This is a genomic window from Stenotrophomonas sp. YJH_SMC_133, from assembly GCF_059370655.1.
Genome location: NZ_JCAFTW010000006.1, coordinates 111,052 through 222,433 on the forward strand (window position 1 = coordinate 111,052; position 111,382 = coordinate 222,433).

Genomic DNA, 111,382 nt, shown 5'->3' on the forward strand with positions numbered 1-111,382 from the left:
TGGTTTGGCGAGCCGTTGGCGAACGAGCGCAGTGCGCTGGCGGCAGCGGGCTGGTATGTGCGCAGCATCCATCCCGATCCCGCCATGGCGATTGGCCTGCGTGGGCGCGATCGTTTGCTCGCCGTGCTCGATCTGCGCCATCTCGATGCGGTCGCGCTGCAGCTGCTGGCGCCGTGGATCGAGCAGCACCAGCATCTGCCCTGGTTGGCGGTACTGCCACCGGGTGCCGGACCCACATCGCCTGCTTGGCTGCCGTTGCTGCAGCGATGCTGCGCGCGCTTCACGCTGCCGTTCGGCCTGCAGGACCTGGTCTGCGCAATGCGCCAGCAGTTCGACGCGGATGATCCGCCTGTCGACGCAACCTGCGGTGGGCACGGACCGCACGCGCTGATTGGCGAAAGCGCCGCGTTGCATGCGGTGCGCACGGTGCTGCACAAGTTTGCGCCGGTGGAGCTGCCGGTGCTGGTCACAGGTGAAACCGGTACAGGCAAGGAACTGGCCGCACACGCGCTGCATGCGCTGTCGGGGCGTGCCGGCAAGCCTTTCATTGCAGTGAACTGCGGTGCGATTCCGGCCAACCTGGTGCAGTCGGAGCTGTTCGGCCACGAACGTGGCTCGTTCACCGGTGCCGACAAGCGGCAGATCGGCGTGTTCGAATCGGCCCACGGCGGAACGGTGTTTCTTGATGAGGTGGGCGATCTGCCGGCAGAGGCACAGACCAGTCTTCTGCGTGTGTTGCAGGAAGGAACCTTCGAGCGCGTGGGCAGCAGCCAGCCGCTGCGCGCAGACGTGCGTGTGCTTGCCGCGACCCACGTCGAACTGGAACACGCGGTGGCGCAGGGGCGGTTCCGCAGCGATCTCTACTACCGCCTGAATGTGCTGCGCCTGCTGATGCCGCCGCTGCGCGAGCGCGGTGCCGACGTGCAGCTGCTGGCCGAGCACTTCCTGCGCTGCTTCCGGTTGCGCCACGGCGTGCGTGCACGCGGCTTTGCACCGGCCGCAGTACAGGCCATGCGGCGCTTCGACTGGCCCGGCAACGTACGCGAACTGCTGAACCGTGTGCAGCGTGCAGCGATCATGGCCGAAGGCGAGCTGATCAGTGAGCGTGACCTGGAGCTGGGCGCATCGGCGGCGGTCCTGCCGGCGGCGATGCTGCACGATGCACGGGGGCAGGCCGAGCGCGATGTGCTGCTGCAGACCCTGCGCCAGACCGGCTACAACGTCTCCGAGTGTGCGCGGCAGATGCAGATATCGCGGGTGACGGTGTATCGCCTGTGCCGCAAGCACCGGCTGGAGCTGCCTGCGCAGCGCTGATCAGCCGGCCGCGAGGTGCTTGAACAGGCGCAACGGCTTGCCCGCGACGCGCTCGATCACGCCCTTGGCTTCCAGGTCCAGCTGCACGGCCTTCAACCACCAGCCGGCGGTGGCACCTGCCGGGAACAGGGTGGCGGGCAGATGTGGCAGCAGTGCCTGTTTTGCCTGCGCAACGGTCAGGCCGGGCGGTTGCGCAGGCAGGGCCCGCAGCAAGGCATGGCGCATGGCGAGATACTTGGCGCGATCCACGCGCTGGATGTGCCCGGGCGTGGTGATGCTCTCGATCTCGATCCGCTCGGGCTCAGACATGGGTATCTCCCGCGACTTCGATGCGCGGGCTGCGGAAGCCCATGGCGATCCACGCCTTCATCAGGCGGGCGTAGAACCGCAGCGAGTGGGTCTTCAGGTTCGGCACATCGTCTGGAAGGACAGACGGGTCAGGAAGATCACTGACCATCGTCCGCATCTCCACGGCGGGTCTTGCCGACGCCGGCCACAACAGGCCATACAGGCTCAGCCAATGGCCGCCGCTGAACTCCAGGAAGAGTGGTGTGTTGCAGCATCCCGCCACGACGCGGCGGCTGCCGCCCGTGCTGGACAACCGCAACGCGCGCAGCATGGCATGTCCGGCATCGATGCTGACGCGATCCTTGCGGTGCATTACGAAGAGCGTCTGGCCGTGCGGGCCCAGGACGTCCGGTGCTCGGGGCATCGACTGCAGCATGGCGCCGGCCTTGCGGCAGCTGTCGCAGCAGCATTCGACGGTGGCAATGGGTTGGCCCGTGGCGGTCAGGCGCACCTGGCCGCAGGCGCAGGCAAGGGACTGGTGTGAGGCCATCTGCGTTTTCTCCTGGGGTTTCATCCTCTCGACGAACCGGGGCGCCGAAAATCGACAACATCTGCCTTCAAGGGCGCATCATCCGAAAGCGGATTCGATACAGGTCCAACCCTGCACCGTCCGCGCGCCGCGCCGAATAGGTCAAGGTGTCGGGTTGCGAGCCATCCAGCATCGCGCCGTAGCTGTCGCCGGAGGCCTCGTTCAAGGGGGAGGGCAATGCAAGGCCCGCGTCATAACGGTCTCCACGCGCGTAGGCGATGAACTGGCGTACCGGTGCACTGCCGAAGTCCAGGGCGCGGGCAAACACCAGCGTCCGGCCGTCGCCCAGGAAGGTGGCATCGAACTCCTGCGCTGCGGTATTGAGGTCTCCCGGCAGCGGCCGTGCCGGCTGCGCCATGCCACGGACCATCGCTGCGACGTAGAGGTCATGGCCACCCGCACCGCCTGCGCGATCGCTGGAGAACAGCAGCGTGGCTGCGTCGGGCGAGAGCATCGGCGCGAATTCATCGGCCGCGCTGTTCACTGCCGGGCCAAGATTGACCGGCTCCCCGAATCGACCGTCGCTCCCCATGCTGACCCGGTACAGATCGTCGCCGCCCTGGCCGCCTGCGCGATCCGAACAGAAATACACCACGCGGCCATCGGCGGAAAAGGCGGGATCGAAGTCGCGCCCCGGCGAGTTGAACGGCACCGGCATCGCCGGCCGCCAGCGCTGACCATCGTTGCGGGAGACCCAGATGTCATACCCGCCTGGACCGCCGGGCCGGTTGCGGCTGAACCACAGTGCGGTTTTTCCGTCCGGGCTCAAGGTCAGTCGAATCTCGTCGTACCGCGTGGAAGCAACACCCGGGGCAAAGCGTTCCGCGGGGCCGACGATCTGCAGCACACCTGATGGAGGCACGGGAGGCGACGCAGCAACCAGCAGCATCACGGCCAGCAGCGCCTTCATGCCTGTCGCTCGAAGTCGCTGACCCAGTTGGTTTCCCAGCTGCGCCCGCCATCGGCCGAGGCCGCCTGTTCCCAGCGCGCCGAACGCGGGGTAATGCGTGACCAGATCACCCGCGTCTGGATTGATCGACCGTCGTGCTGGTCTTCGCCGAAGAAGCGGCCGACACCGGCCTGGAAACCACCACGCAGTGGCGCGCCGATCCGGGTCGGCTCGCGGCCATCCAGCCACCAGCTCAGCCAGTGCTGCTCCGCCGCATTCCAGGCGCGGATGCCCATGCCGCGCAGCGGTGCTCCAGGCACGTCCATCAGGTTGTCACCCACGTTGCCGAATCCTCCCAGGACCGGCCAGTTGTGCAGGGTGCCGTTGAACGCGTCCCACGCGTCGCTGCCTGCCAGCCGAGCGCGCAGGCGACGATGGCGCACGTTCCAATGGCCCACCAGGAAATCAAAGTCGCCCGGTGCATCCGGCAGCTTCGGAAGCGGAGAGGGGGCCGCAGCAGTGCGGCGGAACCAGTTGCGCCAGTTCACTTCCCAGTGCGCACCGGCATCGTCGGAGAACGCCTGTTCCCACCACGGCTCCTCGCCGTGGATGTCATGCCAGCGGAACCACACATCGATGGGGCGCCCGTCGATCCGGTCGGTGCCACGGAAGCTGCCGGCATCGCCCTCGAAGCCCCCGCGCACGGGGGCTTCGATATGGGCAGGATTGCGGCCATCGATCCACCAGATCGACCACGTGGAAGACACTGGATCAAATGCACGCACGCCCAGCCCCCTGTAGGGGCCCGAAGGCAGCGCCATGACGTTGTCATCAATGGTGCCGAGCCCGCCCAGGGTGAGCCAGACCGCGCTGGAGCCGGTGAAAGACTCCCAGCGGGTATCGCCCACCAGGCGCTCCTTCAGGCGCTGGTGCCGGACGCGCCAGTTGCCCTGCAACCATGTCCAGTCTTCGCTGTGGCTGGCCAGGGCCCACCCGGAGGGCAGGGCGGTGGACGCTGCCGCGGCGGCCAAAGTGGCCAGGAACTGCCGTCGATCCATGTGCGTGATCCGCTACCGAAGGTGCCTCCATCGTTGCGGGCACGAGGGGGGATTGACCACGCAGATATCGGGGCTCAGGCTAAGCCACACTTATGATGACCCAACGCCAGCTTCCGTCGCTTGCCGCCATCCGTGCCTTCGAGGCGGCGGCGCGGCTGGGCAGCTTCGCGCGTGCCGCCGAAGAGCTCGACACCAGCGCGGCATCGGTGAGCTACCACGTGCGGCGGCTGGAGGCCCAGACCGGTACCTGCCTGTTCCTGCGCCATGCACAGCACGTAGAACTGACGGCGACGGGGGCCAGCGTCGCGCAGGAGGCCACCCGGGCATTCGATGCACTGCGCGCCAGCTTCATGCGCGCCGCAGACATGGATGCGGCGCGACTGCGCCTGTCTGTACTGCCCACGCTGGGCACCAGTTGGCTGACGCCGCGGCTGGGCACGTTCCGCGCCCGCCACCGGCAGTTCGTGCTGGAGCTGGACCTGTCGGCAGCGCCGCAGGATCTGGCCGCCGGTCACTTCGATGCGGCCATCCGCAATGGCCAGGGCGAATGGCCAGGTCTTCAGGCAACTCCTTTGTTTCCCAGCGTGTTCACACCGTTGTGTGCGCCGGCGCTGCTGCCGGCGGCGCGTGGGCTGGGCAGCACCGCGCTGGAGATTCCCCTGCTCGGGCGGCCGGACTGGTGGGCCCTGTGGTTTGCCGCGCACGGGCACATTCCACCGCCGGCACCGGAGAGTTTCGTCGCGCCCTTTGCCGTCGAGCATCTGGATGTCGGCGCCGCGATCGCCGGGCAAGGCATCGCCATTGGCTCGCCGATCCTGTTCCAGGCCGAGCTGGACAGCGGGCGGCTGGTGCAGGCGCATCCGGGCGTCGCCAGCGACGGTCGCAGCTTCTGGTTCGTGGCACCCACGGCGCGAAATGGCAGTGCCAAGGTCATTGCATTGCGTGACTGGCTGGTCGAGCAGGCCGCTGAGGCGCGGCACGCGGCACGCCACTACCTGGCCCAGGCGGTGGTGCCATGAACCAGAGCCCCGAACTGCTGCGGCGCCTGCTGCGTGCCAAGGACCGGATGGACCGCGCCAGCCATGAGGAATGGCCGGTCGCGCGCCTGGCCGAGGTCAGTGCGGTGTCGCCGGCGCACTTCGCCCGCTCGTTCAAGCAGGCCTTCGGGCTGCCACCGCACCGCTATCTCCTCAGCCGGCGCATCGAACGGGCCGTGGCGATGTTGCGTGACACCGATCTGGCGGTCACCGAAATCGCCGCGCAGACGGGCTGGAGCAGCCTGGGTACCTTTGGCCGCATCTTCCGTGACATCACCGGTGACAGCCCGGGCAATGTGCGTGAGCGTGAGCGTGCTGGCCAGGCGGCGTCGGCCAGCGTGCCCGAATGCCACGCACGCGCCGCGCAGCGCCCGGACCTGAAGATCGCAGTTTTGGAGAAGCGCCGCCGCGAGGCGGTTGCTAACGTGGACCCTACCTGAGGGAGGTCCCATGACGAACACTGTGAACACGGTCGGCCTATATGTGCGCGACCAGGATGAGGCGCTGGCGTTCTACGTCGGCAAGCTCGGCTTCGAAGTGCATACCGACGTACGCAATGGCAGCTACCGATGGCTGACGGTACGCAGCCCGGGCCAGGACGGTTTCCAGCTGGGCCTGTTCGTGCCAGGCCCGCCCACCCACGACGCCGCTACCGCGCTTTCGCTGCAGCAGCTGGTGGCCAAGGGCGCAATGCCGCCGCTGGTGCTGGCCGTGGATGACTGCCAGGCGCGCTACACGCAATGGCTGGCACAGGGCGTGGAATTCACCCAGGAGCCGATCGAGCGCTATGGCGCCGTCGACGCCGGTTTCCGTGACCCGTCAGGCAATGGCTGGAAGATGATCGAAGCCCGTTCCGAAGCGAGGCGCCGGCAATGAGCCGCGGTGGCTGGGCACGGCCCGTGCATCGTTGGACCTCGATCGTATTCACCCTGGCGGTGATCGCCAACTTCGCCGTTCGCGGGCTGGGGCAGGGCGAACCTGCAGCGTGGATCACCTATTCGCCGCTGCCGCCGCTGTTCCTGCAACTGTTCACTGGCCTGTACCTGTTCGCGCTGCACTACGCCGGAAAGCGCCGCAGCGCCGCACTGGGCACTGCGGGCTGAGCAGGGTCAGGCGACGGCGTCCACCGCGTAGGCGGCAAGCAGGTCCGGCAGCTGGTCCATGCGCTGGAAAATCACCTTTGCACCGACTGCGCGCAGGGCTTCGGGTGTACTGTGGTGCGGGCCACCCTCACTGAAGCCGAACACGGTGGCGCCTGCGGCAACGCCCGCAGTGGCGCCGGTGACGGTGTCCTCGATCACTGCACAGCGCGTCGGGTCGACGCCCAGCGCTGCGGCTGCAGCCAGGTACACGTCCGGGTGCGGCTTGGTGCGCGGCATGTCCTGGCCACTGAACACATGGGCACCGAAGGCATCAAGGATGCCGACCTTGCCCAGCTGCAGCTTCACCTTGTGCAGGTCGGCACCGGAAGCGCAGGCGATCCGCCCGCCGGTGGCCGCAGCGATCGCACGCACGGCCTCGGGTGCCCCCTGGATCGCTTCAAGGTCACGTTCCAGTGCCTGGTTGCGCTGCTGGCGGAACTCCTCCAGCCATTCCTCGGTGAATGGCTTGCCGGTGCGCTCTGCGATCAGCCCTGCCAGATGGGCCACGGACTGGCCGAGGAAGACTTCACCCGCCTGCGCCGGGGTCAGCGGCCAGCCGCGTGCGCTCAGCATTTCCGAGAGAACGCGGGCGACCAGCGGCTCGGAATCGACGAGTACGCCGTCGCAGTCGAACAGCACGGCATCAAACGGGAAACGGGACATCTACAGCTCCAGGGGGCAATGCAGTGGCGCAATTGCCCGCCATTTTCCCACAGCCGTTCTTGCGTGGCACCCGGACCGGGTGCCACCCATTCCCGGCCAGCCGGTCAGCCCAGGTCACAACCCGCCGGCTGCGGCCAGGTGCTGGCCGGCAGCATGTTCTTCAACGAGGCCGGTGCGTTGATCGCCACGTAGCTCGCACCCAGCAGCTCCTCCAGATCGGCGATGGTCACCAGATAGCTGTCGAGGCTGCCCAGATTGGCTTCGTTGGGAATGATCCAGCTGATCGCCTTGGCGGTGCCGGTGTTCGGGTCACGGGTGATGATGGTTTTCCAGAAGAACTCCGGCGTCGGGATGCCGTGACTGGAAAGGAAGTAGTCGTTGGAGGCGTCGCCGTAGACCACGCCACCATAGACATCCACCGGCGCGATGTCGCGGTAGCACTCGGCCACGTTCTCGGCCTTCACCCAGATGCCCTGGTTGAAGCTGGACACCTGCGGAACGATGTTGGTCATGTAGTTGGCGCGGCGGATGTAGGTCGCGTTGTAGTCCATGTGGTTGGACGTCACCAGATGGCCGCGGTCATAGCCGGACTTGATGCTGGCGTAGGATGTGGTGCTGGTCTGGCCGAGGCAGCCTGCCGGCAGGTCCGGATCCTTGTAGAAGCTGGACGGGCGCGCGGCCGAACCGGTGTCTGCGGTCAGGGTGTATTCGTAGCGGATGGCGCTGTGGATGCTGCAGTCGTAGGTGAGCACGAAGCCGCCCTTGTTGAGGGTGACGACCTGGGCCTGGGCAGCGCCGGCGAAGGCACTGAGGACGAACGCGAAGAAGAAGCTTGCAAGGCGCATTGCGGTTCTCCAGCAGAAGTTCAGGGCGCAGCCGTCCGCCACGACCAGGCCGGGGCGAAGTCATGGGAGGGCGTTGCGGGGACGGGTGCTACGGATTGCGGTGGGACCCGACCGCACGGTGGGGCCATGCAGGCCCTGCGGTGTCGCAAGCGTCACAAGCTGTCGCCTTTCGGTCAACGACGAAAAGGTGAAGCTGTGACAGCGCGCAAGCACTGGAGAGGTGTCAGATCATGCGCCGCGTGGGTGACATGCGCGCGTGCTAGGGCGTCGTAGCGCAGGGGGTGTACGACTCGATATCCTGCGCAGCAGGACCGGAAACCGCAGGATCGAGCAAGGCGAATGATCCACAGTGAACTGCTTGCAGGGGGCGCTGCAGCTGCCCTGATCGGGGTTGCAATCGTGGCTGCGCTGCGTCGACAGAGACGCCCGCCACATCGCAGCTTCAAGTGTGGGCGCTGCGGCAACGCCGCCCTCCATGACGAACGTACCAGTGGCGCCTGGCGCGCCGGGAAGCAGCGCTTCTACTGCAGGGCGTGTCATGCCACCTGGCTGCGATCGCATCCGCAGGCGTCCGCGCCGCACCGCGGGGCGTCTGGATGCCTGGGCGTCGTTGCGGCACTTGCATTGATGCCACTTGCGGGCATGGTGGCGTGGGTGATTCACCGCGCCTGAATGTGATCCTGCATCGATCCAGCCGGCCGCCGGCTTCGAAAGCGCCATGCTGCGTCGCAAGGTGCCACCCACCATTCGCACTGGTACGGTCCGATCCGTTGCACCACCACCGACGGGGAGAGACCACGATGCGCAAGGTAGTGCTGCTGTTGATCCTGCTGACCGGGCTGGCGCCCACCGCCTGGGCGGCCACGGTCAAGACCACCCATCGCACCATTCCCAGCTGGGATGGAACGCCTCTCGGGGCCTTCGTCATCGAACCGCAGGACGCGGGCAGCGGACGGTATCCGCTGCTGGTGATGCCCAGCAGCTGGGCCGTGCCCAGCGTGGAGTACGTGGGCGTGGCGCAGTCGTTGGCCCGGCGCGGCTATGTGGTCATCAGCTACAGCTCGCGTGGCTTCTGGGAGTCCGGCGGCAGCATCGACATCGCCGGGCCGGCCACGGTCGAGGACGTCAGTGCACTGATTGACTGGGCGCTGGACAACACCCGCGCCGACCCGTCACGAATCGGCGTATCGGGCATCTCCTATGGGGCCGGCACCAGCCTGCTGGCGGCCGCACGCGATCCGCGCATCAAGGCAGTGGCTGCACTGAGTGGATGGGCCGACCTGCAGGCCTCGCTGTACAGCAACGACACCCCCAGCGCACAGGGCATCGCGCTGTTGGTTGCCGCAGGCCTGGCCACCGGTCGCCCGGGACCGGAGCTGTCCACCATCAATCGCAATGTGCTGGTCGGCAATTACCAGGGCGCGGTGGACTCGCTGTTGCCGGTGGCGGCGCAGCGCAGCCCCGGGGCCAGCATCGATGAGATCAACGCCAACCAGCCAGCGGTGTTCCTGGCCAACGCCTTCAACGACAGCCTGTTCCCGCCGGGCCAGCTGGTCGATTTCTTCAACCGCCTGAAGGGCCCCAAGCAGCTGCAGTTGCGCCACGGCGATCACGCGCTCAACGAAGCCTTTGGCGCACTGGGTGTTCCCAACGAGGTCTACGATTCGGTGGGCGACTGGTTCGACCATTACCTGAAGGGGGTGGCCAATGGCATCGACCGGCAGCCTGCGGTGCAGCTGAAGTCGCAGAAGGGCAGCTGGAGCCACTATCCGAATTGGCAGGCTACCCGGACCGGCGCGGTGAGCTACGGGCTGACCGCGCCGAGCGGGCTGTTGCAGCCCACCGGTGGACTGGTGGCGAACGGTGGCGGCACCGGCTGGAGCTACCGCATCGGCAGCGGCCTGCTGACGGCCGCCAACTCGGGCGTGGTGATGGCGTCCGGCGCGCTGCAGATGATCAACCTGCCACCGGGCGCCTATGTGCCGTTCGTCGGGCGCAACGCCGCGGGCGTCTGGCAAGGGCCGATCTACTGGAGTGCACGCCGTCTGGATGGCGCGCCGGAAGTGCGGATGACGGTTACGCCAAGCCGCGCCGACACCACGTTGTATGCGTATCTCTATGCCGAGGACGTGCTGGGCAATGGCCAGCTGATCAGCCACAAGCCCTATACGCTGCGGGGTGCCACGCCGGGGCAGGCGAAGACCATCGACCTGCGGCTGGAGGCCAGCAGCTGGGACGTGCCGGCCGGCAGTCGCCTGACCCTGGTGATGGACACCGTGGACCTGCGCTACGCAGGCATCAGCCAGTTGGGTGGCACGGTGACCTTCAGTTCACCGGCGAACGCGCCGTCGATGCTGAAGCTGCCGCTGCATTGATGGAAGGCCGCGCCCGTTGCGGCGGGCGCGGTACGCCAGGCTGGAAAGCTGCGAGACTGGCGTTTGTTCCGGCAAAGGGGTGAATCCATGGTCATTGCAGGGCTGCTGCTCGGTGTGGTGCTTGCGGCGCCCACCGCGGAAGGCGCGCCGAGCGATTGGTCGGACACGCTGTTGAAGGATCTGGACGCTGCCGACGCCGCCATGCGCGGCAGCCATCCGGGCGCCGTGGATCTGCGGAATCCGGGTTTCGTTCCGCAGCTGGAGGCCGCCTCGGCGCTTGCCCGCTCGCGCGCGGCCAATGTCGACAGCTTCGCAGGCTACTGGTGGGCGATGAAGGGTACGCAGCCTCCTTCAATGACGGCCACGTCAGCCTCAACGCGCTTGCCGACGCTCCCGATCTTCCAACGCAGTGGCCGGGGTTCCTGACGGGTTTCGACGGTGATGCGCAGGTGGTCATGACCATGGACGGTGGCCCAGGCCATCTGCCACTTGGAGCACGATTGCTGTCCTGTGACGGCATCGATGCGCAGACACTGGCTGCGCGCCGGGTGGGTGACTTCAGCGGGCGCTGGAACCTGCAGGCCAGCCGCATCCAGGGTGGTGGTGAAGTGCTGCTGGAGCAGGGCAATCCGTTCGTGCCCACGCTGCGCAGCTGCGTTTTTCAGGTGGATGGACGCGAGAAGCCCTACGCGCTGCAGTGGCAGCCACTGCAGGCGGCACAGCGCAAGGCGCGCCTGGCCGATACCCGTCGCAGCTTCCGCCCGGCCAATGGCTGGCACATCATGCCCGATGGCGGCTACTGGATCACCACCAGCAGCTTCAATGCCGACCCTACGGAGCAGAACTTCAAGGAACTGACCGCGCTGCTCGAGCAGCTTGCTCCAAAAGCCGAAGCACTGCAGCAGGCACGGTTGGTCGTGCTGGATGTGCGTGGCAACAGTGGCGGTGCTTCGCAATGGAGCATCGAACTGGCGCGATTGATCTGGGGCCGTGCCGCCGTGGACGCGCTGTCCGATCCCAGCTGGGTGGAGTGGCGGACCTCCGAGGCCAACATCGCCCAGTTGCGCGGCTTCCTGCAGAAGCTGGTGCAGGCGCCCGACGCGTCGCCAGAGCTGCGTCGCATGCTGGAATCGGTGACGACGGGCATGGCACAGGCACGCGGCCGGGGTGAGGCAGTGTGGCGCGAGCCATCCGAGGCCAGGGCAGATACAGCTGCAACCGCAGGCCCGGCCGCTCCGCTGCGCAGGGGCAGGGTGGTGATCGTGGCCGATGCCTCCTGCGGCTCGGCCTGCCTCGATGCACTGGATCTGTGGAAACGGCTGGGCGCGATGCAGGTCGGCGTCGAGACTTCGGCCGACAGCCTCTACATGGATGTCAGGCCGGAGCGGCTGCCGAGCGGCCTGGCCAGGATTTCCGTACCGATGAAGGTTTTCCGAGGCCGGGTGCGCGGTTCCAATGAACCGCATGTTCCGGATCGTCGCTATGACGGCGACATGCGGGACACACGCGCACTGGAAGCGTGGCTGCTGGCGCTATGAGGACGCGCTTGCCCGTGACGCGGGATTCCCACGTGCTGTTGCCGGACGCAACGCTGGGTCAGCGCAGGTCCGGTGGATTCATCGAAGCGTCGCGGACACAGGGATCACCAGCGTCCGGTGTCAAGCGCGCCTCGATGTCCGGTGGAAACCGCGGAATCCTGCTGGTCTGCATCACCACCCAGCGCATGATCGTGTGCAGGTAGTTGAGTGGCAGCATCGTGAGCCACATGAAACCCGGGAGCTGCGCGTCTTCGGCGAAGATGCGCTCCTTGCCGGACGCGAAGCTCTCGTGCTTGCCGTCCAGCGGCATGCAGTAGTGCACCGCGTCCACGACGGCTGCCGGTCCTTCTTCCATGTAGCGCCGCAGGAACTCCCAGTGGGCATGTGCGTTCTCGATGCGAGAGGTCGCGATGGAGAACGCGAACGTCTCCCGTACTGTGACGCCATCCGCGTCCAGGATCAGTCCGCGGACATCCCAGTTGTACCATCCGAAGGTTCCGGTTCCGCGGCCAAGCGTAAAATAGACCTGGTCCCAGGGCACGCTGAGGGTGGTGCCATCCAGCCGGAACACGTGTATCTGCCGGTGCTTGCGATCGAGCGCGATCGGATAGTAGGTCCAGCGGAACAGCTCGAGGCAAGCCACCCAGATGCTCGCTGCAGTGAAGGCGGCCAGCATCGCCATGCCGATGAATATCGCCTCCCACAGGCCGTTTTCGTTGGGCAGCCTGTTCACGATCAGCAACCAGAGCAGCATCAGCATGCCGCCCAGCCCGAAGGCAATGCCGATCGCGCCCAGCAGGGCTGCAAAGCCACGCGCGGCGAACCAGCGATCCACCGAAACCAGGCCGTTCGAATTCATCTTCACCACGCACAGCTGCGCCAACGGCACGACATCCAGCCGCTTCTTCTGCAGCAGGCGGTGCTCGCGATCAAACGCATTCAGTGGGCGGTTGTTGGGAAACTTGCGCGTGTATCCGGTGTAATCCATGGGCGATTCCTGCGCGATTCCAGCGCCCGTTGGATTCTAGCGGGATTCTCCCGGGGGGAGATCAGCGACGAACGTCGAACGGGTGGCTCTCCATCAGTGCCCGGACTTCAGCTTCGCGGGCAGGGCTGAAGTCGCCGGGAATGGCGTGCTTCAACGCGCCCGCGGCCAGTCCGAAGCGGACGGTGCTTTCTGCGTCCAGACCGGACAGCAATCCGTGCAGGATGCCGGCGGCAAAGGCATCGCCACCGCCGATGCGATCAACGATGCCGGGCAGCGGCCTCGGAGCAGCCTGCGCGCGGGTTCCATCGCGTCCCAGCAGCAGCGCACCGAGCACGTGATGGTCGGCGCTGATCACCTCGCGCTGCGTGCAGGACAGCCACCGCAGGTGCGGGAACGCGGCAAAGGCAGCGGCCGCAGCGGCCTCGGTTCGGGCGATCGCATCGTCCTGCGCGAAGTGCAGCCCCAGCACCAGTTCGATGTCCCGATGATCGGCAAAGACAATGTCGGCCTCGGCGAAGACCTCGCGCAGGATCGCCGCTGCGTCGCCATCCCAGCGTCGCCACAGTGAGGGACGATAATTGCCGTCGAAGGACACCTGGACACCGGCCGCGCGAGCCGTACGCACGGCACCCAGCACCGACTCGGCCACGTTGGCGCCCAGCGCCGGACTGACGCCCGAGACATGCAGCAGGTGCGCGCCGGACAGCAGGGCGGGCCACGCATGGTCACTGGCATTGCTGTTTGCGAATGCAGAGCCGGCCCGGTCATACACCACTTCACTGGCGCGCTGCACCGCCCCGGTCGCCAGGAAGTACAGGCCCATGCGGTCACCCTCCACTTCACGCACGGCGCCCACGCCCACGCCATGCCGCCGCAGCTCGGCCACAGCATGCCGGCCCAGCGCGTTACCGGGTACCGTGCTGACCATCTGCACATCGTGGCCCAGGCTGGCCAGCGAGACCGCCACATTGGCCTCGGCACCTCCCACATGAACCTGCAGCTGCGGCGTCTGCAGCAGCAGTTCACGACCGGGTGCACCCAGGCGCAGCAGCAACTCACCGAAACAAACGACGCGGCTCATCGGTTCTCTCTCACTCGGGGGTGGTGCAGCCCAGCATGCGCAGATCGATGGCATCGGCCATGCGCCGGTAGCCTTCGTCGTTGGGATGCAGATGGTCGCGGGTGATCTCGTTGGGCAACGATTCGGCTGCCTTCGGGTCACGCAGCGCGGCATCGAAATCGATGATGCCATCGAAGCCGCTGTTGCCGCCGCGTGCCCACTGGTTGATCGTGGTGCGGGTGGCGGCGGACACGGGCTCGTAGCGCTCGGAACCGCCGAACGGGGTCAACGTACCCAGCCAGGCGCGGATGCCGTGCGCATGCAGCCGCGCCGCAACCTGTTGATAGCCCAGCAGCATGTCCGCCGCATTGCGTCCAGGCAGCGGCTGCGCGCCACCGCCGTGGCGGATGTCATTGATGCCTTCGAACAGGATCACCTGATCGGCGTCGGCCACCGCGATCACATCGCGATCCAATCGTGACAGCGCACTGTGGCTGCGGCCATGGTCAAGCAGCTTGTTGCCGCTGATGCCCTGGTTGAGTACCACGAACCGGTTCGGGCAGGCCTGCTGCAGGCGCTGCGCCAATCGCTCCGGCCACTGGTTGAAGGTGCCGCGGCGTGCGGTGGCGCCTTCCGTGATGGAATCGCCCAGCGCCACGATTACCTGGGGACGATCATCACGCTGCACCATCACTGCCGAGAACACGTTCTGCTGGTAGCTCAGCCGCACGCTGTCGGCGACGGCTGTCTGCTTGCCATCTGCGACCCGCAGCTCGGTGCGGCGCACCGCGGGGCGGGTGGGCTGCGGGAAATAGGCACTCACGCTGATCTCCTGCAGCGCCGCCACCGGCATCCGCACCGGGTCGCTCAGCAGCGCGGCTCCGACCGGCACCTCGATGACCGCGCGGCCATCCACCGTTACCGGCAGCGGTGCGGCCTTGCCGTCCTTCACTCCCACACGCAAGTCCTCGACCCGCAAGGGCGTCGTGCCGAGCTCGTTGCTGATGCGCAGCCGCAGCGCATCGCCACGGCTGCCGATACGCATGTCCTGGCGCACGGTCTGTGCGGCGAACTGTACGGGTGCCTCGGACGTTCCGTCCTTGCGGTCGGGCGCGGGCGCGGCCGTCCAGGCAGTGACCCACACGGGTGCAGCCCACACGGCGGGCGCCGTCATGGCGGAGCAGAGCGTCAATGAAAACAGAAGTGTCCAGCGCTGCATGGGCAGGAGTCCGGTCAGGTGTCAGGAGAAGTAGGTGCCGCCGTTGACGTCCAGATTCGCGCCGGTGATGAACGCCGCCGCATCCGAGGCCAGGAACACCGCAGCGTCGGCGGCTTCGTCCGGCGCGCCCTGGCGGCGCAACGGGGTGGCGCCGGCAACGGCCGTGCGTACTTCCGGCTTGGTGAATTCATCGTGGAAGCGGGTGGCGATCATGCCGCAGCACAGCGCGTTCACCCGGATACCCTTCGGCCCCAGCTCCTTGGCCATGGCGCGGGTGAAGGTCATCACCGCCGCCTTGGCGGTGGCGTAGATCGATGCGCCGGGGCCGCCGCCATCACGACCTGCCTGCGAGGCGAAGTTGACGATGGCCGCGCCTTCGCGCATGTGCGGCACCACCGCGTGGGTGGTGAGGTAGGTCGAGGTCAGGTTCAGGTCCATCACGGTGTGGAAGAACACCGGGTCGATGTCGGCCAGCGGCCGGCGCTGCACCATGCCACCGGCCACGTTCACCAGCAGGTCGATGCGCTCGCCGAACGCGGCCTGTGCCGCAGCGACCAGGCCGGCGACGGCCGTGGCATCGGTGACGTCGGCGCGATGCACCATGGCCTGGCCACCGGCCGCCTGGATCCGTGCCAGCGTTTCCTGGGCACTGGCCTCGTCATTGGCGTAGTTGATGCAGACGCGTGCACCGGCGGCAGCCAGCTTGATCGAAACGGCGCGACCGATATCGCGGCCACCGCCGGTGACAATGGCCACCTTGTCCTGGAACGACATGCGGAAAACTCCTTGGTTTGCGGGGGGATGAAAAACGTGGGCTCAACCGCCGCGGCGGTCGAGCTTCCGGATAGGGCCGGTCCACCACCACAGCGCGGCCAGCGACAGCGGCACCAGGGCGGCAACGAGGATGAAGATCGGGGCATAGGAGTGGCGGGTCAGCACCGGCACCAGCCAGGTGGTGATCAAGGTGCCGGCCACGGCGGCCAGGCCACCCAGGCCTGCCAGCGTGCCCACCGAGCGGCCGTCGAACAGGTCGCCCGGCAGGGTCTGGATGTTGCCGATGGCCACCTGGAAGCCGAACAGCACCGCAGCGATTGCCAGCACCGCCAGCAGCGGCTGGTTGGCCAGCACGGCACCCAGCAGGGCAGGAGCCATGACCACGCAGCCCAGCGTGATGGACAGCTTGCGGGCGCGGTCCACGCTGTGCCCGGCGCGGATCAGGCGCCCGGACAACCAGCCACCACTCAGGCTGCCCAGCATCGCGCCGACAAACGGAACCCAGGCGAACAGGCCGATCTGCTTGATGTCGAAGCCGAAGGTTTCAGCCAGGTAGATCGGCAGCCAGGACACGAACAGCCACCAGATCGGGTCCAGCAGGAAGCGGCAGGCGAGCATGCCCCAGCTCTGCCGGTGGGCCAGCAGCTCACGAACGCTGGCCTTCGGCGCCACCACCGCCTGTTGCCCGGCCTGGTCTTCCTGGATCAGCCGGCGCTCGGCATCGCTCACCCACGGGTGCTTGTCCGGGCCGGCGCGGTAGACAAACAGCCATGGCAGCAGCCACAGGAAACCGATTGCACCGACCAGCACGAAGGTGCCGCGCCAGCCCAGCCACAGGTACAAGCCGGCGATGGCCGGTGCGGACACGATCGCGCCGATCGACGCGCCGGCGTTGAACACGCCTTGCGCCAATGCGCGCTCGCGCGCCGGGAACCACTCGGCATTGGCCTTCACCGCGCCCGGCCACGCGCCTGCTTCGCTGATGCCGAGCATCGCCCGCACCAGGCTGAAGGACAGCATCGAATGGGTGATCGAGTGCAGGGCGATGGAGATCGACCACACGCTGATCGACAGGGCGAAACCCAGGCGCGTGCCGATCATGTCGAACAGGCGGCCGAACAGGAACTGGCCGGCGGCGTAGAACAGCATGAACACCGTCACCAGCAGGGCGTAGTCATCCTTGGTCGCGCCCACTTCCCTGGCGATTTCCGGCCACATCACCGCCAGTGCGTTGCGGTCGATGTAGTTGATGACCGTGGCCACGGCAATCAGGCCCACGATCAGCCAGCGCACGGCTGAACGCACCGGCACCTTGCGCAGCTTGGCCACCACCGCAGGGCCGTTCATTTGCCGTCACCCTTGCTGCGGTCCAGGCGCGCATGGCTGCCGTTCCAGCGGTAGACGTGGCCGTCGACGGTCACGCTGTGCTCGCTCGTGGTGGCGCTGTTATCGGCGACACCCAAGGCGATGCGTGCACCGCTGGCCAGGCGCAGCTCGATCACCTCGGCATCGCTGCCGCGGGTACGCACGATCTCCCTGATGCGGCTGTCGGCGCCATGCACGTACTCGGCGGTGCCGTTGTACTCGCCATGCGGCTCCAGCACGCTGAAGAAGGTGACGTCCTTCTGGCCGTCCACGCGCTGCAGCAGGGCAGGCTCGCGGCGCAGGTTGAATTCCGGATCGTTCGCGCCGCTTTCCACCAGCAGCGCCTGTGCCGGCGCACTGCTGCCGAAGCGGTAGGTGTAGAAGCGCCCGTCCAGCAGCCACGCCAGCGACCGCGGCTCGCTGCCGGGTTTGCTGCGTGCATCAAGCCACAGGTGCTGGTAGCCGTTGTCCTTGCCCAGCACCGGGCGCTGGCTGGGGAAGTGTTCGGCCTCGAAGCCGGTGGTGACGATGTGGCCGTTGAAGTGCAGCGGCAGGTCGTAGCGTGCGGCCTTGTCGCCGTGCACCTGCAGCAGGTCCACCACCACCGGCAGGCCCAGGTCGGGGTGGCGCAGCAGCGCCTGGGTGCGGGTGAACGCCACGCCGGGATAGGCATCGCGCATCGTTGCCGAGGCAATCTGGGTATCGGCATCGGCCTGGAAGAAGCGCACTTGCGGGGCATGCGCCTCGCCACGCTTCCAGTCGCCGTTGAAGTGGCTCTGCTCGTCCACCACCAGGGTGTTGTGGGCCACGGTCTGCTTGGCCCAACTGCGGTTCTCGGCCAGGTAGATGCCACCGCGCTTGGCTTCCACGTTGAGGAAGCGGGCGGCGCCGTAATCGGTCACCACCGGGTTGCCGTTGTCGTAGAACAGCCAGTTGAGCTTGTCGAAGTGGCCGTGTCCCATGCCCTGCATCGTGTCCTTCTGCACCAGTGCCTGGCCGCGTTCGCCGTTCATGCGCAGGATCGCCAGGCCGCCGCGGTCGCCGTCGGGGCCATCGCGCAGCAGCATCGGGTGGTAGTCGAAGGGCTTGGCCTTGTTGGCGGCCAGTGCCTGCGCCACCTGCAGGCCTTCGGGTGACAACAGCAGGCGCTTCTGCTGCTCGGCCACCGACAGCAGGCGGTCATCACCGGTGCGCGCATAGGCGATGCCGATGCCGGCCACCAGCTCTTCGGTGTCGATGCCCTTGTCCAGGATCGCATCGTTGATCGGGAAGAACAGGCCGCCATAGCTGGACTGCACCAGCACATCCACCGCCTTCAGCAGCACGCCATCGCGACGCGCGAAGATCTTCCGCTGCGGCTCATTGCGTTCGATGGCGTTGGCGAACAGCAGGAACGGCGCCAGTGCATAGCGCTGGTAGTAGGGGCCTTCCTCGTAGTAGCCATCGGGCGAGAACAGCAGGTCGATCTGCCGCAGGAAGCCGAACTTGTCGTCCTTCTGGCTGCCGCGCAGGGACTTCTCCACCAGTTCCTGGTCGCGCAGCACGTAGCCGGTCATGCCGGTGGCGGCCACCGCCCACGTGGCGTGGTTATGGATCTGGTCGTAGTTCTTCGGTTCGCTGACGAGGAACTCGGCCATCGGCCGGAACACCTTCGATTCGATGGTGTTGCGGTCCTCGGCGGACAGCGTGTCACGGATCGCGTCGTAGCCCTGGATGGCGTTGACCAGCCACACCGAATCGTTGAGCACCTGCCAGAACACGCGGCCGGGAATCTGGCCCCTGCCTTCCGGGTGCGGGCCGAGCGTCGGGTAAAGCTGGGCATACTGAAGCAGCATGTCACGCGCGTAATCCACGTAGGTCCTGTCGCCGGTCAACCGGAACAGCGTGCCCGCCGCCAACAGTGCCTGGTAGTTGCGCTTGTGCTGTTCATGGGTGCGCCCGCCGCCCTTGTCCCTGGGCACCGGCACGTCGATGCCGGCCTTCATCATCTTCTTCAGTGTTGCCTCGGTGCGCGCCTGCTCCTTGGCGAACCACGGGTAGCGGCGGCCTTCGCTGGCCATCTGCTGCCACTGCGCAGCGGTGACCAGCACCGGCGCGGTGTCGGCCTGCCGCGCAGCGGCAGCGGGCGCTGCGGACAGCGATGCGCTCGGCAGCAGGGCGAAGGGGGCGGCCAGGGCCAGGGAAACGAACAGCGGCTGCAACCTCATCGATCAACTCCATTGCGGGTGCGTGACAGGGCAACTTCGCCCACCTTGGGATACCAGTCGACGCCGGTCGCCTCGCGCGCGGTCATCGCCAGGGCAGGATCGGCGCCCACGGCGGGCAGGGCAGGCGTGGCCACCCACAATCCGCTGGCAGCCTGCTGCAGGCTGACGCCACGGCCCTCTACGCCACCCGGGAACACGGTGCTGGCTGCCGGCGACTGCACGTTGCCGCTGAAGTCGATGCCGGCCAGCGAACTGGCGGCATTCGGCGGGTTCCTGCTGCTGCGGTTGACGATCAGGTTGCCGGTGAAGCGGCTGCTGCTGGCGGCGACCAGGATGCCTTTGGCTTCATCGTGGCCGACGCCGAAACTGATCTTCGCCACGTCCACGAAGGTGTTGCGATTGATCGTGGCATTCACCACCGGCGCATAGCCGGACAGCGGAGGACTGGCCTGCGCATCCATCACCGCCAGTGCCGAGCGGTTGCTGGACCCGGCCAGCCGCTCGAAGTAGTTGTTGCTGACGGTCTGGTCGGCGTTGATGATGCGTACGCCGCCGGTGCCGGCCTTGTCATCGCCGAGGAAGACGTTGTCGATCACCCGGTTGCCGTTGCCATGGCGCAGGGTCAACGCGCCGGCCGAACGGTAGAACACGTTGCCGCGGTAGGTGTTGCCGCCGGACTTGTTGCTGATGATCTCAGTCTCGCCGTCGCAGCCTTCGAACCAGTTGTTCTCCACCGTGCTGTTGGAATCGCTCAGTGAGCTGTCGCTGGTGCCGACGCGGATCGTTTCGCCCCCGTTGACGCCCAGCGCCGGGCGCGGCCCGAACCAGTTGTGGTCGATACGGTGCTGGTTGTCCAGGCCCTGGGTGGCATCGCGCACCACCACCACGGTCGGCCCGGCGTTGGTCTTGCCGCGCAACTGGCTGTGATCCAACCGGTTGTTGCTGCCATACAGCGATACCCAGTAGTCCTGGTCGCTGGCATCCGGGTTGGTGTAGTCATCGATCACCAGGCCGGTGACGCGGCTGTTGCTGGCGACGGCCTTGCTCGACTCGCGGAACGCCACCACCGCATCACCCGGCGCATAGCCGTTGCGGAACACCAGGTTGGACACCTGCAGGTAGTTCCCGGCCAGGCGCAGGTCCGAGCGTCCGCTGAGGACGACCTTGCCGGCGGTCTGCGCGCGCAGCACGATCGGTGCGGCTGCCGTGCCCTGGCCCTTCAGCAGCAGCCGGGCATCGGTCCAGGTGCCGTCAGCCAGCACGATCTCATCGCCAGGCTGCAGCGCCGAGGCGGCGGTAGTGAACTCCGCGACATCGTGGACGAGCCAGCTGGCTGCACTTGCTGCTGAAGTGGTCAGGCACATTGCCAGACCAGTGGTCAGGCAAAACAGCCATGAATCATTGGATCGGTGACGCGCCAGCGAGTGAATGCGCATGAAATCCTTCCAGGGACGGCCGGGCCGTCGTTTCAGGGTGGGCCTGCATACCACTTTCGGGTCTGTTGTAAGCCAGCCTTCGCGCAAAGTCATGCTGCATGAGCACATTAAATTGCGATCAACTGGTATGGATAAAAGGCATTTGAACAATCGCATACCAATTGGTTGACATTTTCATGTCGTCGTGCCGAAGCTGCGTCCCACGCCTGGCATGCAGGCGATCCTTTGGGAGGAGGAAACCATGCGGCGACCCGCCGGAGCAGTGCACAGCATCTCGTTGTCCCCCACACCCCTGATCGTGGCGCTGCTCGCCGTGCTGGCGGGCCTGTCCACGGCCCAGGCGCAATCCAGCAAGGACGCGACAGGGCAGGATCCCGCCACGCTGGACCAGGTGCAGGTCACCGGCATCCGCGAATCGATGCAGAGTTCGATCAACAGGAAGCGCGATGACACGGTCATTGCCGACGTGCTCTCGGCCGATGACATCGGCGACCTGCCGGCGCCCTCGCTGGCCGATGCGATCGAGACCCTGACCGGCGCCGCTTCGACCCGCGACAAGACCGGCGCTTCGGAAATCTCCATCCGTGGCCTGGGCGCCTTCCTCAGCAGCACCAACTTCAATGGCCGCGAGATCACCAACGGCAGCGGCGACCGCTCGGTGAACTTCAACATGTTCCCCGCCGAGCTGATCAATACGGTGGCCATCTACAAGACCCAGCGCGCCGACATCATCGAAGGCGGCGTGGCTGGCACCATCGGCCTGGAAACAGTGCGCCCACTGGAGTACGGCAAGCGTGCGGCGCAGCTGGACCTGCGCGGCAGCTGGGCCGAGTATGACAAGAAGTACCGCGACGACGACGGCATCGGCTATCGCGGCACCGCCAGCTACATCGACCAGTTCGAGTTCGGCAACGGGCAGAAGCTGGGCATCTCGCTGGGCTTCCAGCGCCTGGACGGCACCGACCCGGAAGAGAGCATCACCAGCGGTTCCACCTGGTATGCCTGCGATGGCACGCAGAACGTGGGCAATGCCAACTGCAATGAAGTGTCCGCGCAGGCCATCGCCAACGGCGCGCCGTACTACCTGGTGCCAAGCAGCCGCATCTACCGGCTCAAGCAGGAGCGCAACGACCGGCAGAGCGAGTTCGCCGCATTGCAGTGGCGGCCCAATGACGTAGTTGAAGTGAACCTCGACTTCGAACACACCGAGCGCAACTGGTACGAGAACCGCAGCGACCTGAGCCTGTCCAACGCCCGCCGTGGCATCACCCGGCGCGAGGTGGACGAGGACGGCATCGTGCGCCACCTGCATGGGAGCACCTCGATTGATTCCACTTCAAACCGCTACTGGCGTGGCGAGGAGTACACCGGGGGTGGCCTGAACCTGATCCTGCGACCGACCCCGGCCTGGGAACTGTCCACCGATCTTTCGTACTCGCACACCAATCGCCTCGACAGCGAGCGCATGACCCGCCTGCGTGCCAACCAGCGCGACGTCAACAATGCCATCGTGCCGGGCATCAGCAGTGGTGCCACCGGCTACGTGGACTATGACTGGGACTGGCACGGCGAAGTGCCCAGTGTTGCGCTGGCGCCGAACTTCGACCCCAACAACTGGGACGCCTACACCGGCGCGGCGCGCGTCACCTCCAGCGCAACGGAGAACGACCACAGGATCAAGGCCGGCCGCTTCGATGCCAGCTTCATGCCCGAGTCCGGTTTCTTTACCCGCATCAAGGGTGGCGTGCGTGCCAGCCAGGCTGACTACCGTCTGCGCGACAACACCCTGGTAACCGACTACGACCAGCGCGTGGCGGCCGACAAGGCGAAGATCATCGCCGCCAACCGGGCCTGCCGCGCGCCGTTCCCGCAGGATGACTTCATGGATGCCGCCAGCGGCAACACGATCTCCTCGTGGGCGTACTTCGATCCGAACTGCCTGTACCAGTCGTTCCGTGGCAGCCTCGACAGTGGGTTGGATCCGGGTTTCCAGGATCCGAACAATGTCGATATCACCGAGAAGACACGCGCGCTCTATCTGATGGGGGAGTTCAGCAGCAGCCTGTTCGGCTTGCCGGTGACCGGCAACCTCGGCCTGCGCTGGGTCAAGACCGACGTTCGCTCCGAAGGCGTGCGTACCGGGCTGCGTATCGAGGACAATGGTGACGGCACGATACGCCTGCAACCCACCGGCGAGTACAGCACGCAGGTGTTCAAGGCGGGCAACGACAAGCTGCTGCCCAGCCTCAACGCGGCCTTCGAACTGCGCCCGGACGTGCTGCTGCGGGTCGGTGCATACCGCGCGATGTCGCGGCCGGACATCGCCGCGCTGGGTGCCGGGCGCACCATCAACGTGAGCAGTGATGCCACCTACGGCAATCTGGCCGACGCGCTGGATGACATCAGCGCCAGCGGCAACCCCGCCGCGCAGCCGCTGATGTCCTGGAACGGCGACCTGTCACTGGAGTGGTACCCGAACCCGGACACGATGCTGGCCGGCGCGGTGTACTGGAAGCAGTTCAACGGCGGCACCGCCACTGCGCTGGTGCCGGAGACCTACACCATCGACGGCCACAGCGTGACCGTGCCGGTACGCCAGCAGGTAACCACCGACGAGGACAGCACGCTGACCGGCTTCGAGCTGACCGCCACCCATCGACTGTCGTACCTGCCCAAGCCGTTCGACGGACTGGGCTTCAAGGTCAGTTACAACTACGCCGATGCCGACTACCGGACCCAGGACTCGCGACTGGGCGAGCAGCTGGCCAGTGACGGCACGATCATTCCGGCGATCGTGCCGCCGGCGGGCCTCAGCGGCTTCTCGCGGCACGTCCTGTCCGGCTCGATCTACTGGGACGTCGGGCGCTTCAACATCCAGGCCATCGGCAAGTTCCGCTCGCACTACTACCAGGACTTCACCGGCAACACCGCGCAGCAGAACCGCTACTACGATGACAACACCAGCGTGGACCTGCGCCTGCGCTACCGGGTGAACAAGCAGTTGTCGCTGTCGCTGGAGTTGATGAACCTGACCAACGAGCCGCGCGTGGCCTACCAGCCGCTTTATGGGAACTTCCGCGAAGTGGTGACCTACGGGCGGCGTGCGTATTTCGGTGTACGATACAAGTTCTGAACAGGGCGGCGCGGCCAGTGGTCGCGCCGTCGCTCCAACCGGACCCTTGCCGGCCGCGGTGGCAGGGCAGGGACCGGGAAGGAATCGCCAAGGGTCAGCCGCATGTCCGCCAACCGCCTTTACCAGACCATCGCTGCCAAGCTCCGCAAGCTGATCGAGGACGGCGAATTTCCGCCGGGCTCGCGGCTGCCGGGCGAGCGTGAGCTGGCCGAACGGTTCGGTGTCAGCCGGGTCACCATCCGCGAAGCCGAGATCGCACTGGAAGCACAGGGCTGGATCGCCATCCGCATCGGATCGGGCGTGCATGTGAAGCCGCGCCCGACGCAGGCGCCCGGCGGGCTGCCGGATGTCAGCGCCTTCGACCTCACCGCTGCCCGCGCGGTATTCGAGGCCGAGGCCGCCGCTCTGGCGGCAAGCAATCTGGATGATGCCGGCATTGCCGAGCTGCAGGCGCTGGCCGAAGCGCTGTGCCGTCGCGACCTGAGCGACGCGGAAGCCGGCGAGTACGACCGCCGTTTCCACCTGGCCATCGCACGGCTTTCCGGCAACCCGGTGGTGGAGTTCTTCGTGCAGCAGATCTGGCGCATGCGCAGCGAACTGCCGCGGGTAACCGAGGTCTACGCACGGGTCTGCCATGATGATGGCGCCAGCCGTGCCGACGAGCACATGGCGATCTTCGAGGCCCTGCGCGCGCGCGATCCGGTGGCCGCGCGCAATGCGATGCGCCATCACTTCCAGCGCCTGTTCGAGGCCATGCTGCAGGCGACCGAAAGCCAGGCGCTGGAGGAGATCCGCCGCCGCACGCAGCAGGACCGCGAACGGTTCATGGCCACGACGCGTATCTGAGTAACGGCGTTTCCAGGGCCGCCGGGGCGGGTCAGGACGCTGTGACGTGCGGGGAATCATCCTTGCCGGTGCCGACGAGCGCGAAGTAAGCTCTGCTTCGTCGACGAGGGGGACACCATGTACGCAAGGATCGCGGCAGCTGCGCTGCTGTGTATGACGGCCCTGCCTGCGTCGAGCGCCAACCGCGGCTCGACGGTGATGGAGGATTACGCGGCGGCGCTGAATGCCCGCGGGCAGATTCTGCAGTTGGATACCGGTGACATGTTCGGGGAAAGGATCGGGCTGTTTACCGGCTCGGTGGAATTTCTGCAGACCGACGTCGACCTGCCGGGCAACAGTGCGCTGGAGGTGGGCATCAAGCGGCGCTTGGTTGCAGGTGCGCAGGGCCGGCAGGGATTGGGCATGTTCGGGGTGTGGGACCTGGCCCTGCCCAGGGTGCATGGAACGTTCAGCACCCAGGGGGGATGGAAGAATTACGTGGTGGCCGAGCCGCTCAACCGCTGTTCGAAGTTCACCCCGCCTCCAACCGAGATCGTCACGGTGAAGGCACAGACGCCGACAGGGCCGGGGACATTCACCGAGTACTTCAACTCCGACGAGTTCTGGCATGGAACGCAGCTCTACCTGCCAGAGACCGGTGACGAGGATCTACTCGCGCAAAGCAACGAATGGCCGGTGCCGAGTACAGGCCATGCCTACCCGATGCGAACCAAGAGCGGCAATGTCATCCGCTGCGTCGCCATGGACGATGGGGCGGGTGAGGGCTTCGAAGTCACGACGCCTGCCGGTATCACCTATACGCTCAATCATATGGCCAGCCTTGGTAGCGGACCACCATTGATCAAGAAGGGATACTCGCGGGGAAACTTCGGCTCGGTTACGGAGTTCGAGTTCGTTCTTTTCCGGCAGGAGTTCCATATTCTTCCGACCAGTGCCCGAGACCGGTTTGGCAATTCGGTGACCTACACGTGGGATCCGGCAAATCCACGGCAGTTGCTGCGCATCGCAGCCAACGATGGCCGCACCGTCGATCTCGAATGGACGGCTGGATCGCCCAGCACGCTGCCAAGCGAAGTGAGCGCGGTCCGTGCGGGCGGGAGGACGTGGACCTACGGTACCGTGGTGGGTGGCTACAAGGTCACCTTCCCGGACCAGTCCTACTGGCAGACTACGGGGTTCAACGTAGGCACCATGGGTGCCGGTGCCGTTCCCGCAGAGCGGGGTTTCTGCCGGAATCCGGGTGTGGTGACCTACGGCCATTCCGGTTCGATCCGCCATCCCAGTGGTGCAGTGGCGAAGTATCGCTTCGAGCCGACGCTGCATGGCCGCTCGTGGGCGCGTTATGGCTGCAATATGCCCGACAGCACCGGTAGCGGGTTCCTCGACTCGATCGAATACACGCCCGCCAGGTACTACACGTGGTCGCTGGTTTCCAGGACAGTCACCGGGCCGGGCATCGACCAGCCTTATACGTGGGCCTACAGTTACGGCCCGGCCAACGGGTGCTATGCCGACGGCAGCAAGGAACTGTGCCAGGCCAATTCGCCGGCCACGAAGTGGGTGGACGTCAAGGATGCAGAGGGCGTCACCACCCGGCACACCTTTGGCAATCGATTCAATGTGGACGAAGGCTATCTGCTTTCCTCGGTCCAGCCGGGCCGCGCCACCACCCTCAGCTATCAGCTTGACGCTTCCGGCAGCTATCCGGCATTGGCCGGGCGACCGGCATATCAGCGTGCCAGCGGAATCATCGCAGCCAAGCAGATACCGTTGTTGCAGAAGGTCATCGAACAGGATGGCGTACGCTACATCTGGAAGGTCAATATGTTCGACAGCATGGCACGACCTGTGTCCATCACTGAAGCCAGCCAGCCCGTGCAGTAGGCGTACGGTGTGGCAGGACAGGGGCCGCAACGCGGGCAGTGGCACGTGCTGGATCGCCCCGCCCCGCCGCGCCCTGTTCGCCCTGGAAAAGGGAGCAGCAAGAACGAAGGCACTACACCGCCGGAACCGTGATCCTCTGCAGATCCAGTCTGGCCCTGGCCCACCCGCGTTGTCGATGCCTGGCCCGTGACCCCGCACCGACTCATTCCAGGAATCCCGCATGTCCGACAACCCTCCACCGCTGAACATCCTGGCGTTTGCCGGCAGCCTGCGCAGCAACAGTTACAACCGGCGCCTGGTCAGGGCTGCAGCAGGCGCCGCGCCTGCGGGCCTGCTGCTGGCCGTGCATGACACCATCGCCGATATTCCGCTGTTCGACGAAGACCTGGAAGCCGCCGACCCGGCCGGCCCTGCCGGGGTCAAGCGCCTGCGCGCGGCCATTGCATCCGCTGACGGCGTGCTGATCGCCACGCCGGAGTACAGCCAGTCACTGCCCGGCGTACTCAAGAACACGCTTGATTGGCTGTCCCGCGACGATGCCGAGTACCGCACGGTCCTTTCGGCCAAGCCGGTGGCGATCATCGGCGCTACGCCGGGTCACTGGGGCACCAAACTGGCACAGTCGCAGCTGCGCCATACACTGACCGCCATGGGCGCATTGACCATGGCCTCGCCACAGCTCTATGTGGCCGAAGCAGCGGCCGCCTACGACGATGACGCGGAAGATTTCGACGCGGCGACGCGCAAGCGCCTGCAGCGCTTCCTGGAGGGATTCCAGAGCTGGGTCCAGCTGCTGCAGGGTGGGGCGTCGCGCGCTTGAGCGGTGCCGGCAGAGGCCGTCATCGCCCGCCGGTGCCAAGGACTGGATCATGCAGCCCGCGCAGCTTCTTCTTGTTGATCTTGCCCACGCTGGTCCGCTCGATTGCATCCACGAAGCTCACGCGCTCCGGGATCGCATAGCGTGAGATGTCTCCGGAACGGCTGCGCGCCGCGACCAGTTCGATGATCTCCGCTTCGGCCACATGGCTTCCCGGCTTCGTGACCACCAGTGGCAATGGCCGCTCGCCCCATTTCGTGTCGGCGATACCGATCACCGCGACCTCGCTGACCGCCGGGTGCAGCGCGATGATGTCTTCCAGCGCGAGCGAGGAGATCCATTCGCCCCCGGTCTTGATCACGTCCTTGATGCGGTCGGTGACACGCAGGTAGCCAGCTTCGTCGATGTTGCCGATGTCGCCGGTGTGCAGGTAGCCGCCCGCCCACAGCGTTGCCGAAGCCTCGGGATCGTGCAGGTAGCCCTGGGTCAGCCAGGGGGCGCGCGCCACCACTTCACCGGTGGCGACGCCATCGTGGACGACATCGCCCATGTCCGGGTCGACGATGCGCAGGTCCACCAGCGGCACCGGAATGCCGGCCTTGGTGCGCAGTGACAGCACCTCGTCGGCATCGGTCACGCTGTCCACGTCGATCTGGGCGATGGTGAGCAGAGGGCAGGTCTCGGACATGCCATAGCCGCCGAAGATGTCGATGCCCCGCGCCAGTGCGCGCTGCGCCAGGGCACGGGGCAGCGCGGCACCGCCGATGATCACCTTCCAGCCCTCCAGGTCGGTCTGCGCGGCGTCCGGGTGCTCCAGCAGCATGTGCAGGATGGTTGGCACGCAGTGCGAGAAGGTCACCTTTTCGCGGGCGATCAACGCCAGCAGTTTCGCAGGCAGGTAGCGCCCCGGATAGACCTGCCTGATGCCCATCGCGGTAGCCACGTAGGGCAGGCCCCACGCGTGCACATGGAACATCGGGGTGATGGGCATGTAGACATCGTCACGATGCAGGCGGCCCTGGCGGGGCGCGCCGCCGAGCGCGGCCATCGCCGCCAGCGAATGCAGCACCAGCTGCCGGTGGCTGAAATAGACCCCCTTGGGCAATCCGGTGGTTCCGGTGGTGTAGAACACCGTGGCACGGGCATTCTCGTCGAAGTCCGGAAAGCGGACGACCGGCGTGGCACCGCGCAACCCCGCTTCGTACTCGGTGGCGAAGCCTGGCGGCGGCGGGCCACCGGCGTCGTCCAGCAGGATGCGCGTGCGCAGGTCCGGCAGCTGCTCGTCGATGGCGTCCAGCAGTGGCAGGAACTCGCGATTGGCCAGGATCACCCGCGCGCCGCTGTGGTTCAGCGTGTACGCGATCTGCTCGGGGGCCAGGCGCACGTTCACCATCATCAGCACCGCACCGATCATCGGAACCGCGAAGTAGGCCTCCAGGTAGCGGTTGCTGTCCCAGTCCATCACCGCCACCGTGTCGCCGTGGCCGACGCCCAGCGAGGTCAACAGGCCGGCCAGCTGGCCGATGCGCGCCTGCAGGGTGCGGTAATCGAATCGGAGCTGGTCGCCATAGACGATTTCCTGTTCAGGACTCACCGCCAGCGGCATCAGCAGCAGCTGCTTGATCAGCAGTGGATAGGCATGGGCATCGGGAGTGGGGGCGGATGACATGGCATTTCCTCGTGGGCGGCGTTGCGGTCGCCGGCCTTCTCCGCACCACACTATCAAGCCCTTCCTGCTGTACCAGCGTACCTAGGTACCTGTTCCCGCGCGCAGCCGATTTGATAATCTCGCCAGGACATGCCAACCCTGCTCATCGCCGATGATCACCCCTTGTTCCGTGCGGCACTGCATCGCGCGGCGGAAGAGGCGGTCGCCGATCTGCAGATCAGCGAGGCGGATTCACTGGACAGCGTGCTGGAGGCGATCGAGAACCAGTCGATCGACCTGATGCTGCTGGACCTGCACATGCCGGGCAACCATGGGCTGGCCGGGCTGGCGACCATCCGTGCGCTGCAGCCGGGCCTGGCGATCATCATCGTCTCCGCCAACGAGGAGCCGCAGGTGATCCGGCGCGCCATCGACCTCGGCGCCGCGGGCTACCTGCCCAAGAGCTCGGGTTTGAACGAGCTGCAGTCCGCGCTGCAGTCCGTGCTGGAGGGCGAACGCTGGATCCCGGCGCTGCTGCGCGAGCCGGTGGCGCGGGTAGCGCCGTTCAGCAGGGATGCCGACCTCGCCGCGCGCCTGGCCAGCCTGTCCGCACATCAATACAAAGTGCTGGGGCTGGTGGCCGAGGGCCTGCTCAACAAGCAGATTGCCGACCGGCTGGGCGTACAGCTGCGCACGGTCAAGGCGCACATGACACGCATCATGGAGCGGCTGGGCGTACGCAACCGCGCGCAGGCCATCCGCGTGCTGCACGAAATGGGGTTGGCCGATCCGTCCCGGCTGATCGAAGCGCTGCCCGAGCCCTGAACGGTCAGCGCGTGGCAGTGGCCGCCAGCAGGTGGTTGATCGCCCAGCGCAACGCCAACGGCTTGAACGGCTTGTTGAGCAGGGATAGCCCAGCGCCGCGCACCGCCTCGCGTGTATCGCTGCCGGTATCCGCACTGAGGATCACCGTCGGCCGCGGTCCATGCATGTCCGCAAGCCGCTGCCACAGCGCAACACCGGTATCGCCGTCATCCAGGTGATAGTCGAACAGCCACAGCGCCGCCTCGTGCGCTGAGGGCCCGATGGCATCGGCGCTGCCTGCCGCGATGACGTCGCAGCCCCAGGAAAGCAGCAGTTGCCGCATCGCCTCCAGCGCGTCCGGGTCGTTGTCCACTGCCAGTATGCGGATACCCTTGAGGGCGTTGCTGCCACCCGTCGGTGCCGAACTGCGCGGGGTCACTGGCGGTGCTGCGCGTTGCACGCTGATCGAGAAGGCCGAGCCGTGCCCGGGCACGCTGCGCAGGTGCAAGGGTGCATGCAGCAGATCGGCGATGCGGTGGGCGATGGTCAAGCCCAGTCCCAGTCCTTGGCCGTTGCTGCGGTCGACCCGGTGGAACTCCTCGAACACCACCGCCTGCTGCTCCTGAGCAATGCCGGGGCCGGTGTCATGCACGCCGATCATCAGTGCCTGCCCCTGGCGGCGCACACCCAGCAACACACCGCCATGGCGGGTGTAGCGAATGGCATTGGCCAGGAAGTTCTGCAGCACCCGGCGCAGCAGCAGGGGATCGCTATGGACCCAGGCCTGGCTCCGCACATGGCGGAACTGCAGGCCGCGCGCCGTCGCCAGCACCGCGAACTCCTGCGCGAGCGGATCCAGCACCGTCGACAGCGCGAACGGGCGCGGATCGGCCACCAACCCACCGGCTTCCAGTCGCGAAATATCAAGCAGGCCGGACAGCAGGTCATCGGTGGAATCCAGTGCGCCGCGGATCTGCCGCAGGAAACTGTCGAGGAACTCGGATTCGATGTGCTGCGACATCGCCTCGGTCAGCAGCTGGGCCGCATGCAGGGGCTGGATGAGGTCATGGCCGACCGCCGTCAGGAAGCGGGTTTTCGCCGCGTTCGCGCGCTCGGCCTCCTGCACCGCCTGCTGCAGCCTCGCGGTGCGGTCCTGTACGCGGCGTTCCAGCGTTTCATTGCTGCGCTTGAGCGCATCCTCCGCGCGACGGAACGCCGTGACATCGGTGAAGGTGGCTACATAGCCGCCACCCGGCATCGGGTTGCCGCGGATCTCGACGATGGTGTCATCGGGAAATATCCGTTCCGACAGGTGTGGCGTGCCACGGCGCATATGCGCGACGCGGCGCTGCAACGCCCTGGTGGGCGTGTCGCCGGGGCCATCGCCGATCTTCAGCTGCCCCAGTGCCCACGCCGTGAGGTTGACCACCGGCTGCCCGACCTGCAGCAGCTCCGGCGGGAACTTGAACAGCGCGGCGTAGCGGCTGTTCCAGGCCACCAGCTGCAGCTGCGCATCGACCACGCTGATGCCCTGGCTCATGTTCTCCAGCGCAGCTTCCAGCAGGCGCTGGTTGAAGCGCAGCACCTGGGTAGCTTCGCCGACGGCGCGGGTCACCGCATCCAGCGGCGCGGCGCCGCCCTCGCGTGCGGCTTCGACCAGCAGCCGTGCCATGCCTGCGCCCACCACGGCGGTCAGCTCACGCTCGACGGCGGTGACCCGGTCTTCATCCAGCATCTGCCCGGCGTGGCCCTCCAGCAGCTGGCGCGCACGCTCCTGGCCAAGGAAGCGTCCGGCGGTCCTGCGCAGGGACGCCGCAGCCACCGCATCCCGCCGCCGCGGCAATGACGGACGCACGGCCCGCGACACCAGGGCCACGGTCAGCAGGTTGATCGCCAGGCTGGCCCCCATGCTGATGGCGATATGGCCCGGCTGCACGCGCAGCGAGACCACCGACAACCAGTGCAGCCCGTCGGCGCCGACCGACGGCGTCGCGGCCGGGATCACCATCGGCAGCAGTACCAGCCACAGCCAGGCCAATGAGCCCAGCACGATGCCGGCGATGATGGCCGCGGAGGGCGTACGTGGGCGATACACCGCCAGCAGCACAGCCGGTGCCAGCTGCGAGAGGGCGGTGAAGGACATCAGGCCGAAATCGCTGAGTGCCTCGGTGTCGCTCATCGCGCGGCTGTACAGCCACGACATCAGGAACACGGCGAGGATGCCGGCACGGCGGAACGCCAGCACGCGCGGGCGCAGATCGGCATTGGCCACGCCGCCCCCGATGCCACCGAGCAGGCGCGAACCGAATCCATGGTTGCCAAGCATGATCGACAGCGTCAGCCCGGACAGGATCATCATGCCGGTGGCCGCGCTCAGGCTGCCCAGATAGGCCAGCAGCGCCAGCAGATGATGGCCGCCGGCCTGCGGCAGCGCCAGCACGTACAGGTCAGGCGATACCGAGGCCGGCAGCTGCGCGGCGCCGGCCAATGCCATCGGCACCGACGGCAGGCCGATCAGCAGCAGGTAGACCGGGAACATCCAGCGTGCCGTCTTCAGGTCCGATGTCTGGCGAAGCTCGACCACGCCAACATGGAACTGGTGCGGCAGGGTGAACGCGGAGATCGCCCCCAGCGCGACCATGGTGAGATAGTCCGGCACGATGGCCGGTGGTGGCAGCTGCGCCATCTTCTCCAGCAGCGGTGTGCCGGCCTTGTGTACGGACAACGCCGCATACAGGCCAATGGCCAGCAGCGCCACCAGCTTCAATACGGACTCCAGGCCCAGCGCGACCACGATGCCGCGGTTGGGCTCGGTGGCCGAGGCCTTGCGTGCACCGAACAGCAGGGTGAACGCGGCCATCGTCAGCGCGAACCAGAACGACATGTCCAGCTGCGCACCGGCAGGCGCGAACCCATCACCCAGCAGGGTGCCCAGCCCCTGGCTGACGGCTTTCAGCTGCAGTGCGATGTACGGAATGATGCCGAACAGCGCCACCAGGGTGATGGTGAAGCCGAGGCCGCGATCGGCACGCAGTCGTGCAACGACCAGATCGGCGATGGTGGCACTGTTGTGCTGCTTGGCCAGCCGCCCGAGACGGAGCAGGAACGGCAGGCCGAACGCGAAGATCAGCGCCATGCCGGCCAGGGTTGGTGGAATGGGGAAACCCCATTGCCGCCCCTGCGAGGCCGCACCGTAGTAGGTCCACGCGGTGCAGTGCACGGCCAGCGACAGTGCATAGATGAGCGGCCATGCCTTCGAAAGCCGGTGCCCCCGGCGCTCGCCCCACAGCGCCACGCCAAACAGCAGTGCGGTCCACGCAATGCAGGCGAAGAGGACGATGGAGGGCGTCAACATCGCTCCAGTGTAGGGAGAGAATCGGGCGGGGTGGTGCTAGGGCGTGATCACGATCAGTGACAGCTGCTCAGCGACCAGTGCCAGCTCGCCATCGGCGACCCGCTCGACGGCCTTGCGCTGGATCAGCAGCCACTGGCCGGGCTGGCGCGCATCCAGTGACACCAGCTGCGAGCGTACCCGCACCTCGGACCCGCTCGGCACTGGCGCCAGGAAGCGGACCTTGTTCAAGCCGTAGTTGAGCACATGGGCGATGCCGGGGAAGCCGGCCAGGGCGGCCACATCGTCCTCCACCGTCAGCGAGAGCAGCAGGAAGCCGTGTGCGATGGTACGCCCGCCCGGCATCTGCGCCTGTGCCCGCGCTGGATCGACATGGATCCAGTTGTGGTCGCCGGTCGCGTCGGCAAAGGCATCGATGCGCGCCTGGTCCAGGCAGGTCACGCCACTCAGCCGCTCACTGGCGGCCCACTGCTGCACCGCCTGCAGGGCGGGAGGCAGGTCGCTGTCCGCACTCACGCCACACGCTCCAGCAAGGCAAGGATCGCGTCACGCGCCTCTGGTTCGGACAGCATCGGAGCGTGGCCGACATCGGGCACTTCCACCAGACGGGCACTTTCCGAGGTGGCCGCCATCTGCCGCGCCACATCGGCCGGCAGGATGTCGGACAGCGCGCCGCGCACCACCAGCACCGGCACCCGGGCGGTCAGCCCGCGAACCGCACGCCACAGCAGCGGACGCAACAGCCACAGCAGCCATGGCCGGGTGGTGCGGATCACTGCCGGGTCGTAGTCCAGTTCCAGCAGGCCATCGCTGCGCGGGCGGAAGGTGCGCACCGCCATCTGCCGCCAGTCGTCGGTGCTGAAGCGCGGGAACGCGGCCTTGCCGATGGATTCCACGTAGGCCGTGGCCTGCACCAGGTCCATCGGCGGTACCGGCTTGCCGGCATACTTGCCGATCCGTGCCAGCGCCTCACGCGGCACCCTGGGGCCGGCATCATTGAGCACCGCGCCCGCGACCCGCTCGGGCGCGCGCGAAGCGAGGGTGATGGTCACCAGCACGCCCAGTGAGGTGCCGACGAACACCGCCTTGTCGATGTTCTGCGCGCGCAGCAGCGCGACCATGTCATCTGCGTAGGTGCGCGGGTTGTAGCTGGACGGATCATGCGCACGTTCTGAACCGGCGCGGCCACGCAGGTCGACGGCGATCACGCGCCATCCCTCGGCGGTGAGTGTTTCGGCCAGTGCATCGAAATCGGCACCATTGCGGGTCAGGCCGGGAATGCAGACCACGGTGCCGCGGGGCGCCTGCCGGGCATCCGCTGCATGGTCGCGCGCGTGCAGGCGCAGGCCATCGTCGCTGTTCCAGTACAGGTCGTCGTAAGACTGCGTCATGCAGAAGCTTCCTGAAGATCGTAACGGATGCGCTAGAAATCGTAACGGACGCTGAGGCCATATTGGCGCGGCGGACCATAGAAGCCAATCAGCGTGCCGACTGCAGGAATGTTGTAGCCAGTAGTGCGGTATTCCTTGTCGGCCAGGTTGGTGCCCTGCAGCGAGAAGGTCCACGCATCATCCAGGCGCCAGATGACGCCGGCATTGACCAGCCCGTAACCCTGCTGGCGGATCACCGGGCTGAGGTCGGTGGTCGGCCACACTTCGCTCTGGTAGCTGTAGCTCACCCTTGCCGACAGGTTGCTGCCGTTGGCCAGGTCGGTGCGGTATTCCACGTTGAACGCACCGGAGAACCTCGGCGCATTGGTGAACTTCATCTGCCTGGCCACGTTGATGCCGCGGTCCATGTACTCGTCGTATCTGGTATCCAGCCACGCCAGGTTGCCGGAAATCAGCCAGTGCTGGCTGGGCAGGTACTGATACTCGACTTCCAAGCCTTTGACGGTACCGGCCCCGGCATTGGTGAAATCGCCGAAGAAGGAATCATCGATGCCATCGCCATTGGTATCCAGGCCGGTGAACACCGACAGCTGGATGTCCTTGTACTTGTTGTAGAACGCTGACAGGTTCAGGAACAGGCGCTGGTCGAGGAAGGCCATCTTGCTGCCGACCTCATAGCTGTCCACGGTCTCGTCATCGAACGGCTCCGCCGAGCGCGGTACCGCCACCGCGTTGGCGCGGATGTTGTAGCCGCCGGACTTGAAGCCACGCGTCGCCAGGCCATAGACCATGATGTCCGGAGTGATCTGGTAGTCCAGCGAGACCTTGGGCGAGACGTTCCTGAAATTGGTCTTCTTGTCGAAATCGGCGGTCACCGCCACCGGCCGGCTGAAGCCCGGGTCGGCGTAGAGGCGGTTGAGCACGATCGCGCGCTTGTCCTCGTCGGTGTAGCGGGCGCCGACATCGAGCTTCAGTCTGCTGGTCAGGTCGAAGGTCCAGTCCGCATACAGCGCGATGCTGTCGGTCAGCACCTTGCCCTGGTTGTCGGCGAACTGGGCACTGAAATAGTTGTTCTGGATCTGCCCGCCAGCCTCGCCACTGAACTGGTACAGGCCGACCACACCGCGCACCCGGCCGCCGGCATCGTAGTTCAACTGCACTTCGTTGCTGACCTGGTCGTCGTGGTAGGTGCCACCCACGTCGGCCAGCTTGATCGGCGTGGTGTCGAAGTCGATGTTGGCCTCGCTGTCCGACTCACGCTTGGCCACCACATACTTCACAGCGATGTCTTCGTTCGGTCGCCAGTTCACCGTGGCCGAGGCGCCCTTGCTCTCCACGTTGTTGAGGTTGCGCATGCCCGAGCGGATGTCATAGCGGCTGTCCATCGGCGGGTAGGCGCGCAGGAACGGATTGGGTGCCAGCATCTTCGAGCCGCGCATGCCGGACTGATCGTCGATCCAGTCCAGTGCGAACTGCACGTCGAAGTCGTCGCCCGCATACGCGCCCAGGTTCAGGCGTGCCGCGTTGATCTGCTTGTCGCTGACCGGCTGGCCGTTGAAGGTGTTCTCGCCAAACCCGTCGTGGTTCATGCTGGCCACCGCCACACGGGCGCGCAGGCCACTGTCGGCACCGCCGATCGGGCCGCCGATGGCCGCCTTCGCATCCAGCTGGCTGTCGTTGCCCACGGTGATCTGGGCGAAGCCCTCGGTCTGGGTCGGCAGGCCGCGCGAAATGTACTTGATCGCGCCGCCGATGGTGTTCTTGCCGTAGAGCGTGCCCTGCGGGCCGCGCAGCACCTCGATGCGCGAGACGTCGAAAACGTCCAGCAGCGCGCCCTGCGGACGTGCGATGTAGACGTCATCCAGATAGATGCCAACACCCGGATCGGCGCCCCAGGTGGGATCGGACTGGCCGATGCCACGGATGTAGGCGGTGACCGTGCTGCTGGCGCCGCGGGCGGCGTAGATGGTCAGGTTGGGTACCTGCGCATCCAGGTCGCTGATGTCCTGGACATTCATCTTGTCCAGCGCTTCGGAGGTAAATGCGGTAACCGCTACCGGGACCTCCTGCAGGGTTTCCTCGCGCTTGCGCGCGGTGACCTTGATGCTGTCCAGGTTGGTGGGTGAAGCGGTCCTGGCCGCCGTCGGCGTGGCCTGGGGCGTTTCCTGTGCCAGTACCGGCCCGGAGGCCAGCAATGCGCCGATCATGAGACTCAGGCAATTCCGTTTCATTCGATCATCCCCCAGGCAGCTGCTTGCAGATGGCCCATTGCCATCCTGCAGCCAAGGCTAGCGGTGTCATCACGCAGCGGCGAGTGGACCTAGGTCCAGTCGGCAGCGGCCGCTGGATGCGGATACTGGGCGCGCCCCCAGCCGGAAGCGCGTCCCGGTACCACTTCATCCACGACTCACGCATGAGGATCTGGCCATGAAATCCGGAATCGATTCGATCAAGGTTGTACTGCTGGTGCTGTGCAGTTGGCTGGCGATGGCGGGCAGTGCCCTTGCCGCAGGCCCGGCCGGGCATTGGGACATTGGCCTGTACGGCAATCTGTTCGGCGCCCGCGAGTACCAGGTGTGGGTGCCGGCGGGCTACGATGACCAGCAGCCGCTACCGTTGCTGCTGGTGCTGCACGGCTGCGTCAACGGGCCCAACCTGATGGGGGAGGCGTCAGGCTTCAATGATGTGGCCGACACCGAAGGGTTCATCGTGGTCTACCCCCGGCAGAACGTCACCTCCAATCCGGCCCGCTGCTGGAACTGGCAGCTGCCGATCAACCAGGCCCGCGACAGCGGCGAAGCGTCGATCCTGGCCGGCATCGTGGACAAGGTGAAAGCGGACTACAGCGTGGATCCGCGCCGGGTCTATGTCACCGGCATTTCGGCAGGTGGTGCGATGACCTCGATCATGCTGGCCTGCTATTCGGATGTGTTCGCTGCCGGCGCCATCCACTCCGGTGGCATGTTCAAGGGCGCGACCACGATTTCCGGCAGCGCCTACGCACTGCTGGCCGGCAGCATCTATTCGCCGGACAGCAATGGCCGCCTGGCGTGGCAGTGCTCGGGTTCGCCGTCGCCGCGACCGCTGCCGGTGCTGGTGTTCCATGGCAGCGCCGATCTCACCGTCAATCCGGTGAACGGCCAGCAGGCCGTGCGCCAGTTCCTGCAGACCAATGACCTGGCCGACGACGGCCTGGACAACGACTCGGTGAAATACGTGCCGACCAGCACCTATCACGGACAGGTGCCGGGCGGCCGCGGGTATACCGTCGACACCTACGCCTACGGTGGCAGGACGCTGGTCCAGCACTACGTGGTGCAGGGCATGGGGCATGCCTGGAGCGGCAGCCAGTCGGGCCTGCCATTCACCGACCCGAAGGGGCCGGACGCCACGCTGATCACCTGGTTGTTCCTGAAGGACTACCAGCGCTGACGGGGGGCAGGGGGCCTTCCAGGGAGGGGCGCGACCGGATGTGCCGGATGGCACCTTCAGCCGCTCATGGCAATCGATTATCGTGAGCGCCCGTTCCCACGACCTTCAAGCGCCGGCGCATGGAATCCATGTCAACGACTGCCCGAAACCGGCAATGGCTCAATGCCGTCGTGCTATCCGCAGTGCTCCTTGCCGTCGGCTGCGAGGGCAGGAAGGCACCGCCGAACGATGTGGGGGCGGCGGTCGACGAGGCGGCCCATGCCCTGATTGAACAGCCTTTGCTGCACTCGGCCTCCATCGGCGTGGTGTACCGGGGCAAGACCTTCATCCGTCACCGCGGCGAGATGGTAGCCGGCAAGCCCGATGTTCCGACCGACGCAACGCTGTATGAGATCGGCTCGCTGAGCAAGACCCTGGCGGGCACGTTGATGGCCCGTGCGGTGCTTGAGGGCAGGGTGGGCCTGGAGGATGACGTTCGCAGCTACCTGCAGGGCGACTATCCGAACCTGCAGTACCAGGGCCAGCCCATACGGGTCCGTCACCTGCTGTCACACACCAGTGGCCTGCCGAACATGCTGCCGGAGCGGGCGAACACCGTGTTGGAGGACTTCACCGATCACCGCGTGCCCGGTGAACTCAGTGCCCTCTATGCGCATTACGGCAAGCCGGATTTCCTGCGGGATCTGCACGCCGTGCGGATCCCACGGATGCCCGGGAAAGAGTACGCCTACTCCAGTGCTGGGACGGAGCTGACGGCCCACATTCTGGAAGGCGTCTACAAGACCGACTACACGTCATTGCTGCGTGGCTTCTTCAGCGATGCCGCAGCAATGACCAGCATCGGGATCAAGCTGGGGAATGCGGAAAAAGACCGTCTTGCCATCGGCTACCACAGCGACAATCCGGTGCCGACCTCGCCGATGCCACAGTTGCCATGGGGCGCTTCCGGCAACGTCAAGGCAACAGTGCCCGACATGGTGAAATACCTTCAGTTCCAGCTGGCCAACGGCCCGGTGGTGCAGGAATCGCATCGCACTCTGGCCAGATTCGACGACGAGTTCAGCATTGGCTATTTCTGGAACATCGTCGCTGGCGATCGCCAGAAGGGTGTCTATTACGCCCACCACGGTGGCGTTCCACGCTCGCAGTGCTACATCTACATCATGCCGGAGCACGATCTGGGCATCTTCGTGATCACCAACCAGAGCGGCGACCGGACCGCGCGTGCCATGGAGGCGGCGATCGATACCCTGGTCGGGAGAATCGCGGCGCGTTGAACCTCCCGCTGAGGCTCGGGCCCACGCGGCCCGGTCCGTGGACCAATGTGGCTTCGCAGGACGACGTGTCGGACAAGCCTGGAACCGATCTGGACAGACTGCTCGGCCCCGGCGGCTGTCGGCCGCAGGGCTTTGCGCTCGCATTCCTGGCGTTCGTCGCTGGATATCATCGTTGGTCGCATGGTCTGCGCCGCGGCAATGCCCTCGGCTAGGCTATAGCGATCGACCGCAGGGATGACGACCCCATGAACCGCTGGCTTTTCCTGGCGCTTGCTGCGCTCCCGTTCACTGCCGGTGCCGTGGTCATCCGTGATGACGTTGACGACGCCCGGTATCAGATCGATGCCTCTGTCTTCCCGGCGCTGGCTGACATGCCGGGTGAAGGACATGGCGTTCTCATCGCCCCGCGCTGGGTACTGACCGCAGCGCATGCGGCACCCATGGAAGGGATGGAAGAATCCATCTCCATCAATGGACGCGCCTATGCGGTCGAGCGCGTCTTTGTGCATCCCGGTTTCAGAAGAATGCCGGAGGCCCTGGGCAAGGAGGCGCTGGCGACAGGAAATCCCTCCAGGATCCACGCGTTCCTGGCAGCATCGGATGACATCGCACTGATCAGGCTTGCGACTGCTGTAAAGGATGTACAGCCCGTAGCGCTCTATCGCGGTGCTGCCGAAGTCGCGCAGATCGCGGCCCTGATAGGAAAGGGGGCTACCGGCAATGGCGTCGTAGGGCTGGTGCCGGGCGGCCCGCATCGCACGACCCTGCGGCGGGCATTCAACGCGATTACCGGCGGCAACGAACGGTATCTCTGGTACCGGTTCGATCCGCCACCGCAGGCCCTGCCGCTGGAGGGGGTTCTCGGCAACGGTGACAGCGGCGGTCCGCTGGTGATTGATGATCACGGAACGCCGCAGCTGGTGGGGCTTGGTTCGTGGATCACTGCGGTTCCAGAGCATGCGCTCGAGGCGGGGTTCTATGGCCAGGTGGTCTACAACGTTCGCGTATCGCGCTACATCGACTGGATCGAAAGCATCAGCCGTGACGCGTCACATTGATTGCTTTTCGTGGAGGCGTAGCAGTGCAGGGGGGCGTTACCCTGATCTCAGCCGGTGCGACGAGCGTTCGTATGCTTCCCATCATGGGCTCATCATTTCACCGTCCAGATTTCATGATCGTCACCCGGCCGTCCGGCTGGGTGCAGAGCGGCGAGCGCTGGGATCTGTGGTGGAACGGCCGTTCGGTGGCCAGTATCGTGCCGCATGCCGTGCTCGGGTTCCGCCTGAAACTGGACGCACGCAGGATGTCACAGAGCAAGGTCGTGTCCGTCGCCAGCGCCCGCCAGGCGAAGCGCTACGCCGAGCGCTGGTGCGCGGCGCGGCTCTGCCCACAACTGCCACTGCGTGACGCCGTCGCCCGACTGGTGCAGAGTGCACCCGAACCGGGCGCCGTGTTCGCGCCGCCACTGACCCGGACGCAGCGGCAGCAGGCCCGGCGCCTGGCCGAGGCCGGCGCAAGCGAGATGGGGCGGATCAAGGAAGCGCTGGCGCCACGGCCGCGCGTGATGGCCGCCAGGCCCGAGGTGCAGGGACGAGGTGGAACCTGGTCTGTGCCCGGCCAGAATCCATCCTCGCCGCACCGAAACGGGAACACCTCCCCAGCCAGGGTTACGCCGAAAGCTCCTCACGCACGATCCTGGCCCCTTCGCTGAGCGCGCGCAGCTTGCCGCGTGCCACTTCCCGTGCAAGCGGCGCCATGCCGCAGTTGGTGCTTGGGTAGAGTTTGTCGGCATCCACGAACTGCAGCGCCCTGCGCAGCGTGTTGGCCACGTCTTCCGGCGTTTCCACCGTATTGGAGGCCACGTCGATGGCGCCCACCATCACCGTCTTGCCGCGCACCAGTTCGATCAGGTCGATCGGCACGTGCGAGTTCTGGCATTCCAGCGAGATGATATCGATGCTGGAGGTCTGCAGCTTGGGGAACGATTCTTCATACTGCCGCCATTCCGAGCCCAGTGTCTGCTTCCAGTCGGTGTTGGCCTTGATGCCATAGCCGTAGCAGATGTGCACCGCCGTCTGGCACTTCAGGCCCTCAACCGCACGCTCCAGCGCGGCCACGCCCCAGTCGTTCACTTCGTCGAAGAACACGTTGAAGGCCGGCTCATCGAACTGGATGATGTCGACGCCAGCGGCTTCCAGCTCCTTCGCTTCCTCGTTGAGGATCTTCGCGAACTCCCAGGCCAGCTTTTCGCGGCTCTTGTAGTGCGCGTCGTACAGCGTATCGATCATGGTCATCGGGCCGGGCAGGGCCCACTTGATCGGCTGCGTGGTCTGGCGGCGCAGGAACTTCGCATCCTCGACGAACACCGGCTTCGGACGGCTCACGGCGCCGACCACGGTCGGCACGCTGGCATCGTAGCGGTTGCGGATGCGGACCGTTTCGCGCTTCTCGAAATCGACGCCGCTGAGGTGCTCGATGAAAGTGGTGACGAAGTGCTGCCGGGTCTGTTCGCCGTCGCTGACGATGTCGATGCCGGCGTGCTGCTGCTCCTGCAGGGACAGGCGCAGTGCATCCTGCTTGCCTTCAGTCAGGCCGTCGTCCTGCAGCTTCCAGGGTGACCAGAGCTTCTCGGGCTCGGCCAGCCAGGAGGGCTTGGGCAGGCTGCCTGCGGTGGAGGTGGGAAGCAGTTTCTTCGTCGACATTGCGTCTGGTTTCCTGGGGGCGAATGGGGAATCAATGAATCAGCGGGCAGCCCACTGCTCAAGCACGGCGCGGTACGGATTGATGAAGTGTTCTTCGGTAAACCGGCCCTGCTTGACCGCCAGCTGGCTGCGCTCTTCGCGGTCGTAGACGATGCGGGTGGAGGAGTAATCCTGGTGCTTCAGGCTGGGCTGGTAGACCTTGCCGGCCACGGAATTGGCGTTGTAGATCTCCGGGCGGTAGATCTTCTGGAAGGCCTCCATCGTGCTGATGGTGCCGATCAGCTCCAGGTTCGAGTAGTCGCCCAGCAGGTCGCCCTGGAAGTAGAACGCCAGCGGTGCGACGCTGCCCGGCGGCATGAAGTAGCGCACCTGCAGGCCCATCTTGTCGAAGTACTGGTCAGTGGGAGAGAACTCGCCCTGGCGGTATTCCACGCCCAGGATCGGGTGGTGGTTCTCGGTGCGGTGATAGGTCTTGCTGCTGGATACGCTGATGCAGATTACCGGCCCCTTGCTGAAGTTGGTGCGGTAGGCCTCGGACTCCAGGAAATGCTTGAACAACTTGCCATGCAGGTCGCCAAAGCCCTCCGGGATGCCAAAGGTGGCCTTCCCTTCGTTGCTGGCCGGCAGCACCACGCTGAAATCGTAGTCGCGCACGTAGGACGAGAAATTGTTGCCGACGATGCCTTCGATGCGCGCGCCGGTGCGGGTGTCGACGATGGTCGGGCGCAGCACCTCGATCAGCGGGAACGGATCACCGCCACCGCTGCTGCCGATGTGCATCTCCACCGAGATGATGTCCAGCTCGACCGCGTAGCGATCCGCGCTGGGGTTGTCCCAGTGCGCCAGATCGTTGAAGCGGTTGTTGATCATGCTGATCGTGTTGCGCAGGTTTTCCTGGCGGGACGCGCCGCGGGCAAGGTTGGCGAAATTGGTGGTGATGCGCGTCCCGTCGGCAGGCTGGTAATCCTCGTTGAAGGGGATCTGCGTGATGCTGAAGGTGAAGGTGTCGGTCGTCATGGGTGGCGTTCCGTAGTGCGGGGTGACATCCGGATGCGGGCGAGGGCATCCGGCATTCAAAGTGCTGCGGCCGCTTCCAGGTCGGCAAGGCGCTGGCGAGGCAGGTCCAGCAGCGGCATGGCCCGCCGCACCGCCAGCCGTGCGCGCTCGACCAGGGCGTCGTTGTGCACGCGACCGTCGGCGAAATCCCGGTCGGTGGCGTAGACGCCCAGCGGCAGGGTGCGCGCCTGGAAGAAGCTGAAGAGCGGGCGCAGCTGATGGTCGATCACCAGCGAGTGGCGCTCGCTGCCGCCGGTCGCGGCCAGCAGGATGGGGGTGTCGACCAGTGCGTCCTGGTGGACGAAGTCGAAGAAATGCTTGAACAGCCCTGTGTACGAGCCGCGATAGACCGGCGTGCTCACCACCAGCACATCGGCCTGCTCGACGGTGGTCAACTGGCGTTCCACGGTGTCGGGCAACTGCGAACGCCAGAGCGCACCGGCCAGCTGCGGGGCCAGTTCGCCCAGTTCGACCAGGTGCTGCTCGCTGTGGATGTCCTCGCCGATCAGGCCCATCAGATGCTCGGCCAGGGTGGCGGCCTTGGAGGGGCGCTGCAATCCGCCGGACACGGCGACGATTCGAAGGGGGCGGGCAGGTGAAAGCATGACCCGATGCTAGCCATGCCCTTCCATGACGTAAAATGGTATTACTTCACCTATCCATGAGCAGGATTCATCGTCATGCTGGAGCGGATCCACCTCAGCATCGTGCAGCAGGTCGAGCAGCAGGGCTCGCTTACCGCGGCCGCCGGCGTACTGAACCTGACCCAGTCGGCCCTGAGCCACAGCATGAAGAAGCTGGAACAGCAGCTGGGCACTGATGTATGGCTGCGCGAAGGCCGCAGCCTGCGCCTGACCCAGGCCGGGCAATACCTGCTGGCCGTCGCCAACCGCGTGCTGCCGCAGCTGGATCTGGCCGAGGAGCGGTTGGGCCAGTTCGCACAGGGCGAGCGCGGCGCGCTGCGCATCGGCATGGAATGCCATCCCTGCTACCAGTGGCTGCTGAAGATCGTCTCGCCGTACCTGGCCGCGTGGCCGGATGTGGATGTGGACGTCAAGCAGAAGTTCCAGTTCGGCGGCATCGGCGCGCTGTTCGGCTACGAGATCGACCTGCTGGTTACCCCCGATCCACTGCTCAAGCCAGGCCTCAAGTTCATTCCCGTGTTCGACTACGAGCAGGTGCTGGTGGTGGCCAGGAACCACGCCCTGGCCAAGGTGGATTACGTGAAGCCGCGCCAGCTCGGCCAGGAAGTGCTGATCAGCTATCCGGTGCCGTTCGAGCGGCTGGACATCTACAACCAGTTCCTGCTGCCGGCCGGCATTACGCCGCGCCGGCACAAGGCCATTGAGACCACCGACATCATGATGCAGATGGTGGCCAGTGGTCGTGGCGTGGCCGCCATGCCGCGCTGGCTGGTGGAAGAGTACGCCACCCGAATGGACGTGGTGCCGGTGCGCCTCGGTGCGAAGGGCATTCCCAAGCAGATCTATCTGGGTGCGCGCGAGGCCGATACCAGCATCGACTACCTGCAGGCCTTCATCGAACTGGCGCGGAACAGCTCGCCACTGGCCGGCAATGCAGGCGGAGCCCGTTGATGGCTGCACCTGGATCACTGCGGGCGGAAGCCTTCATCAACACCTTTTCACTGGAGGTCAGCGCGAAGTCCATGCCCGCGCTGCGCGCCGAGGCCGACCGCATACCGCGCGGCACAACGATCTCCATTCCCTGGCTGGCCAGTGAGGATGACGACGCACGCCTCGCCGCCGCGCGCACGGTGCGCGCGCTTGGCTTCGAGCCGATGCCGCATCTTTCGGCCCGCCGCATCCGGTCGCGCACGGTGCTTGAACGGTTCCTGCAGCGCGCCGCCAACGAGGCCGGAGCAGCGCAGTGCCTGGTGATCGCCGGCGACCTGGCCACGCCCGCCGGACCGTTTGCTGACAGCGCTTCGATCATCGAGAGCGGCCTTCTGGAGAGGGCCGGTATCAAGGTCGTCGCCATCGGCGGTCACCCCGATGGCCATCCGGTCCTGGGCAGTGACGCGTGCTGGCAGGTACTGGAACACAAGTGCCAGTCCATCGAAGCGCGCGGCATGGCGCCAATGATCATCACGCAGTTCGCCTTCGATGCCGACATCGTCCTGGCCTGGTTGCACGCGCTGCGCGCCCGTGGCATCCACGTTCCGGTGCTCGTTGGCGTGCCGGGCCCGGCAAGCATCGCGCGGTTGGTACGCTACGCCGCAATGTGCGGGGTGGGGGCCAGTGCATTGATGCTGTCCCGGTATGGCATCTCGATCGGCCGGTTGCTGGGCAGCGCGGGCCCGGAGGTGTTCGTGGACCGTCTGGCGGGCGGTTTGACTGATGCCCACGGGTTGGTCAGCCCGCACTTCTTTCCGTTCGGTGGAATTGCCCAGTCGTTGGACTGGATCAACCAGCATCGGGCGCTGCCATCGGTTGCCCGCCGCTGACAGGCCATCAATCGTGCCTGCCGGGCAGCGCATGACCCGGTGCCGCCCCGCTCAGCCCCGGCGGTGGCGTATCCCTGACGGGGTACTGATCAGGCCCGCATTGCTGATGGCCTGGCGCGTACCGCACGCCCGGCACGCAAGCACGGTTCCTCCTCGCACATGCTCCATTTCCTGCTCGCCCCAGACGCTGGTTGCGCCGCAGGCCGTGCAGGTGGCTTCGATCTGCAGGGCACGGGCCAGGTCGCCCTCCGCGCCTGGCGTGTAGGTGAGGTCCCTGATCTTGAATAGGCCGGTATGACTCATTGGAACGCCGTTGTGGGTGCACTACGGGAAGATGCGAGGCGAAGGTGTCGACAGGGTTGGCACAGTGTCGAGAAGCGGCGCGCTTCAGCTCATGCATCACTACGCAGCACGAACTCCTCCAGCCGCGCCCGGCTGACGGACTGGTGGTTGCCACAGCCTGGGCAACTGAGCGAAGCAGCGCCGTTGAGATCGACGAGGCCATGATCAGGAATGGCGCGGAACTGCCTTGAACACTTCAGGCAGGAACAATCGATCCGGGTGACCTGCAGCAGGGTGCCATCCTCACGCGCCACTCCTTCGACGCTGTTTACATAGAACTGTCCGATGTCGCGCATGAAGATGAATAAAGCCCTGAACGTATGGGGGCGTTCATCATGCCGCCTGTCGCGCTGCTAGGCGCGAACCGTATTCTGAAGAATTAAGAATACGCATCACGGCCCGGACTTGCGCCGGGTGCTAGAGTGTGAATAGGTGCCGACGTGGCCCTGCATTCAAGGCGAAGTCCATGCCCATCCGGGCCGTTGTATACGCAAGCCAGGCCGTTGAAGGCCTTTCGATTGACCGCCTGGAAGCACTCGTCACCGATGCCGCGAGGTTCAACAAGCTTGCAGGGGTGACAGGCGTGCTGCTGCATGACGGCACGCGATTCGTGCAGTACTTCGAAGGGCCGGAAGATGGGGTGGCCAGCGTTTACGAGCGGGTGCTGCAATCGACCAGCCACACGGATGTGGTGGAGCTGGCCCGGGGACGTGTCTCTACCCGGCAGTTCCCCTATTGGTCGATGCACCAGCTTCCTGCCGACCAGCTTCTGGTCGGCAGGCTTGCCAGGGCCGACTGGTCACGCTTCAAGAGAAGCCAGCCCGAGGAGATTGCGGGTTCTGCGTGGGGTATCGATGTGCTGGCCGCCGCGGTTGAGCCCTACGTGCACGCCGCTTAGTTTGCGGTTCGGCGGCCGCTCCCTTGGGATGTGCAGCGACATGAAGGCTTTCATCACGCTCATCGCCGCATTTGCTGCGGGCCCGGCGCTTGCCGATGCCCCGCTGCTGCCGCCGGAGAGGTTCACGGCATGCTCCCCCCGCGCGGAATCTCTGTACCGATTCGGATCCAGCCGTCAATTCAACGCGGGTAATGCCACAGGAATCGGGCCAGGATGCCTCGCTGATACCCGGATGGCATCGCGGGTTGTTCCCGTCGGACGATGGGGCTCGGTCGTGGTCGGCTGCGAAGGCATGAACCTGGTTCCGGCTGACGTGACGTTGAGCGAGCCGGTGCTGCATTTCTACAATCGCGGCCGCCTGGTTCGCACGGCTACGCTCGATCAGTTGTATCGGCGCACCATGGCGTGACCACGCCATCACCCGCATTCACTCCACAACAGCGAAAATGCACTATCGGGCGCGCCCCTACGCGCGCCGCTCACTGCCTGCAGGATCGCGAAGATGTCCAAGCCCCCCTTTGGTGAATCGTCATGTGCCGCCGCTGCCAGCGGTTGCGTCGAGGTGCGCGGCGCGCGCGAGCACAACCTCAGGAATGTCGACGTCTCCATCCCGCGCAACGCATTGGTGGTGTTTTCCGGTGTTTCGGGCTCCGGCAAGTCATCGCTGGCGTTCGGCACGATCTTCGCGGAGGCGCAGCGGCGCTACTTTGAGTCGGTTGCGCCGTATGCACGGCGCCTGATCGACCAGGCCGGCGTGCCCGATGTGGACGCCATCGACGGGTTGCCGCCGGCAGTGGCCCTGCAACAGCAGCGCGGCGCCAGCAACGCGCGCTCATCGGTGGGCAGCGTCACTACGCTGTCCAGCCTGGTGCGCATGATGTATTCGCGTGCAGGTGCGTACCCGGCCAACCAGCCGATGCTTTACGCCGAGGACTTTTCGCCCAATACCCCGCAGGGCGCCTGCAGCACCTGTCACGGGCTGGGGCACGTCTACGAGGTGACGGAAGCCTTGATGGTGCCGGATCCGTCGCTGAGCATCCGCGAGCGCGCCATCGCCTCCTGCCCGCCGGCCTGGCATGGCCAGAACCTGCGCGACATCCTGGTCACGCTCGGCTACGACATCGACGTACCGTGGAAGAAGCTGCCGAAGAAGGATCGGGAGTGGATCCTGTTCACGGAAGAAACGCCCACCGTGCCGGTCTATGCAGGCTTCACGCCTGCCGAGACCCGGGCTGCGCTCAAGCGAAAGCTCGAGCCGAGCTACATGGGTACATACACCGGCGCGCGTCGCTATGTGCTGCATACCTTCGCCAACACCCAGAGCGCGCTGATGCGCAAACGGGTTTCCCGCTACATGGAAGGCAAGCTGTGCCCGGCCTGCCACGGAAAGCGCCTGAAGCCGGAAGCGCTCTCGGTCACCTTCGCGGGCGTGGATATCGGTGAGTTCATGCGGTTGCCCCTGGATCAACTGGCGGATCTGCTGGAGCCCATCGCGGAAGGTGATTTCGGCGCACACAGCAAGGGTGCACCTATCAGCAGGCATGCGACACCCCGCGATCGTGCCCGGCGCGCCGCGAGTGGCCGCGCGACGCACGAGGGCGCCCCCGACGTGCGCCTGACCTCGGCCCTGTCCGAAGAGAAGCGGCTGGCCGCACAGCGGCTGGCGGGCGGGGTCATGGGGCGGGTACGGCAACTGCGCGAGCTTGGCCTGGGCTATCTCTCGCTGGACCGCGCCACGCCCACGCTGTCCGCCGGCGAACTGCAGCGCCTGCGGCTGGCCACGCAGCTCAGCTCGTTGCTGTTTGGTGTGCTGTACGTGCTCGACGAGCCTTCGGCCGGACTGCATCCCGCCGACAGCCAGGCGCTGTACGACGCGCTGGACCGGCTGCGTGATGGTGGCAACTCGGTGTTCGTGGTCGAGCACGATCTGGAGCTGATGCGCCGCGCGCAGTGGCTGGTGGACGTGGGCCCGGAGGCCGGCGAGCGGGGAGGGCGCGTGCTCTACAGCGGTGAGCCGGGCGGCCTGCGCCAGGTGCAGGAGTCGCGCACGGCACTGTATCTGTTCGACCAGGTACCCGCGCCCACCCGTCGGCAGCGCACCGCCACCTACTGGCTGGAACTGCAGGGCATCCATCGCCACAACCTGCAGGGAGTGGACGCGCAGGTGCCGCTGGGTTTGCTGACGGCCGTGACCGGCATTTCGGGGTCGGGCAAGTCCAGCCTGATGGCACAGGCCTTGCCCGAGCTGATGCTGCTGCACCTGGGGCATGAACCCGCGGACGATGGAGCCGAGGCGTCGCCGAACGACGGGCCGACGGTGATGGAAACCACGCGAGGCCAGTTGGCCGGTGATGTGGACGCCATCCAGCGGGTCGTGCAGGTCGACCAGAAGCCGATCGGCCGCACGCCACGCTCCAACCTGGCCACCTATACCGGGCTGTTCGATCACGTGCGCAAACTGTTCGCGGCGACGCCCGCCGCACGTCGTCGTCGCTTCGATGCGGGTCGTTTCTCGTTCAACGTAGCCAAGGGCCGATGCGAAACCTGCGAAGGCGAGGGTTTCGTGAGTGTCGAACTGCTGTTCATGCCCAGCGTCTATGCCCCATGCCCCACCTGCCACGGCGCCCGCTACAACGAGGCCACGCTGAAGGTGCTGTGGAACGACCGCAACATCGCCGAGGTCCTGCAGATGACCGTGGACCAGGCGCATGCATTCTTCATGGCGGAAGAGGTCATTGCCCGGCCGTTGCAGCTGCTGCAGGACATCGGCCTGGGTTACCTGAGGCTGGGCCAGCCGGCCACGGAGCTTTCAGGCGGCGAGGCCCAGCGCATCAAGCTGGCCACTGAACTGCAGCGCAGCCAGCGCGGGCGCACGCTTTACGTGCTGGACGAACCCACCACCGGCCTGCACGCGTCGGATGCGGACAGGCTGCTGGTTCAGCTGCAGCGGCTGGTCGACGCAGGAAATACGGTGGTGATGATCGAGCATGACATGCGGGCGGTCGCCCAGGCGGACTGGGTGATTGACGTCGGGCCGGGCGCAGGCAGCGCGGGTGGCACCATCGTGGCGAAGGGAACGCCGCAACAGGTGGCCCGCGCACGGGGAAGCAGGACAGCGCCTTTCCTTGCGCGCGAGCTGGCTCCTCTGTAGGGCCGAGCCATGCCCGGCCATCACCCTCGGCCAGATCCGGGGGCGGCCTGTCCAGCAAACGATGCTCATGTCTCCCCGCGCCACTGGCTCATCAACATCTGCAGAAAGCGTTCCGCAGTAGGCGAGAGCAGGGCGCCCCGGCGACGGACGATCCCGATCGTGCGCGACACCACGGGGTTACCAATCGTGCGCGTCACCAGGGTCGGATGATCTCCGTCCGGCGTGGCCATCTTCGGCAGGACCGACACGCCGATGCCGGCCTCGACCATGCCCAGTGACGTCGACAGGTGGGTCACTTCGTAGTGCCAGCTCAACTTGAGGTTCTCGCGCGCCAGGGCACCATCCAGCAGCGTGCGGTTGCCGCTGGTGCGATGCACGGTGATCAGCTGGTGCTCGGCCAGATCGGCCCATTCAACCTTGCGCTTGCGGGCCAGCGGATGATCGCGTCGGCAGGCCAGCACGAAGGGATCTTCGGCCAGCACGTCGAAATCGAGATTCGGATCGTTGGCGCCCATGAAGTTGATGCCGAACTCGACTTCGCCACGCTCTACCGCCTGCAGGCCTTCGGTGGCCGGGATATCCAGGATCCGGAAGCGCACGTTGGGATGCGCTTCGTGGAAACGCGCCATCACGCTGGGCAGGAAGTAGAACGCCGCCGTGGGCAGGCAGGCGATGGTGACGGTAGCGCCCCGCGTATCGTCCCGGCCCCGCAGTGAGAACAGTGACCCATCGAATTCCTCCAGCATGCGACGCACCAGCGGCAGCAGGTTCTCGCCGACGGCGGTGGTGCTGACGCTGCGCGTGGTGCGCTCCAGCAGTGGCGAACCCACAGCCTGCTCCAGCTTCTGTATCCGTCGGCTGAGTGCCGGCTGGGAGACGTGCAGGATCTCCGCGGCGCGGTGGAAGCTGCGCGTCTCCGACACCAGCAGGAATGCGCGTAGATCCAGGATTTCGCAATTGATGCTCATTGGGTATCAATCATCCAAAAATCAGCAATTCACAGATCAATTGGGGTCATGCCAGTATCGAATCACAGAGGGGTCATTCATCCCCTATACGCATCAATCTAGCACACGTATGTCCAACGATCTGCTCAGCATTCCCTGCGTACTCATGCGCGGTGGTACATCCAAGGGCCCGTTCTTCCTGGCCAGCGATCTTCCGGCGGACATTGCTGAACGCGATCGCCTGCTGGTGGAAGTAATGGGGTCGGGCCATCCGCTGCAGATCGATGGCATCGGTGGCGGCAACGCGCTGACCAGCAAGGTGGCCATCATCGACCGATCCAGCCGGGCAGACGCCGACGTGGACTATCTGTTCGCCCAGGTACGGGTGGAGCAGCAGGTGGTGGACACATCCCCCAACTGCGGCAACATGCTGGCGGCGGTGGGCCCGTATGCCATCGAGCGGGGGCTGGTGCAGGCTCAGGATCCGCAGACCGAGGTGCGCATCCACAACGTCAACACCGGCAAGCTGATCATCGCCACGGTGGAAACGCCGGGCGGCCATGTGGTCTACCGCGGTGATACGCGCATTGCCGGCGCACCGGGCTCGGCCGCGCCGGTCAGGCTTTCCTTCCTCGATGCCGCAGGCGCCCGCACCGGCAAGCTGCTGCCCAGCGGCCACGCGCAGGAAAGCATCAACGGCATGCCCGTCAGCCTGGTGGACTGCGCCATGCCGATGATGCTGGTGCGTGCCGAAGACCTGGGCGTGCGTGGTGATGCTTCGCCCGCCGAACTGAACGCGGACGCGGCGTTCATGCGCCGGCTGGAAGCGCTGCGCATCGAGGCAGGTGCCCGCATGGGCATCGCCGACGCCGGCAACAAGGTCATTCCCAAGCCGGTGCTGCTGTCGGCGCCGCAACACGGCGGCGATCTGCAGGTGCGTTACTTCATGCCGCACCAATGCCACACCGCACTGGCGATCACCGGTGCGGTCGGCCTGGCTACCGCCGCCGTCACACCGGGCACGCTGGCCCACACTTTGGTCGGATGCCTGTCCGTTCCCGGCAGCATTACCCTCGAACATCCGAGCGGGGACCTGCAGGTGGGCCTCAGTCGCAGCTCGGATGACGCACCGGTGATTGCCAGCGTGGTCCGCACCGCACGCCGACTGTTCGAAGGTCGCGTGTTTGCGACAACGCCAGTGCCTGCCATGGCCAGTTCCACCCAAGCCCGCCAATGGACGTCAGCGGCATGATCTGAACCCGGCAGGGCCGGCGCAGACGCGCATGCCAGCCATTACAACGTAGATGCTTCACTCCTGGGAGGGATGATGTACAAGCAGTTCTTCATGGCCGCGCTGTGCGCGGCCGGTCTGGCCGCGGCCGGTTGCAGCAACAGCGGGCGCCCCGATGGCGCATCCACCGGCACCGGTGACGATGCACCCGTGCGCATCAGCGTCGGCTCCTACAACCTCAACAACCTTCCGTTCTTCATTGCCGATGCCAAGGGCTACTTCAAGGACGTCGGCCTGGACGTAAAAACCGAGAACTTCGCCCAGGGTGGCTCGAAGGTGCTGCAGGCCCTGGTGGCGAATTCCACCGACGTGGCGGTCGGTTTCTACGACCACACCATCCAGATGCAGGCCAAGGGCAAGGACGTGGTGGCCTTCGTGCTGCTCTCGCGCAATTCCGGCCTGGTGATGGCGGGGCGCGAAGATGCCACGTTTGATCCTGCGCGACCGGAGTCCATCAAGGGCCAGAAGGTCGGCATCACGGCCCCGGGCTCCTCGTCCGACTTCTTCGTCCGCCACTTCCTGGCGCAGCACGATATTCCGGCCGACAGCATTTCGCTGATCGGCGTCGGCTCCGGCGCTGCTGCAGTCGCCGCGCTCGAGCAGGGCAAGATCGACCTGCTGGTCAACTACGATCCGGCTGCAACCCTGATCACCGAGCGCAAGGTCGGGAAGATCATCCTCGACGCGCGCAGCGACGAAGGCGCCCGCCAGGTCTATGGCGGGCTGTACCCGACCTCGGTGATGTATGCCAACCAGAGCTTCCTGGACAAGCGCCCCGAAGCGGCCGAGAAGATCGCCCGTGCCGAGCAGATGGCGTTGAAGTTCATCGCCGACAACAGTGCCGAGGAGATCGTTGCCGCGCTGCCGGACAGCTATGTCTCCGGCGACCGCGCCACCTATGCCCGCGCGGTGGAGAACGCCCGCGCGATATTCACCCGCGATGGACGCTTCACCCCGGCCGACCTGGAGACGCCGTTGAAGGTGCTGCGTGAGTTCAATACGGATGTGGCCAAGGCCAACATCGATCTGTCCAGGACCTACACCAATGCCTTCGTCGAGCGTGCCAACGCTGCGGCGCCGGCTGCCCAACCGTAAGCGGAGGTAACCCCATGGCCCTCAATGCCACCGTGCGCCAACTCAACGGCGCACCGCAGCTGGAGCCTGCACAGACCATGGTCGCCATCAACAAGGTGACCATGTCCTTCGGCGAGTTCACCGCCGTTCGCGATGTCGACATCCAGGTAGGTGACGGCGAGTTCCTCGCCATCGTTGGGCCCACCGGGTGCGGCAAGAGCACCATCCTCAATTCCGTGGCGGGCCTGCTGAAGCCATCCTCGGGCGACGTGGCCATCGATGGCCGCACGGTCAGCGGCGTGCAGGAGTCGGTCGGCTACCTGTTCCAGCAGGACGCCCTGCTGCCGTGGAAGACAGCTTTCCAGAACGTCGAGCTGGGCCTGCGCTTCCGCGGCGTGCCCGAAGCCGAACGCAAGGCCAAAGCCAACGCGTGGCTGGCCAAGGTCGGCCTGGCCGGTTTCGAGCATCGCTATCCGCACCAGTTGTCCGGTGGCCAGCGCAAGCGTGTGCAGATGGCGCAGGCGCTGATCGTCGAGCCGAAGGTGATCCTGATGGACGAGCCGTTCTCGGCGCTGGACATCCACACCCGCCACCTGATGCAGAACGAGCTGCTGCGCCTGTGGCAGGAGGATCGCCGCTCGGTGATCCTGATTACCCATGACCTGGAAGAAGCAATCGCGCTGGGTGACCGCGTGGTGGTGCTGTCCTCCGGCCCGGCGAGCCGCGTGGTGCGCAGTTTCGACGTGGATCTGGAACGGCCGCGCAATGTGGCCGAGATCAAGCTGGATGACCGTTTCACCGACCTGTACCGCGACATCTGGGCCTGCCTGCGCGGCGAAGTGGAGAAGAGCTATGCACGCCAAGACTGACAAATTCATCCAGCTCGCGCTGGTGGTCGCCGTGTTCGGCGGCTGGGAAGGCGGTATCGCGCTGGGCGTGATCGATCCGTTCTTCTTCCCTTCGCCGACGGCCATCGTGCAGCAGGCCTGGACCTGGTTGTCCGATACCTCGTTCTACCAGCATGTCTACATCACCCTGACCGAAACCGCGCTGGGCTACATCATCGGCACCGGCCTGGGCGTGGCTGGCGGTGTCTGGCTGGGCCTGAGCCGCCGTTCGGCGCGCATCCTCGATCCCTTCATCAAAGGCTTCAACGCGATTCCGCGCGTAGTGCTGGCGCCGATTTTCGTGTTGTGGCTGGGGCTGGGCCTGTGGTCGAAGGTGGCGCTGGCGGTCACGCTGGTGTTCTTCACCACGTTCTTCAACGCCATGCAGGGCGTGCGCGAGGTGAATCCGGTGGTGCTGGCCAATGCCCGCATCCTGGGCGCAAGCCGCAGCGATCTGCTGCGCCATGTCTACTTCCCGGCAGCGGCGAGCTGGATCCTGTCCTCGCTGCGCACCTCGGTCGGCTTTGCCGTGGTCGGCGCGATCATCGGCGAGTACCTCGGCGCTTCGGCGGGCCTGGGTTACCTGATCGCGCAGGCCGAGGGCAACTTCAATGCCGTGGGTGTGTTCGCCGGCATCATCATCCTGGCCGCCTTCGTGCTGGTCATCGACGCCCTGCTGGACGTGGTCGAGAACAAGCTGATCACCTGGCGTCCCAACGCCCAGGCACAGGCCACCAGCTGACCGGGCCGGGCTGAGCCCGCCTGCCGCGCCGCCGGTCCGATCCGGCGGCGCGAGCTTCCTCCCCCGATCTTCCCCCGCACCACCGCAACAGGCCAGCGCCGGGCCAGGGGGCCGGCTGGCCGGAGAGAGAGTCCATGAACCCTTCCACCGTGCTGCCGCTGGCAGCGCTGCCGGTCGCGCTCGGCCTGCTGTTGGCCAGTGGCCACGCCGACGCCCAGTCTGTTTCATCCCCGCCCACGCCACTGAGCCAGGCCGAGCTGTCACGCCTGGTGCAGCAGCAGGCACTGCAGATCCAGCAATTGGAAGCACGCCTCCGCGCCGTCGAGGGCGGGCAGGGCAGTGCGGGGGCACCGTCAACGCCGCCCGCGCCTGCGCTGGAAACGCGGGTGGCCGCACTGGAATCCGGCCAGTCCAGGCAGCCCAAGGTCTCCTGGGCCAAGGGCGCACCCGAGCTCAGCAGCGCCGACGGCACTACGGTGTTCCGTCCCCGCGGCCGCCTGTTCGTCGATGCCTCCAGTACGGACGGTTCGGCGGTCGGTGATCGCAACGTTTCGGGCACCGAGGTCCGTTCGGTGCGCCTGGGGGCCGAGGGACGCTACGGCACACTGGGCTGGGTGGTGGAGGGTGACTTCGCCGACAACGCGGTGGCCTGGAAGTCGGTCTACGCCACGCTGGACCACACCCTGTTCGGCCTGCCGGCCGATCTCACGATGGGCAACCGCTTGAACGATCGCGGTATCGATGGCTCCAGCAGCACCTCCAACACGCCGTTCCAGGAACGCAACGTGGTCGGCACGTTGATGCTGCCGCAGCGCGGCCTGTTCGGTGTCGGGCTGACCGAGCGGGTGTACGGAAAGGGCTGGCACGCCAGCCTGTCGGTGGCCGGCAACGATCTCAACAACGCCGGCACCGACAACGACAGCCAGACCTGGGCCACGCGCGTGCACTGGAATCCGCTGGACACCGCTGGCGCCACGTTGCATCTGGGCGCATGGGCGTTCCACGAGAAGATTCCCGCCGGGGCCAGCGGCGTGGTGCGCAGTTCGGCCATCGCGGGGCATTTCAACGATCTGGTCAGGATCACGCCGGGCACACTGCTGGGCGCCGAGCGCAGCACCGCCTACGGTGCCGAACTGGCCGGCTTCTTCGGCCCGGCGTGGGCAACGGGAGAGTGGGGTACGCGAAGCCTGCGCGGGGCCGATGCCGGCGGTCGCTACGATCGCGACCACGCGGCGTGGGCGATTTCTGCCGGCTGGTTCCTGGCGGGCGCGCTGCCGTCGTACTCGGGCAAGGCCGGTACCTGGGGGAAGGTGAAGGTCGCCGATCCGGTGACGCGCGGCGGCGGCGGTGCCTGGGAGCTGAAGGGCCGCTATGAAGACGTGGACTATGCCGAGCTGCCCAGTGGCGGTACCGGTAACGCGTGGACCCTGGGCGCGAACTGGTACCTCAACGATTTCAGTCGCGTGATGTTCGAAGCCGTCCGTTGGCAGACCCGTCACCGCAACGGCAGCGCAATGGGCAGGGATGAAGGCACCACCTTCAATACCCGCCTGCAGCTGGTCTTCTAGGGCAGGGGCGCCGCCTGTACTCTGGTCACAGCAGCAACAACGCTGCGATGAGTGCAGGTGGCATCACCAGCGCGCCGACGCGCAGGAAGTCGAGCGCGCTGACATGCTCGCCTTCGCGACGCAACGCCATCAACCACAGCATCGTGGCCAACGAGCCGGTCACCGACAGGTTCGGGCCCAGATCCACGCCGACCAGCAATGCGGCACGGGTCTGCGCCGGCAGGTCCGCCATCTGCCCCAACGAACCAGCCGCCAGGCCGACCGGCAGATTGTTGGCCACGTTGCTCAGCAGTGCAGCGGCGCCGCCGGCCAGCCAGCTGGCCTGGTGCGGCGACGTATTCGCCAGCGCCTGCAGCGCGCTGGCCGAACTCTGGATGACACCGGTCTGCGCTACCGCTTCCACCAGCACGAACAGCCCAGCCACCAGCGGCAGCACCCCCCAGGACACGTGGCGCAGCAGCGGCAGCGGGCTGCGTCGCTGGCGGATCGCCACTGCCACCACGCTCAGCGTGCCCGCGCAGAACGTGGTCAGGCCCAATGGCCCGTTCAAGGCGGACGTAACCAGCAGCACCGTGCCGGTGAACAGCACGCCCAGTGCGCTCAGTCGGCCGCCGTCGGTCAACGAGCGATGCGCCGGCGCGGCCACCAGCGGCTGTGCGATTTCGCGACGGTGCACCCAGCGCAGCACAAGATAGGTCGCACCGATCGCCGCCAGCGAGGGCAGTGCGAACTGCGCCAGCCACTGCAGCAGCGGCGGCATGTGCTGGCCGTACACCACGAGATTGGCCGGGTTGGAGATGGGCAACACGAAGCTGGCCGCGTTGGCGATGAAGGCACAGACGAACAGGTACGGCAGGGGATTGGCCCGGGCCGCCTTGCAGGCCGCGTAGACCGCCGGCGTCAGCACCACGGCTGTCGCATCATTGGAAAGAAACACCGTTACCAGCGTGCCGACCAGGAACACCAGGTCGAACAGGCGTCGCCCGGATCCGCCCGCGTGCCGCACCGCGTACAACGCCAGCCAATCGAACAGCCCTTCGCGGCGTGCGAGCTCGGCCAGCACCATCATGCCGACCAGGAACAGGTAGACATCGCGGCCCTCGGCGACTGCGTGCCAGGTAGTGCCGAACGACACAGTGCCGCTGAGCGGAAGCAGCGCGGCCGCACCGAGCGCCCACACATACTCCGGAATGCGGAACGGACGGAACAGCAGGCCGACAGTGGCAACGGCCACCGCCATCCAGATGATGAGGGAAGAATGGGAAGCGAGCATGGGGTAGGGGGCGTGCGCGGTGCCGTCCATCGACCGCGTCGCCGGTTCTCTGGCGCATGTGATCGGCGTGCAGGCGCCCGCTGCGATCAGTGCAAGTGCCGGGGTTGCGGCATCATACCGTGCCGGCTGCCCAGCAAAGGCCCTGGCGCGGCACGTTACGTGACGGCCGCACCAGGGCGTTCAACACCGCGCCTACTGCGACGCACACTCCACCTTGCGATCGAACTCGGTGCCCAGTACGACCGAGGTGATCGCAAGCGTTGTGCCCTTTCCGGCGCGCAGCGCAAACGGCACGTTCAAGCGGCTCATGTTCGCCCCGGCGTTGGCCAGGCACTTGAGGGGAACGCCCAGCCTGACCCACTCATTGCGCGGCGCCGCCGACAGCGCGGGGCCCAGCGCAACCTCGGCAGCACAGGCCGCCCCGCAGGCGGTACCGAGTGTCACTGCGGCTTCTGCCGGGAGCTGTTCGACACGCACGGTTACTACCACGGACAGCTCGCCGTTGGTCTCGCGCGACCAGTCCAGCGGAGTATTGGCCTGCAACGCCACCGTGGCCGGCGCCCGGAAACTGAACCGGCGTGCGCCCTCCTGCACATCGGTGTTGATTGCGACCATCGCCAGTGACTGGTCGGCAGTCGTTGCATTGGGGTGCACGACATCGGTCGATTCGCCATTGGCGGCAGTCAGGCGAAGCATCAGCCCAGTGCCGGCCACACCACGATCGAACAGGGTACCGCTACCGGCGGCGTCCGGATCAATGCCCGGGTCCTCGGAAAGCGCAGGCAGATTTCCCTTGTCGGCATAGGTCAGGCCGTATCCGAAGGCGAACTGCGGGTCGTAGTCCTTCTGCCCCACGTTGTTCTGGTACTGGTTGGCGCGGCGTGGCCAGGAGTAGCTCAGCTTTCCGCGGAAGTCGTGTTGCACGCGCCCATCGGCCCCACGCAGCAGCACATCGGCCACGCCCCCACCTTCCGATCCCGGCAGCCATGCGGCCACGAAGGCATCGGCGGCGTTGATTTCGCGGTTCAGCCACAACGGGCGCCCGCTCAGGAACACCCCCACGACCGGAATGCCGTCTGCCTTCAGGCGTCGCATCAGCTCCAGGTCTCCGGACTTGCCGTTCTTGAACATCAGGTTGGGCAAGTCGCCCTGGAATTCGGCATACGGATCTTCGCCGAACACCACGATGGCCACATCGGGCCGGTTGCGATAACGGCCATCGACCGCCAGTTCGGCCTGGCCGCCGCCCGACCTGACCTGTGCCTCCAGGCCTTCCCAGATCGTTTCAGCATTCGGGAAGTCCTCCCGACGCGCGCCATCGCCCTGCCAGCTGAGCGTCCAGCCGCCCGCCTGACGGCTCATGTCGTTCGCGGCATCGCCCGCAACCAGCACCCGTTGTTTCGGCGGGAGTGGCAGCAGCTGGTTCTGGTTCTTGAGCAGCACCAGCGATTCACGCACGGCCTGCCGCGCCACCTGGCGATGCGCCGGCGCCCCGAGCAGCTCGAATCTGCCGCCCAATGCGCGCTCGGACGGCTTGGGTTTGTCGAACAGGCCCATGCGCATCTTCGCCCGCAGAATGCGGCGAACGGCATCGTCCAGCCGCGCCTCCGGCAGGCTGCCGTCCTTCACGTGGGCCAGCGTGCTTTCGTACATGCCTTTCCAGCTGTCCGGCGCCATCGCCATGTCCAGGCCGGCAACATAGGTCTTCGCGCAATCGGTGTTGCTGCAGCCCTTGATCTGGCCATGGCCGTTCCAGTCACCAACCACGAAGCCGCCGAAACCCATCCGGCCCTTCAGCACATCGGTCAACAACGGCTTGTGCCCATGCATCTTCTCGCCATGGAAGCTGTTGAAGGACGCCATCACCGACTGCGCGCCCGCATTGATCGCCGGCAGGTATCCGGCGGCATGGATGTCGCGCAGTTCTGCCTCGCTGACCGTGGTGTTGCCCTGGTCCTTGCCGTTGCCCGTGCCGCCATCGCCGAGAAAATGCTTGACCGTGGTCATCACGTGGTGGTCGTCGAGGAAGTCAGCAGCCCCCGCCTTGCCCTGCAGGCCTTCGACGAAGGCCCCTGCATAGCTGGCCACCAATGCCGGATCTTCCGAGTAGCCTTCGTACGTGCGCCCCCAGCGGTCGTCCTGTGGAACGGCCACGGTCGGCGCGAAGGTCCATTCCATGCCGGTCACACGGGTTTCGGCAGCGGTGATCCTTGCGATCTCGCGCAGCAGTTCCGGGTCGCGCGCTGCGCCCAGGCCGATGTTGTGCGGGAACAGAGTGGCACCCACCACATTGCTCTGGCCATGCATCGCATCAATGCCCCAGACGACGGGAATGGCCTTGCCACCGTTGCGCGTGTCCATCGAGGCTTCCCAGAACGCGTCGGCCAGCGCAAGCCATTCGGCGGGTTTTGCGTTGTAGCGGCCACCTGGGTCGGATGCGCCGCCTGCCAGTATTGAACCCAATCGATATCTGCGCACGTCGTCGGGCGTGATGCTGGCGATATCGCCCTGTACGATCTGGCCGACCTTTTCTTCCAGCGTCATTGATGCGATCAGCGCGTCGATGCGTCGTTCCATGGCCGGATCGTTGGCCAGCGGCCAGGTTGCCTTGGGCCAGTGCGCGGGAGTGATGGTACCTGCGTCGTTCACCGGGGCAGGGGCCGCACCGGTCGCAGGCACCAGCGCCATGGCAAGCGATGCAGCCAGCATCAGGCGGTGTGGACGTAAAACGGGGTTGCGCTTCGCACGATCGGAATGACGGACGTTCATCGGGAACAATCATCTCGGAAGGGTGGCTTGGATGGGCTCGGCGACCAGAAAGCAACCTGACAGCGTTGTCAGTCGAAGTCGAGCATACCCAGCCCGTGGAACGAATGCTTGCTGCACAGCGGCATGGGTTTTGAGGATAAAGTTGCATCTGCATCCACATCCCGTGGTGCAGGATTTCGGTAGCGATGGTGAGGCTATGACGGGCAGAGGGCGGGGGATGCCGGGACCTGAGCAGGTGCTCGCAGGCAGGCCGGGACGCGTGCGGATCGAGGATGTCGCGGCAACGGCCGGGGTCTCGATGAAGACCGTCTCGCGGGTGCTCAACAACGAGCCGAACGTCTCCAAGAGCACCCGGGCCCGGGTGGACGCGGCAGTGGAAAAGCTGCGTTACCGCCCCTTGCCCTCTGCACGGGTCCTCGCCGGCCGGCGTTCCTACCTGATCGCGATGCTCTTCGATAATCCGTCCTCGAACTATCTGATGGAGATCGAGATGGGGGTGCTGGATGCCTGCATGGAACAGCACTACAACCTGATGCTCGCTCCGCTGATCTACGACGCGGCCGATATCGTGGAAAAGGTCGAGTCATTGATCATGCAGTCGCAGCTCGACGGCGTGGTGCTGACGCCGCCCCTGACCGACGACACGGCCCTGCTGGAACGCCTGGTCGACCTGGGCATTCCGTACTCCAGCATTTCGGCGAAGGAACAGAACCGGAACGTGGGCGTCGTCGTGGATGAAATCGGCGCGGTGGTGGCGCTGATCGCACACCTGGCCTCGCTGGGCCATACCCGCATCGCCCATATCAAGGGACACGCCGCGCATGGCGCAAGCATGTGGCGCCTGGCAGGCTATCGCGAAGGCCTGCGCAGGGCAGGCCTGCGCTACGACCCCAGCCTGGTGCTGGAGGGCGAGTTTTCATACGAGTCGGGCTACAACGGTGCCAACGCGCTGCTTGACCGACCTGATCGGCCGACCGCCATCTTCGCTGCCAACGATGATATGGCGGCAGGCGTCATCTGTGCGGTGTTCGAACATGGCCTTTCGGTGCCGGGCGACATCTCGGTCTGTGGTTTCGATGACACGCCGATTGCCCGCCAGATCTATCCGGCGTTGACCACGGTCTGCCAGCCCACCCGTGAGATGGGCCGGCGGGCGGCCATGGAGCTGATCAAGGAAGTGCGCGAGCTCGGCAGCGGTGGTGTGGTCGATATTGACTACGCTCTGCAGGTCCGGCGATCCACGGGACCGGTCCGTCACGATTGAACGCGGTCCAACGGCCTGCCGCCGCGATCGCCACGCCGCGCTGGCAGGGCAGGGGCGCGGCTCAGCTCAGTGGCCCGCTTCGGTTGCCAATCGCTCCAGGTCAACACCCTGGCGACGAAGTGTACGGCCAGCCGCCCAGGCGTAGAACGCCAGATAGCAGAAACACAGCACGCCAATGATGAAGCTGTAGTGCACGCCGACCTTGTCGGCCAGTGCGCCCTGCGCCCAACTGACGATGCCGCCGCCCATGATCATCATGATCAGCAGGCTGCTTGCCTGGTTTGTGTGGCGGCCCAGGCCGCTGATGGCCAGGGTAAAGATGCAGGGCCACATCGTGCTGCAGAACAGCCCGACACTGATGAAGGCGATCACACTGGTCATGCCGGTGGTGAACATGCCGACCAGCTGCGCCGCAATGCCACACACGGCAAAGTACAGCAGCATGCGCGACGGATTGCCCCTGCTGGCCAAGGTTGCAATGATCATCAGGACGATCACCGGCGCGTAGTGGAGGAACTGTGCGGAGTTGTGGCCAGAGATCGCGTTGACGGCAAGGTAGATGGCGAACGCGACGAACGGCAACACCAGCATCAACAGCTTCCGGGTGCCTGCGCGCACATCGAACGCGCCTGCGGCACCACCCCAGCGGCCGATCATCAGGCTGGCCCAGTACAACGACACGAACGGGGCGATCACCGAGGTTTCCAGCCCCAGTCCACCCTTGCTCAAGGGCTGCTCAAGGTAGGCTGGAAGATTGTCGATGGTCGATACCTCCACGCCGACGTAAAGGAAGATCGCGATCATGCCCATGACCAGCTGCGGGTAAGCGAGCGCAGATCTGCGATCTGTCTGGTGATCTGCCCCGGTTGCACCTGCGGGGACCGTCGCGGACAGCTCGACATGATTGGGCACGCTCGAGAGCCGCAGCAGCACGGCTACCAGTACGAAGGCGGCGCCCAGCACCAGGTATGGGATCTTTACGCTCTCGATGCTCGCCTCTGTGTTGCCCGCTGACACGCTGCCAAAGATGGCAATGCTCACCAGCAGTGGGCCTACCGTCGCGCCCAGGTTGTTGACACCGCCAGCCATGGTCAGGCGCTGCGATCCAGTGGCCGGATCACCCATGATCACCGCCAGCGTATTGGCTGCGATCTGCTGGAGCGAGAAGCCCAGGCCAACGATGAACAGGCCGGACAGCATCAGTGCAAACGAGCCGGTGTTGGCCGCGGGATAGAAGAGCAGGGCACCCAGTGCCGAGACCAGCAGGCCAAGGCAGATGCCGTTGCGGTAGCCCACCCTGTGCAGCAGGTCGCTGCCGATGGCGCGGGAGACGGCGATGTAGATCAGCGAACCGGCGGTGTAGGCAACGTAGAAAGCCATCGCCACGTACATGCTCTGCGCCTGGCTGAGATGGAACGCCTTCTTGAACACCGGAATGAGGATGCCGTTGCTTGCGGCAACGAAGCCCCAGAAGAAGAAGACGGTGATGAGTACACCGAACTGCGACCAGCGGGTTGTGTGTTTCATGATTCTCGTGTCATCGCGGGCAGGGCGACGCCCCGTGCGTTGTCGCACAGGGCGGGACGTGGTGATTGCGCACGGAGGGCCGGCGAAACCGGCCCTCCTTCAAGGCTGCGTTGCTCAGAACTGGTAACGCAGGCGCAGGCCGTAGCTGCGCGGATCGTTCAGGAAGCGGACGTTGATGCCGGAACCCACCAGGGCCTTCTGCGAGACGTCGTTGCCCAGCAGATTGTTGCCCCAGGCTTCCACCCGCCAGTTGCCGCTCAGTGAGGTGAAGCCAATGCCCGCGTTCAAGGTGGTCTCGCCCTTCTGGCGGTCAGGGAAGCCGGCCGTAGCGGCACTTTCGGTACGGTCATGGACCAGCTCACCAGTGGCCGGATCCTGTCGGATGAACTCTACGTCCCGGTTGTTGTACTGGGTGAGATAGAAGGCCGAGCGGTACGAGGCCAGCAACTGCCAGTCGAAGGTGCCAAAGCGCAGCTCGGTCGTATGCTGCAGGCGCACGTTGAAGGTGAGCTTCGAGGCCAGCGGCAGTTCATTGCCGGACAGGTCGATCAGCGAAGTGGCACCACCGGCGTCGTAGTTCTGGCTGCGGACATCGGCGACGGTGCCGCGCTTGATCTCGCTGTCCATCCAGAGTGCATTGATGTTGACCATGAAGTTGTGCGGGAATCGCAAGGTGCTTTCCGCCTCCAGGCCGTACACAGCGGACTTGCCGACGTTGCGGTTGACCAGCGCATAGCCGGTGGCTTCACCGGTGGTCGGGTTGGTGGCGATCACCGCCAGGTCCTGGAACACCTGGTCGCTGTAGTCGTAATAGAACCCGCTGACGTTGAAGGTCGAGGTGCGACCCAGCATCTGGAAGGAGTTCTTGCTGCCGATTTCGTAGGCAATGATCGATTCGGGCTTGAAGGTCTCGGGAATCTCCTTCGGATCAAACGTGTCGTTGAAGCCGCCCGCCTTGTGGCCGGTCGACACCAGGCCGTACAGCAGGCTGTCGTCGCTCACGTCGTACTCGAAACCCGCGCGCCAGTCGGTAAAGCTGAACTTGCTCTTGCCGAACTGCTGGGCTGGAATCGCGCTGACCTGGGCCCAGCTCTGGTACGGGCAATCGACGGTATCGCCACCGATGTCGGGGCGGTCCACGCAACCAAATGGGCCGCCATCGGGCACCGCGCCGATCTGCTGCAGCAAGGTGTCGTTGCGACCGTGTCGCAGCACGCCCTGCAGCAGGAAGCGGGCCATCTCCGCCTGCGAGGTGATGTTGCTGACATCAAAGTTCGGACGGCTCATGAACGCGGGCTCGAAGCCGGGCGTGCCGAGGCGCGTGGCAAAGTCCCCGCCCTGGCCAGGCAGGCCCAGCGACCAGTTGCCGCCGATGCCGTAACGCGACTTCTTCTCCTCGGAGTAGCGCAGGCCGCCCTTCAGGCGCAGGCGATCGTTGACGTCGAACGTGCCATCGGCGAAAACGGCGGAAGACTTGCCATTGACCTTGGGCATGGTGAATTCAGTGCCCGAATACCAGCGCCCTTTGTCCACCAGCGAAAGGTAGCCCACCCGCTGGTCCTCGTTGAAGTGGAACAGGCCGGTGGTCCAGCGCAGCCGCTCGTCCTGGTCGGACGTGAACCGCAGCTCATGTACCTGCGACTCCGACTCGGTCAGCCAGTACTGGGTGGAGTAGTTGTCGTAATCGATGCCACCGGGGTTGCTGGGCGATACCGGATCGATGTTGCGGCCCGGCCAGAGGATGCCTTCGCTCTGCGCATTGGTCTGGCGGTAGTCCACGTTGCGGTAGCTGCCGTTGTACTCCACCGCCACCTTGCCGAAGTCGTAGGAAATGCTGGTCTGCGCCCCCCAGTTGGTGCTGTCGAGCTTGCCCTGCGCGCCACGGTAGATGATCTTCCGCAGGTCGACATCGTCCGGCAGGTAGCCGGCCCTGGCGGCGGTGTAGACGTTGGCGCCGGGATAGCCCGTGCCGCCTTCCTTGCCGATGTCGGCCATGGCGAAGATCGACAGCTTGTCATCCGGCTGGTAGAGGAACGACAGTCGAGCGCCCCGGTCGTCCTGCACGCCAGCCGGTTCCAGGTCCTGCGCGCGCCCCGCATTCTTGAACGGAGAGTCCTTCTCCACCTTGTAGCCAGCCACGCGGAAGGCCGCGCCACCACCGATCGGGAGATTCAGGGCGAACTCGCCACCGCGATGGTCACGATTGCCGGCCTCGGCCTGAACATACCCACCGAACGCTTCCAGGTCGGGGCGCTTGGTGATGATGTTCAGCGTGCCGGCCAGCGCATTGCGGCCGCGCAGCGTGCCCTGCGGGCCCTTGTTGATTTCCACCCGCTCGACATCGTAGAACATGCCGCCCAGACCGCGCGGTCGTGCAATGTAGGCCCCGTTGATGTGAGGCGCGGCGCCCGGATCACCCAGTTCGGTGTTGTTCGAAGAGCCCACGCCGCGGATGAAGATCTCCAGGTTGCCTTCCTGGTTGGCCATGCTCATGCCCGGCACCAGCGCCTGGATGTTGCGCAGCTCATTGTTGATGCCCAGCGCACGCGTATCGTCCGCGGAAATTGCCTGGGCGGTACCTGCATATTTCTGCAGGTCCTGTTCCCGGCGTTCGACAGTGACGATGACGGCGTCCAGCGTTGAGGCCTCCCGTGCCTCGCTGGTGGCGGTCGAGCTGCTTTCCTTGACTGATTGCGCTGCGACCGGCAGCGCTGCAGTGGCGGTGACGATGGTGGCAAGTACTGCCTGTGCGAGTGTGCTCTTCCTGAAATGGCCGGTCATAGGGTCCCTCTCTCCCCATAAGTGATGTCTGGACGTTCCCGCGCCACGCGCCGGACGTGGGCTCTTGTAAGCGCGACCTGACAACGCTGTCAATCAGAATGAACGATGGATGACCAGAAGCTCGGGAAATCAGACAGTTGAGCGATCAGCAGTGCTGCCTGGCACGCCGCATTTGCTGCAATGCGAAACGAAATCGAGCGGCGTTGCGCCCTGCCTGCGAATGCAACGGCTGGATTGGAACCATCAGAAAGCGGATCGGCAGCAAGGGCCATCGGCTTCGCGTATCCGCTGGCGGGCTGCGGGGCCATGCAGGTGGCGTGGTGCTGATGCTGTCATGTGGCCGGGCATGACTTCAGGCACTCCGTCTTGACTACAGTTGTAGTCAATATGGGCAGGCATTCACCGGAAGAGATGCCCATGAAAACTGCACGATGGTTGTCCAGCTTCGCGGCCTTGATGCTGGCCCTCCCTGCACTGGCCAGCACGACCACCACGGCCGACGCCGTCGCGACGATCGAACGCAACGCCCGTGCCGCGCATTCCGACGCGGTGCTTGTCTGGAAGGATGGAAAAGCACTGCTGGAGCCAGAGCCAGAGACTGGCGAGGAGCCGGTTCACCTCATGTCTGCCACCAAGTCGGTGGTGGCGCTGGCCGTCATGCTCCTGCTGGACGACGGAAAGCTGGCCTCGGTCGACGAGCCGGTAAGCAACATCTTCGCGGAGTGGAAGCAGGGGCGGAAAAGGGACATCACGGTACGCATGCTGCTGGACCATACCTCCGGCCTGCAGAACATGGCCAACGCGGGGGAAGAGCTGGAAGCTGCGCCGGACCTGGTCAAGCTCGCACTGGCGGCAGAGCTGAGCAGCGATCCAGGTACCACGTTCTCCTACAACAACAAGGCTACCAATCTGCTGCCCGGCATTGTCGAGCGTCTGGCAGGGGAACCGATGGATGCCTACCTTGAGAAGCGCCTGTTCAAACCGCTGGGCATTGCCCGATATACCTGGTTGAAGGACGGTGCGGGCACCCCCTTGGGCATGGCCGGATTGTCGCTGAGTGCCCGCGATCTGGCGAAGATCGGGCAGCTGCTGCTTGATGGCGGCGTGACCCCGGCGGGTACGCGCGTGCTGAGCGAGCGGTCGGTGGCGCTGCTGACTGGAGCAAGTGCCCGCTCCCCGGATGTTGGTCTTCTTTGGTGGCGCATTCCAGCATGGGAGCGTTATGAGCTGAAAGGCCAGATGGCCGGCTTCCTGGCGCGGCATGGGGTCAGCGCTCCGGTCCAGCAGGCATTGCTGGCCACCGGGGGCAGGGTATTCGACAGCAAAAGTGCATTGATTGCGTACGTGGCCGAGCGACTTGGGGCGGACTGGCCGCAGCACTATGGCAGCGAGATCACCGGTCGTGGACTCAAGCTGTCCGACATGTTCGACATCCAACGCGGCCCCACCGTTGCCTACGCCGCCAACGGTTACCTGGGCCAGCACCTGGTCATCGTTCCGCAACAGCGCGTGGTTGCCGTGCGCCTCATCCACCGACGCGACAGCCATCGCGCGCCACTGGATGACTACGCGACATTCCCGGCGGATGTACTCACGCTGGCCCAGGCGCTTCAGTGAACGGGGGAGCCGGGCCTGCGCCCGGATCCTCGTCCACTGCTTCATGCTGCTGGCCGGAGTGGCAGGGTCTGGCAGGGCGCGCCACTACTTCGGCATCAGCACGGTATCGACAACGTGGATGACGCCGTTGGATTGGTTGACGTCGGCGATGCTGATGCCTGCTTTGCCACCCTTGGCGTCGATCACCCACAGCTTGCCGTCGTGGAGCGCCACGGTAAGCGGCTCGCCTTGCACTGTCTTCAGCGTGGCTTTTCCACCGTGCTTCCTGGCATCGGCCAGGAGCTGGGCGGAACTGAACCGTCCTGGGACCACGTGGTAGGTGAGGATCCGGGTGAGCTGCGCCTTGTTTTCAGGCTTCACCAGTGTATCGACCGTGCCTGCTGGAAGCTTGTTGAAGGCGGCATTGGTGGGCGCAAAGACGGTAAAGGGACCGGCGCCATTGAGGGTCTCGACCAGGCCTGCGGCCTTGACCGCTGCCACCAGCGTGGTGTGATCCCTGGAGTTCACGGCGTTTTCAACGATGGTCCTGGTCGGGTACATCTCGGCCCCGCCAACCATTACCGGATCTGCGGCGAAGCTGGCGGAAGCGGCTGAGACGAGTACGGCGAAGCTGACTGCGGCGGCGATGCGCTGAAGAGCGTTCACGGTGCGTTCCTCGATAGGATGCCCGCACAGCGCGGGCATCCTACATACGGCTGGCGGGAGCGCCTGGATGCACCGGATGCAGGCCGGGTCAGTCAGGGAGAGCGCCGTGATGCGTGTCGAAATTCTCCCTGCAGCGGCGGAATTCCTCGGCGTGTCCCACTACCCAGGTCCACATCGGGATCATAAGAACCAGCAGCTCCCTGCCCAGCGGAGTGATGGTGTACTCCACGCGCGGCGGAACCTCACGGAAATCCTGCCTATGGATCAGTCCGTCCCTTTCAAGCTGACGCAGGGTACGCGTCAGCATACGCTGCGTGACTCCTTTCATCCGCCGCGCCACATCGGCGTGACGCAGTGTTCCGTAGACCCCCAGGGCGTGAATGATGCCCAGCGACCAGCGGCTGCCGGCATGCGCGAGCACCTCGCGGCGCAGACCGTCGTCGTCCGCGCTCATGCCGTCGCATATCGATTGTGAATGTCGCAGAAGCTCATCGGTGCTCATGAACGGTGCGGTCGGTATCATCGGTGTGCCTTCTTACGTGGCAACGAGGGAGGGGCGCAGAATCGCCGCCATCGTACACACAGATGGTGGTTTCAATGTCTCCCCCGATTGTTTCCCGCTCAATCCTGGTGCTGGGTGCCGGCGAACTCGGAATGCCCGTCATCCGCAACCTGGCCCAGCTCGCGGTCGTGCATGACGCAACCATCAGCGTGATGCTGAGGCCTGCGTCGATTGAATCCACACTACCGGACAAGCGTACGGTCATTGACCAGATCCGCTCGCTGGGAGTGGCCCTCGTTCCTGGCGACCTGGTCACTGCCACGGTCGATGAGCTGGCTGATCTATTTTCCGGTTATGACACGGTCATCGGCTGCACCGGCTACGCCGCTGGCCGCGACACTCCCATGAAGGTAGCGCGCGCCGCCGTGAAGTCGGGCATTACCAGGTACTTCCCTTGGCAATTCGGGGTCGACTTTGACGCCATCGGACGCGGCGGGCCACAGGATCTTTTCGACGCCCAGCTGGATGTACGCGACTATCTCCGCTCACAGGCCGAAATGGACTGGGTGGTCATTTCCACCGGCATGTTCACCAGCTACCTCTTCGAGCCGGAGTTTGGCGTCATCGATCTTCCCGGCAGAAAGGTCAATGCACTTGGCACAGCCTCCAATGCGGTTACGCTGACCACACCAGAGGACATCGGTGCAATGACTGCACAGATCGTCTTCCACTCGCCCCCCCTTCGAAACGAGATCGTCTATCTTGCGGGAGACACGGTCCGTTATGAGCAGCTGCCCGCCATCCTTGAGGAAAAGTTCGGTGCTCCCTTCAAGCTGATCGTGTGGAGCGTTCCCCAGCTGATGGAGGAGCTTGCCAGTGACCCATCAAACATGATCAGGAAGTACCGTGCTGCCTTCGCCCAGGGCAGGGGCGTCTCCTGGAGCCTGGACGGGACGTTCAATGCCAGCATTGGCGTGAAACTGGAGGGTGTCGACGACTGGCTGAAAGCCCACTTCGAGACTTGATGAGCCGTTGAGCGGCAATCGCGTGGACGAAAACGGATTCTCCTACAGACTCCAATCGACCCGCAGGCCGGCGATCAACGCATTCGGCAGGTCCCGCTGGCGTGCGGGTTCGTTGAACTGGTCCGGATGCACGATGTAGTGCAGGTTCGGCGCGACCCGAAGCTGGGGGGTGACCTGGATGCCATAGCTCAGCTCCATCATCACTTGGCTCCCGTGCGGGGTGCCGCTGCCGCCCGCTGCGGCACGGGCAAGGCGCAGGTTTTCCAGCGCGATGCTGCTGTACTTCTGCTGCGTCACGACGAAGGCGATGCTGTCCTGCGGTCGGCTGGCGAACGTACCTTTCTGCACCAGCCCGGCCTGAAGGAAGTGATCCTCGATCACCTGGCCGGAGGTGCCCTTGAGCGCGGCGCCGAAAAGGGTCAGGCCACGGCCGCTGCCATCGCTGCTGAGCTGCTGCTCGAAGCGGGCGAACGCACCGGAGCGACCATGACGTGTCGCGTACTCCTGGCCACTGCGCAGCGCCGGCATGCCATTGGCATCGCGCAGCGGGTCGCGGTAGGTCGAGTTGTCCTGCCAGCCACCCAGTTCGTAGCGGGCCTTCAAGCGCGCCGACGCGGGGCTGCGCCAGCCGATCGTGTAGGGCACGATCCAGCCAGTGGCCTGGTTCGTGCTCCATTTCAGGCCGTGCTGGCCATCTTCGGCCTGGCTCGGGTCGACCTGGTACGCGCCCACGCGTACGTAGACATCCGGCGTCACCCATGCCGTGGCATCAGCCATCCAGCTCGATACCGGCCACCAGGTGAAGTTGCTGGTACGGAATACGTAGGTCGGGTTGCCGCAGGCCGAGTTGCCCTGGAAGTACTGGCACAACTCCGAACCTAGATGATGGATGTTGGCGACGCTGCGTCCCGCCTCAAGCACCAGCCGGTCGTCCAGCAGTTTCTGCTCCAGCGTCAGGTTGGCCAGGCGCGTGCCCTGGCCACCGAAGATTTCCTGCACCGAGGTGCTGTTGCCCGTGCTGCTGTTGGCGAGGTTGGTGCCATGACGATTGATGCCGTAGGCCTTGATCGTCGCGCCTCGCCAGCCAAACGCAGCGTCCAGGTCCACGTCGGCACCGAACATCAGTTGGCCGGCATAGGCCGTGCCGCTGCGCTTGCCCCCATCGAGCGTGGCGGCGGCTTCGCCGGTGTAGGCGAGCTTGGGAGTGAAGACGTCGCTCGCGTCTGCGGTGGCAGCCAGGGATGGCAGGGCAAGCGCGATCACCATCGGCAACACGTGTCGGGAAGAGCGGGTCATGGGCGAGGGTCCTTGTGCAGGGCGTAGGTCGCTGCGCCCCTGCGTGCGCAGGGGAGGTGGCAGGGTCTTGGCGATGGGGTGGATCAGGCCGGCGTGGTGACCGGCTTCTTGAGGATGCGCAGCGCGACCGCAGTGACAGCCACGCCGGCCAGCAGTGCCAACAGGTAGATGCCGAGGTGAGTGACTGCGTTCGGGATCGGCAGCACGAACACGCCGCCGTGCGGCACCTTCAGCTCGACGCCAGCCGCCATCGAGATTGCACCTGCCACGGCAGAACCAAGGATCAGCGCCGGAATGGTGCGCAGCGGATCACGCGCGGCGTAGGGGATCGCGCCTTCGGTCACGAAACTGAGGCCAAGCACGCTGGCGGCGCCGGCCGTGCCTCGCTCTTCCGCGGTGAAGCGATTGCTGAACAGCCATGTCGCCAGCGCGATACCCAGCGGCGGCGTCATGCCGCCGATCATCGTGGCCGCCATCGGCGTGTAGACCTGGCTGGAAATCAATGCGGTAGAGAATGCGTAGGACGCCTTGTTGACCGGCCCGCCCATATCCACCGCCATCATTCCGCCCAGCAGCAGGCCAAGCAGGATCGCGCTGCTGCCCTGCATGCTGCGCAGCCAGTCGGTCAGCCACGCCAGCAGCCCGGCGACCGGCGTACCGATCACGTGCATCATCAACAGGCCGACCAGCAGCGTGCCCAGCACCGGCAGGATCAGCACCGGCTTGAGGCCTTCCAGGCTGCGCGGCAGGCGCAGCGCACGGTTGATCCAGTACACGCCATAACCTGCAATGAAGCCAGCCAGGATGCCGCCGATGAAGCCAGCATCCATGTTCACTGCTACCAGTCCGCCGATCATGCCGGGCGCAATGCCGGGCCGGTCGGCGATGGAGTAGGCGATGTAACCGGCCAGCGCCGGCACCATCAACATGAAGCCGGACTTGGCGCCGATCTGGAACAGCGACCACGCCAGCGTGCCCTTGTGCGCGTCATCGAAGGCATAGATGCCGCCGAGTGCGAACGCCAGTGCGATCAGCAGGCCACCGGCAGTGACGAACGGCAGCATGAACGACACGCCGGTCATCAGGTGCTTGTAGGGGCCGGTGGCCCTGGTTTTTTCGGCCGTGCGGCCCGGAGTCGCGCTACCTGCCTGCACGCCGGCCTCGGCCAGCGCCTTGCGGATCAGGTTCTGGCCATCGTTGATCGCCGGCTTGGTGCCACTCTTGAACAGGCGCTTGCCGGCGAAGCGCGACAGATCGACTTCGCGGTCTGCGGCGATCAGGACGAGGTCTGAGGCGGCGATTTCTTCGTCGCTCAATGCGTCCTGCGCGCCGACCGAGCCCTGGGTTTCGACCCGGATTGCATGGCCCAGCGCCTTGGCGGCCTGTTGCAGGCCCTCCGCCGCCATGAAGGTGTGGGCGATGCCGGTGGGGCAGGAGGTGACGGCGACGATGCGCTTGCCCGCATGCGTGCCGGCGTTGCCCGACACCGCGGCCGCGAGCGGTGCGAGCGCCGCAACCGGGTCGTCCAGTACCTCGCCCAGGCTGGCATGCACGATCCCGGCATTGGCGAAGCGCGCGATGTCCGCCTCACCCTCACCCACCAGCAGCAACTGCGTCGCGGCGGCGGCGTCCGAGGCAGACAGTGCGCCGGTCACGCCCTGGTCGCTGCGGATCTCGATCATCAGCTCGAGCCCGCGCTGGCGGGCGGCGCGGCGCAGCGCTTCGGCGGCAAGAACCGCCTCGATGCTGCGTTCGCCGGCGGCGATGACTACGGTGAAAGCGTGCATGGAAACTCCTGGAATTCTTCGGGCTCGTGCTTGCCGAAAGCGCTGCGGTCGGCCCGAAGCCGCCGCCGTGCTCCCGGCAGGGGGGTCAATCCAACCGCTCGATCAGTACATCGCCGGTCCACCCGCGTACCTGCGCCGGGTCCAGCCGTCGTGCGTCACCGCTTTGCAGCCGGCTCATCGAGAACGCGGTCGCCAGCCGCGCGCAGCCGTCCAGATCGATGGACGGCTCCAGCAGGGCGGCAGCGATGCCGGCCACCATCGCGTCGCCCGCACCGACCGTGCTGCCCTGGGCCAGTCGCGGCGGTCGTGCGACCAGCGCGCCGCTGCGATCAATGAACAGCGCGCCGTCGGTGCCCATCGAGATCGCTACGAGCGCAACGCCACGTTCGACCAAGGCCTGGCCAGCGACGCGCAGGGCGCTGCGGCCCGGCAGCGGGGTGCCGGTCCAGGCCTCCAGTTCGTGGCGGTTGGGCTTGACCGCGTAGGGCAGTGCACCAGCGGTGTCACTCAATGCAGCCACAAGTGCGTCGCCGCTGGTGTCCAGCAGCACGCGCGCACCGGCGGCGGCGGCCTGCGCCTGCAGTCGCGCCCATGCATCGGACGGCAGTCCAGACGGCAGGCTGCCGGACAGCACCACCGGAAGGCCCGGCAGCAGCAAGGCACCAAGCCTGCGCGACACTGCGTCCAGAGCGGCATCGTCGAGGGCCAGGCCGGGCAGGTTGATGTCGGTGGTTTCGCCGTTGTCCTCGTCAACCAGCTTGATGTTGGTGCGGGTGCTGCCGGGGATACGCAGGCAACCATCCACCATGCCGCGCGTGGAGAAGAGCGCGCCGAACACACCGTCGTTGCCGCCACCGAGCACGCCCAGCGCGGCGGTCGGCACGCCCCAGTCGGCCAGGCAGGCGGCCACGTTGATGCCCTTGCCACCCGCATCGTCGCGGCTGCTGCGGGCGCGGTGCACATGGCCCGGCCGCAGGCTGGCCAGCCGCACGGTCTGGTCGATCGCCGGATTCAAGGTAACGGTGACGGCGCGGGCGTTCATGCGCGGGCTCCGTCGAGGGCGCGCACCTGCTCGGCGGTTTCGCAGTCCAGCGCCGTCGCAGCCAGCGTTTGCAGATCGGCCAGCGCGCTGCCACGCAGGCGTGCCTTCACGGACGGGATGTCGTTCGGGGTCATCGACAGTTCGTCCACGCCCAGCCCTGCCAGCAGCATTGCGCCGAACGGATCGCCGGCCAGGCCGCCGCAGACACCCACCCAGCGCCCCTGCGTGCGTGCGCCGTCCACCGTGGTGCGGATCGCGCGCAGCACGGCCGGGTGCAGGCTGTCGGCCTCTGCGGCCAGCTCCGGGTTCTGGCGATCGATCGCCAGCACGTACTGGGTCAGGTCGTTGGTGCCGATCGAGAAGAAGTCGGCGTGGCGCGCCAGCACATCGCTCTGGGCGGCCGCGGCCGGTACTTCGATCATGATGCCGATCGGCACGTCGGGTGCCTCGAGTTCGGCGCGCAGGCGCTCGCAGATGGCACGCAGTGCGACCAGTTCAGGCACCGAGGTGATCATCGGGAACATGATGGACAGGCGTGCACCGTCCTTGGCTGCGCGGTACAGCGCACGCAGCTGCGGCTCAAGCAGATCCGGGCGGCGCAGCAGCAGGCGCGCGCCGCGCACGCCGAGGAACGGGTTCTCCTCGTGCGGCAGCTCCAGGTGGGCGACCTGCTTGTCGCCACCGATATCGAGCGCACGCACGATCAACGCATGGCCTTCCAGCGCTTTGGCCATCGCCATGTAGGTTGCGTACTGCTCCTCCTCGCTGGGCGTGCTGCCGCGTTCGAGGAACAGGAATTCGGTGCGCATCAGGCCGACACCTTCCGCGCCCTGTTCCAGCGCCAATGGCACCTGCTCAGGCAGGTTCACGTTGGCGCCGATGTCGATGCGATGGCCGTCGGTGGTCTGCGCCGGCTGCGCGCGTTGTGCGGCTTCGCGCGCGCGGATCTGCTGCTGCTCGGCGATCCAGGCGCGTGCCGAAGCAAGATCGGCCTCGGAAGGGGACAGGTAGAGCCGCCCGCTGCTGCCGTCGATGATCGCTTCGCGGCCGGCCTTGATCGCCAGCAGTTCGGCGCCACCGGCAACCAGCGCCGGCAGGCCGAGCGTGCGCGAGAGGATCGCAGTGTGCGACGTGGGGCCGCCCTGTGCGGTGGCGAGGCCGAGCACGCGGGTGGTGTCAAGGTTGGCGGTATCCGAGGGTGACAGGTCGGCGGCAAGCAGGATGCACGGTTGCGCCGGTAGATCTGCCAGGCCGCCACCGGCCGCAGAGGCGTCAAGCTGCGCCAGTACGCGCCGACCCACATCGCGCAGGTCGGCAGCGCGCCCGGCCAGCACCGGATTGCCCAGCGCCGCCAGCCCGGAGGCGATCTGCTCGATGGCCTGGTGCCAGGACCACGCGACGCCATGACCTTCAACCATCAGCTGGCAGGTGCGGGTAATCAGGTCGGTGTCGTCAAGCAGCGCAGCCTGTGCCCTGAAGATCGCCGCATCCGAGGCGCCAAGGCGGCGCTGGGTGTCGTCCTGCAGCGCGGCGAGCTGCTGGCGGGTACGGCTGAGTGCATCCTGCAGGCGCGCGCCGCCCTCGCCAAGCGGGGCAGGGCGATCGGCAACATCGGCCTGCGCGCTGGCCAGTACATGCACCGGACCGATGGCCAGCCCGGGGCTGGCGCCGATGCCGACGATCGCTGCCTGCGCTTCGGGCGGATTCCAGCCGGCGACCGGCGCCGTCTTTCGCTGCGCTGCACGCTCCGCATCGGCCTTTTCCTGCGCGACCAGCCCGTCCATGGTCTTGCGTAGTGCAGCCAGCAGTGCGGGGGCATCGGCGCCTTCGGCAGAAACACGTACGGCATCGCCCTCGCGAAGCCCGAGCTGCAGCAGCGCCACCAGACTCTTGGCATCGGCCGCCTGATCGCCCGCGCGCACCTGGGCCCGGGCCATGAAACCCCGCGCCGTCTCGGCCCAGCGCGTGGCCGGGCGCGCGTGCAGTCCGCTGGGGTAAGCAATGGTCCAGTCGAAACGCTCGGCCAGGTCCGTCACCGGTACGTGGGCGACGCTGACAGTCGCATCACTGGCCAGCGCATTGACGATTTCACTTGCATCGGGAGTAGTGAACAACCGCTGCAGCGCGGCCTCGTCCTGGATCAGGCGGGTCAGCCTGCGCAGCAGGGTGATGTGGGTATCGGACTGGGCGGCAATGCCAACCACCAGGCGGGTGACCTGGCCGGGGTTCCATTCCACGCCTTCCGGCAACTGCAGCACCGCAATGCCGTCGCGGCGCACCAGGTGGCGGTCCTCGCCGAGCCCGTGCGGGATCGCCACGCCATGGCCGAGGAAGGTGTTCGCCAGCGCTTCGCGGCGTCCCATGCTGGCCTCGTAGCCCGGCGCCACGCAGCCGGCAGCGACCAACATCTGGGCCACCTGGGCGATGGCATTGGTCTTGTCCTGTGCCCGCGCATCCAGGCGGATCAGTTCCCGGCTGACGGGGGAAGGGGAGGTCAGGGGCGACAAAGCGGGCTCCGGGGGGATGGCTGAGGCGTATTGGGAACGTTCCCACTGCACATTTCAATGTGCACTGCACAAAAAGCCAATAGTCCTTTGGCGTTAGCATTGTCCTGAACAGCCATCCGGCCATGAACAGCCCACGTTTCCGGGAACGTTTCCAATGAGCATCAGCATCAACGACGTCGCACGCGTGGCGAGGGTGTCCAAATCCACGGTGTCACGGGTGCTCGGGGGCGGTCCGGTCAGCGAGGACGTGCGCGGCAGGGTCGAGCTGGCGATCCGCCAGACCGGCTATCGACCCAACCTGCAGGCAAGACGGCTGCGCTCCCGGCACACCGGCATCATCGGCTTGATCGTGGCGGATATCCGCAACCCGTTCTTCACGGCGCTGATCCGCGCCGTGGAAGAGGTGGCCTATCGCGAAGGTCTTCGGGTCACCCTCTGCAACACCGACGAGGACCCCGAGCGGGAGGCGCTGTATCTGCAATTGATGCACGAAGAGCGCATCAGTGGCCTGATCTTCGCGCCAACCCGGACCACGGTGGGCCGGCTCGAGCGGCTCACGCTGGACTATCCGACGGTGCTGGTGGACCGTGCCGCGCCCGGCGGTCCGATCGACAGCGTGGTACTCGACAATCCGGCAGCGATGGCAGGCCTGGTCGAGCATCTGGTCGAGCGCGGCTATCGGCACATCGGCGGATTGTTCGGCAGCACCAGTACCACCGCGGCCGAGCGACGTGACGGTTATCTTGCTGCGATGCGCACGCATGGGTTGCAGCCGGACTACCGTGAGGTTGAACCCACGGCCGAAGCCGCCATCGCGACGGTCGATCAGTGGCTCGCTACGCCGTCCCGCCCCGAAGCACTGGTCACCAGCAACAGCCTGCTGTTGATGGGAGCATTGAAAGCCGCCCGCGGCGCAGGGCTGGCGATTCCAGAGGCGTTGGCACTGGCCGGCTTCGACAACGAACGCTGGACCGAGCTGGTCGAGCCGGGCATCACCGTGATCGAGCAACCGGTTGAGGAGATGGGGCGGGCCGCGATGTCGCTGCTGCTTGAGCGCCTGCGCACGCCGGAGCTGCCGGTACGCCGACTCGTAATGACGGGCCGGTGCGTGGTCAGAGGGTCGACGGCAGCGCGATAGCTCGGCGCCCGATCGCGGCGAAGCCTGGGAATGCCGCCCGGGTGTTGGCGGGCCAGCCGCTGTCTGTTACAAGCCATCTGTCCACAACCAGCTAGCTCGACTTTGCCCCACGCTGTGTGCATCCCACAGGAACGCGCCAAGGACTCCGACATGAACGGACATCACGAACCCCAGGCGCGCCGCCTCACGCGTCGGCTCCTCGCACTTGGCCTCTGCGCCCTGGCAGGATCCGCCCTCGCCGGAACAACGCAACCGGCACGCACCTGGCTTGTCAGTGGAGCCGAACTCATCACCCTGCTGCAGGGCAAAGGCGCTGATGGGTTCTGCGACGGCGAGCAGTGCCGGAACCTGTCCAGCGCTCGCGCCAGCGCCTACATCCAGGGCGTTGCCGATGCCAGCCACGGCCAGTGGTGTGGCCAAGGCAGGATTCTTCCGCATGAGCTGGTCGACCGTGTGTCTTCCCATCTCCGGCAGTTGCCCCGCGAGCGATTGCAGCAGGATGCGTTTTCACTGGTTGCCGAAGCGCTGCGGACCGCATTTCCCTGTGGTGGTGGCGCGTCGCGGGGTGGCAGTGCCGAGCCCGGCAAAGACGAATAGGACGGGCCGCGCCCGACGCGTGACGACGCGAACGTCCTACACCCTCGCGACACGGTGCATTCACGGCCACCGACACCCGCGCTGCCCACACTGCATGTTGCTTCCACAGCACGAGGTGCCCCATGGCCACCTGTGATGTCTGCGGCAACAACTACGACAAGAGCTTCACCCTCCAGCAGGGCGGGCGCAGCGGCACGTTCGATTCGTTCGAATGCGCGATCCACGCATTCGCACCGCGCTGCGCACACTGCGATTGCGCTGTTATCGGGCATGGTGTTGAAGGAAACGGCCAGATCTTCTGCTGCGCACACTGCGCCGGTCATTCAGGTGTACAGGGTTTAGCCGACCGGGCCTGAGTCGCCGTCAACGCCATCCCGCTCCTGCCCAGAGACAAGCGAAGAAACCCGCGCGACCCGCGCTGCGCCCGAACCAGCAAGCAGCGCCAGTGCCCGCCGCTTCTGCGCTGGCATCCCCGCCACGGCCTCCGACGCCAACACCACGTGGAATTCCCTGGCGTTGGCGTCCAACGCTGTAGCCAGGACACACGAATCGGCCGTCATGCCACACAGGCAAAGGCGGCGCACTCCCAGTTTGGCCAGCAGAATCGGCAAAGGGCTGGCCAGAAAGGCCGAGTGCTTGGGCTTGAGCACGAAGTAGTGACCAGGCAAAGGCGAGAGAAGGCTGGCGATTCGCCCCGCCGGGCCACCGTCTCGCCGGCACTGTTCCACCTGCTGGCGGAAGTCGCGCTTCCAATCCGAGAAATTGTCATTGGCGTAGATGACCGGCCAACCGCGTTCGTCGAAGTGATCCCTCAGGCGCCGGATCTGCCGGGCCGCCCGCTCTGCCGCCGGCGCCAGCTTTTCAGCGCCAGGGAAGTCGAATCGGCTGAACATGTCGATGATCAGCAGGGCCGTCGATGGATCATCTCGCATGGCTCAATCACCTGTCTGCGCGTGTGGGGCCTCAACCGGCTTGGATTGCGGCGAGTCCTTCTGGCGCAGGAAAATCGTCAGCACCACCAGGGACAGCACGGCCAGGAATTCGCTCTGCCAGTTCTGCATGGATTCGAACCAGAATGTGCTGCTGGCGAGGTGCTCCACAAAGCCTGGCGGCGGCAATCCCTTCAACTGCTGTTCGGCCTCCTCGGCACGCCAGCTTCCCACTGCATGCAGCGTAAAGCTGAACAGGAACAACAGCCCGAACGCGATCGCAAGCGAATGACCGTAGAGCGTCTTCCATGGACCACCGCGCCTTACCGGCCACGGCGTGGGCCCCGGCTCGACGCGATTCTGTTCCTGCGCAGGGTCCAGCGGCCGCGATTCGGCCGAGCCGCGCTGGCGGAGGCTGACCGTCAGGAGCACATACATCCCCATCTGCAGGAACTCGCTCTCCCAGTTCTCGAATGTCGCGCTGACGAAGTGCCCCGTCGCGAGGTAGTGCCAGAGATCGATCGGCGCGCGTCCGTGCTCGACCAGATCCTGGTTGTGCACGTGATGCCCGGCAACCGCCTGCCCAACGATGAACACAAGCGTGAGCACAAGCAGCACCAGCGAGAGACCGTTGCGTTTCCACATGCAACACCTCGTTCAGTCTGTTCCAGAGGCCGTGCGTGAAGCTTGCGCGGGTAGCAGGCCATGACCCGTGAATCCGGCGCATCCAGAATGTGAGGCGGACTCAACGCTTTCCTGTCGGGTCAGGATCAGGACGTTCGTAGTCTTCCGGTACGGCCTTGGGGCCATCGCCGTCGTCGGGCATGTCGTGCTCCTTCCACTTGGCTCGATCGTTGCGCCGCTTGTCCGGCGTGTGCGCCTTCGACTGATCGTCCACGTCTGTCGTCGGATTGAAGGGCAGCTTGTCGTTCATGGGCAGCTCCTGCGGCTAAAGACCGAAGACTGCACCGGGCCGGGTTAACACCATGACCCCGTGGAATGAACGCCGTGCACACCGGGATGTCACCGAAGCGGGATGGCGGCCTTGCGATGCTGGCGTCCCGAGCTCCTGGAGAAGCACGATGCAGGCATTGACCTATCACGGCCGCAAGGATGTGCGAGTCGAGACCGTACCGGACCCGGTACTGGCGGCCGAGGATGATCTGATCCTGAGGGTAGCTGCCACCGCCATCTGTGGATCGGACCTGCACCTGTATCGCGGCAAGATTCCGGATCTGCACGATGGCGATGTGCTCGGCCACGAGTTCATGGGCGTGGTGGAAGAGGTCGGCAGCGGCGTGACCCAGGTGCAGCCGGGCGATCGTGTGGTGATCCCTTTCGTGATCGCCTGTGGAGAGTGCTTCCATTGCCGCCTGGCCGAGTATGCCGCTTGCGAAACCACCAATACCGGCAAGGGCGCCGCACTGAATCAGAAGGGCATGCTGCCTCCGGCCGCATTGTTCGGCTACAGCCATCTGTATGGCGGCGTGGCCGGGGGCCAGGCCGAATTCGTGCGTGTACCGAAGGCGAATGTAGGCCCGCTGCGCATTCCGGAAGGCATTGCGGATGAGCAGGTGCTGTTCCTGTCCGACATTCTCCCCACCGGCTACCAGGCTGCGCTGAACGCAGGGGTGAAGGCGGGCTCGACGGTGGCCATCTTCGGTGCGGGCCCGGTGGGGCTGATGAGCGCGGCCTGCTGCCGCCTGCTGGGCGCAGAGACCATCTTCATGGTCGACCATCTTCGTTACCGTCTGGATTATGCGCGCCGTACCTACGGTGTGACGCCCATCGACTTCAAGGAGATCGAAGACCCGGCGGACTACATCCTTGCCCAGACCAGCGGGCGGGGCGTGGACGCCTGCATCGAGGCGGTGGGCTTCGAGGCCGAGGGCAGTGCGCTGGAGTCAGCATTGACTGCCGTGAAGCTGGAGGGCAGCAGCGGCGTGGCGATCAGGCAGTGCATCGCGGCAGCACGCCGCGGCGGCGTGGTCAGCATCCCGGGTGTCTACGCTGGCTTCATCCATGGTTTTCTGCTGGGTGATGCGTTCGACAAGGGGCTGACGTTCAAGATGGGGCAGACCCACGTGCAGGGACTGATGCCGGAACTGCTCGACGCAATCATGGAAGGAAAGCTGCACCCGGGTGACATCATCTCGCACCGGATGCGCCTGGCCGATGCAGCTCAGGGCTATGCAATGTTTGATGCCAAGGACGATGACTGCCGCAAGATCGTATTGACACCCTGAGAGTGCCGCCATGAGCGCGATTGTCATCGCCTGTGTCTACGCCCTGTGGCTGGCTGCCGGATCGCTGGATTTCCATTTTCACCGGCGCACCGATCTTCCGCACACTTCCGCGATGCGCGAAAGCCTGCTGCATGGGGTGCAGCTGCTGCTGATCGGCAGCGGTGTGCTTGCCTGGCTCCTGCTGGAGAACACGTTGTCGCTGGTCGCGCTTCTGGCAGGCCTGGTCATCGCACACGCGGTCGCCGGCTATCTCGATACCGTCAGCGCGGACGGCCGTCGACGCATCAGCCCGGCGGAACAGCATGTGCACAGCGTGCTGGATGCCGCGCCGTGGGTCCTGCTGGCCTGGGTGGGCTGGCAGGTCCACCCGCGGTGGTCGCTCGAAGTGAAGCCTGCAGAACCGGACGTCTGGTGGTTCACCCTGCTGCCGGCGCTGGGCCTGGTGGTGCTGCCATGGCTCTGGGAACTGCGGCAGTGCGTGCGTGCAAGGCAGCGCACGCAGACGGGGCCGTGAGGATCATGGTACCGGGCATTCATGTGCCCGCCACGCCATCAAGACAGACATGTGACCGCCTGCCGCCTACGTTCATGGCGTATCTCCATTGCAGGTCTGCCACCCATGCAGGATGTGACGTCATCCTCTTCGCTGTTCAATCGCGCACGCCAGGTGCTGGTGCAGCAACCGGCATTGCCTTTGCCCGGTGGCGGCCAGACGCTGCAGCGTTGGCAGGCGCTGGCAGCCTGGGGGGCAGAGGATCTTTGCCTGGCCAAGGTACTGGAGGCCCACTATGACGCCCAGGCGATTGCTGCCGAGTTGAGGGCGCCCATCCCTGCTGAAGACACGTTGCTGGCGGTGTGGGCTGCAGAGGGTCCGGCCAACACCGTTCGCATCGATGCCGGCGGTGGGTTGTACGGTGACAAACCCTGGTGTTCCGGCAGCGCATGGGTAGATGCGGCACTGGTAACGGTTCGCAACCCGCAGGGCGTGTGGCTATGCCAGGTAGCGGCGGAACACTGGCACACACTTGCGGGCGAGCCATGGCCTGCCGTGGGCATGGCCGCAATCCCTTCCACCACGGTGCGCTTTGACGGCGCACCGATGGTGATCCTGGGGACGCGCGATGACTACCTGCAGCGCCCGGGCTTCTGGCACGGCGGGGCAGGCATCGCGGCGGTCTGGTTTGGTGCAGCGGCCGCTTTGGCCGAGCGCATGCGACCGGCCTGCACCGAGGGAAATCGCGCGCGGCTGCTGGGTGAAGTGGACCTCGCCCTTGGCCCGGCAGCCGCGCTGCTTCGCGAACTGGCGGCGCACATCGACGCCGCGCCCGAACTGGCCCATCGCGAAGATGTAGTGCGCGTGCGCTGTGTCGTCGAGCGCGCGGCAACGCGTGTGCTGGATCTGGCGGGTCGGGCGCTGGGCCCGGGCCCGATGTGCCTGGAGGACGCCCATGCCCGGCGCTGCGCGGACCTGACCGTGTTCCTTCGCCAGAGCCACGCCGATCGCGATTGGGAATGGCTGGGCGAGCAGCGTGCAGCACAGGAGGCAACATGGGCGCTGTAGCCAGGACACCCCTGCAAGGGGATGGAACCCAGGAGCAGGCCTGGCTGCACTGCGATTGGCTCTGGCAGCAACCGACCACATCGGCAACCGCACTCTGCAGCGGGCATGACCGCATGGTGGTGGTCGCGCCGCATCCGGACGACGAAATCCTCGGCTGTGGCGGGCTGCTGCATCACGCTGTGGGGCAGGGTATCGACGTCAGTGTCGTTGCCGTGACCGACGGCGAAGCATGCTACCCGGGCGAGCCGTGGTGGACGCCCGAACGCCTGCGATCAGCGCGCCGAGCGGAGCTTGCCGCGGCATTGGGCGAACTCGGCATTCCGGTCGGCTCCATCTTCCACCTGGGTATCGCCGACGGCGCGGTCAGCGCGCATGAGCAGGGGCTGGAAGGTTGGCTGCAGCAGTATCTGCAACCGCGCGACCTGGTCCTGGCGCCATGGCGGTTTGATGGTCACCCCGATCACGAAGCGGCAGGACGCGCTGCCTGCCGCGCCGCGCGGGCGGTGGGTTGCCACCGGCTGGAGTACCCGGTGTGGGGCTGGCACTGGCTTGACCCTGCCTGCGCACATATGGCGTGGGAGGTTCCGAAGCTGGTCGACATTTCAGCCGTGGCGTCCGCAAAGCGAAACGCAATCGCGCATTTCCGTACGCAGACCGGCGACGTGTCGGGCCTGAACAGCCCGCCGGTGCTGCCCGCACATGTACTCGCCCGATTCTTCCGAAACTACGAGGTATTCCTTGCATGAGCGCGCAACCGTACTTCGATGACCTGCATGAGCAGGACGACCCGTTCGGCTACCGCAGCCGGTGGTATGAAGAGCGCAAGCGTGCGCTGCTGCTGGCAAGCCTCAGCCAGCGCCAGTTCGCTCGCGGCTGGGAACTGGGGTGTTCCAACGGCGTACTGACCGAGGCGCTGGCCGCACGTTGCGAACGCCTGCTGGCAACCGACATCAGCCCACGTGCGGCGTTCCAGGCGCGCCGCAACCTGGCCCATCTGCCGCACGTGCAGGTTCATTGCGCCAGCCATCCCGAGCAATGGCCGCCAGGACGCTTCGACCTGATCGTCTGCGGCGAAATGGGCTACTACCTGGGGGCAGGCGCACTGCGCGAGCTGCGCGGTGGCATCGATGAAGCACTTCGCGATGACGGCCTGCTGGTTGCCTGCCATTGGTTGCCCTCGTTCGCCGGACGCGCGAGCCGGACCGAGGTGGTGCATCGATGCCTGGGGGAAGGCCTGCAGGAAGCCTTCCACTACCGCGATGCGGACTTCGTGCTTCAGGGATGGACACGGGGCCCCTTGTCATTGGCCCGGAACGAGGGCCTGCGGTGATAGGCGTTTTGATACCCGCCCACAACGAGGCGGACAGTATCGCGCGGTGCCTGCAATCCATCCGGGTGGCGGCCCTTCACCCGGGCCTCGGCGGCGAAGCAGTGGAGGTGATGGTCGCGCTGGATGCGTGTACGGATGCAACGGGCATCATCTGCCGCCAACACCAGGTCGGCAGCGTGCAGCTGGATGCACGCTGCGTCGGTGTCGCCCGGGCCGCAGCCGCTGCTGAACTGCTGGGGCGGGGCGCCAGGTGGCTGGCAAGCACGGACGCTGACAGCGAGGTGCCTCCCGAGTGGCTGGCCGCACAGGTTCAGGGCAGTTGTGACGCTTTCTGCGGACTGGTGGACATAGCGACGACCTGCCAGGGTGAACGGCGCCTGCGCAGGGCATTCCAGGCAAGACAGCAGTGGGGCGACCATCATGGGCGCATCCACGGTGCCAACCTCGGCGTCTCTGCCAGTTCCTATCGGGCCGTTGGCGGCTTTGCTCCCCTGCACTGCAGTGAAGACGTGGCGCTTGTAAGAGCGCTGCAACGCTGCGGTGCGGTGGTGCGATGGGCCGGCGCTCCCGTGGTGATGACAAGTGCGCGTCTGCAGGGGCGCGCTACAGGCGGATTCTCCGCTTATCTGGCGGCGCTGGGTGGCGAGCGCTCCGGCGCGGAAGCATCGGCCCTGATCACCTGAGGGTCAGCCACACCGTCACGCAAGCGCCCCGTGTTATCGGAGCGTGCGGTTGAGGAGAGCGTTGGGACAGCGCAGGCCACGAAGGCCCTCATCCCTGCCTACCTCCGCGAAGCGATGATGGACGAGCAGGAAATTTCCTGCGTCAGAAGGAACGAACGTGCCCCTCCGTGCAGTCGCCTACGCAAGTGAGGCGACATCGGGGCTTTCCATGGACCATGTGGATGACCTCGCCAGGGCCGCCGCCCGCTTCAACTTCGAAGCCGGCGTTACGGGTGTGCTTCTTTACGACGGGCTCCGTTTCCTCCAGTACATCGAGGGACCGGAAGACAGCATCAACGTGGTGTACAGCCGCATCCTCAGTGCCCGCAGCCATTGCGAGCTGATCGAGCTGGGCCGGGGCAGGGTTTCCGGCCGCTTCTTGCCCTACTGGTCAATGCGGCTGCTGTGGGTCGATGACTCCGAGATCCGCAGCGTGGCGCGCAGCAACTGGGATGGGCTCTCCCGCGGCGGCGCGCTGCGCCAGCTGAGCCTGGTGGTGGCCCCGCACCTGGGGTGACCACCCATGGCAATCAATGCGCCGGCGGTTGCACGCAGACATCCCCCATGACGCGCCGAACCGTCTCCTGCAACTCGCCGACGTGGAACGGTTTGGCCACGAAAGCGGCGCGACGGTGACGCTGCGGCACCAACTGGTCATAGACCGCGGATACGAACAGGAACGGAATACCGAGTTCCGTCAGGCGATCAGCCACCGGGAAGACCACGCCGTCGCGAAGCTCGACGTCGAGCACGGCGCCGTCGAATCGCTGGTTGTCCAGCAGCCCCAGCGCATCGAACACGCTGTAGGCATGCGTCACCTGATCGCCTGCGTCCTCCAGCGCCTGTTCCATCAGCGCAGCCAGGTCGAGCTGGTCTTCCACCAGCAGCAGGTTGCATCTGCGCTGGCTCATTCCGGATTGCATACGTGCACGCCTGTGTTGTCCTGGGAACTGCAGTCTGTGCTGTGCTGCATCAACGCTATGCGTGTGCATTGTCAGCCCGGCGCGAAGCCTCCCCCCGAGCGCGCCGCCAACCGGGTGGAGGAGGTGTGGAAGGTGCCCTGGATTTCGTTGACGGCGTCTTGGCACGCGCTGTGGATACTGCCGCCGTCCCCCCCATCGGAGATTCTGTCATGCCGCTGTCCGGAACCGATTCTGTCGCTCCAGGCGTACTGCGTGTCGAGTGCATGCCACTCGACTGCGGCGGTGCCGCCATCGTCGTGGAGCTGGACCGGGCGCCTGAACGGGCCTGGATGAAGTCGCTGAAGCGAGCACTGCTGGCCGACGACGCCATGGAAGGCGCACAGGCCAAGTTCGATGGGCGCTTCGTCTATGTCGTGGGCGTGGATGGTGGCGGGCATCGTGCTCAACATCGGGTAATGCAGGCCGTGATGGCGGCGGGCGGCGCGTGCGCCTCGAGCGCCAGGCGCGAGCGACCTGCAGTCGGCGTGGGCGTATCCAGCGCAATGGCGACCTGAGAGCACCTCCTGGGTGAAACACAGGGCTGCGGATGTTATCGCCGCATCACCACTGCGTGCAGCGCCCACCTTCGTCGGCTCACACCGGCCGACAGGGCGGTGATTGCCGGCGCTCCACCATGGTCTCCGGAGGCATGTCGCCCCGCACCGGAGAACGAAATGGCAGACCAGAACAACGCCCGAAGCGAGCGCCTGTTGAAGTGGCTGCAGGACGCCTACGCCATGGAGCAGGAGGCGGAGACCATGATGAAGGCCATGGCTTCGCGGATCCAGAACTATCCCCACCTCGCTGCACGGATCGCCCAGCACGTCCAGGAGACGCAGGGGCAGGCCGCCTCGCTGCGCCAGTGCATTGAAGCGCTTGGAGGAAGCGTGCCGACCGCCAAGGGACTGTTCGCCAGCATGACTGCGGCTCTCCATGCGGCCGGCACAAGCCTGATGGAAGACGAGGTGGTCAAGAGCGTGGGGCTCTCGTTCGGCTTCGAAAACACCGAGATCGCCACCTACCGGGCGCTGGTGATTGCTGCCGAGCGTGCCGCAGCGCCGGACATCGCCGCAGTCTGTGGCCAGATCCTGCAGGAAGAGATCGCCATGGCGCGCTGGCTGGAAGACCACCAGGACGGCCTGGTCGGTGCGTTCCTCAATCGCGACGAAACGCCGGGCGCGCAAGCCAAGCGCTGACCCCGAAGCCAGCACAGCCAGCCATTGGAGAAACCCCATGTTCTTTCATCACAAGAAGCTGATGTACACCGTGCGCGTGCGCGAATCCAACCCGCAGCTCGCCAGCCTCATGCTTGAACAGTTCGGCGGCCCGCAGGGCGAGCTTGCTGCCGCCATGCGCTACTTCACCCAGGGACTCGGCGAATGCGATCCAGGCCGCAAGGACCTGCTGATGGATATCGCCACCGAAGAGATCAGCCATCTGGAGATCATCGGCACCATCATCGCCATGCTCAACCGCGGGCCGAAGGCCATTCAGTCCGAAGGGCTTGCCGAGGCCGAGGATATGCGGCTGCTGGGGCAGAACAGCACCAGCCATACCGAGCAGATCCTGTACGGTGGCGGGCCGGCGCTGGTCAATTCCAGCGGGGTGCCGTGGACAGCGGCCTACATCGACTCGATCGGGGAACCTACCGCCGATCTGCGCTCGAACATCGCTGCGGAAGCGCGCGCCAAGCTGGTGTATGAGCGCCTGATCAACGTCACCGACGACCCCGGTATCAAGGATGCGCTGCGTTTCCTGATGGCGCGCGAGATCGCGCACATGAAGTCATTCGAGAAGGCGCTGCACAGCATCCAGCCCAACTTCCCGCCGGGCAAGCTGCCGGGGGACCCTGCGTTCACCGATCTGTACATGGACATGTCGCAGGGCGACGGCGCCGACGACCTGCAGGGCAGCTGGAACAGCGGCGAGCTATGGGAGCGGGTCAGCGACCGCGAGGCACAGACCGCTGTGGATGGTGGCGACGGCGGCGGCACGGTGGACCTGGACGCGCGCGAACAAGCGGCGGTGCAGGCCATGGCCCTGCGTACACTCTCCGACCCGGAAGCGCGGCCGACCACCGGGGCCGAGCTGGGGGCCGGCCCGGGCGCGGGAGCACTGGACCTGCCACCACGCGAGCCGTGAAAGAGCTGGGGCGCCCATCTGCGGCGCCCCAGTGGCGAAGCCCTTGATCAGCGTCAAGGCGTACGAAAGTGGGCGGACATCACGTCCGCCCACGAAGAGGTGCATCTGGCTTCAGCCGCGATCAGCGCTGCTGGCCACCGCGGTTGTTACCGCCGCCGCGTTCCTGCTGTTGCTGCCCGCCGCCCTGGTTACCGCCCTGGTTTCCACCCCCGCGGCTGTTCTGGCCGCCTTCGCGGCCGATGTCCGCCATGTGCTGGCGATCCTGGCTCACCGCTTCGCCGCCCTTGCGGCCGGCTTCGCGTGCTTCTTCCGAGCTGAATTCATGGGCGTTGCCTGATTCGTGCGCGGCACGTCCACCCTTGGCGGCGATCTCGCGCTGCTTGTCCTCGTCCATCGAAGCGAAACCGCGGTTGCTGTTGCCCTGGTTCTGGTTCTGGTTGGCCATGGAAAGTCTCCCTGGGTTGAGCCGCCCGACTGGCGGCAGGGACCATCTTCCAGATCCGGCGCTAGACCGCGGTGGCATGACCGCCAACGTGGCGTCATCCGGAAGCCCACGATTCCTCATCCGGTCTCCACGAAACGTGGTGCACGCGCGTGTGCGCCCGCAGGCGCGCCCGCCGCGCTCGAGCACGTGTCAAGGCGATGCGGCGGGCCCGCGCCTCAACTCGACGCAGCCTCTACGCCGGCCTCACTGCACATACGACCCGCGTCGCTAAGGTAGAGCTGTCTGCAACAACCGGTGGTGCCATGCCTTTTCGTGCGATTGCCTATGTGAGTGAAGCGTCCCGAAGCCTGACCGAAGAGCGGCTGCAACGGCTTGTGGCCGAAGCGGTGCAGTTCAACGAATCCGTCGATGTCACCGGCACGTTGCTGTTCGACGGCTCGCGCTTCCTGCAGTATCTGGAGGGCCCGGAGGCGGGGATCAATGCCGCGTACACGCGCATTCTCGCGGCCGGCAGCCACAGTGGGATCGTCGAGCTGAACCGGGGCAGGGTGGGGCGGCGGCAGTTTCCGCACTGGCGGATGCGCAGCGTGCGGGTGGATGAGCTAGCGCTGGGAAAGATCGCCATCTCCGACTGGACCGGCTTCGTGCGCAGCGCGTCGGCGCTGGAGTCGGGCGCCAGCGCACTGGATCGTCTGCTGTCGGTCTCGCAGTTGCAGACGGATGCAGGTGCGGGAGAGACCCTGGAACCGTACGGGCAGCTGGTACGATGACGGCGGCGGCCGCCCCCCGTGCAACCGCCCCACTGCGTGTCGGCTGTGCGGGCTGGTCGCTGCCGCGCGCGGATCAGGAAGCGTTCGGCGCGGGCGACACCGCGCTGCAGCGCTACGCCACACGCCTGCCGATGGTGGAGATCAACTCATCCTTCTATCGACCGCACCAGGCCAGGACCTATGCGCGATGGGCGGCGAGCGTGCCGGAGGGCTTCCGGTTCGCGGTGAAACTGCCGCGAGAGATCAGCCATGAGCGTCGGCTGCGCGACGCAATGCAACCGCTCGAGCGGTTCCTTGAAGGCGTGCTGGAGCTGGGTGAAAAGCTCGGGCCGTTACTGCTGCAGTTGCCGCCGAGCCTGGTGTACGACACGGCCACGGCCAAAGCATTCCTGCGGGGCCTGCGCGCGCGCACCCAGGCCGATGTGGCGTGCGAGCCGCGCCACCCGAGTTGGTTCACGCCGGAAGTGGATGCGCTTCTGAGCGCGCATGGCGTGGCACGGGTTGCCGCGGATCCGGCACGTGTGCCGGCGGCAGCGACGCCCGGCGGTGACCGCGCGTGGAGCTACTGGCGCTGGCACGGCCAGCCACAGATCTATCGCAGCGCCTACGACGAACCCACCCTTGCCCACCTTGCGCGGCAGCTGCTGGCCGAGGCCGACGCGAAACGACCCGCCTGGTTCGTACTGGACAACACCGCACTGGGTCACGCCACCGGCAACGCCCTGCACCTGCAGGCGCTGCTGCAGGAGAAGGAACATGCCTGAAGGCCCTTCGATCGTCCTGCTGCGCGAAGCAGCGAGCCACTTCAAGGGGCACGTGGTCCGCGCCGTCTCCGGGAACAGCCGGGTCGACCTGTCGCCGCTGCAGGGCCGAAGGGTCAAGGCGGTCCGCAGTTGGGGCAAGCACTTCCTGCTGGAATTCAGCCGCCACACACTGCGCATCCATCTGATGATGTTCGGCAGCTGGCGCATCGACGAACGGAAGCCAACCCCGCCGCGTGTATCCCTGCGGTTCGACAATGGCGAGCTGAACTTCTATGCGTGTTCCGTGCGGCTGATCGACGAGCCGTTGGACGAGATCTACGAATGGCGCGCGGACGTGATGAACGATGCCTGGGATCCGAAGCTGGCCCGGCGCAAGCTGAAGGCAATGCCGGACGTCATGGTCTGTGATGCGCTTCTGGACCAGACGGTCTTTGCCGGCGTGGGCAACATCATCAAGAACGAGGTTCTGTTCCGAATAGGCGTGCACCCCGCCACGCGGCTGGGCGACCTGCCACCGCGCAGGCTCACCGCGCTGATCACGCAGGCCCGCGCCTACAGCTTTGATTTCCTGCAGTGGAAGCGCCGTTTCGAGTTGAAGAAGCACTGGCAGGTACACACGCGCAGGATCTGCCCGGCATGCGGCGGCCCGATCAGCAAGCTTTACATGGGCACCACCCGGCGGCGCACGTTCTTCTGCCCGAACGACCAGGTGCTGTACGAACCCTGAGGCCGCCGTCCATGGCGGCCGGCTTCGGGGCGCGTCGATCAGGCGGCTTGTGCTGCCTTGGCATTGCCGCCGCCCTTGGCCAGCAGGGTGAGCTTCTCGTCGGTGGCCTTCTCTTCCTCAAGCGTCTCCAGCAGCAGCGGAAGGGCGTCCTTGTAGCCCAGCTGCTTGGCCAGCGCGGCGATGGTGCCGTAGGACGCAATTTCGTAATGCTCGACCTTCTGTGCGCCGCCGATCAGGGCGGCATCGCGCACAGGGCCCTTGTCGATGCTGTCGATCACTTCCTTGCCTTCCTCCACCAGACCTTCCATCGCCGCGCACTTGATGCGCTTCAGCCGGATGCCGAGAACCTCCACCACCTGGTCGATGCGCTCGATCTGGCCCTGGGTTTCTTCCAGGTGCGTTTCAAACGCTGTGGCCAGGTCAGGGTTCTCGGCCGCACGGGCCAGGCGCGGGAGGGCCTTGGTCAGCTGCTTTTCGGCGCTGTAGATATCCGAGAGTTCGTGGATGAACAGGTCTTCCGCTGTCTTGATAGCCATGCTGGGCTCCGCTGTGAGTGGAGCGCTCAGCGTAGGTCCCGCCCGGTTGCGATCAGGCGGGGGCCAGGTGAAGGCGGCATGTGAACGCCAACGCGAGCCCTGCGCGTTGTCTTCACGAGGTGGCGTCCGTCGCCCGCCTGCCGCAGTTCCGATGCCGGCAGGCCTTCGCCATCGCTTCACGGTGGCATCGCCTGGTGCCCATGGGCCGGCCGGTACGGTCACTTCACGCCCGATCACGCGTGGAGACTCCCATGAGCGATGACAAGAAGAACACCGGCAGCCCGGACCGGGATCGCATCAACGTCAACGAAGACTATGAACTGCAGTACTGGACCACGACGCTGGGTGTGTCAGCCGAGGAGCTTCGGGCCGCGGTCGCCGAGGTCGGGCCCACCGCCGCTGCTGTACGCAAGCACCTGGGAAAGTAGCGCGGAGCTGCCATGTCACTGGTCGAGTACCGCCGCAAGCGTCGTTTTGACCAGACCAGGGAGCCCGAACCGGGCAAGGCGCTGCCAAAAGGCCAACGCGCCATTTTCGTGGTGCAGTTGCATCATGCCAGCCGCAGGCACTACGACTTCCGTCTGCAGGTGGGTGACGCGCTGAAGAGCTGGGCCGTTCCCAAGGGCCCCAGCTACGACCCGAAGGTCAAGCGCATGGCGGTGGAGGTGGAGGATCATCCCGTCGACTACGCAGCATTTGAAGGCGAGATTCCCAAAGGCCAGTATGGCGGCGGACATGTCGCCCAGTTCGACGACGGTGTGTGGGCCACGCAGGGTGACCCGGAAGCCCAGCTCGCCAAGGGCCATCTACGTTTCGAGCTGTTCGGCGCCAAGCTCAAGGGTGGATGGCAACTGGTCCGTTCCGGCAAGCCTGCGCGCCAGCCACAGTGGCTGCTGTTCAAGGACGACGATGAATTTGCCAGCGATATCGAGGCAGACGATCTGCTGGCGGATGTCGCTGTAGCGCCCCCGGAGGACCTGAAGCGTGCCGGGGCAGGAAAGACCGCGAAGAAGAAACTCACGGTCGTACCGCCCAAACGCACCCGACGAAAGAACTGGGCGAAGAAGGCCCTGGCGCTCAGCAAAGCGAAAAAGGCGGCAGCGCCGTCCGGGCCGTTTGAGCCGCAGTTGGCCAAGCTGGGCGACACGCCGCCCCAAGGCGGGCAGTGGGTGCATGAGATCAAATGGGATGGATACCGCATCCTTGCTACGGTGGCTGAGGGCAACGTGCAGCTGTGGTCGCGGAACGCACTGGAATGGACCGGCAAGCTGCCTGAAATACGTGAAGCGATCGCGGCACTGGGGCTCACCTCGGCGGCACTGGACGGTGAGCTCATCGCGGGCGCCGGCACCAAGGAAGACTTCAACCTGCTGCAGGCCACGCTCTCCGGCGAGCGGCAGGGCGTCCTGACGTATGCATTGTTCGATCTGCTGCATCTTGATGGCGTGGACATCGCCGATGCGCCCTTGCTGGAACGCAAGGCCCTGCTGCACTCCGTGCTGGAGGGGCAGGGCAGGCCATTGGCGTTCAGTTCGCATGTGCAGGGGGATGGCGACGAGGCCTATCGCCTGGCCGGTGAGCAGCACTTCGAAGGCATCATTTCCAAGCGCGCCGATCGCAGCTACCACAGCGGCCGCAGTGAGGATTGGCGCAAGACCAAACAGCTGGCCAGCGACGAGTTCGCGGTGGTCGGATACACCGCGCCGAAGGGCAGCCGCACCGGGTTCGGCTCGCTGCTGCTGGCGCGGCCAGACCCGAAACATGGCTGGCTCTACGTCGGCCGCGTCGGGTCCGGGTTCTCGGACGAACTGATCGGCGAAGTCAGCAGGCGCATCGAAGGCGGCGGCGGCCGCAAGCCGACGGCGCACGTGCCCACCCAGGACACCGACCTTCGCGCCGCGACCTGGTTCGCACCGCGTTTCGTTGTGGAGGTCTTCTATCGCGGGATTGGCGGGCAGAAGCTGTTGCGCCAGGCATCGCTGAAGGCGGTACGGGCGGACAAGGACATCGCCGATCTCGAAGATTCCGATCGCGCCGGAAAGGCCCCGGCTGCGGGTGGCACGCATGCACCCTCGCGACCCGGGCGCAGGGCGAAAAAATCACCCGCTACCGGCCGCACACCGCCCGCGCTTTCGTCCCCCGGCAAGATCCTGTTTCCTGGCGATGGCTACACCAAGCAGGAGGTATGGGACTACTACGCAGCAGTGATGGAGCACCTCCTGCCCGAGGTGGCTGATCGCCCGCTGTCGATCATCCGATGCCCCAGTGGCACCGCAAAACCCTGCTTCTTCCAGAAACACCACACAGCCGGGCTGGAACTGGTCGATCCGGTAAGGCTGAAGGAAGAAAGCGGTATAAACGCCCATTACCTGGTGGTGCGTGACGCGGCCAGCCTGCTTGAACTGGTGCAGTTCAACGCGTTGGAGTTCCACCCCTGGGGCAGCCACGCCGAAGCGCCCGACAAGGCCGACCGCGTGGTGTTCGACCTGGATCCAGGACCGGACGTACCCTTTGCCGAGGTCAAGAAAGCGGCAACCGACATCCGGAAACTGCTGGCGCAGCTGGAGCTGGAATCGTTCCTGCGTGTATCCGGTGGCAAGGGCCTGCACGTGGTCGTGCCGCTCAATCCGGGATGCGACTGGGACCTGACCAGGCGCTTTGCGAAGGGTTTCGCCGATGCGCTGGCGCAATCCGAGCCCCAGCGATTCCTGGCAACGGCCACCAAAAGCCTCCGCAACAAGCGGATCTTCGTGGACTATCTGCGCAATGGGCGCGGTGCGACGGCGGTTGCGTCCTACTCGCTGCGGGCCAGGCCGGGGGCACCGGTAGCACTGCCGATCGCCTGGGGCGATCTGACGAAACTCAAGCGCGCAGACGCGTTCACGATCAAGGACGTGCCAGCAAAGCTGAAACGGCAGCGCAAAGACCCTTGGGCCGGTATCGGGAAAGTGAAACAGAATCTTGCGCGATGGGCGCAGGCAGACCCGTAGCCCGCGCCTACGCGTCGGATCCCTGGGCGCTGCCGGGCAGGACATGATCGCATTCGACCAGCCGCGCGTTGCTGACCGTCTGGCGCGAAGGACAAGCGCCGCACACCAGCGTCGTTCCACCGGGCACCGCCCCCAACGCGTCCCCCGACAACTGTGTAATCCCGCCGCAGGTGTTGCAGCGCACGCGAATGGACCTGACGCGCTCAATACCCTGCACGCCGGAAACAGCGTCCAGCTCCAGAACATGGAAAAGGCCGGTATTGGGCATGGGGCGCTCCCGAGTCATCTGGCCCAAGCGTAAACGATCCATGGCATGGGGGGTGTAGGCGTCCTGCATGCCGTTTGTCAGCTGGAACCCAACTGATTCACAAAATGCACATGATGGGAACAACTGCGGGGCGCAGGTGGCCTATCCTACGGCCACGGAATCTGGGGGGATTCGCTACAGGAGCAGTTAATGCCGATCAGGGCAGTCGCATACGTCAGCGAAGCGGGCCCAGCCGTTGCTGGTGATCCGTTCGGCCTGGGCAGCGGAAAGCTCGACGATCTGGTCGATGATGCCGCCCGCTTCAACCGCAGTGCCGGCGTCACCGGCGTCCTGCTGTTCGACGGCAGCCGCTTCCTGCAGTACATGGAGGGGCCCGAAGACGGCTTGAGGGTGGCGTATTCGCGGGTGGTGGGCGCCTCCAGCCATACCGGGCTCATCGAGCTGCAGCGCGGCAGGGTGGGCAACCGGCGGCTCCCGTTCTGGCCGATGCGCTGGCTGCCCACCCAACCCGAGCAGTTGAAGCTGCTTGCCCGCGCGGACTGGTCAGGGTTCGCCCAGCACAGCGGTGACGATGTGCCAACCGAGACGGCGATGGATATCCTGGCCAGGTTGGTCGAACCCTACGCGGTCGCGGCGTGATCCACCGGCCTAGCGGCCTCCATAGCGCGCCGCCCATGGAATCTCTCCGCTGCACACGTTGAGGTGCCCGGTGCGCATCACGCAATACAGCCGGGCCTCCGGGTCTGCACTGGCAGCAATGTAGTCCAGTGCCTCGGCAAGCATGCAGACGAACTGCTGCTCGGGGTAGAACGCTGCCCAGGCCGGCAGCAGTTCGTCCAGTTGCGCGATCATCAGATCGATTTCCAGGTGCGTGCTCACTGCCTGATCCTCCTTCCAGCACGTTAGCGACCACGCTGCAAGCAGAGAGTTGCGGTTCGCAGAGGCGACACAGGCATGTAGTCCACGCAACGCTCACCTGGTCTTGACCATGGCCTTGATCGTGGCAGCGCGTGAGCATCATCTGCACGGCCACGCCACCCTCGTTTCACCCGGCAAGGCGTATCAGAGAGGCCTCCCAGCTGAAGCTGCAAGGATCCCTTTCATGTCCGAACCGTTTCCGCGCGCCAGCTTATGGTCAGCTGACACCGAGTCGCATTGCTTCCGCCCCCTTGCCGGCACGACGCGCGCGGACGTGCTGGTGGTGGGCGCCGGCATGACCGGCCTGCTGACAGCGGCCCGCCTGGCGGATAGCGGCCTGGATGTGCTGGTGGTCGATGCAGGGCCCATCGGCGGGCGCAATACGGTGATGTCCACGGGCAATCTTTACGGGCCCGTCTCCCGGCTGGCAGAACTGGTCTCGCGCTGGGGCGGCGACACGGCCAGTCGTATCGTCCAGTGGCGGCAGCAGGCGCTGCGCGCCATCGAAACGCTGGTTCATCGCTACGATCTGCGTTGCGGCTTCGAACGCGTGGCCATGCAGTACGGCATGCAGGAGCGCACGCGCGAGGTGACGACGCGATTCGAGCGTGAACTTCAGGCCTATCAGCGCGTCGGCCTGCAGTGCGAACACCGGCAGTCCGGACTGCCGTTCGCATTGGGCCACGCCTTCCGCGTTCCCGATCAGGCGCAGTTGGATCCTGCGGCGTTCTGCAGGCAACTGGCACGTCATCTGGCAGGTCGCGTGCGCATCCACGACTGGACCCGGATCAACCGCATCGAGGCATCCGCCGGCGTTGCGACAGCCGATGGCGCCCGCATACAGGCCAGGCAGTTCGTGCTGGCTACGCATTCGCCCGCAGGCTTCAACCTGGTGCAGGCCGAGATGGAGGTGTACCGCGAGTACGGGGTGGCGGTGCCGGTTGCCAACCCACCTGCGGCAGGCATTCACTGGATCGCCGACCGGCACCGCTCATTGCGCGGGGTGCACGGCGCTGATGGCCGCGACTGGCTTGTGCTGGTTGGCGAAACACACCGCACCGGCGAAACGCCAGCGGTGGATCCGGCCCAGCATCTGCTAGCCGACGCGCGCCGCAACTTCAACGTGCAGCGCGAGCCGCTGTGCTGGTCGGCGCAGCAATTCCGGCCCGCCGACCAGCTGCCCTACATCGGCAGCAGCGCCCACGATAATGTGTGGGTCGCTACCGGCTATGGGCCGGACGGTTTGACCTGGGCGGGCGTGGCCGCGTGCGCGATCACCGAGGGAATCATGGGCACGACCAGCGAGATCGAGCAGTTGCTCAGCCCCATGCGCTTCACCCCGGTGCGCTCGGCGGCCGGCTGGGCCCGCACCAACGCCACGGTGGCGCGGCACATGGTGGGAGATCGCCTTGCCACGGCGCCGTCGCACTCACCCAGTGAGCTCGCCCGTGGTTGCGGCGCACTGCTGGACGTGGACGGAAAGCGCACTGCGGTCTACCGCGACGAGGGCGGGCGCCTGCACATGATGTCGGCGCTCTGCCCGCACCTGAAGTGCGTTGTCCAATGGAATGGCCATGAGCGCACCTGGGACTGCCCCTGCCACGGCAGCCGCTTTTCCGCCACCGGAGCGCTGCTGGAAGGCCCTGCCAGACAGGGCCTCACACCAGAACAGCTGTAGGCGCAGGCATCCACCTCAGGCTTCGGCGGCTGCATCCGCATCGCAGGGCATGCAGCGCTCCTTCTTGGACTTGATGTCTGCAGCGGTCTTCGCCAGTGCCTCGTAACGCTGGCGTATCTCTTCAAGATGGGCCGGCTCCATCGACTCCAGGTTCAACAACTCCTGGTTGGCGTCCTTGCTCACCCGGATCAGTTCATCCAGCTTGATGTGCAGCGCAGCGGTATCAGCGTTCTGCGTATGCTGGATCAGGAACACCATCAGGAAGGTCACGATGGTGGTTCCTGTATTCACCACCAGCTGCCACGTGTCATTGAAGTGGAAGGCCGGCCCGCTGGCAGCCCAGGTGATGATCACCCCCAGCGCTGCGACGAATGCCCCCAGGCTGCCAGACAATCGCGCCGTCGCCGCCGCGACACGGGCGAAACCGCGCCGGATCACTGGTCACCTCCCGCGGCCTCCTCATCCGTGTGGCGGTCCGGCAGTTTAACCCGCTCCCCGAGGCGCTTGGCCTGCTCGTCCGGCGTGGGCGCAGCGACGAAGGGGGAGATCGGGTCACTGGCGGGGAAGGTTTCCTGCAGCGCTTCGTCATGATTGCGGCGGTTGTGCAGCGTCGCCTGCAGCGGACTGACAGGATCGGGGCGCTGCGCCTCCGTGTCCGGATGGGGAAGGTCTTTCTGGTCGCGTTGCATGGTGCATCTCCAGGTTGATCACCACCTCGCAGGTGGCGGGCCCAGCATAGGAATGCACTGTGAGCGGCCTCATCAAGGGCGGGGCAACGTGGCGTCAATCCTTCAGGCAACGCGCGTTAACAATCAGCAGGGTGGGGGAGCCCGGCGTCGGCCACGGCGGCGCCAGGCCATCACCTGGCCGACCACCGCCGTCAACAGCAGCATCGCATTGGTCACCACGAAGACCGTGCTGCCCAGCATCGCGCTGTAGACAGTAAACAGCGCAGACGCGGTCATCTGGCCCGCGAACAGCCATTTGGATACGGCTTCCGGGTGGGACGACTGCCACTGCTTCACCATCTGCCGGATCAGGGTTGCCATCAGCACCGCCGTGGCGGCCCAGCCAAGTACGTCGGGGTGCATGAGGGCCTCCGATGTGTGGGCACCCCACGCTAGCCCCTGGCTGGGCAACGCCGTACGAAGGGAAGGTGAAGACGGCATCCCACCTCCGGCGCCCTCGCGCCATTCACTCCGCAGCAGCGACAATGCCCCCTCGGGCGCACCATGCGCGAGCCGCCCACCGATTGCAGGAATGCTGAGATGTCCAACACCCCCTTTGGCGAGTCGTCATGTGCTACCGCAGCCAGCGGCTGCATCGAAGTCCGTGGTGCGCGCGAGCACAACCTGAAGAATGTCGATGTCTCCATTCCGCGCAATGCACTGGTGGTGTTCTCCGGCGTGTCGGGATCCGGCAAGTCCTCGTTGGCCTTCGGCACGGTTTTCGCCGAGGCGCAGCGGCGCTACTTCGAATCCGTCGCACCCTATGCGCGCCGCCTGATCGACCAGGCGGGCGTGCCCGATGTGGATGCCATCGACGGGCTGCCCCCGGCGGTCGCCCTGCAGCAGCAGCGCGGCGCCAGCAATGCGCGCTCCTCGGTGGGCAGCGTGACCACGCTGTCCAGCCTGGTGCGCATGATGTTTTCGCGGGCGGGAGCCTACCCGGCCCACCAGCCCATGCTGTACGCCGAAGACTTCTCGCCCAACACCCCACAGGGCGCCTGCAGCACCTGCCATGGCCTGGGGTATGTCTACGAAGTGACTGAAGCACTGATGGTTCCGGACCCGTCGCTGAGCATCCGCGAGCGCGCCATCGCGTCCTGGCCACCGGCATGGCATGGCCAGAACCTGCGCGACATCCTGGTCACGCTGGGCTACGACATCGATGTGCCGTGGAAGAAGCTGCCGAAGAAGGACCGTGAGTGGATCCTGTTCACCGAGGAGACGCCCACCGTGCCGGTCTATGCCGGCTTCACGCCGGCCGAGACCCGTACCGCACTCAAGCGCAAGCAGGAGCCCAGCTACATGGGCACGTACACCGGCGCACGCCGCTACGTGCTGCACACCTTTGCCAACACCCAGAGCGCCCTGATGCGCAAGCGTGTGTCGCGCTACATGGAAGGCAAGCTGTGCCCGGCCTGCCACGGAAAGCGCCTGAAACCGGAGGCGCTTTCGGTCACCTTTGCCGGTGTGGATATCGGCGAGTTCATGCGGCTGCCGTTGGACCAGCTGGCGGCGTTGCTCGAGCCCATCGCGCGGGGCGACTTCAGTGCACACAGCCACGGCGCGCGTTCCAGCAGGCGTGCAACGCCCCGCGATCGCGCCAAGCGGGCAGCAAGTGGCCGCGCGACCCACGAAGGCGCACCCGACGTGCGCCTGACCTCAGCCTTGTCTGAGGAAAAGCGCCTGGCGGCACAACGTCTGGCGGGCGGGGTCATGGCGCGTGTACGGCAACTGCGCGAGCTCGGCCTGGGCTATCTATCACTTGATCGCGCCACGCCCACGCTGTCGGCCGGCGAACTGCAGCGCCTGCGGCTGGCCACGCAGCTCAGCTCGTTGCTGTTTGGCGTGCTGTACGTGCTCGACGAACCCTCGGCCGGCCTGCATCCGGCCGACAGCCAGGCGCTGTACGACGCACTGGAACGGCTGCGCGACGGCGGTAACTCGGTGTTCGTTGTTGAACATGATCTGGAGCTGATGCGCCGCGCGCAGTGGCTGGTCGATGTGGGCCCGCAGGCAGGGGAGCATGGCGGACGCGTTCTCTACAGTGGCGAGCCCGATGGCTTGCGCGACGTTCAGGATTCGCGCACGGCGCAGTACCTGTTCGACCAGGTGCCTGCGCCCGCCAGCCGGCAGCGCAGTGTCATCAGCTGGCTGGAGCTGAAGGGTATCCATCGCCATAACCTGCAGGGCGTGGACGCGCAGGTGCCGCTGGGGCTTCTGACCGCAGTGACCGGTATTTCCGGATCGGGCAAGTCCAGCCTGATGGCACAAGCGCTGCCCGAGCTGATACTGCTGCACCTGGGGCATGAGCCGGTGGACGACAGCGCCGACAGCACGCCCGCGGATGGGCCGACCGTGATCGAAGCCACGCGGGGCCAGCTGGCCGGCGACGTGGACGCCATCCAGCGCGTGGTGCAGGTAGACCAGAAGCCCATCGGCCGCACGCCACGATCCAATCTGGCCACCTACACCGGCCTGTTCGATCACGTGCGCAAGCTCTTCGCCGCGACACCCGACGCGCGCCGCCGCCGATTCGACGCGGGCCGCTTTTCGTTCAACGTGGCCAAGGGCCGATGCGAAACCTGCGAAGGCGAGGGCTTCGTCAGCGTCGAACTTCTGTTCATGCCGAGCGTCTATGCGCCGTGCCCCACCTGCCATGGCGCCCGCTACAACGAGGCCACCCTGAAGGTGCTGTGGAATGGTCGCACCATCGCCGAGGTCCTGCAGATGACGGTGGACCAGGCGCAGGCGTTCTTCGCCGAAGAAGACGCCATTGCCCGCCCGCTGCAGTTGCTGCAGGAAATCGGTCTGGGCTACCTGCGGCTGGGCCAGCCGGCCACCGAGCTTTCAGGCGGTGAGGCACAGCGCATCAAGCTGGCGACCGAGCTGCAGCGCAGCCAGCGCGGACGCACGCTGTATGTGCTGGATGAGCCCACCACCGGCCTTCATGCATCGGACGCGGACAGGTTGCTGGCGCAGCTGCAACGGCTGGTGGAGGCTGGCAACACCGTGGTGATGATCGAGCACGATATGCGTTCTGTCGCACAGGCGGACTGGGTGATTGATGTCGGGCCAGGTGCAGGCGGCGCGGGTGGCACCATCGTGGCGAAGGGCACGCCGCAACAGGTGGCCCGCGCCAAGGGAAGCAGGACTGCGCCGTTCCTTGCGCGCGAGCTGGGGCAGGCCAGCTGACGCCATCTCATCTGGGGCTGGACGCATTCTGTTGTACTGTGGGAGTACTCGCAGCGCCCATCAGCGAGAGGATGGTCAGGTGAACGCTTCCATGCTCCCAAGAATCGTCGGCTTCGATGTCCCGTTGTTGCATGAGCGTGTAGACGCATCCACCGACGAAGCCATCACCGCGCTGCTGGATCTGGCGCCGGGCGCTCGCTGGACAGAGATGTTCCTCATCAAGTGCAGGGCACTGGCGTCCCAGCTCCAGCTGGCGGATGTTCGCATTGAAGGCGCCAGGATCTACTTCTACGGATCCATCAGCGATTCTCGTGGACTTGCCGACGCGGTGATGTCCATTGTCCACGTACTGAATGATGAGTTGATGCGCGAGCGGAATCACGCAGCCAGCCGCGCCTAGGCGCAGCCAAGCAGGGACCAGCACCGATCGGCAATCTCCGCTGCGCCAGGATGGCCGCGTAGGCTCGATCGCTTCGCAAGCCTGCCCTGCAGATCGTCGATCCATGCCGACCGGGTGCCATGCGGATCTCTCACATAGATATCGCAGGCAAGCCGGATAACGGGCGCCACTTCATATCGGAAGCTCATCGCGGGCAGGGCGCCCAGGTTGAACGCGATTTTCCAGTGGGCCAGCTCGCGCTCGACGTCGACAACGTGCTTGCTTCTTCCATGGATCATGGCGTTACCCCTTTTCGAAACTCCACTGTACACGCTTGTTGCTGCGGGCCTGTTCATGACCCTTGTTCATATGGGACGCGTCCCCGTACGTTCCCGTAACGGCGACACGCCCACAGTCAATCGGCAGCAGACTTGCTGCGGCGGAGAATCGAAATGAACAGCGTCCCCGAACAGAACAGGAATGACCGCTCCAACGCGTCCGCTGAAGCAGAACAGCCTGCACAGCAGGGGCAGGGCGAGGGGGGCGAACCCGGCGGAGAGGAGCCCGGCAAGCAAGGACAGCAACAGCAGCAGGACAACAAGGATCGCGAGAGCCCGAAGCCAGCGGATGAAAAGAAGGGCGGTCTCGGCGGCGATACCCGCCGCTGAGGAACAGGAGGAGCCGCGCGCCGCGCGGCTGCTTCCGCAGCAGACAGGGAGCGTGCATGTCCGCACAAAGCCAGGCGATCAGCCTGATGACCAAGATCATGTACCAGTGTCGCCCGGAGAAAACCACAACAATGGCGCAATGCCGTTGCTGCCACGCGCCCAGCCCTGGCGGGATGGAGTGCGCACGGTGCCTGACCGGCAGGCTCGGCGATACGATTCACAATCGTGGTGCAGCGTTCGGCTGGCTGGAATCGTTCCGCAGGGTCCAGCAGGACGAAGCACACGTATTCGAATGCGCAAAGCGCGCCGATGTGGCATCTCCCTAGGCGTCGCATCCGGACCTGACATCGCGCAGGCGTATGCTCGAGTCATTCAGGAGCAACGCGATGACTTTTCCGATCTGCATCTACGATAGAACGGGCACAGGGCTCCGGCTGCCTGCGGGATGGTGGATCGACCTTCAGTCCGATCTGCCTGCACTGGTGAAGGGTGCCGCGCGCATTGACCTTCCGCGATCTTCAAAAGACGAGCATCCACGATTGGATCCTGAGGTTCTCACGGATCTCTTCCGGCGCATTGGAGGCTCTCAGTGGCTAGGTTGAATCCAGCCCATTCCCTGGGAGTGCGCTGGCTGTTCTTTCGCCTTCGCAACGGGCAGTCCATCAGTCCGGCCAGGCTGATGTCTGTCTGGTCCGAGGCGGCGGAATCCAACGACTGCGCCGTGCGCCGTGAAATCATCGACGGCGCCGGCTATGTCTACGCCTTGTATGCGCCCAACAGCCTGCTTTCACCCAGGCGCGTGGAGCTGCGCATGAGAGCGCTGCTGGAGGAGGCCGGCTACGCCTTCACGATGGGCAGCCTGGCGGGGCGGCACCCGGGCGACGGCTGAGGCGCGGCGCTGAGGCGCCGGCCGAAGAGTCCATGACAGCCGCTCTCATTCGGGGACACCAGGCTCCAGTGGTTCGTGAGGCGCGGGATCGAAGAGCGCCAGCATCCGCTCACGCCGGCACTGTTCGAGCCAGTGGTGCCATATCTCCACCTCGTCCATCAGCCCCGTGGCACCGCACGCTGGGCACGTGAGCGTCGTACCCGATGGACTCGTCTTGATGCCCTCGTCCTGAGTCATTGATGAGCGCAAGCCGCAGCTCTTGCAGGTGGATCGCAACTGATCGAGGCGAACGATGGCGCCATTGCGCGCAAGAAGGGGCTGGATCGCATGGATCCGGAAGGCATTGGGAGGGTGCATGGCCGTGTCGTCTTGGGCTGGACACGGGAGCAAAGGATTCTGCGCCGGAGAAGAGCCGTGAGGGCGCAGTGTCCTCCGTTGGAGGTTAACCCTTCATCAAAGTGCGGAACACGCTCCATCGTTGGCCTGAAATCCTACGCCCGCAATCGTGCACTGACGCGGCACCCGGCGCTTCTCCGGTGCCAGCCCTGCTTCTGGGAAGGAAGGGCTCTGCCATCACAACAGAGCCCCGGTCACTCACTTTTCCTGCAGGAACGCCAGCAGATCCTGGTTGACCTTGTCCTTGTGGGTGTCGGTCAGGCCGTGCGGCGCACCCGGGTAGACAATCAGCCTGGCGCCCTTGATGAGCCTTGCCGATTGGCGGCCTGAGATATCGATCGGCACGATCTGGTCGTCGTCGCCGTGGATGACCAGGGTGGGCACATCAAACTTCTTCAGGTCCGCGCGGAAATCGGTGGCGGAGAACGCAGCGATCGAATCGTAGGTGTTCTTGTGGCCGCCCTGCATGCCCTGCGCCCACCACGCATCGATCAGCCCCTGCGAGACCTTCGCGCCCGGACGGTTGAAGCCGTAGAACGGGCCCGACGGAATGTCCTTGTACAGCTGCGCGCGGTTATCCATCTGCGCCTTGCGGATGCCATCGAACACTTCAATCGGCAGGCCGTTCGGGTTGTCGGCGGTCTTCAGCATGAACGGCGGTACCGAGCTGATCAGCACGGCCTTCTTCACCCGCCCCGTGCCATGCCGGCCAATGTAGCGCGCCACTTCGCCGCCACCGGTGGAGAAGCCCACCAGGGTGACATCGTGCAGGTCCAGCGTATTGATCACCGTGGCCAGGTCATCGGCGTAATGATCCATGTCATTGCCGTCCCACGGCTGGCTGGAGCGACCGTGGCCACGACGGTCATGCGCGATGACACGGTAGCCATGATCGGCCAGGAAGATCATCTGGGATTCCCAGCTGTCCGAGTTCAACGGCCAGCCGTGGCTGAAGGTCACGACCGGGCCGTCCTTCGGGCCCCAGTCCTTGTAGTACAGCTGCACGCCATCGGCGGTGGTGATGTAGCTGGCGGTGCGCGCGATGCTGGTGACTGCCGCCGGCGTGGCCGGTTCGGCGGCCTGCGCGGACAGGCCGGCCTGGACCGAGAGAGCGAGGGCGGCAACGGCCAGGGCACGGGTGAAGGTGTTCATGCGGGGAACTCTCATGGGTGGGTGGTGAGACGTACTTTGCGCCCGCGATCAGGCGCCAGGGATATGACAAGTCCGAATTTCTTGATAGATCGTCCTGAGTGCACGGATCCACAGTGGGGTCGACTGGATGATCATCCGAAGCTGCCCGACCTGGGCCTGCGCGCTACCGAACGAGCCAGAGGTGCTTGCAATGGTGGCATTGCAGCCGGTTCCGCATTGCTTCCCGGAACGCAACATGACGTACCCCTTCACGGCGCTACCGCACCTGCGGCGTACTGCCTAGGCTGATCCCACACGGCACCTGCCGTGTTCCGGGCCCATTGCCCGCGCAGTGGCCCGTCTTCCCATGAACTCCGCAGCGCTGGCCTGCCAGGCAACCGTGCCCTGGCAATGTCACTGCCTGCGCCATGGGCAAGCGCCCGGATTCGTTCGCGCCAGCCTTGCATTGCTGCCCGCCAAATGGCTCTTCGTGGAGATCCCTCATGTTCAGTATGGAAAACACCGCCGCGCCCATTGCCCCCGCCCTCGATGAACTGGTGCCCTCGCGCTACGCCCTGAAAGTGGGCGACGTCGAAGTGCTGGTGATCAGCGATGGCGTCCTGCCGTTGCCCACCCAGATGCTCGGCCACAACGTACCGGCGGCCGCCCGTGCCGAATGGTTCGAAGAGATGTACCTGCCGCAGGATGCCTTCGACTGGGCATTGAACGTGATGGTGGTGCACAGCGGGGATCGCACCATTCTCATCGATGCCGGCCTGGGCATGGACCCGGACCTGCAGCTGCCGCGCGCCGGCCAGCTGATCCGTCGCCTTGGTGCTGCCGGTATCAACCTGGGCGAAATCACCGATGTGGTGATCACCCACATGCACATGGACCACGTCGGCGGGCTGCTGGTTGAAGGTGTGAAGGAACAGCTGCGCCCGGACCTGAAGATCCACGTGGCCGCAGCGGAGGTGGAGTTCTGGAAGTCGCCGGACTTCAGCCGCACCAACATGCCGCAGGGTTTCCCCGATGCGCTACGCGCCACGGCCAAGCACTTCTGGGCCGAGTACAGCAGCTATGTGCATACCTTCCAGGACGAACAGCAGATCGCGCCGGGCGTAACGGCCCGCCGTACCGGTGGGCATACCCCGGGCCACTGCGTAGTGCGCGTAGCGTCCGCGGGGCAGGCCCTGACCTTTGCCGGTGACGCGGTGTTTGCGGTCGGCTTCGACCAACCGAACTGGCACAACGGTTTTGAGCACGACCCGGAGGAATCCGCACGCGTACGCATCGCTCTGCTGAAGGAACTGGCCGGCACCGGCGAAATGCTGGTGGCCACGCATCTTCCGTTCCCGTCAGTGGGCCGGGTGTCGCTGGAGGGCGAGACGTTCCGCTGGGTGCCGGTGTTCTGGGACTTCTGATCGGATCCTGCGGATACAGCGCAAGCAGGGGTTTTCGACGGGGCGCATCGGCGCCCCGCTCGAATCCCGCAAGGACGAGGCCGACAACGGACGCCATCCACACCTGGCGTGAAACTACTGGATGGCGGTAGGGCGAGCCAACCGCTGCAGCTTGTGCGGGTTGCGCTGCACCAGGATCTGCGTGATCCGTTCGCCATCGGTCTCGAAGGCCATCGCCGCCTCCAGCACGCCATCGAAATAGCGCAGCAGTCCCAACCGTCCGTTGAGCATGGCCGGTACCATCCGCAATTGCGCGCTGCGCCGCAGGTGCGGGGCATACAGCAGCTGGGCAATGCGTGTGCCGCCGAGCAAAGGCCCGGGAAAGCTGGTGACGATACCGCCGCCGTCACCCACCAGCTCGGCCGATTCGGCCATCAACGCCTTCATCGTGCGGAAATCTCCACTGGATGCAGCCTCGGCGAAGCGGCGCAGCAGTTTCTGGTGCACGTCCTGCGGGACGTTGTAGCGCGGGCGCTCCTGCCTGAGCTGCTGGCGTGCGCGATGCACGATCTGCCGGCAAGCGGCTTCCGTCTTGTCCAGTGTGCGCGCGACCACCGCATAATCCTGATCGAACACATCGTGCAGCAGGAAAGCCGCACGCGCATCCGGGGCCAACCGTTCCAGCACACTGAGGAAGGCGACCGACAGATCGCTGGCGGTTTCCAGCACGTACTCGGGCGTGGCGGCGTCATCGGTCAGCAGCGGCTCGGGCAACCACATGCCCACATAGTGTTCGCGCGCATGCCGGGCCAGGCGCAGGCCATCAATGGCGCGACGGGTGGTGGCCGCCACCAGCCAGGCTTCCGGATTCTCGATCTGTGACTGGTCGGCGCCATGCCAGCGAAGCCAGACATCCTGCACCACGTCTTCGGCTTCGTGCGAAGACCCAAGCATGCGGTAGGCCACGCCGAACAGGCGTGGGCGGAGGCGTGAGAACAGCGCAGTGGAATCGTCCATGCCAGCGTAGACGGGACAGGTCCCCGGATTGTGACACCCGGGAACCTGTCGTTGGTGCCAGCGCCGGACGTGCGATCAGTGCGGCGGCAGCACCGCCGGTTTGCCGATGTCCTTGATCAGGAACACCACGAACTTCGCCGGCTCGGTAGCGCTGGCGTTGCGGCCTACGGTGTGCAGATCGGACGGGCCTTCATGGAAGGCCTCGCCCGGGCCAAGGGTGACCTCCTTGCCGCCGGCCACACCCATCACGATCCGTCCTTCCAGGACGTAGACGAAGCCATGGGCATCGTGGCGGTGGACAGGATCGGCGCCACCCGGCGGGTACTCCACGGTAAGGATCAGCGCTTCCTTGCCGGGCTGCTCCGGCAGGGCGCGGGTCATCACCTCGCGCACCAAGGGCTGGGGCGCAGGAGAGGGCGGGGTGGCGGCAGCGCCGCACAGTGGCAGCAGCGCAAACAGGACCAGAACAGAGCGACGCATGGCAGGTCTCCAAAGCGGTGGAGGAGGGCCGCTGCATGGGGCAGCGGCGGAAGGGTCAGGCCAGGCCGGCCTTGTCCAGGCCAAAGGCCGTATCCAGGGTGCCGGGCGTGGTACGGAAGGCGACATTGGCACGGTTCCAGGCGTTGATCGCCATCACCGCGTGGGTGAGGTCGACCATTTCCTGATCGGACAGCGGGCCGCGCACGCGCGCGTACAGCTCGTCGGGCACCCCCTGCGCCGGCAGCTGGGTCAGTACTTCGGTCCAGGCCAGGCAGGCGCGCTCGCGCGGGCTGAACAGCGTTGATTCACGCCATGCCGCCAGGTGATGCAGGCGCAGCGGGCGCTCACCACGCAGGGTGGCCTCCTTCACGTGCATGTCCAGGCAGAAGCCACAGCCGTTGAGCTGCGATGCACGGATGTTGACCAGATCGATGATGGCCCCTTCGATCGAGGCGGTGTGGGCGGCATGCGAGTACACGCCGAGCTTCTTGAACAGTTCGGGGGATTGCGCGGCGTAATCCAGGCGTGCGGTCATGGTGTGTTCCTGTAGCGTGTGAAGGGCACAGCGAGGCTAGGCCTGCATTCGCAACGCCGGTAGGCGGGGGCCGGGCCGCACGCTGTTGCATGAAAAACACCAATGTCCTGTCACAGCGGCCGATGCTCGGCCGTCTGCCGGGCATGGACACCTCATCGCACCTGCGCACCGCATCGCGCCCTGCCAGCGAACAGGTCTGGCAGGCCTTCCTCGCCGCATTGCGCGAACTGCCGCCCGACGCACGCGCGATCCTGCTGTTGCACGACGTGCTGGGCGCCGGATTCGAGGACATCGTGCCCCTGCTGGGGCTCGACCCTTCCACGTGCAGGCAACGGTTGGCGGCGGCGCGGAGCCACCTGCACGCACAACGTGCCCGCCTGGAGCCAGGCCACCCATGAATGCCGCAACGCCCCGCGCGGCCAGTGACGGCCACGATGCGCTCAATGCGTCCTTCTCCACCAGCTACGCCGGTGTGCTGGCCTTCATTGCAGTGGCGTCCGAGGGCAGTTTCGCGCGCGCGGCCGACCGCCTCGGCATCGGCCGCTCGGCCGTCAGCCGCAGCGTGCAGAAGCTGGAAAGCCAGCTGGGCGTGCGGTTGTTCCTGCGCACCACGCGCTCGACCACGCTCACCCGGGAAGGCGAGCTGTTCCTGGAGGGCTGCAACCCGGGCGTGACCTGCATCCTGCAGGCGCTGGAGGAAATGCGCGACCTGCGCGAGGGTCCGCCGCGCGGGCACCTGCGCATCAGTGCCAGCCACGGCTTCGGCCGGCGGGTGATCGCCCCCTTGCTGGCCGCATTCCGCGCCGAGTACCCGCAGGTCTCTGTAGAACTGCTGCTGGACGAGCAGGCCCCCGACCTGGCAGGTGACCGCATCGACGTGGCATTTCGCGACGGCCTGCTGGAAGACAGCCAGGTGATCGCCAAGCAGCTGGTGCCGATGCAGCTGGTCGTATGTGCATCACCGGCGTACGTGCAGGTGCACGGCCTACCCGCGTCGGTGGACGCGCTGCCCACGCATGCCTGCATCGGGCGGCGCCTGCCGGGCGGACGCATGCAGCCCTGGGAATTCCGTGTCGACGGTGCCGAAGTGCACCTGCAGCCGCCTTCCGCAATGGTGTTCAACGATGCCGACCTGGCCCTGCAGGCCGTCATCGACGGGCTCGGCATCGCCCAACTGCCCAGCTATCAGGTGCGTGAAGCGCTGTGGGCGGGCAGGGTGGTGACCTGCCTGGATCGGCATGCGCCGCTCGATCGTGGCCACTACCTGTGCTACCTCAGCCGCCGCCAGCTGCCCAAGCGCGTGCGGGCCTTCATCGACTTCAGCACGCAGCGGGTGCGCGCGCTCGAGCTGGATGTGATCTCGCACTGGGAAGCACGCCAGCAGGCCACGCCTCTGAACCCAGGCGCACGGCCTGGCTGGGCGTGAGCGTATTGGTGCGTGCCGGGCAACAGTGCGCGGCCCGCCATGGACCTACTGCCTCGCGCCCGCGCTCCCTACGATGCCTGCGCCCGGCCACATCCGGTAGCCCTTCTACATTCCAGGAGATACGCAATGAAGTTCCTCGTCATCGGTGGTACCGGCCGCATCGGCAGCAAGGTGGTGGAACGCCTGCGCGTAGCCGGGCATGAGATCGTGGTGGCAGCACCCTCGACCGGGGTGGATGTGCTGACCGGTGAAGGTCTGGATGCCGCCATGGACGGCGTCGACGTGGTGGTGGACCTGGCCAACTCGCCCTCGTTCGAAGATGCGGCAGTGCTTTCGTTCTTCGTGACCGCTGGCCACAACATACTTGCGGCCGCTATCCGTGCCGGCGTACATCACCACGTTGCGCTTTCCGTCGTAGGCACCGACATGCTGGCAGCCAGTGGCTATTTCCGCGGCAAGATCGCCCAGGAGCGCCTGATCCGCGACTCGGGCCTGCCGTACACCATCATCCATTCCACGCAGTTCTTCGAGTTCTTGCCGGGCATCATCCAGTCCGCCGGCGATGGGGAGACCCTGCGGCTGCCGGCCGCCGACGTGCAGCCGATTGCCGCCGAGGATGTTGCCGAAGCGGTGGCACGCATCGCGCAGCAGCCGCCGGCCAATGGCGTGCTGGAAATCGCCGGGCCGCAGCGTAGCGCGATGGCGGATCTGGCCAGGCAGTATCTGCAAATGACGGGTGATTCCCGGCAGGTCGTTGCGGATGCCCAGGCGCTGTACTTCGGCGCGCCGCTGCAGATCGACACGCTGGTGCCGGTCGGACACGCGTGGCTGGGGCAGGTCGATTTCGACGCCTGGCTGCAGCAGTCCGGCCTGTTGCAGCGGCAGCCTGCCTGAGCGGCGAATCGATCGCCTGCCGCAGCTGCGCTTGATGGAGCCGCGCAATGACCGAGCTGAAGCCTCCTTCGCCCGCCATGCTGGACCGTTACCAGGGCGACGACGTGAAGCCGCTGTACACCGGCCGCGTGCGGGTGAGCGGTGGCCAGGCCCAGCACGGGCGGGCGTCCGGCGTCGTGCGGTCGGACGACGGTGCACTGGCGGTGGACCTGCGCCTGCCGCCGGAACTCGGCGGGCCTGGCGGCGGCGCCAATCCCGAGCAGCTGCTGGCCGCAAGCTACGCTGGCTGCTTCCACGGTGCCATGGTGCTGGTGGCCGCGCGTGCCGGCCTGCTGCTGCACAACCCCAGCATCGAAGTGGCGGTCACCTTCGCCCGTGATCCGGCAGATGGGCTGTACCTGCTGTCGGCCGAGATCGTGGTACATCTTCCCGGCATGGATGAGAACCTGGCCTGCGAACTCGTTCGCAACACCGAACGCGTCTGCCCATACGCCAAGATGTTCCATCGCGGCGTCAGCCATGTGGTGCATGTTCGGGTCGGCCCGCAGGCTCCGCCTCTGTAGAATCGAGCCATGCTCGACTCCGGGAAGGTCCTGGCCCTGACGATTACACGGCTAGGCCGTATTCCGCCACAACCCAGCTCGGCTACGATGGTGGCGCCGGCAACCTGGCCGGTGGGGCAGGGGATGCAATGGACATGCAGGCAGGGGGCGGATTCGATCCGCCGGCAAAGACCGATTCGCAGGAACTGACATTCCACTGGCTCTACCAGCGGGTGCAGGGACTGGTTGAGCACAGCATCTACCCCAAGGCGGGCAGGGTGGAGACGTGGGCGTTTCGCATCGGCGTGGGTGCGGCGATCTTCGGCATTCTCATGGGTCAGCTTCCGGATCGATGGCTGCCTCTTGGCGTAGTGCTCCAGGTGGTTGTTGCCTGCCTGGCAATCGAAATAGGAGGGTTCATTGTCGGTGGCGTACTGGCCGCCCGTAGGGG

General features: G+C 65.8%; 109 protein-coding genes and 1 pseudogene (2 of these 110 running past the window's edge). 60 read left to right on the top strand and 50 right to left on the bottom strand.

The features are described 5' to 3' along the window. Positions 1–1,314: the 3' portion of a sigma-54 dependent transcriptional regulator gene (locus AC5P78_RS10265; protein ID WP_060380358.1), read on the top strand. It extends 42 nt beyond the left edge of the window; the window shows 1,314 of its 1,356 coding nt (coding positions 43–1,356); its start codon lies off the left edge, out of view; the stop codon is at positions 1,312–1,314. Here AC5P78_RS10265 and AC5P78_RS10270 read toward each other — a convergent pair whose 3' ends face one another. The 4 genes from AC5P78_RS10270 to AC5P78_RS10285 all read right to left on the bottom strand — a co-directional run bounded on the left by AC5P78_RS10270 (position 1,315) and on the right by AC5P78_RS10285 (position 4,138). Continuing rightward, on the bottom strand, positions 1,315–1,623 hold the full coding sequence (locus tag AC5P78_RS10270; protein WP_005413537.1) for a DUF6958 family protein: 309 nt from the start codon (positions 1,621–1,623) through the stop codon (positions 1,315–1,317). It abuts the gene before it with no gap. Continuing rightward, positions 1,616–2,152, bottom strand: coding sequence for a GFA family protein (locus AC5P78_RS10275; RefSeq protein WP_111118065.1), 537 nt, complete (start codon positions 2,150–2,152; stop codon positions 1,616–1,618). The genes AC5P78_RS10270 and AC5P78_RS10275 overlap by 8 nt, the downstream gene beginning before the upstream one ends. A gap of 67 nt (positions 2,153–2,219) precedes the next feature. Continuing rightward, positions 2,220–3,101, bottom strand: coding sequence for a TolB family protein (locus AC5P78_RS10280; protein WP_414498196.1), 882 nt, complete (start codon positions 3,099–3,101; stop codon positions 2,220–2,222). Continuing rightward, complete coding sequence (locus AC5P78_RS10285; RefSeq protein WP_010485551.1) at positions 3,098–4,138, bottom strand: hypothetical protein; 1,041 nt, start codon at positions 4,136–4,138, stop codon at positions 3,098–3,100. The genes AC5P78_RS10280 and AC5P78_RS10285 overlap by 4 nt, the downstream gene beginning before the upstream one ends. A 92-nt stretch (positions 4,139–4,230) precedes the next feature. On the opposite strand from AC5P78_RS10285, the gene AC5P78_RS10290 reads away from it, so the two are divergent. Genes AC5P78_RS10290 through AC5P78_RS10305 form a run of 4 tightly spaced genes read left to right on the top strand, consistent with a single transcriptional unit; the run spans position 4,231 to position 6,278 of the window. After that, positions 4,231–5,157 (top strand): LysR substrate-binding domain-containing protein, encoded by a 927-nt coding sequence (locus AC5P78_RS10290; RefSeq protein ID WP_495217198.1) that lies wholly within the window; start codon positions 4,231–4,233, stop codon positions 5,155–5,157. Beyond that, the gene (locus AC5P78_RS10295; protein ID WP_062607125.1) at positions 5,154–5,615 is read left to right on the top strand and encodes a helix-turn-helix domain-containing protein; all 462 of its coding nucleotides are present in this window, start codon (positions 5,154–5,156) and stop codon (positions 5,613–5,615) included. Before AC5P78_RS10290 ends, AC5P78_RS10295 begins: the two co-directional genes overlap by 4 nt. Positions 5,616–5,625: 10 nt before the next feature. Continuing rightward, positions 5,626–6,051 (top strand): VOC family protein, encoded by a 426-nt coding sequence (locus AC5P78_RS10300; RefSeq protein WP_049450762.1) that lies wholly within the window; start codon positions 5,626–5,628, stop codon positions 6,049–6,051. After that, positions 6,048–6,278: a hypothetical protein gene (locus AC5P78_RS10305; RefSeq protein WP_033834252.1), complete on the top strand. Its 231-nt coding sequence runs from the start codon at positions 6,048–6,050 to the stop codon at positions 6,276–6,278. Before AC5P78_RS10300 ends, AC5P78_RS10305 begins: the two co-directional genes overlap by 4 nt. 6 nt (positions 6,279–6,284) lie before the next feature. On the opposite strand, the gene AC5P78_RS10310 is transcribed toward AC5P78_RS10305, so the two are convergent. Together AC5P78_RS10310 and AC5P78_RS10315 are read right to left on the bottom strand one after the other, a co-directional pair. Then, positions 6,285–6,980: an HAD family hydrolase gene (locus AC5P78_RS10310; RefSeq protein ID WP_171968474.1), complete on the bottom strand. Its 696-nt coding sequence runs from the start codon at positions 6,978–6,980 to the stop codon at positions 6,285–6,287. A gap of 104 nt (positions 6,981–7,084) precedes the next feature. Next, complete coding sequence (locus tag AC5P78_RS10315) at positions 7,085–7,825, bottom strand: DNA/RNA non-specific endonuclease (RefSeq protein WP_062607121.1); 741 nt, start codon at positions 7,823–7,825, stop codon at positions 7,085–7,087. A gap of 800 nt (positions 7,826–8,625) precedes the next feature. Between AC5P78_RS10315 and AC5P78_RS10320 the strand changes: the two genes are divergently transcribed. Further along, entirely contained in the window at positions 8,626–10,200 is a 1,575-nt protein-coding gene (locus tag AC5P78_RS10320; protein ID WP_099474465.1) for a S15 peptidase family protein, read from the top strand. Positions 10,201–10,287: 87 nt separating this feature from the next. Next, positions 10,288–11,738 (top strand): annotated as a pseudogene (locus tag AC5P78_RS10325) (S41 family peptidase). Between the two features lie 58 nt (positions 11,739–11,796). Here the strand turns inward: AC5P78_RS10325 and AC5P78_RS10330 are convergent. The 7 genes from AC5P78_RS10330 to AC5P78_RS10360 form a co-directional block, all read right to left on the bottom strand. Continuing rightward, a complete protein-coding gene (locus tag AC5P78_RS10330) occupies positions 11,797–12,726 on the bottom strand; it encodes a DUF6708 domain-containing protein (RefSeq protein WP_062607114.1) in 930 nt (309 codons plus the stop codon). Between the two features lie 61 nt (positions 12,727–12,787). Then, positions 12,788–13,807: a sugar kinase gene (locus AC5P78_RS10335; protein WP_062607111.1), complete on the bottom strand. Its 1,020-nt coding sequence runs from the start codon at positions 13,805–13,807 to the stop codon at positions 12,788–12,790. Positions 13,808–13,817: 10 nt separating this feature from the next. Next, on the bottom strand, positions 13,818–15,005 hold the full coding sequence (locus AC5P78_RS10340) for a GDSL-type esterase/lipase family protein (RefSeq protein WP_164172798.1): 1,188 nt from the start codon (positions 15,003–15,005) through the stop codon (positions 13,818–13,820). A 21-nt stretch (positions 15,006–15,026) separates the two neighbouring features. Then, positions 15,027–15,779 (bottom strand): SDR family NAD(P)-dependent oxidoreductase, encoded by a 753-nt coding sequence (locus AC5P78_RS10345; protein WP_005413520.1) that lies wholly within the window; start codon positions 15,777–15,779, stop codon positions 15,027–15,029. 42 nt (positions 15,780–15,821) lie between these two features. Next, entirely contained in the window at positions 15,822–17,126 is a 1,305-nt protein-coding gene (locus AC5P78_RS10350) for an MFS transporter (RefSeq protein ID WP_024956790.1), read from the bottom strand. Further along, positions 17,123–19,351, bottom strand: a complete 2,229-nt coding sequence (locus tag AC5P78_RS10355; protein WP_414498198.1) for an oligoalginate lyase — start codon at positions 19,349–19,351, stop codon at positions 17,123–17,125. Before AC5P78_RS10355 ends, AC5P78_RS10350 begins: the two co-directional genes overlap by 4 nt. Then, the gene (locus AC5P78_RS10360) at positions 19,348–20,787 is read right to left on the bottom strand and encodes a polysaccharide lyase 6 family protein (RefSeq protein WP_044570250.1); all 1,440 of its coding nucleotides are present in this window, start codon (positions 20,785–20,787) and stop codon (positions 19,348–19,350) included. Before AC5P78_RS10360 ends, AC5P78_RS10355 begins: the two co-directional genes overlap by 4 nt. A gap of 241 nt (positions 20,788–21,028) precedes the next feature. Between AC5P78_RS10360 and AC5P78_RS10365 the strand changes: the two genes are divergently transcribed. From AC5P78_RS10365 to AC5P78_RS10380, 4 genes are all read left to right on the top strand, one after another. Beyond that, positions 21,029–23,920 carry a TonB-dependent receptor gene (locus AC5P78_RS10365; protein ID WP_414498199.1) on the top strand — a complete coding sequence of 964 codons (2,892 nt, stop codon included), beginning with the start codon at positions 21,029–21,031 and terminating at the stop codon, positions 23,918–23,920. A gap of 102 nt (positions 23,921–24,022) precedes the next feature. Further along, positions 24,023–24,766, top strand: a complete 744-nt coding sequence (locus AC5P78_RS10370; protein WP_005409753.1) for a FadR/GntR family transcriptional regulator — start codon at positions 24,023–24,025, stop codon at positions 24,764–24,766. Between the two features lie 117 nt (positions 24,767–24,883). Further along, entirely contained in the window at positions 24,884–26,650 is a 1,767-nt protein-coding gene (locus tag AC5P78_RS10375; protein WP_099596854.1) for a wall associated protein, read from the top strand. 220 nt (positions 26,651–26,870) lie between these two features. Then, positions 26,871–27,470, top strand: coding sequence for an NADPH-dependent FMN reductase (locus AC5P78_RS10380; protein WP_414498202.1), 600 nt, complete (start codon positions 26,871–26,873; stop codon positions 27,468–27,470). 19 nt (positions 27,471–27,489) lie between these two features. On the opposite strand, the gene AC5P78_RS10385 is transcribed toward AC5P78_RS10380, so the two are convergent. Then, the gene (locus AC5P78_RS10385) at positions 27,490–29,136 is read right to left on the bottom strand and encodes a fatty acid--CoA ligase (RefSeq protein ID WP_012480333.1); all 1,647 of its coding nucleotides are present in this window, start codon (positions 29,134–29,136) and stop codon (positions 27,490–27,492) included. Between the two features lie 129 nt (positions 29,137–29,265). Here AC5P78_RS10385 and AC5P78_RS10390 point away from each other — a divergent pair, with 129 nt between their 5' ends. Beyond that, entirely contained in the window at positions 29,266–29,940 is a 675-nt protein-coding gene (locus AC5P78_RS10390; RefSeq protein WP_049395992.1) for a response regulator transcription factor, read from the top strand. Positions 29,941–29,944: 4 nt separating this feature from the next. Here the strand turns inward: AC5P78_RS10390 and AC5P78_RS10395 are convergent, their stop codons facing one another. From AC5P78_RS10395 to AC5P78_RS10410, 4 genes are read right to left on the bottom strand one after another with little or no spacing between them, the layout of a single operon-like run. Further along, a complete protein-coding gene (locus tag AC5P78_RS10395; protein ID WP_111687291.1) occupies positions 29,945–33,274 on the bottom strand; it encodes a hybrid sensor histidine kinase/response regulator in 3,330 nt (1,109 codons plus the stop codon). Between the two features lie 36 nt (positions 33,275–33,310). After that, positions 33,311–33,787, bottom strand: a complete 477-nt coding sequence (locus AC5P78_RS10400) for a MaoC family dehydratase (RefSeq protein ID WP_012480330.1) — start codon at positions 33,785–33,787, stop codon at positions 33,311–33,313. After that, positions 33,784–34,662, bottom strand: coding sequence for an alpha/beta fold hydrolase (locus AC5P78_RS10405; protein ID WP_043033416.1), 879 nt, complete (start codon positions 34,660–34,662; stop codon positions 33,784–33,786). The genes AC5P78_RS10400 and AC5P78_RS10405 overlap by 4 nt, the downstream gene beginning before the upstream one ends. Before the next feature lie 32 nt (positions 34,663–34,694). Next, complete coding sequence (locus tag AC5P78_RS10410; RefSeq protein ID WP_414498203.1) at positions 34,695–36,893, bottom strand: TonB-dependent receptor; 2,199 nt, start codon at positions 36,891–36,893, stop codon at positions 34,695–34,697. A gap of 196 nt (positions 36,894–37,089) precedes the next feature. Between AC5P78_RS10410 and AC5P78_RS10415 the strand changes: the two genes are divergently transcribed. From AC5P78_RS10415 to AC5P78_RS10430, 4 genes are all read left to right on the top strand, one after another. Continuing rightward, complete coding sequence (locus AC5P78_RS10415; RefSeq protein ID WP_043033419.1) at positions 37,090–38,094, top strand: extracellular catalytic domain type 1 short-chain-length polyhydroxyalkanoate depolymerase; 1,005 nt, start codon at positions 37,090–37,092, stop codon at positions 38,092–38,094. A gap of 128 nt (positions 38,095–38,222) precedes the next feature. After that, positions 38,223–39,371 (top strand): serine hydrolase domain-containing protein, encoded by a 1,149-nt coding sequence (locus AC5P78_RS10420; protein WP_043033420.1) that lies wholly within the window; start codon positions 38,223–38,225, stop codon positions 39,369–39,371. A 245-nt stretch (positions 39,372–39,616) separates the two neighbouring features. After that, complete coding sequence (locus AC5P78_RS10425) at positions 39,617–40,429, top strand: S1 family peptidase (RefSeq protein ID WP_012480325.1); 813 nt, start codon at positions 39,617–39,619, stop codon at positions 40,427–40,429. A 71-nt stretch (positions 40,430–40,500) separates the two neighbouring features. Continuing rightward, complete coding sequence (locus AC5P78_RS10430; protein WP_087802665.1) at positions 40,501–41,082, top strand: hypothetical protein; 582 nt, start codon at positions 40,501–40,503, stop codon at positions 41,080–41,082. On the opposite strand, the gene AC5P78_RS10435 is transcribed toward AC5P78_RS10430, so the two are convergent. The 3 genes from AC5P78_RS10435 to msuE are packed head-to-tail and all read right to left on the bottom strand — an operon-like array spanning position 41,039 to position 43,734. Then, the gene (locus AC5P78_RS10435) at positions 41,039–42,073 is read right to left on the bottom strand and encodes a methionine synthase (RefSeq protein ID WP_012480323.1); all 1,035 of its coding nucleotides are present in this window, start codon (positions 42,071–42,073) and stop codon (positions 41,039–41,041) included. The genes AC5P78_RS10430 and AC5P78_RS10435 overlap by 44 nt on opposite strands. A 39-nt stretch (positions 42,074–42,112) precedes the next feature. Next, positions 42,113–43,090, bottom strand: coding sequence for a DUF1852 domain-containing protein (locus AC5P78_RS10440; protein WP_414498205.1), 978 nt, complete (start codon positions 43,088–43,090; stop codon positions 42,113–42,115). A gap of 56 nt (positions 43,091–43,146) precedes the next feature. Next, complete coding sequence (msuE, locus tag AC5P78_RS10445; protein WP_012480321.1) at positions 43,147–43,734, bottom strand: FMN reductase; 588 nt, start codon at positions 43,732–43,734, stop codon at positions 43,147–43,149. A 75-nt stretch (positions 43,735–43,809) separates the two neighbouring features. On the opposite strand from msuE, the gene AC5P78_RS10450 reads away from it, so the two are divergent. Together AC5P78_RS10450 and AC5P78_RS10455 are read left to right on the top strand one after the other, a co-directional pair. After that, on the top strand, positions 43,810–44,724 hold the full coding sequence (locus AC5P78_RS10450) for a LysR family transcriptional regulator (RefSeq protein ID WP_033834231.1): 915 nt from the start codon (positions 43,810–43,812) through the stop codon (positions 44,722–44,724). Then, positions 44,724–45,593: a methylenetetrahydrofolate reductase gene (locus AC5P78_RS10455; protein WP_099527467.1), complete on the top strand. Its 870-nt coding sequence runs from the start codon at positions 44,724–44,726 to the stop codon at positions 45,591–45,593. Before AC5P78_RS10450 ends, AC5P78_RS10455 begins: the two co-directional genes overlap by 1 nt. Positions 45,594–45,985: 392 nt before the next feature. Here the strand turns inward: AC5P78_RS10455 and AC5P78_RS10460 are convergent, their stop codons facing one another. Continuing rightward, positions 45,986–46,231: a hypothetical protein gene (locus AC5P78_RS10460; protein ID WP_012480318.1), complete on the bottom strand. Its 246-nt coding sequence runs from the start codon at positions 46,229–46,231 to the stop codon at positions 45,986–45,988. Between the two features lie 170 nt (positions 46,232–46,401). Here AC5P78_RS10460 and AC5P78_RS10465 point away from each other — a divergent pair, with 170 nt between their 5' ends. From AC5P78_RS10465 to AC5P78_RS10475, 3 genes are all read left to right on the top strand, one after another. Then, positions 46,402–46,833, top strand: a complete 432-nt coding sequence (locus AC5P78_RS10465; protein WP_043033421.1) for a BLUF domain-containing protein — start codon at positions 46,402–46,404, stop codon at positions 46,831–46,833. A 40-nt stretch (positions 46,834–46,873) separates the two neighbouring features. Further along, entirely contained in the window at positions 46,874–47,242 is a 369-nt protein-coding gene (locus AC5P78_RS10470) for a hypothetical protein (RefSeq protein WP_134946164.1), read from the top strand. A gap of 93 nt (positions 47,243–47,335) precedes the next feature. After that, a complete protein-coding gene (locus AC5P78_RS10475) occupies positions 47,336–49,984 on the top strand; it encodes an excinuclease ABC subunit UvrA (RefSeq protein ID WP_495217199.1) in 2,649 nt (882 codons plus the stop codon). Between the two features lie 65 nt (positions 49,985–50,049). Here the strand turns inward: AC5P78_RS10475 and AC5P78_RS10480 are convergent, their stop codons facing one another. Beyond that, a complete protein-coding gene (locus AC5P78_RS10480; RefSeq protein WP_005409730.1) occupies positions 50,050–50,952 on the bottom strand; it encodes a LysR family transcriptional regulator in 903 nt (300 codons plus the stop codon). Between the two features lie 109 nt (positions 50,953–51,061). Here AC5P78_RS10480 and AC5P78_RS10485 point away from each other — a divergent pair, with 109 nt between their 5' ends. The 5 genes from AC5P78_RS10485 to AC5P78_RS10505 all read left to right on the top strand — a co-directional run bounded on the left by AC5P78_RS10485 (position 51,062) and on the right by AC5P78_RS10505 (position 56,493). Further along, a complete protein-coding gene (locus tag AC5P78_RS10485) occupies positions 51,062–52,183 on the top strand; it encodes a 4-oxalomesaconate tautomerase (RefSeq protein WP_012480314.1) in 1,122 nt (373 codons plus the stop codon). 75 nt (positions 52,184–52,258) lie between these two features. Then, positions 52,259–53,317 (top strand): ABC transporter substrate-binding protein, encoded by a 1,059-nt coding sequence (locus AC5P78_RS10490; protein ID WP_044571384.1) that lies wholly within the window; start codon positions 52,259–52,261, stop codon positions 53,315–53,317. 14 nt (positions 53,318–53,331) lie between these two features. Continuing rightward, entirely contained in the window at positions 53,332–54,165 is an 834-nt protein-coding gene (locus tag AC5P78_RS10495; RefSeq protein ID WP_005413494.1) for an ABC transporter ATP-binding protein, read from the top strand. Then, positions 54,149–54,925 (top strand): ABC transporter permease, encoded by a 777-nt coding sequence (locus AC5P78_RS10500; protein ID WP_005409726.1) that lies wholly within the window; start codon positions 54,149–54,151, stop codon positions 54,923–54,925. The genes AC5P78_RS10495 and AC5P78_RS10500 overlap by 17 nt, the downstream gene beginning before the upstream one ends. A 134-nt stretch (positions 54,926–55,059) precedes the next feature. Further along, on the top strand, positions 55,060–56,493 hold the full coding sequence (locus AC5P78_RS10505) for an OprO/OprP family phosphate-selective porin (protein WP_099596853.1): 1,434 nt from the start codon (positions 55,060–55,062) through the stop codon (positions 56,491–56,493). 25 nt (positions 56,494–56,518) lie between these two features. Here the strand turns inward: AC5P78_RS10505 and AC5P78_RS10510 are convergent, their stop codons facing one another. Together AC5P78_RS10510 and AC5P78_RS10515 are read right to left on the bottom strand one after the other, a co-directional pair. Then, complete coding sequence (locus AC5P78_RS10510) at positions 56,519–57,796, bottom strand: arsenic transporter (protein ID WP_414498207.1); 1,278 nt, start codon at positions 57,794–57,796, stop codon at positions 56,519–56,521. Positions 57,797–57,958: 162 nt separating this feature from the next. Further along, positions 57,959–60,535 carry a glycoside hydrolase family 3 protein gene (locus AC5P78_RS10515; protein ID WP_099527471.1) on the bottom strand — a complete coding sequence of 859 codons (2,577 nt, stop codon included), beginning with the start codon at positions 60,533–60,535 and terminating at the stop codon, positions 57,959–57,961. Positions 60,536–60,752: 217 nt separating this feature from the next. Here AC5P78_RS10515 and AC5P78_RS10520 point away from each other — a divergent pair, with 217 nt between their 5' ends. Then, complete coding sequence (locus AC5P78_RS10520) at positions 60,753–61,799, top strand: LacI family DNA-binding transcriptional regulator (RefSeq protein WP_059034470.1); 1,047 nt, start codon at positions 60,753–60,755, stop codon at positions 61,797–61,799. A gap of 66 nt (positions 61,800–61,865) precedes the next feature. On the opposite strand, the gene AC5P78_RS10525 is transcribed toward AC5P78_RS10520, so the two are convergent. From AC5P78_RS10525 to AC5P78_RS10535, 3 genes are all read right to left on the bottom strand, one after another. After that, complete coding sequence (locus AC5P78_RS10525) at positions 61,866–63,374, bottom strand: MFS transporter (protein ID WP_111108932.1); 1,509 nt, start codon at positions 63,372–63,374, stop codon at positions 61,866–61,868. A 66-nt stretch (positions 63,375–63,440) separates the two neighbouring features. Beyond that, complete coding sequence (locus tag AC5P78_RS10530; protein ID WP_414498208.1) at positions 63,441–66,107, bottom strand: TonB-dependent receptor; 2,667 nt, start codon at positions 66,105–66,107, stop codon at positions 63,441–63,443. Positions 66,108–66,196: 89 nt separating this feature from the next. Beyond that, entirely contained in the window at positions 66,197–66,379 is a 183-nt protein-coding gene (locus tag AC5P78_RS10535) for a hypothetical protein (protein WP_143566030.1), read from the bottom strand. 145 nt (positions 66,380–66,524) lie between these two features. Here AC5P78_RS10535 and AC5P78_RS10540 point away from each other — a divergent pair, with 145 nt between their 5' ends. Beyond that, positions 66,525–67,724, top strand: coding sequence for a serine hydrolase domain-containing protein (locus AC5P78_RS10540; protein ID WP_171956706.1), 1,200 nt, complete (start codon positions 66,525–66,527; stop codon positions 67,722–67,724). A gap of 84 nt (positions 67,725–67,808) precedes the next feature. Here AC5P78_RS10540 and AC5P78_RS10545 read toward each other — a convergent pair whose 3' ends face one another. Both AC5P78_RS10545 and AC5P78_RS10550 read right to left on the bottom strand, forming a co-directional pair. Beyond that, positions 67,809–68,408, bottom strand: coding sequence for a fasciclin domain-containing protein (locus AC5P78_RS10545; RefSeq protein WP_012480305.1), 600 nt, complete (start codon positions 68,406–68,408; stop codon positions 67,809–67,811). A 49-nt stretch (positions 68,409–68,457) separates the two neighbouring features. Continuing rightward, positions 68,458–68,871 (bottom strand): winged helix-turn-helix transcriptional regulator, encoded by a 414-nt coding sequence (locus AC5P78_RS10550; RefSeq protein WP_065183596.1) that lies wholly within the window; start codon positions 68,869–68,871, stop codon positions 68,458–68,460. A 95-nt stretch (positions 68,872–68,966) separates the two neighbouring features. Between AC5P78_RS10550 and AC5P78_RS10555 the strand changes: the two genes are divergently transcribed. Continuing rightward, on the top strand, positions 68,967–69,896 hold the full coding sequence (locus tag AC5P78_RS10555) for an aromatic alcohol reductase (RefSeq protein WP_032963456.1): 930 nt from the start codon (positions 68,967–68,969) through the stop codon (positions 69,894–69,896). Between the two features lie 42 nt (positions 69,897–69,938). Here the strand turns inward: AC5P78_RS10555 and AC5P78_RS10560 are convergent, their stop codons facing one another. From AC5P78_RS10560 to ptsP, 4 genes are all read right to left on the bottom strand, one after another. Then, entirely contained in the window at positions 69,939–71,192 is a 1,254-nt protein-coding gene (locus AC5P78_RS10560; RefSeq protein ID WP_099527473.1) for a carbohydrate porin, read from the bottom strand. Positions 71,193–71,275: 83 nt separating this feature from the next. After that, positions 71,276–72,979, bottom strand: a complete 1,704-nt coding sequence (locus AC5P78_RS10565) for a PTS fructose transporter subunit IIC (RefSeq protein ID WP_414498209.1) — start codon at positions 72,977–72,979, stop codon at positions 71,276–71,278. A gap of 85 nt (positions 72,980–73,064) precedes the next feature. Next, positions 73,065–74,021, bottom strand: coding sequence for a 1-phosphofructokinase family hexose kinase (locus AC5P78_RS10570; protein ID WP_099527474.1), 957 nt, complete (start codon positions 74,019–74,021; stop codon positions 73,065–73,067). Continuing rightward, positions 74,018–76,528, bottom strand: a complete 2,511-nt coding sequence (ptsP, locus tag AC5P78_RS10575) for a phosphoenolpyruvate--protein phosphotransferase (protein ID WP_414498210.1) — start codon at positions 76,526–76,528, stop codon at positions 74,018–74,020. Before ptsP ends, AC5P78_RS10570 begins: the two co-directional genes overlap by 4 nt. A 154-nt stretch (positions 76,529–76,682) precedes the next feature. Between ptsP and AC5P78_RS10580 the strand changes: the two genes are divergently transcribed. From AC5P78_RS10580 to AC5P78_RS10590, 3 genes are all read left to right on the top strand, one after another. Further along, positions 76,683–77,666 carry a LacI family DNA-binding transcriptional regulator gene (locus AC5P78_RS10580; RefSeq protein WP_005409711.1) on the top strand — a complete coding sequence of 328 codons (984 nt, stop codon included), beginning with the start codon at positions 76,683–76,685 and terminating at the stop codon, positions 77,664–77,666. A gap of 150 nt (positions 77,667–77,816) precedes the next feature. Further along, positions 77,817–78,263 carry a Rap1a/Tai family immunity protein gene (locus AC5P78_RS10585; protein ID WP_099527475.1) on the top strand — a complete coding sequence of 149 codons (447 nt, stop codon included), beginning with the start codon at positions 77,817–77,819 and terminating at the stop codon, positions 78,261–78,263. A 122-nt stretch (positions 78,264–78,385) separates the two neighbouring features. After that, positions 78,386–78,619: a metallothionein gene (locus AC5P78_RS10590; protein ID WP_005409710.1), complete on the top strand. Its 234-nt coding sequence runs from the start codon at positions 78,386–78,388 to the stop codon at positions 78,617–78,619. On the opposite strand, the gene AC5P78_RS10595 is transcribed toward AC5P78_RS10590, so the two are convergent. From AC5P78_RS10595 to AC5P78_RS10605, 3 genes are all read right to left on the bottom strand, one after another. Next, a complete protein-coding gene (locus tag AC5P78_RS10595) occupies positions 78,602–79,195 on the bottom strand; it encodes a cysteine hydrolase family protein (RefSeq protein WP_005409709.1) in 594 nt (197 codons plus the stop codon). The two genes, AC5P78_RS10590 and AC5P78_RS10595, sit on opposite strands and share 18 nt — an antisense overlap. Before the next feature lie 3 nt (positions 79,196–79,198). Continuing rightward, entirely contained in the window at positions 79,199–79,837 is a 639-nt protein-coding gene (locus AC5P78_RS10600) for a DUF6766 family protein (RefSeq protein ID WP_005409708.1), read from the bottom strand. 100 nt (positions 79,838–79,937) lie between these two features. Beyond that, positions 79,938–80,126 carry a hypothetical protein gene (locus AC5P78_RS10605; protein WP_005409707.1) on the bottom strand — a complete coding sequence of 63 codons (189 nt, stop codon included), beginning with the start codon at positions 80,124–80,126 and terminating at the stop codon, positions 79,938–79,940. A 148-nt stretch (positions 80,127–80,274) separates the two neighbouring features. Between AC5P78_RS10605 and AC5P78_RS10610 the strand changes: the two genes are divergently transcribed. The 7 genes from AC5P78_RS10610 (at position 80,275) to AC5P78_RS10640 (ending at position 85,568) form a co-directional block, all read left to right on the top strand. Further along, a complete protein-coding gene (locus AC5P78_RS10610; protein ID WP_414498211.1) occupies positions 80,275–81,438 on the top strand; it encodes a zinc-dependent alcohol dehydrogenase in 1,164 nt (387 codons plus the stop codon). 10 nt (positions 81,439–81,448) lie between these two features. Continuing rightward, positions 81,449–81,952 (top strand): hypothetical protein, encoded by a 504-nt coding sequence (locus AC5P78_RS10615; RefSeq protein ID WP_012480293.1) that lies wholly within the window; start codon positions 81,449–81,451, stop codon positions 81,950–81,952. Between the two features lie 105 nt (positions 81,953–82,057). After that, positions 82,058–82,999 (top strand): hypothetical protein, encoded by a 942-nt coding sequence (locus tag AC5P78_RS10620; RefSeq protein ID WP_005413479.1) that lies wholly within the window; start codon positions 82,058–82,060, stop codon positions 82,997–82,999. After that, complete coding sequence (locus tag AC5P78_RS10625) at positions 82,987–83,745, top strand: PIG-L deacetylase family protein (RefSeq protein ID WP_076739999.1); 759 nt, start codon at positions 82,987–82,989, stop codon at positions 83,743–83,745. The genes AC5P78_RS10620 and AC5P78_RS10625 overlap by 13 nt, the downstream gene beginning before the upstream one ends. Next, positions 83,742–84,329 (top strand): class I SAM-dependent DNA methyltransferase, encoded by a 588-nt coding sequence (locus AC5P78_RS10630; protein ID WP_043033433.1) that lies wholly within the window; start codon positions 83,742–83,744, stop codon positions 84,327–84,329. Before AC5P78_RS10625 ends, AC5P78_RS10630 begins: the two co-directional genes overlap by 4 nt. Next, the gene (locus tag AC5P78_RS10635) at positions 84,326–85,012 is read left to right on the top strand and encodes a glycosyltransferase family 2 protein (RefSeq protein WP_060380546.1); all 687 of its coding nucleotides are present in this window, start codon (positions 84,326–84,328) and stop codon (positions 85,010–85,012) included. The genes AC5P78_RS10630 and AC5P78_RS10635 overlap by 4 nt, the downstream gene beginning before the upstream one ends. A gap of 157 nt (positions 85,013–85,169) precedes the next feature. Next, on the top strand, positions 85,170–85,568 hold the full coding sequence (locus tag AC5P78_RS10640; protein ID WP_049396010.1) for a BLUF domain-containing protein: 399 nt from the start codon (positions 85,170–85,172) through the stop codon (positions 85,566–85,568). 13 nt (positions 85,569–85,581) lie between these two features. Here the strand turns inward: AC5P78_RS10640 and AC5P78_RS10645 are convergent, their stop codons facing one another. Further along, positions 85,582–85,974 carry a response regulator gene (locus AC5P78_RS10645; protein WP_005409699.1) on the bottom strand — a complete coding sequence of 131 codons (393 nt, stop codon included), beginning with the start codon at positions 85,972–85,974 and terminating at the stop codon, positions 85,582–85,584. Between the two features lie 209 nt (positions 85,975–86,183). Between AC5P78_RS10645 and AC5P78_RS10650 the strand changes: the two genes are divergently transcribed. The 3 genes from AC5P78_RS10650 to AC5P78_RS10660 all read left to right on the top strand — a co-directional run bounded on the left by AC5P78_RS10650 (position 86,184) and on the right by AC5P78_RS10660 (position 88,155). Next, positions 86,184–86,528 carry a hypothetical protein gene (locus tag AC5P78_RS10650; RefSeq protein WP_414498212.1) on the top strand — a complete coding sequence of 115 codons (345 nt, stop codon included), beginning with the start codon at positions 86,184–86,186 and terminating at the stop codon, positions 86,526–86,528. A gap of 159 nt (positions 86,529–86,687) precedes the next feature. Further along, positions 86,688–87,209, top strand: coding sequence for a ferritin-like domain-containing protein (locus AC5P78_RS10655; protein WP_005409697.1), 522 nt, complete (start codon positions 86,688–86,690; stop codon positions 87,207–87,209). Positions 87,210–87,246: 37 nt separating this feature from the next. Further along, the gene (locus tag AC5P78_RS10660) at positions 87,247–88,155 is read left to right on the top strand and encodes a manganese catalase family protein (protein ID WP_060381043.1); all 909 of its coding nucleotides are present in this window, start codon (positions 87,247–87,249) and stop codon (positions 88,153–88,155) included. A gap of 121 nt (positions 88,156–88,276) precedes the next feature. On the opposite strand, the gene AC5P78_RS10665 is transcribed toward AC5P78_RS10660, so the two are convergent. Further along, entirely contained in the window at positions 88,277–88,600 is a 324-nt protein-coding gene (locus tag AC5P78_RS10665; protein ID WP_005409695.1) for a KGG domain-containing protein, read from the bottom strand. 302 nt (positions 88,601–88,902) lie between these two features. Here AC5P78_RS10665 and AC5P78_RS10670 point away from each other — a divergent pair, with 302 nt between their 5' ends. The 3 genes from AC5P78_RS10670 to AC5P78_RS10680 are packed head-to-tail and all read left to right on the top strand — an operon-like array spanning position 88,903 to position 90,861. Beyond that, positions 88,903–89,370 carry a BLUF domain-containing protein gene (locus AC5P78_RS10670; protein ID WP_088470611.1) on the top strand — a complete coding sequence of 156 codons (468 nt, stop codon included), beginning with the start codon at positions 88,903–88,905 and terminating at the stop codon, positions 89,368–89,370. Continuing rightward, complete coding sequence (locus tag AC5P78_RS10675) at positions 89,367–90,134, top strand: DUF72 domain-containing protein (protein ID WP_049396011.1); 768 nt, start codon at positions 89,367–89,369, stop codon at positions 90,132–90,134. Before AC5P78_RS10670 ends, AC5P78_RS10675 begins: the two co-directional genes overlap by 4 nt. Then, a complete protein-coding gene (locus tag AC5P78_RS10680; RefSeq protein WP_062607053.1) occupies positions 90,127–90,861 on the top strand; it encodes a DNA-formamidopyrimidine glycosylase family protein in 735 nt (244 codons plus the stop codon). The genes AC5P78_RS10675 and AC5P78_RS10680 overlap by 8 nt, the downstream gene beginning before the upstream one ends. Before the next feature lie 38 nt (positions 90,862–90,899). On the opposite strand, the gene AC5P78_RS10685 is transcribed toward AC5P78_RS10680, so the two are convergent. Beyond that, complete coding sequence (locus tag AC5P78_RS10685; RefSeq protein ID WP_005409691.1) at positions 90,900–91,397, bottom strand: YciE/YciF ferroxidase family protein; 498 nt, start codon at positions 91,395–91,397, stop codon at positions 90,900–90,902. Between the two features lie 251 nt (positions 91,398–91,648). Between AC5P78_RS10685 and AC5P78_RS10690 the strand changes: the two genes are divergently transcribed. After that, positions 91,649–91,825, top strand: a complete 177-nt coding sequence (locus tag AC5P78_RS10690) for a DUF3606 domain-containing protein (protein WP_005409690.1) — start codon at positions 91,649–91,651, stop codon at positions 91,823–91,825. 12 nt (positions 91,826–91,837) lie between these two features. After that, positions 91,838–94,387, top strand: coding sequence for a DNA ligase D (gene ligD, locus AC5P78_RS10695; protein ID WP_495217200.1), 2,550 nt, complete (start codon positions 91,838–91,840; stop codon positions 94,385–94,387). Between the two features lie 7 nt (positions 94,388–94,394). Here ligD and AC5P78_RS10700 read toward each other — a convergent pair whose 3' ends face one another. Beyond that, positions 94,395–94,655: a hypothetical protein gene (locus AC5P78_RS10700; RefSeq protein WP_224482002.1), complete on the bottom strand. Its 261-nt coding sequence runs from the start codon at positions 94,653–94,655 to the stop codon at positions 94,395–94,397. Positions 94,656–94,844: 189 nt separating this feature from the next. Between AC5P78_RS10700 and AC5P78_RS10705 the strand changes: the two genes are divergently transcribed. Continuing rightward, entirely contained in the window at positions 94,845–95,294 is a 450-nt protein-coding gene (locus AC5P78_RS10705; RefSeq protein ID WP_049396014.1) for a BLUF domain-containing protein, read from the top strand. A gap of 9 nt (positions 95,295–95,303) precedes the next feature. Here the strand turns inward: AC5P78_RS10705 and AC5P78_RS10710 are convergent, their stop codons facing one another. Further along, positions 95,304–95,534, bottom strand: coding sequence for a hypothetical protein (locus AC5P78_RS10710; protein WP_049396015.1), 231 nt, complete (start codon positions 95,532–95,534; stop codon positions 95,304–95,306). Between the two features lie 223 nt (positions 95,535–95,757). Here AC5P78_RS10710 and AC5P78_RS10715 point away from each other — a divergent pair, with 223 nt between their 5' ends. Continuing rightward, positions 95,758–97,251 (top strand): FAD-dependent oxidoreductase, encoded by a 1,494-nt coding sequence (locus tag AC5P78_RS10715; RefSeq protein WP_065183584.1) that lies wholly within the window; start codon positions 95,758–95,760, stop codon positions 97,249–97,251. A gap of 15 nt (positions 97,252–97,266) precedes the next feature. Here AC5P78_RS10715 and AC5P78_RS10720 read toward each other — a convergent pair whose 3' ends face one another. The 3 genes from AC5P78_RS10720 to AC5P78_RS10730 form a co-directional block, all read right to left on the bottom strand. Beyond that, positions 97,267–97,689, bottom strand: a complete 423-nt coding sequence (locus AC5P78_RS10720; RefSeq protein ID WP_019336571.1) for a low affinity iron permease family protein — start codon at positions 97,687–97,689, stop codon at positions 97,267–97,269. Then, positions 97,686–97,940, bottom strand: a complete 255-nt coding sequence (locus AC5P78_RS10725) for a hypothetical protein (RefSeq protein WP_043395782.1) — start codon at positions 97,938–97,940, stop codon at positions 97,686–97,688. Before AC5P78_RS10725 ends, AC5P78_RS10720 begins: the two co-directional genes overlap by 4 nt. Positions 97,941–98,063: 123 nt before the next feature. Next, positions 98,064–98,342: a hypothetical protein gene (locus AC5P78_RS10730; RefSeq protein WP_049396017.1), complete on the bottom strand. Its 279-nt coding sequence runs from the start codon at positions 98,340–98,342 to the stop codon at positions 98,064–98,066. Between the two features lie 177 nt (positions 98,343–98,519). Here AC5P78_RS10730 and AC5P78_RS10735 point away from each other — a divergent pair, with 177 nt between their 5' ends. Both AC5P78_RS10735 and AC5P78_RS10740 read left to right on the top strand, forming a co-directional pair. After that, complete coding sequence (locus tag AC5P78_RS10735) at positions 98,520–101,171, top strand: excinuclease ABC subunit UvrA (protein WP_076739993.1); 2,652 nt, start codon at positions 98,520–98,522, stop codon at positions 101,169–101,171. Between the two features lie 79 nt (positions 101,172–101,250). Then, positions 101,251–101,571, top strand: a complete 321-nt coding sequence (locus tag AC5P78_RS10740) for a hypothetical protein (protein WP_019336574.1) — start codon at positions 101,251–101,253, stop codon at positions 101,569–101,571. On the opposite strand, the gene AC5P78_RS10745 is transcribed toward AC5P78_RS10740, so the two are convergent. Next, positions 101,568–101,849 (bottom strand): hypothetical protein, encoded by a 282-nt coding sequence (locus AC5P78_RS10745; protein ID WP_010485730.1) that lies wholly within the window; start codon positions 101,847–101,849, stop codon positions 101,568–101,570. The genes AC5P78_RS10740 and AC5P78_RS10745 overlap by 4 nt on opposite strands. Positions 101,850–102,002: 153 nt before the next feature. On the opposite strand from AC5P78_RS10745, the gene AC5P78_RS10750 reads away from it, so the two are divergent. The 3 genes from AC5P78_RS10750 (at position 102,003) to AC5P78_RS10760 (ending at position 103,107) form a co-directional block, all read left to right on the top strand. Then, complete coding sequence (locus AC5P78_RS10750; protein ID WP_044570206.1) at positions 102,003–102,218, top strand: hypothetical protein; 216 nt, start codon at positions 102,003–102,005, stop codon at positions 102,216–102,218. Positions 102,219–102,274: 56 nt separating this feature from the next. Next, complete coding sequence (locus AC5P78_RS10755) at positions 102,275–102,544, top strand: hypothetical protein (RefSeq protein WP_012480276.1); 270 nt, start codon at positions 102,275–102,277, stop codon at positions 102,542–102,544. Positions 102,545–102,807: 263 nt separating this feature from the next. Then, positions 102,808–103,107, top strand: a complete 300-nt coding sequence (locus tag AC5P78_RS10760) for a hypothetical protein (RefSeq protein ID WP_012480275.1) — start codon at positions 102,808–102,810, stop codon at positions 103,105–103,107. Between the two features lie 594 nt (positions 103,108–103,701). Here AC5P78_RS10760 and AC5P78_RS10765 read toward each other — a convergent pair. Beyond that, on the bottom strand, positions 103,702–104,655 hold the full coding sequence (locus tag AC5P78_RS10765) for an alpha/beta fold hydrolase (protein WP_012480274.1): 954 nt from the start codon (positions 104,653–104,655) through the stop codon (positions 103,702–103,704). A gap of 482 nt (positions 104,656–105,137) precedes the next feature. Between AC5P78_RS10765 and AC5P78_RS10770 the strand changes: the two genes are divergently transcribed. Then, on the top strand, positions 105,138–106,058 hold the full coding sequence (locus tag AC5P78_RS10770; RefSeq protein ID WP_012480273.1) for an MBL fold metallo-hydrolase: 921 nt from the start codon (positions 105,138–105,140) through the stop codon (positions 106,056–106,058). A gap of 114 nt (positions 106,059–106,172) precedes the next feature. Here the strand turns inward: AC5P78_RS10770 and AC5P78_RS10775 are convergent, their stop codons facing one another. The 3 genes from AC5P78_RS10775 to AC5P78_RS10785 form a co-directional block, all read right to left on the bottom strand. After that, positions 106,173–107,054 carry an RNA polymerase sigma-70 factor gene (locus tag AC5P78_RS10775; protein WP_012480272.1) on the bottom strand — a complete coding sequence of 294 codons (882 nt, stop codon included), beginning with the start codon at positions 107,052–107,054 and terminating at the stop codon, positions 106,173–106,175. Positions 107,055–107,129: 75 nt separating this feature from the next. Next, positions 107,130–107,534: a cupin domain-containing protein gene (locus AC5P78_RS10780; protein ID WP_012480271.1), complete on the bottom strand. Its 405-nt coding sequence runs from the start codon at positions 107,532–107,534 to the stop codon at positions 107,130–107,132. Positions 107,535–107,589: 55 nt separating this feature from the next. Next, a complete protein-coding gene (locus AC5P78_RS10785; protein ID WP_012480270.1) occupies positions 107,590–108,069 on the bottom strand; it encodes a carboxymuconolactone decarboxylase family protein in 480 nt (159 codons plus the stop codon). 89 nt (positions 108,070–108,158) lie between these two features. Between AC5P78_RS10785 and AC5P78_RS10790 the strand changes: the two genes are divergently transcribed. From AC5P78_RS10790 to AC5P78_RS10810, 5 genes are all read left to right on the top strand, one after another. Next, a complete protein-coding gene (locus AC5P78_RS10790) occupies positions 108,159–108,467 on the top strand; it encodes a sigma factor-like helix-turn-helix DNA-binding protein (protein WP_012480269.1) in 309 nt (102 codons plus the stop codon). After that, on the top strand, positions 108,464–109,495 hold the full coding sequence (locus tag AC5P78_RS10795; protein ID WP_053443026.1) for a LysR family transcriptional regulator: 1,032 nt from the start codon (positions 108,464–108,466) through the stop codon (positions 109,493–109,495). Before AC5P78_RS10790 ends, AC5P78_RS10795 begins: the two co-directional genes overlap by 4 nt. Positions 109,496–109,621: 126 nt before the next feature. Continuing rightward, positions 109,622–110,389 (top strand): SDR family oxidoreductase, encoded by a 768-nt coding sequence (locus AC5P78_RS10800; protein WP_053443025.1) that lies wholly within the window; start codon positions 109,622–109,624, stop codon positions 110,387–110,389. A gap of 47 nt (positions 110,390–110,436) precedes the next feature. Then, positions 110,437–110,952 (top strand): OsmC family protein, encoded by a 516-nt coding sequence (locus AC5P78_RS10805; RefSeq protein WP_012480266.1) that lies wholly within the window; start codon positions 110,437–110,439, stop codon positions 110,950–110,952. Between the two features lie 128 nt (positions 110,953–111,080). After that, positions 111,081–111,382 carry the beginning of a hypothetical protein gene (locus AC5P78_RS10810; RefSeq protein WP_138969989.1) on the top strand. Its footprint extends 430 nt past the window's final position, so the window shows 302 of its 732 coding nt (coding positions 1–302); the start codon lies at positions 111,081–111,083; the stop codon falls past the right edge of the window.

Bases quoted from the DNA above. Each gene is read 5' to 3' on its own strand.
- AC5P78_RS10660 (WP_060381043.1), top strand. From the start codon at position 87,247: ATGTTCTTTCATCACAAGAAGCTGATGTACACCGTGCGCGTGCGCGAA.
- AC5P78_RS10425 (WP_012480325.1), top strand. From the start codon at position 39,617: ATGAACCGCTGGCTTTTCCTGGCGCTTGCTGCGCTCCCGTTCACTGCC.
- AC5P78_RS10590 (WP_005409710.1), top strand. From the start codon at position 78,386: ATGGCCACCTGTGATGTCTGCGGCAACAACTACGACAAGAGCTTCACC.
- AC5P78_RS10295 (WP_062607125.1), top strand. From the start codon at position 5,154: ATGAACCAGAGCCCCGAACTGCTGCGGCGCCTGCTGCGTGCCAAGGAC.
- AC5P78_RS10755 (WP_012480276.1), top strand. From the start codon at position 102,275: ATGTCCGCACAAAGCCAGGCGATCAGCCTGATGACCAAGATCATGTAC.
- AC5P78_RS10280 (WP_414498196.1), bottom strand. From the start codon at position 3,101: ATGAAGGCGCTGCTGGCCGTGATGCTGCTGGTTGCTGCGTCGCCTCCC.
- AC5P78_RS10560 (WP_099527473.1), bottom strand. From the start codon at position 71,192: ATGACCCGCTCTTCCCGACACGTGTTGCCGATGGTGATCGCGCTTGCC.
- AC5P78_RS10360 (WP_044570250.1), bottom strand. From the start codon at position 20,787: ATGCGCATTCACTCGCTGGCGCGTCACCGATCCAATGATTCATGGCTG.
- AC5P78_RS10610 (WP_414498211.1), top strand. From the start codon at position 80,275: ATGCAGGCATTGACCTATCACGGCCGCAAGGATGTGCGAGTCGAGACC.
- AC5P78_RS10515 (WP_099527471.1), bottom strand. From the start codon at position 60,535: ATGAACGTCCGTCATTCCGATCGTGCGAAGCGCAACCCCGTTTTACGT.
- AC5P78_RS10645 (WP_005409699.1), bottom strand. From the start codon at position 85,974: ATGCAATCCGGAATGAGCCAGCGCAGATGCAACCTGCTGCTGGTGGAA.
- AC5P78_RS10275 (WP_111118065.1), bottom strand. From the start codon at position 2,152: ATGGCCTCACACCAGTCCCTTGCCTGCGCCTGCGGCCAGGTGCGCCTG.
- AC5P78_RS10285 (WP_010485551.1), bottom strand. From the start codon at position 4,138: ATGGATCGACGGCAGTTCCTGGCCACTTTGGCCGCCGCGGCAGCGTCC.
- AC5P78_RS10540 (WP_171956706.1), top strand. From the start codon at position 66,525: ATGAAAACTGCACGATGGTTGTCCAGCTTCGCGGCCTTGATGCTGGCC.
- AC5P78_RS10690 (WP_005409690.1), top strand. From the start codon at position 91,649: ATGAGCGATGACAAGAAGAACACCGGCAGCCCGGACCGGGATCGCATC.
- AC5P78_RS10420 (WP_043033420.1), top strand. From the start codon at position 38,223: ATGTCAACGACTGCCCGAAACCGGCAATGGCTCAATGCCGTCGTGCTA.
- AC5P78_RS10440 (WP_414498205.1), bottom strand. From the start codon at position 43,090: ATGACGACCGACACCTTCACCTTCAGCATCACGCAGATCCCCTTCAAC.
- AC5P78_RS10655 (WP_005409697.1), top strand. From the start codon at position 86,688: ATGGCAGACCAGAACAACGCCCGAAGCGAGCGCCTGTTGAAGTGGCTG.
- AC5P78_RS10600 (WP_005409708.1), bottom strand. From the start codon at position 79,837: ATGTGGAAACGCAACGGTCTCTCGCTGGTGCTGCTTGTGCTCACGCTT.
- AC5P78_RS10630 (WP_043033433.1), top strand. From the start codon at position 83,742: ATGAGCGCGCAACCGTACTTCGATGACCTGCATGAGCAGGACGACCCG.
- AC5P78_RS10410 (WP_414498203.1), bottom strand. From the start codon at position 36,893: ATGAAACGGAATTGCCTGAGTCTCATGATCGGCGCATTGCTGGCCTCC.
- AC5P78_RS10370 (WP_005409753.1), top strand. From the start codon at position 24,023: ATGTCCGCCAACCGCCTTTACCAGACCATCGCTGCCAAGCTCCGCAAG.
- AC5P78_RS10715 (WP_065183584.1), top strand. From the start codon at position 95,758: ATGTCCGAACCGTTTCCGCGCGCCAGCTTATGGTCAGCTGACACCGAG.
- AC5P78_RS10595 (WP_005409709.1), bottom strand. From the start codon at position 79,195: ATGCGAGATGATCCATCGACGGCCCTGCTGATCATCGACATGTTCAGC.
- AC5P78_RS10605 (WP_005409707.1), bottom strand. From the start codon at position 80,126: ATGAACGACAAGCTGCCCTTCAATCCGACGACAGACGTGGACGATCAG.
- AC5P78_RS10725 (WP_043395782.1), bottom strand. From the start codon at position 97,940: ATGCAACGCGACCAGAAAGACCTTCCCCATCCGGACACGGAGGCGCAG.
- AC5P78_RS10680 (WP_062607053.1), top strand. From the start codon at position 90,127: ATGCCTGAAGGCCCTTCGATCGTCCTGCTGCGCGAAGCAGCGAGCCAC.
- AC5P78_RS10785 (WP_012480270.1), bottom strand. From the start codon at position 108,069: ATGACCGCACGCCTGGATTACGCCGCGCAATCCCCCGAACTGTTCAAG.
- AC5P78_RS10745 (WP_010485730.1), bottom strand. From the start codon at position 101,849: ATGATCCATGGAAGAAGCAAGCACGTTGTCGACGTCGAGCGCGAGCTG.
- AC5P78_RS10395 (WP_111687291.1), bottom strand. From the start codon at position 33,274: ATGTTGACGCCCTCCATCGTCCTCTTCGCCTGCATTGCGTGGACCGCA.
- AC5P78_RS10705 (WP_049396014.1), top strand. From the start codon at position 94,845: ATGCCGATCAGGGCAGTCGCATACGTCAGCGAAGCGGGCCCAGCCGTT.
- AC5P78_RS10460 (WP_012480318.1), bottom strand. From the start codon at position 46,231: ATGCGCGACATCGGACAGTTCTATGTAAACAGCGTCGAAGGAGTGGCG.
- AC5P78_RS10355 (WP_414498198.1), bottom strand. From the start codon at position 19,351: ATGAGGTTGCAGCCGCTGTTCGTTTCCCTGGCCCTGGCCGCCCCCTTC.
- AC5P78_RS10310 (WP_171968474.1), bottom strand. From the start codon at position 6,980: ATGTCCCGTTTCCCGTTTGATGCCGTGCTGTTCGACTGCGACGGCGTA.
- AC5P78_RS10365 (WP_414498199.1), top strand. From the start codon at position 21,029: ATGCGGCGACCCGCCGGAGCAGTGCACAGCATCTCGTTGTCCCCCACA.
- AC5P78_RS10780 (WP_012480271.1), bottom strand. From the start codon at position 107,534: ATGCGTCGCTCTGTTCTGGTCCTGTTTGCGCTGCTGCCACTGTGCGGC.
- AC5P78_RS10790 (WP_012480269.1), top strand. From the start codon at position 108,159: ATGAAAAACACCAATGTCCTGTCACAGCGGCCGATGCTCGGCCGTCTG.
- AC5P78_RS10580 (WP_005409711.1), top strand. From the start codon at position 76,683: ATGAGCATCAGCATCAACGACGTCGCACGCGTGGCGAGGGTGTCCAAA.
- AC5P78_RS10545 (WP_012480305.1), bottom strand. From the start codon at position 68,408: ATGCCCGCGCTGTGCGGGCATCCTATCGAGGAACGCACCGTGAACGCT.
- AC5P78_RS10385 (WP_012480333.1), bottom strand. From the start codon at position 29,136: ATGTCATCCGCCCCCACTCCCGATGCCCATGCCTATCCACTGCTGATC.
- AC5P78_RS10685 (WP_005409691.1), bottom strand. From the start codon at position 91,397: ATGGCTATCAAGACAGCGGAAGACCTGTTCATCCACGAACTCTCGGAT.
- AC5P78_RS10430 (WP_087802665.1), top strand. From the start codon at position 40,501: ATGCTTCCCATCATGGGCTCATCATTTCACCGTCCAGATTTCATGATC.
- AC5P78_RS10465 (WP_043033421.1), top strand. From the start codon at position 46,402: ATGCCCATCCGGGCCGTTGTATACGCAAGCCAGGCCGTTGAAGGCCTT.
- AC5P78_RS10670 (WP_088470611.1), top strand. From the start codon at position 88,903: ATGCCTTTTCGTGCGATTGCCTATGTGAGTGAAGCGTCCCGAAGCCTG.
- AC5P78_RS10450 (WP_033834231.1), top strand. From the start codon at position 43,810: ATGCTGGAGCGGATCCACCTCAGCATCGTGCAGCAGGTCGAGCAGCAG.
- AC5P78_RS10305 (WP_033834252.1), top strand. From the start codon at position 6,048: ATGAGCCGCGGTGGCTGGGCACGGCCCGTGCATCGTTGGACCTCGATC.
- AC5P78_RS10485 (WP_012480314.1), top strand. From the start codon at position 51,062: ATGTCCAACGATCTGCTCAGCATTCCCTGCGTACTCATGCGCGGTGGT.
- AC5P78_RS10510 (WP_414498207.1), bottom strand. From the start codon at position 57,796: ATGGACGGCACCGCGCACGCCCCCTACCCCATGCTCGCTTCCCATTCT.
- AC5P78_RS10435 (WP_012480323.1), bottom strand. From the start codon at position 42,073: ATGTCGACGAAGAAACTGCTTCCCACCTCCACCGCAGGCAGCCTGCCC.
- AC5P78_RS10335 (WP_062607111.1), bottom strand. From the start codon at position 13,807: ATGAGCCGCGTCGTTTGTTTCGGTGAGTTGCTGCTGCGCCTGGGTGCA.
- AC5P78_RS10405 (WP_043033416.1), bottom strand. From the start codon at position 34,662: ATGACGCAGTCTTACGACGACCTGTACTGGAACAGCGACGATGGCCTG.
- AC5P78_RS10775 (WP_012480272.1), bottom strand. From the start codon at position 107,054: ATGGACGATTCCACTGCGCTGTTCTCACGCCTCCGCCCACGCCTGTTC.
- AC5P78_RS10805 (WP_012480266.1), top strand. From the start codon at position 110,437: ATGACCGAGCTGAAGCCTCCTTCGCCCGCCATGCTGGACCGTTACCAG.
- AC5P78_RS10455 (WP_099527467.1), top strand. From the start codon at position 44,724: ATGGCTGCACCTGGATCACTGCGGGCGGAAGCCTTCATCAACACCTTT.
- AC5P78_RS10380 (WP_414498202.1), top strand. From the start codon at position 26,871: ATGTCCGACAACCCTCCACCGCTGAACATCCTGGCGTTTGCCGGCAGC.
- msuE (WP_012480321.1), bottom strand. From the start codon at position 43,734: ATGCTTTCACCTGCCCGCCCCCTTCGAATCGTCGCCGTGTCCGGCGGA.
- AC5P78_RS10800 (WP_053443025.1), top strand. From the start codon at position 109,622: ATGAAGTTCCTCGTCATCGGTGGTACCGGCCGCATCGGCAGCAAGGTG.
- AC5P78_RS10795 (WP_053443026.1), top strand. From the start codon at position 108,464: ATGAATGCCGCAACGCCCCGCGCGGCCAGTGACGGCCACGATGCGCTC.
- AC5P78_RS10750 (WP_044570206.1), top strand. From the start codon at position 102,003: ATGAACAGCGTCCCCGAACAGAACAGGAATGACCGCTCCAACGCGTCC.
- AC5P78_RS10300 (WP_049450762.1), top strand. From the start codon at position 5,626: ATGACGAACACTGTGAACACGGTCGGCCTATATGTGCGCGACCAGGAT.
- AC5P78_RS10550 (WP_065183596.1), bottom strand. From the start codon at position 68,871: ATGAGCACCGATGAGCTTCTGCGACATTCACAATCGATATGCGACGGC.
- AC5P78_RS10290 (WP_495217198.1), top strand. From the start codon at position 4,231: ATGATGACCCAACGCCAGCTTCCGTCGCTTGCCGCCATCCGTGCCTTC.
- AC5P78_RS10520 (WP_059034470.1), top strand. From the start codon at position 60,753: ATGCCGGGACCTGAGCAGGTGCTCGCAGGCAGGCCGGGACGCGTGCGG.
- AC5P78_RS10615 (WP_012480293.1), top strand. From the start codon at position 81,449: ATGAGCGCGATTGTCATCGCCTGTGTCTACGCCCTGTGGCTGGCTGCC.
- AC5P78_RS10500 (WP_005409726.1), top strand. From the start codon at position 54,149: ATGCACGCCAAGACTGACAAATTCATCCAGCTCGCGCTGGTGGTCGCC.
- AC5P78_RS10625 (WP_076739999.1), top strand. From the start codon at position 82,987: ATGGGCGCTGTAGCCAGGACACCCCTGCAAGGGGATGGAACCCAGGAG.
- AC5P78_RS10570 (WP_099527474.1), bottom strand. From the start codon at position 74,021: ATGAACGCCCGCGCCGTCACCGTTACCTTGAATCCGGCGATCGACCAG.
- AC5P78_RS10565 (WP_414498209.1), bottom strand. From the start codon at position 72,979: ATGCACGCTTTCACCGTAGTCATCGCCGCCGGCGAACGCAGCATCGAG.
- AC5P78_RS10490 (WP_044571384.1), top strand. From the start codon at position 52,259: ATGTACAAGCAGTTCTTCATGGCCGCGCTGTGCGCGGCCGGTCTGGCC.
- AC5P78_RS10390 (WP_049395992.1), top strand. From the start codon at position 29,266: ATGCCAACCCTGCTCATCGCCGATGATCACCCCTTGTTCCGTGCGGCA.
- AC5P78_RS10470 (WP_134946164.1), top strand. From the start codon at position 46,874: ATGAAGGCTTTCATCACGCTCATCGCCGCATTTGCTGCGGGCCCGGCG.
- AC5P78_RS10555 (WP_032963456.1), top strand. From the start codon at position 68,967: ATGTCTCCCCCGATTGTTTCCCGCTCAATCCTGGTGCTGGGTGCCGGC.
- AC5P78_RS10535 (WP_143566030.1), bottom strand. From the start codon at position 66,379: ATGGCCCTTGCTGCCGATCCGCTTTCTGATGGTTCCAATCCAGCCGTT.
- AC5P78_RS10350 (WP_024956790.1), bottom strand. From the start codon at position 17,126: ATGAACGGCCCTGCGGTGGTGGCCAAGCTGCGCAAGGTGCCGGTGCGT.
- ligD (WP_495217200.1), top strand. From the start codon at position 91,838: ATGTCACTGGTCGAGTACCGCCGCAAGCGTCGTTTTGACCAGACCAGG.
- AC5P78_RS10345 (WP_005413520.1), bottom strand. From the start codon at position 15,779: ATGTCGTTCCAGGACAAGGTGGCCATTGTCACCGGCGGTGGCCGCGAT.
- AC5P78_RS10480 (WP_005409730.1), bottom strand. From the start codon at position 50,952: ATGAGCATCAATTGCGAAATCCTGGATCTACGCGCATTCCTGCTGGTG.
- AC5P78_RS10585 (WP_099527475.1), top strand. From the start codon at position 77,817: ATGAACGGACATCACGAACCCCAGGCGCGCCGCCTCACGCGTCGGCTC.
- AC5P78_RS10340 (WP_164172798.1), bottom strand. From the start codon at position 15,005: ATGCAGCGCTGGACACTTCTGTTTTCATTGACGCTCTGCTCCGCCATG.
- AC5P78_RS10665 (WP_005409695.1), bottom strand. From the start codon at position 88,600: ATGGCCAACCAGAACCAGAACCAGGGCAACAGCAACCGCGGTTTCGCT.
- AC5P78_RS10320 (WP_099474465.1), top strand. From the start codon at position 8,626: ATGCGCAAGGTAGTGCTGCTGTTGATCCTGCTGACCGGGCTGGCGCCC.
- AC5P78_RS10375 (WP_099596854.1), top strand. From the start codon at position 24,884: ATGTACGCAAGGATCGCGGCAGCTGCGCTGCTGTGTATGACGGCCCTG.
- AC5P78_RS10735 (WP_076739993.1), top strand. From the start codon at position 98,520: ATGTCCAACACCCCCTTTGGCGAGTCGTCATGTGCTACCGCAGCCAGC.
- AC5P78_RS10270 (WP_005413537.1), bottom strand. From the start codon at position 1,623: ATGTCTGAGCCCGAGCGGATCGAGATCGAGAGCATCACCACGCCCGGG.
- AC5P78_RS10495 (WP_005413494.1), top strand. From the start codon at position 53,332: ATGGCCCTCAATGCCACCGTGCGCCAACTCAACGGCGCACCGCAGCTG.
- AC5P78_RS10415 (WP_043033419.1), top strand. From the start codon at position 37,090: ATGAAATCCGGAATCGATTCGATCAAGGTTGTACTGCTGGTGCTGTGC.
- AC5P78_RS10650 (WP_414498212.1), top strand. From the start codon at position 86,184: ATGCCGCTGTCCGGAACCGATTCTGTCGCTCCAGGCGTACTGCGTGTC.
- AC5P78_RS10700 (WP_224482002.1), bottom strand. From the start codon at position 94,655: ATGCCCAATACCGGCCTTTTCCATGTTCTGGAGCTGGACGCTGTTTCC.
- AC5P78_RS10675 (WP_049396011.1), top strand. From the start codon at position 89,367: ATGACGGCGGCGGCCGCCCCCCGTGCAACCGCCCCACTGCGTGTCGGC.
- AC5P78_RS10505 (WP_099596853.1), top strand. From the start codon at position 55,060: ATGAACCCTTCCACCGTGCTGCCGCTGGCAGCGCTGCCGGTCGCGCTC.
- AC5P78_RS10475 (WP_495217199.1), top strand. From the start codon at position 47,336: ATGTCCAAGCCCCCCTTTGGTGAATCGTCATGTGCCGCCGCTGCCAGC.
- AC5P78_RS10530 (WP_414498208.1), bottom strand. From the start codon at position 66,107: ATGACCGGCCATTTCAGGAAGAGCACACTCGCACAGGCAGTACTTGCC.
- AC5P78_RS10770 (WP_012480273.1), top strand. From the start codon at position 105,138: ATGTTCAGTATGGAAAACACCGCCGCGCCCATTGCCCCCGCCCTCGAT.
- AC5P78_RS10315 (WP_062607121.1), bottom strand. From the start codon at position 7,825: ATGCGCCTTGCAAGCTTCTTCTTCGCGTTCGTCCTCAGTGCCTTCGCC.
- AC5P78_RS10730 (WP_049396017.1), bottom strand. From the start codon at position 98,342: ATGCACCCCGACGTACTTGGCTGGGCCGCCACGGCGGTGCTGATGGCA.
- AC5P78_RS10765 (WP_012480274.1), bottom strand. From the start codon at position 104,655: ATGAACACCTTCACCCGTGCCCTGGCCGTTGCCGCCCTCGCTCTCTCG.
- AC5P78_RS10330 (WP_062607114.1), bottom strand. From the start codon at position 12,726: ATGGATTACACCGGATACACGCGCAAGTTTCCCAACAACCGCCCACTG.
- AC5P78_RS10620 (WP_005413479.1), top strand. From the start codon at position 82,058: ATGCAGGATGTGACGTCATCCTCTTCGCTGTTCAATCGCGCACGCCAG.